The organism is Stenotrophomonas sp. G106K1 (genome assembly GCF_037969685.1).
GTDB lineage: Bacteria > Pseudomonadota > Gammaproteobacteria > Xanthomonadales > Xanthomonadaceae > Stenotrophomonas > Stenotrophomonas lactitubi.
This window is the reverse complement of sequence record NZ_JBBPFR010000011.1, coordinates 1-115,343: the sequence shown is the minus strand read 5'-3', so window position 1 is coordinate 115,343 and position 115,343 is coordinate 1. Positions and strand designations below refer to the sequence as shown.

The 115,343-nt window shown below is 66.1% G+C and carries 97 protein-coding genes, 1 tRNA gene, 1 other RNA gene and 1 riboswitch (1 of these 100 running past the window's edge); of the genes, 47 read left to right on the top strand and 52 right to left on the bottom strand.

The window, feature by feature from the left end; all coding sequences use genetic code 11:
* From WKB25_RS11895 to WKB25_RS11870, 6 genes are all read right to left on the bottom strand, one after another.
* Window positions 1-648 carry the 5' portion of a MoxR family ATPase gene (locus WKB25_RS11895; protein ID WP_340570852.1) on the bottom strand. The gene continues 378 nt to the left of window position 1, outside the view, so 648 of the gene's 1,026 nt are visible here — the first part of the coding sequence; the start codon lies at window positions 646-648; the stop codon falls past the left edge of the window.
* 229 nt (window positions 649-877) lie between these two features.
* Window positions 878-2,860 carry a type IV pilus secretin PilQ family protein gene (locus tag WKB25_RS11890; RefSeq protein WP_340570851.1) on the bottom strand — a complete coding sequence of 661 codons (1,983 nt, stop codon included), beginning with the start codon at window positions 2,858-2,860 and terminating at the stop codon, window positions 878-880.
* 21 nt (window positions 2,861-2,881) lie between these two features.
* Complete coding sequence (locus tag WKB25_RS11885; RefSeq protein WP_170919634.1) at window positions 2,882-3,418, bottom strand: pilus assembly protein PilP; 537 nt, start codon at window positions 3,416-3,418, stop codon at window positions 2,882-2,884.
* Window positions 3,415-4,071, bottom strand: a complete 657-nt coding sequence (gene pilO / locus WKB25_RS11880; protein WP_340570848.1) for a type 4a pilus biogenesis protein PilO — start codon at window positions 4,069-4,071, stop codon at window positions 3,415-3,417. Before pilO ends, WKB25_RS11885 begins: the two co-directional genes overlap by 4 nt.
* A complete protein-coding gene (locus tag WKB25_RS11875; RefSeq protein ID WP_340570847.1) occupies window positions 4,068-4,934 on the bottom strand; it encodes a PilN domain-containing protein in 867 nt (288 codons plus the stop codon). Before WKB25_RS11875 ends, pilO begins: the two co-directional genes overlap by 4 nt.
* On the bottom strand, window positions 4,934-5,992 hold the full coding sequence (locus WKB25_RS11870) for a pilus assembly protein PilM (protein WP_032951624.1): 1,059 nt from the start codon (window positions 5,990-5,992) through the stop codon (window positions 4,934-4,936). Before WKB25_RS11870 ends, WKB25_RS11875 begins: the two co-directional genes overlap by 1 nt.
* 217 nt (window positions 5,993-6,209) lie before the next feature.
* On the opposite strand from WKB25_RS11870, the gene WKB25_RS11865 reads away from it, so the two are divergent.
* Window positions 6,210-8,636 carry a penicillin-binding protein 1A gene (locus WKB25_RS11865; protein WP_340570845.1) on the top strand — a complete coding sequence of 809 codons (2,427 nt, stop codon included), beginning with the start codon at window positions 6,210-6,212 and terminating at the stop codon, window positions 8,634-8,636.
* A gap of 237 nt (window positions 8,637-8,873) precedes the next feature.
* Window positions 8,874-9,518 carry a hypothetical protein gene (locus tag WKB25_RS11860; protein ID WP_340570843.1) on the top strand — a complete coding sequence of 215 codons (645 nt, stop codon included), beginning with the start codon at window positions 8,874-8,876 and terminating at the stop codon, window positions 9,516-9,518.
* A gap of 76 nt (window positions 9,519-9,594) precedes the next feature.
* Here the strand turns inward: WKB25_RS11860 and WKB25_RS11855 are convergent, their stop codons facing one another.
* The 15 genes from WKB25_RS11855 to gmk form a co-directional block, all read right to left on the bottom strand.
* A complete protein-coding gene (locus tag WKB25_RS11855; RefSeq protein WP_340570841.1) occupies window positions 9,595-10,332 on the bottom strand; it encodes a hypothetical protein in 738 nt (245 codons plus the stop codon).
* 69 nt (window positions 10,333-10,401) lie between these two features.
* Window positions 10,402-15,837: an ESPR-type extended signal peptide-containing protein gene (locus WKB25_RS11850; RefSeq protein WP_340570840.1), complete on the bottom strand. Its 5,436-nt coding sequence runs from the start codon at window positions 15,835-15,837 to the stop codon at window positions 10,402-10,404.
* 62 nt (window positions 15,838-15,899) lie between these two features.
* Window positions 15,900-16,607, bottom strand: coding sequence for a pilus assembly protein (locus WKB25_RS11845; protein ID WP_340570839.1), 708 nt, complete (start codon window positions 16,605-16,607; stop codon window positions 15,900-15,902).
* A 17-nt stretch (window positions 16,608-16,624) separates the two neighbouring features.
* Complete coding sequence (locus WKB25_RS11840; protein ID WP_340570888.1) at window positions 16,625-17,611, bottom strand: CfaE/CblD family pilus tip adhesin; 987 nt, start codon at window positions 17,609-17,611, stop codon at window positions 16,625-16,627.
* Between the two features lie 137 nt (window positions 17,612-17,748).
* Window positions 17,749-20,472 (bottom strand): TcfC E-set like domain-containing protein, encoded by a 2,724-nt coding sequence (locus tag WKB25_RS11835; protein ID WP_340570837.1) that lies wholly within the window; start codon window positions 20,470-20,472, stop codon window positions 17,749-17,751.
* Between the two features lie 51 nt (window positions 20,473-20,523).
* On the bottom strand, window positions 20,524-21,030 hold the full coding sequence (locus WKB25_RS11830) for a CS1 type fimbrial major subunit (RefSeq protein WP_340570835.1): 507 nt from the start codon (window positions 21,028-21,030) through the stop codon (window positions 20,524-20,526).
* Between the two features lie 293 nt (window positions 21,031-21,323).
* Window positions 21,324-21,689, bottom strand: a complete 366-nt coding sequence (locus WKB25_RS11825) for a NirD/YgiW/YdeI family stress tolerance protein (RefSeq protein WP_340570834.1) — start codon at window positions 21,687-21,689, stop codon at window positions 21,324-21,326.
* Window positions 21,690-21,998: 309 nt separating this feature from the next.
* Window positions 21,999-23,276: a citrate synthase gene (locus WKB25_RS11820; protein ID WP_033831906.1), complete on the bottom strand. Its 1,278-nt coding sequence runs from the start codon at window positions 23,274-23,276 to the stop codon at window positions 21,999-22,001.
* A 296-nt stretch (window positions 23,277-23,572) separates the two neighbouring features.
* On the bottom strand, window positions 23,573-23,815 hold the full coding sequence (locus tag WKB25_RS11815; protein WP_010484049.1) for a type B 50S ribosomal protein L31: 243 nt from the start codon (window positions 23,813-23,815) through the stop codon (window positions 23,573-23,575).
* Between the two features lie 88 nt (window positions 23,816-23,903).
* Window positions 23,904-24,842 carry a nucleoside hydrolase gene (locus WKB25_RS11810; protein WP_340570829.1) on the bottom strand — a complete coding sequence of 313 codons (939 nt, stop codon included), beginning with the start codon at window positions 24,840-24,842 and terminating at the stop codon, window positions 23,904-23,906.
* Window positions 24,843-25,908: 1,066 nt separating this feature from the next.
* Complete coding sequence (gene recG, locus WKB25_RS11805; protein ID WP_340570827.1) at window positions 25,909-28,020, bottom strand: ATP-dependent DNA helicase RecG; 2,112 nt, start codon at window positions 28,018-28,020, stop codon at window positions 25,909-25,911.
* A 7-nt stretch (window positions 28,021-28,027) separates the two neighbouring features.
* The gene (locus WKB25_RS11800) at window positions 28,028-28,414 is read right to left on the bottom strand and encodes a RidA family protein (protein WP_025874214.1); all 387 of its coding nucleotides are present in this window, start codon (window positions 28,412-28,414) and stop codon (window positions 28,028-28,030) included.
* A 135-nt stretch (window positions 28,415-28,549) separates the two neighbouring features.
* On the bottom strand, window positions 28,550-30,712 hold the full coding sequence (locus WKB25_RS11795) for a bifunctional (p)ppGpp synthetase/guanosine-3',5'-bis(diphosphate) 3'-pyrophosphohydrolase (protein WP_025874213.1): 2,163 nt from the start codon (window positions 30,710-30,712) through the stop codon (window positions 28,550-28,552).
* Window positions 30,713-30,818: 106 nt separating this feature from the next.
* Entirely contained in the window at window positions 30,819-31,118 is a 300-nt protein-coding gene (rpoZ, locus tag WKB25_RS11790) for a DNA-directed RNA polymerase subunit omega (protein WP_005410877.1), read from the bottom strand.
* Between the two features lie 110 nt (window positions 31,119-31,228).
* Entirely contained in the window at window positions 31,229-31,894 is a 666-nt protein-coding gene (gmk, locus tag WKB25_RS11785) for a guanylate kinase (protein ID WP_100460235.1), read from the bottom strand.
* Between the two features lie 341 nt (window positions 31,895-32,235).
* Here gmk and fdnG point away from each other — a divergent pair, with 341 nt between their 5' ends.
* The 8 genes from fdnG to selD all read left to right on the top strand — a co-directional run bounded on the left by fdnG (window position 32,236) and on the right by selD (window position 42,815).
* Entirely contained in the window at window positions 32,236-35,304 is a 3,069-nt protein-coding gene (gene fdnG / locus WKB25_RS11780; RefSeq protein ID WP_157804816.1) for a formate dehydrogenase-N subunit alpha, read from the top strand.
* Window positions 35,305-35,314: 10 nt separating this feature from the next.
* The gene (fdxH, locus tag WKB25_RS11775; RefSeq protein ID WP_100460238.1) at window positions 35,315-36,229 is read left to right on the top strand and encodes a formate dehydrogenase subunit beta; all 915 of its coding nucleotides are present in this window, start codon (window positions 35,315-35,317) and stop codon (window positions 36,227-36,229) included.
* Window positions 36,226-36,873: a formate dehydrogenase subunit gamma gene (locus WKB25_RS11770; protein ID WP_049469610.1), complete on the top strand. Its 648-nt coding sequence runs from the start codon at window positions 36,226-36,228 to the stop codon at window positions 36,871-36,873. The genes fdxH and WKB25_RS11770 overlap by 4 nt, the downstream gene beginning before the upstream one ends.
* A gap of 381 nt (window positions 36,874-37,254) precedes the next feature.
* On the top strand, window positions 37,255-38,238 hold the full coding sequence (fdhE, locus tag WKB25_RS11765; RefSeq protein ID WP_340570821.1) for a formate dehydrogenase accessory protein FdhE: 984 nt from the start codon (window positions 37,255-37,257) through the stop codon (window positions 38,236-38,238).
* Between the two features lie 4 nt (window positions 38,239-38,242).
* The gene (gene selA / locus WKB25_RS11760; protein WP_340570819.1) at window positions 38,243-39,661 is read left to right on the top strand and encodes an L-seryl-tRNA(Sec) selenium transferase; all 1,419 of its coding nucleotides are present in this window, start codon (window positions 38,243-38,245) and stop codon (window positions 39,659-39,661) included.
* On the top strand, window positions 39,658-41,589 hold the full coding sequence (gene selB, locus WKB25_RS11755) for a selenocysteine-specific translation elongation factor (RefSeq protein WP_340570817.1): 1,932 nt from the start codon (window positions 39,658-39,660) through the stop codon (window positions 41,587-41,589). Before selA ends, selB begins: the two co-directional genes overlap by 4 nt.
* A 24-nt stretch (window positions 41,590-41,613) precedes the next feature.
* Window positions 41,614-41,709: transfer RNA gene (locus WKB25_RS11750), tRNA-Sec, on the top strand.
* A gap of 26 nt (window positions 41,710-41,735) precedes the next feature.
* Complete coding sequence (gene selD, locus WKB25_RS11745; RefSeq protein ID WP_340570815.1) at window positions 41,736-42,815, top strand: selenide, water dikinase SelD; 1,080 nt, start codon at window positions 41,736-41,738, stop codon at window positions 42,813-42,815.
* Window positions 42,816-42,872: 57 nt separating this feature from the next.
* On the opposite strand, the gene WKB25_RS11740 is transcribed toward selD, so the two are convergent.
* Window positions 42,873-43,733 carry a YicC/YloC family endoribonuclease gene (locus WKB25_RS11740; RefSeq protein ID WP_236512666.1) on the bottom strand — a complete coding sequence of 287 codons (861 nt, stop codon included), beginning with the start codon at window positions 43,731-43,733 and terminating at the stop codon, window positions 42,873-42,875.
* 122 nt (window positions 43,734-43,855) lie between these two features.
* Between WKB25_RS11740 and rph the strand changes: the two genes are divergently transcribed.
* From rph to pepQ, 7 genes are all read left to right on the top strand, one after another.
* On the top strand, window positions 43,856-44,581 hold the full coding sequence (gene rph / locus WKB25_RS11735) for a ribonuclease PH (protein ID WP_025874210.1): 726 nt from the start codon (window positions 43,856-43,858) through the stop codon (window positions 44,579-44,581).
* Complete coding sequence (locus WKB25_RS11730) at window positions 44,578-44,964, top strand: VOC family protein (RefSeq protein ID WP_236512664.1); 387 nt, start codon at window positions 44,578-44,580, stop codon at window positions 44,962-44,964. The genes rph and WKB25_RS11730 overlap by 4 nt, the downstream gene beginning before the upstream one ends.
* Window positions 44,964-45,560, top strand: coding sequence for an RdgB/HAM1 family non-canonical purine NTP pyrophosphatase (gene rdgB, locus WKB25_RS11725; RefSeq protein WP_340570810.1), 597 nt, complete (start codon window positions 44,964-44,966; stop codon window positions 45,558-45,560). Before WKB25_RS11730 ends, rdgB begins: the two co-directional genes overlap by 1 nt.
* 58 nt (window positions 45,561-45,618) lie before the next feature.
* Window positions 45,619-46,845 (top strand): radical SAM family heme chaperone HemW, encoded by a 1,227-nt coding sequence (hemW, locus tag WKB25_RS11720; RefSeq protein WP_340570886.1) that lies wholly within the window; start codon window positions 45,619-45,621, stop codon window positions 46,843-46,845.
* 120 nt (window positions 46,846-46,965) lie between these two features.
* Window positions 46,966-49,242, top strand: a complete 2,277-nt coding sequence (locus WKB25_RS11715) for a DUF1631 family protein (RefSeq protein WP_340570809.1) — start codon at window positions 46,966-46,968, stop codon at window positions 49,240-49,242.
* Entirely contained in the window at window positions 49,239-49,613 is a 375-nt protein-coding gene (locus tag WKB25_RS11710) for a PilZ domain-containing protein (RefSeq protein WP_340570808.1), read from the top strand. Before WKB25_RS11715 ends, WKB25_RS11710 begins: the two co-directional genes overlap by 4 nt.
* A 75-nt stretch (window positions 49,614-49,688) precedes the next feature.
* Window positions 49,689-51,020, top strand: coding sequence for a Xaa-Pro dipeptidase (gene pepQ, locus WKB25_RS11705; protein ID WP_340570807.1), 1,332 nt, complete (start codon window positions 49,689-49,691; stop codon window positions 51,018-51,020).
* A gap of 536 nt (window positions 51,021-51,556) precedes the next feature.
* Here pepQ and WKB25_RS11700 read toward each other — a convergent pair.
* Window positions 51,557-52,879, bottom strand: coding sequence for an aminopeptidase P N-terminal domain-containing protein (locus WKB25_RS11700; RefSeq protein ID WP_340570884.1), 1,323 nt, complete (start codon window positions 52,877-52,879; stop codon window positions 51,557-51,559).
* 5 nt (window positions 52,880-52,884) lie between these two features.
* Window positions 52,885-53,433, bottom strand: a complete 549-nt coding sequence (locus tag WKB25_RS11695; protein ID WP_340570805.1) for a UPF0149 family protein — start codon at window positions 53,431-53,433, stop codon at window positions 52,885-52,887.
* 153 nt (window positions 53,434-53,586) lie between these two features.
* Here WKB25_RS11695 and WKB25_RS11690 point away from each other — a divergent pair, with 153 nt between their 5' ends.
* The 8 genes from WKB25_RS11690 (at window position 53,587) to WKB25_RS11655 (ending at window position 57,782) form a co-directional block, all read left to right on the top strand.
* Window positions 53,587-53,808: a TIGR02449 family protein gene (locus WKB25_RS11690; protein ID WP_025874200.1), complete on the top strand. Its 222-nt coding sequence runs from the start codon at window positions 53,587-53,589 to the stop codon at window positions 53,806-53,808.
* Complete coding sequence (locus WKB25_RS11685; protein WP_025874199.1) at window positions 53,805-54,101, top strand: cell division protein ZapA; 297 nt, start codon at window positions 53,805-53,807, stop codon at window positions 54,099-54,101. The genes WKB25_RS11690 and WKB25_RS11685 overlap by 4 nt, the downstream gene beginning before the upstream one ends.
* 97 nt (window positions 54,102-54,198) lie before the next feature.
* Window positions 54,199-54,384: non-coding RNA, 6S RNA (gene ssrS / locus WKB25_RS11680), on the top strand.
* Between the two features lie 83 nt (window positions 54,385-54,467).
* On the top strand, window positions 54,468-55,061 hold the full coding sequence (locus tag WKB25_RS11675; protein WP_340570803.1) for a 5-formyltetrahydrofolate cyclo-ligase: 594 nt from the start codon (window positions 54,468-54,470) through the stop codon (window positions 55,059-55,061).
* Window positions 55,058-55,537, top strand: a complete 480-nt coding sequence (locus WKB25_RS11670) for an EVE domain-containing protein (protein WP_025874197.1) — start codon at window positions 55,058-55,060, stop codon at window positions 55,535-55,537. The genes WKB25_RS11675 and WKB25_RS11670 overlap by 4 nt, the downstream gene beginning before the upstream one ends.
* Before the next feature lie 24 nt (window positions 55,538-55,561).
* On the top strand, window positions 55,562-56,209 hold the full coding sequence (gene rpiA, locus WKB25_RS11665) for a ribose-5-phosphate isomerase RpiA (RefSeq protein WP_340570801.1): 648 nt from the start codon (window positions 55,562-55,564) through the stop codon (window positions 56,207-56,209).
* 21 nt (window positions 56,210-56,230) lie between these two features.
* Window positions 56,231-56,677, top strand: coding sequence for a DUF192 domain-containing protein (locus WKB25_RS11660; RefSeq protein ID WP_340570799.1), 447 nt, complete (start codon window positions 56,231-56,233; stop codon window positions 56,675-56,677).
* Window positions 56,678-56,936: 259 nt separating this feature from the next.
* Window positions 56,937-57,782, top strand: coding sequence for a SirB1 family protein (locus WKB25_RS11655; protein WP_340570798.1), 846 nt, complete (start codon window positions 56,937-56,939; stop codon window positions 57,780-57,782).
* A 71-nt stretch (window positions 57,783-57,853) separates the two neighbouring features.
* Here the strand turns inward: WKB25_RS11655 and WKB25_RS11650 are convergent, their stop codons facing one another.
* On the bottom strand, window positions 57,854-58,078 hold the full coding sequence (locus WKB25_RS11650; protein ID WP_025874193.1) for a rubredoxin: 225 nt from the start codon (window positions 58,076-58,078) through the stop codon (window positions 57,854-57,856).
* 35 nt (window positions 58,079-58,113) lie between these two features.
* Between WKB25_RS11650 and thiE the strand changes: the two genes are divergently transcribed.
* The gene (gene thiE / locus WKB25_RS11645) at window positions 58,114-58,749 is read left to right on the top strand and encodes a thiamine phosphate synthase (protein ID WP_340570796.1); all 636 of its coding nucleotides are present in this window, start codon (window positions 58,114-58,116) and stop codon (window positions 58,747-58,749) included.
* Window positions 58,750-58,764: 15 nt separating this feature from the next.
* Window positions 58,765-60,054, top strand: a complete 1,290-nt coding sequence (hemL, locus tag WKB25_RS11640) for a glutamate-1-semialdehyde 2,1-aminomutase (RefSeq protein WP_340570794.1) — start codon at window positions 58,765-58,767, stop codon at window positions 60,052-60,054.
* Window positions 60,055-60,243: 189 nt separating this feature from the next.
* On the opposite strand, the gene azu is transcribed toward hemL, so the two are convergent.
* A complete protein-coding gene (gene azu / locus WKB25_RS11635) occupies window positions 60,244-60,693 on the bottom strand; it encodes an azurin (protein ID WP_340570793.1) in 450 nt (149 codons plus the stop codon).
* Window positions 60,694-60,815: 122 nt separating this feature from the next.
* Between azu and WKB25_RS11630 the strand changes: the two genes are divergently transcribed.
* Window positions 60,816-61,418 (top strand): HAD-IA family hydrolase, encoded by a 603-nt coding sequence (locus tag WKB25_RS11630; protein ID WP_340570791.1) that lies wholly within the window; start codon window positions 60,816-60,818, stop codon window positions 61,416-61,418.
* A 108-nt stretch (window positions 61,419-61,526) separates the two neighbouring features.
* On the opposite strand, the gene WKB25_RS11625 is transcribed toward WKB25_RS11630, so the two are convergent.
* Window positions 61,527-62,753, bottom strand: a complete 1,227-nt coding sequence (locus tag WKB25_RS11625; protein ID WP_340570789.1) for an acetylornithine transaminase — start codon at window positions 62,751-62,753, stop codon at window positions 61,527-61,529.
* A gap of 63 nt (window positions 62,754-62,816) precedes the next feature.
* Here WKB25_RS11625 and WKB25_RS11620 point away from each other — a divergent pair, with 63 nt between their 5' ends.
* Entirely contained in the window at window positions 62,817-63,689 is an 873-nt protein-coding gene (locus tag WKB25_RS11620) for an ion transporter (RefSeq protein ID WP_340570787.1), read from the top strand.
* 238 nt (window positions 63,690-63,927) lie between these two features.
* Here the strand turns inward: WKB25_RS11620 and WKB25_RS11615 are convergent, their stop codons facing one another.
* Window positions 63,928-64,920: a YiiG family protein gene (locus tag WKB25_RS11615; RefSeq protein ID WP_340570785.1), complete on the bottom strand. Its 993-nt coding sequence runs from the start codon at window positions 64,918-64,920 to the stop codon at window positions 63,928-63,930.
* Window positions 64,921-65,012: 92 nt separating this feature from the next.
* On the bottom strand, window positions 65,013-65,831 hold the full coding sequence (locus WKB25_RS11610; RefSeq protein ID WP_340570784.1) for an NAD(P)-dependent oxidoreductase: 819 nt from the start codon (window positions 65,829-65,831) through the stop codon (window positions 65,013-65,015).
* Window positions 65,832-65,938: 107 nt separating this feature from the next.
* Between WKB25_RS11610 and WKB25_RS11605 the strand changes: the two genes are divergently transcribed.
* Window positions 65,939-66,622 (top strand): hypothetical protein, encoded by a 684-nt coding sequence (locus WKB25_RS11605; protein WP_340570782.1) that lies wholly within the window; start codon window positions 65,939-65,941, stop codon window positions 66,620-66,622.
* 94 nt (window positions 66,623-66,716) lie between these two features.
* Here the strand turns inward: WKB25_RS11605 and WKB25_RS11600 are convergent, their stop codons facing one another.
* Entirely contained in the window at window positions 66,717-67,379 is a 663-nt protein-coding gene (locus WKB25_RS11600) for a serine/threonine-protein kinase (protein ID WP_340570780.1), read from the bottom strand.
* Between the two features lie 85 nt (window positions 67,380-67,464).
* Between WKB25_RS11600 and WKB25_RS11595 the strand changes: the two genes are divergently transcribed.
* Window positions 67,465-69,462 carry a VTT domain-containing protein gene (locus tag WKB25_RS11595; protein WP_340570778.1) on the top strand — a complete coding sequence of 666 codons (1,998 nt, stop codon included), beginning with the start codon at window positions 67,465-67,467 and terminating at the stop codon, window positions 69,460-69,462.
* 147 nt (window positions 69,463-69,609) lie between these two features.
* Here WKB25_RS11595 and WKB25_RS11590 read toward each other — a convergent pair whose 3' ends face one another.
* The 3 genes from WKB25_RS11590 to WKB25_RS11580 form a co-directional block, all read right to left on the bottom strand.
* On the bottom strand, window positions 69,610-70,188 hold the full coding sequence (locus WKB25_RS11590; protein WP_099821613.1) for an LON peptidase substrate-binding domain-containing protein: 579 nt from the start codon (window positions 70,186-70,188) through the stop codon (window positions 69,610-69,612).
* Complete coding sequence (gene mpl / locus WKB25_RS11585; protein ID WP_340570775.1) at window positions 70,185-71,549, bottom strand: UDP-N-acetylmuramate:L-alanyl-gamma-D-glutamyl-meso-diaminopimelate ligase; 1,365 nt, start codon at window positions 71,547-71,549, stop codon at window positions 70,185-70,187. Before mpl ends, WKB25_RS11590 begins: the two co-directional genes overlap by 4 nt.
* 327 nt (window positions 71,550-71,876) lie before the next feature.
* Complete coding sequence (locus WKB25_RS11580; RefSeq protein WP_025874177.1) at window positions 71,877-72,440, bottom strand: adenylate kinase; 564 nt, start codon at window positions 72,438-72,440, stop codon at window positions 71,877-71,879.
* A 136-nt stretch (window positions 72,441-72,576) separates the two neighbouring features.
* Here WKB25_RS11580 and WKB25_RS11575 point away from each other — a divergent pair, with 136 nt between their 5' ends.
* On the top strand, window positions 72,577-73,833 hold the full coding sequence (locus WKB25_RS11575; RefSeq protein WP_099821615.1) for a 6-phosphofructokinase: 1,257 nt from the start codon (window positions 72,577-72,579) through the stop codon (window positions 73,831-73,833).
* A gap of 161 nt (window positions 73,834-73,994) precedes the next feature.
* Here WKB25_RS11575 and WKB25_RS11570 read toward each other — a convergent pair whose 3' ends face one another.
* Complete coding sequence (locus WKB25_RS11570) at window positions 73,995-74,498, bottom strand: hypothetical protein (RefSeq protein ID WP_340570772.1); 504 nt, start codon at window positions 74,496-74,498, stop codon at window positions 73,995-73,997.
* Window positions 74,499-74,789: 291 nt separating this feature from the next.
* On the opposite strand from WKB25_RS11570, the gene WKB25_RS11565 reads away from it, so the two are divergent.
* Window positions 74,790-76,817: a sodium-translocating pyrophosphatase gene (locus WKB25_RS11565; RefSeq protein ID WP_340570770.1), complete on the top strand. Its 2,028-nt coding sequence runs from the start codon at window positions 74,790-74,792 to the stop codon at window positions 76,815-76,817.
* A gap of 136 nt (window positions 76,818-76,953) precedes the next feature.
* Here the strand turns inward: WKB25_RS11565 and WKB25_RS11560 are convergent, their stop codons facing one another.
* Genes WKB25_RS11560 through WKB25_RS11540 form a run of 5 tightly spaced genes read right to left on the bottom strand, consistent with a single transcriptional unit; the run spans window position 76,954 to window position 79,905 of the window.
* Entirely contained in the window at window positions 76,954-77,673 is a 720-nt protein-coding gene (locus WKB25_RS11560; RefSeq protein ID WP_340570768.1) for an energy transducer TonB, read from the bottom strand.
* A complete protein-coding gene (exbD, locus tag WKB25_RS11555) occupies window positions 77,670-78,095 on the bottom strand; it encodes a TonB system transport protein ExbD (RefSeq protein ID WP_340570767.1) in 426 nt (141 codons plus the stop codon). The genes WKB25_RS11560 and exbD overlap by 4 nt, the downstream gene beginning before the upstream one ends.
* Before the next feature lie 8 nt (window positions 78,096-78,103).
* The gene (gene exbB / locus WKB25_RS11550) at window positions 78,104-78,832 is read right to left on the bottom strand and encodes a tonB-system energizer ExbB (RefSeq protein ID WP_340570765.1); all 729 of its coding nucleotides are present in this window, start codon (window positions 78,830-78,832) and stop codon (window positions 78,104-78,106) included.
* A complete protein-coding gene (locus tag WKB25_RS11545) occupies window positions 78,819-79,286 on the bottom strand; it encodes a YbaN family protein (RefSeq protein WP_340570763.1) in 468 nt (155 codons plus the stop codon). Before WKB25_RS11545 ends, exbB begins: the two co-directional genes overlap by 14 nt.
* Before the next feature lie 31 nt (window positions 79,287-79,317).
* Window positions 79,318-79,905, bottom strand: a complete 588-nt coding sequence (locus tag WKB25_RS11540) for a biliverdin-producing heme oxygenase (RefSeq protein WP_340570761.1) — start codon at window positions 79,903-79,905, stop codon at window positions 79,318-79,320.
* Between the two features lie 107 nt (window positions 79,906-80,012).
* On the opposite strand from WKB25_RS11540, the gene WKB25_RS11535 reads away from it, so the two are divergent.
* Window positions 80,013-80,270, top strand: a complete 258-nt coding sequence (locus WKB25_RS11535) for a DUF2789 domain-containing protein (RefSeq protein ID WP_340570759.1) — start codon at window positions 80,013-80,015, stop codon at window positions 80,268-80,270.
* 109 nt (window positions 80,271-80,379) lie between these two features.
* Here the strand turns inward: WKB25_RS11535 and WKB25_RS11530 are convergent, their stop codons facing one another.
* From WKB25_RS11530 to WKB25_RS11510, 5 genes are all read right to left on the bottom strand, one after another.
* Window positions 80,380-83,295 carry a TonB-dependent receptor gene (locus WKB25_RS11530; RefSeq protein ID WP_340570757.1) on the bottom strand — a complete coding sequence of 972 codons (2,916 nt, stop codon included), beginning with the start codon at window positions 83,293-83,295 and terminating at the stop codon, window positions 80,380-80,382.
* Window positions 83,296-83,507: 212 nt separating this feature from the next.
* Window positions 83,508-84,446, bottom strand: coding sequence for a FecR domain-containing protein (locus WKB25_RS11525; protein ID WP_340570755.1), 939 nt, complete (start codon window positions 84,444-84,446; stop codon window positions 83,508-83,510).
* A gap of 104 nt (window positions 84,447-84,550) precedes the next feature.
* Window positions 84,551-85,051 (bottom strand): RNA polymerase sigma factor, encoded by a 501-nt coding sequence (locus WKB25_RS11520; RefSeq protein ID WP_340570754.1) that lies wholly within the window; start codon window positions 85,049-85,051, stop codon window positions 84,551-84,553.
* An 84-nt stretch (window positions 85,052-85,135) separates the two neighbouring features.
* Window positions 85,136-85,609: a hypothetical protein gene (locus WKB25_RS11515; protein ID WP_340570752.1), complete on the bottom strand. Its 474-nt coding sequence runs from the start codon at window positions 85,607-85,609 to the stop codon at window positions 85,136-85,138.
* Window positions 85,609-86,094 (bottom strand): hypothetical protein, encoded by a 486-nt coding sequence (locus tag WKB25_RS11510; RefSeq protein WP_340570750.1) that lies wholly within the window; start codon window positions 86,092-86,094, stop codon window positions 85,609-85,611. The genes WKB25_RS11515 and WKB25_RS11510 overlap by 1 nt, the downstream gene beginning before the upstream one ends.
* Window positions 86,095-86,276: 182 nt before the next feature.
* Between WKB25_RS11510 and ppa the strand changes: the two genes are divergently transcribed.
* Window positions 86,277-86,813: an inorganic diphosphatase gene (gene ppa, locus WKB25_RS11505; RefSeq protein WP_005410935.1), complete on the top strand. Its 537-nt coding sequence runs from the start codon at window positions 86,277-86,279 to the stop codon at window positions 86,811-86,813.
* 151 nt (window positions 86,814-86,964) lie between these two features.
* Window positions 86,965-88,086, top strand: coding sequence for an HDOD domain-containing protein (locus tag WKB25_RS11500; protein WP_340570749.1), 1,122 nt, complete (start codon window positions 86,965-86,967; stop codon window positions 88,084-88,086).
* 187 nt (window positions 88,087-88,273) lie between these two features.
* Here WKB25_RS11500 and WKB25_RS11495 read toward each other — a convergent pair whose 3' ends face one another.
* The 5 genes from WKB25_RS11495 to thiC form a co-directional block, all read right to left on the bottom strand.
* Window positions 88,274-91,162, bottom strand: coding sequence for a TonB-dependent receptor (locus tag WKB25_RS11495; protein ID WP_340570747.1), 2,889 nt, complete (start codon window positions 91,160-91,162; stop codon window positions 88,274-88,276).
* A gap of 49 nt (window positions 91,163-91,211) precedes the next feature.
* Entirely contained in the window at window positions 91,212-92,111 is a 900-nt protein-coding gene (locus WKB25_RS11490; RefSeq protein ID WP_340570745.1) for a helix-turn-helix transcriptional regulator, read from the bottom strand.
* Between the two features lie 115 nt (window positions 92,112-92,226).
* The gene (locus WKB25_RS11485) at window positions 92,227-94,551 is read right to left on the bottom strand and encodes a winged helix-turn-helix domain-containing protein (RefSeq protein ID WP_340570742.1); all 2,325 of its coding nucleotides are present in this window, start codon (window positions 94,549-94,551) and stop codon (window positions 92,227-92,229) included.
* Between the two features lie 259 nt (window positions 94,552-94,810).
* Window positions 94,811-95,482, bottom strand: a complete 672-nt coding sequence (locus tag WKB25_RS11480) for an ion channel (RefSeq protein ID WP_340570741.1) — start codon at window positions 95,480-95,482, stop codon at window positions 94,811-94,813.
* A gap of 101 nt (window positions 95,483-95,583) precedes the next feature.
* The gene (gene thiC, locus WKB25_RS11475) at window positions 95,584-97,428 is read right to left on the bottom strand and encodes a phosphomethylpyrimidine synthase ThiC (RefSeq protein WP_340570739.1); all 1,845 of its coding nucleotides are present in this window, start codon (window positions 97,426-97,428) and stop codon (window positions 95,584-95,586) included.
* 93 nt (window positions 97,429-97,521) lie between these two features.
* A riboswitch (TPP riboswitch) is annotated at window positions 97,522-97,623 on the bottom strand.
* Between the two features lie 247 nt (window positions 97,624-97,870).
* Between thiC and WKB25_RS11470 the strand changes: the two genes are divergently transcribed.
* Window positions 97,871-99,448 carry a BCCT family transporter gene (locus tag WKB25_RS11470; protein WP_340570737.1) on the top strand — a complete coding sequence of 526 codons (1,578 nt, stop codon included), beginning with the start codon at window positions 97,871-97,873 and terminating at the stop codon, window positions 99,446-99,448.
* A gap of 557 nt (window positions 99,449-100,005) precedes the next feature.
* On the opposite strand, the gene ggt is transcribed toward WKB25_RS11470, so the two are convergent.
* On the bottom strand, window positions 100,006-101,724 hold the full coding sequence (ggt, locus tag WKB25_RS11465; RefSeq protein WP_340570735.1) for a gamma-glutamyltransferase: 1,719 nt from the start codon (window positions 101,722-101,724) through the stop codon (window positions 100,006-100,008).
* Window positions 101,725-102,439: 715 nt separating this feature from the next.
* Between ggt and ilvC the strand changes: the two genes are divergently transcribed.
* From ilvC to leuB, 9 genes are all read left to right on the top strand, one after another.
* Window positions 102,440-103,414, top strand: coding sequence for a ketol-acid reductoisomerase (ilvC, locus tag WKB25_RS11460; protein WP_340570733.1), 975 nt, complete (start codon window positions 102,440-102,442; stop codon window positions 103,412-103,414).
* 37 nt (window positions 103,415-103,451) lie between these two features.
* The gene (gene ilvG, locus WKB25_RS11455) at window positions 103,452-105,188 is read left to right on the top strand and encodes an acetolactate synthase 2 catalytic subunit (protein WP_340570732.1); all 1,737 of its coding nucleotides are present in this window, start codon (window positions 103,452-103,454) and stop codon (window positions 105,186-105,188) included.
* On the top strand, window positions 105,172-105,423 hold the full coding sequence (locus WKB25_RS11450; protein ID WP_089236730.1) for an ACT domain-containing protein: 252 nt from the start codon (window positions 105,172-105,174) through the stop codon (window positions 105,421-105,423). The genes ilvG and WKB25_RS11450 overlap by 17 nt, the downstream gene beginning before the upstream one ends.
* 96 nt (window positions 105,424-105,519) lie before the next feature.
* Complete coding sequence (locus WKB25_RS11445) at window positions 105,520-106,611, top strand: threonine dehydratase (protein WP_099821013.1); 1,092 nt, start codon at window positions 105,520-105,522, stop codon at window positions 106,609-106,611.
* Entirely contained in the window at window positions 106,608-108,194 is a 1,587-nt protein-coding gene (locus WKB25_RS11440) for a 2-isopropylmalate synthase (protein WP_340570731.1), read from the top strand. Before WKB25_RS11445 ends, WKB25_RS11440 begins: the two co-directional genes overlap by 4 nt.
* 10 nt (window positions 108,195-108,204) lie before the next feature.
* Complete coding sequence (locus tag WKB25_RS11435) at window positions 108,205-108,984, top strand: methyltransferase domain-containing protein (RefSeq protein ID WP_340570730.1); 780 nt, start codon at window positions 108,205-108,207, stop codon at window positions 108,982-108,984.
* Window positions 108,985-109,043: 59 nt separating this feature from the next.
* Window positions 109,044-110,462 (top strand): 3-isopropylmalate dehydratase large subunit, encoded by a 1,419-nt coding sequence (leuC, locus tag WKB25_RS11430; RefSeq protein ID WP_340570728.1) that lies wholly within the window; start codon window positions 109,044-109,046, stop codon window positions 110,460-110,462.
* Window positions 110,462-111,040 (top strand): 3-isopropylmalate dehydratase small subunit, encoded by a 579-nt coding sequence (gene leuD, locus WKB25_RS11425; RefSeq protein ID WP_340570726.1) that lies wholly within the window; start codon window positions 110,462-110,464, stop codon window positions 111,038-111,040. Before leuC ends, leuD begins: the two co-directional genes overlap by 1 nt.
* Window positions 111,030-112,091: a 3-isopropylmalate dehydrogenase gene (gene leuB / locus WKB25_RS11420; RefSeq protein WP_340570724.1), complete on the top strand. Its 1,062-nt coding sequence runs from the start codon at window positions 111,030-111,032 to the stop codon at window positions 112,089-112,091. Before leuD ends, leuB begins: the two co-directional genes overlap by 11 nt.
* A gap of 60 nt (window positions 112,092-112,151) precedes the next feature.
* Here the strand turns inward: leuB and WKB25_RS11415 are convergent, their stop codons facing one another.
* Window positions 112,152-113,324, bottom strand: coding sequence for a hypothetical protein (locus tag WKB25_RS11415; RefSeq protein WP_340570722.1), 1,173 nt, complete (start codon window positions 113,322-113,324; stop codon window positions 112,152-112,154).
* 30 nt (window positions 113,325-113,354) lie between these two features.
* On the bottom strand, window positions 113,355-114,128 hold the full coding sequence (locus WKB25_RS11410; protein WP_089236746.1) for an SDR family oxidoreductase: 774 nt from the start codon (window positions 114,126-114,128) through the stop codon (window positions 113,355-113,357).
* 116 nt (window positions 114,129-114,244) lie between these two features.
* On the opposite strand from WKB25_RS11410, the gene WKB25_RS11405 reads away from it, so the two are divergent.
* A complete protein-coding gene (locus tag WKB25_RS11405; RefSeq protein WP_340570720.1) occupies window positions 114,245-115,150 on the top strand; it encodes a LysR family transcriptional regulator in 906 nt (301 codons plus the stop codon).
* Window positions 115,151-115,343: the final 193 nt, after the last annotated feature.

Below are 115,343 nucleotides of genomic sequence, written 5' to 3'. Positions count from 1 at the left end.
GGCCTCGCCAAGCGCACCACGGGCACGCTCGCGGGCCAACCGCAGGATTTCCGACTCGGCCGCCTGGTCGGGATAACCGATGCGTACGTGCATCAGGAAGCGATCCAGCTGTGCTTCCGGCAGCGGGAACGTGCCTTCCTGCTCGATCGGGTTCTGCGTGGCCATCACCAGGAACAGCGACGGCAGCGCATAGGTGTGGCGGCCGACGGTGACCTGGCGTTCGCCCATGGCTTCCAGCAGCGCGGACTGCACTTTGGCGGGCGCGCGGTTGATCTCATCGGCCAGCAGGATCGGATGGAAGATCGGCCCCGGCACGAACTCGAAACGCCCCTCCTGCGGACGCCAGATCTCGGTGCCGGTCAGGTCCGAAGGCAGCAGGTCCGGCGTGAACTGCACCCGTGCGAAGTCTGCTTCCAGCCGCGCCGCCAACGCTCGGATGGCCGTAGTCTTGGCCAGGCCAGGCGCACCTTCCACCAGCAGGTGGCCATCGGCCAGCAAGGCGATCAGCAGGCGTTCGACCAGCGCTGCCTGGCCGACGATCTCGGCCGACAGTGCATCGCGCAGGTCGCTGAAAGCCGCATGCAGGCGCGAGGTGACGGGGGCAGGCGGCGGAGAAATGGATTCGGGCATCGGCGGAGGCAGGTTCATGGGGGCCTTTGACCGGCGCAGGATGGCTCGGGTTCCCCACATCATCGCAGGCCGTCCGGCTGCTGGCATCAAGAACGGCTGAACAGCCTCCACGCATGGCGTGGATCTACTCGCCCATCCACGAATGGCGTGGATCTACTCGCCCATCCACGCATGGCGTGGATTTACTGGCGCAAACGACGCGGGGCCGCACGTGGCGGCCCCGGTCGGATGCAACAGGTGCAACGTCTCAGTTCTGGCGCGCCACGCGCAGGACCTTCGGGGTCACGAACACCAGCAGTTCGGCCTTGTCCTTGTTGCGACCGCGCTTCTTGAACAGGTTGCCGAGGAAGGGCACATCGCCCAGGAACGGCACCTTGCTGACACTGTTGCGGTCGGTGAACTCATACACGCCACCGATCACCACGGTCTGCCCATCTTCCACCAGCACGGCGGTATTGACCTCGCGGCGGTTGATGTTGGGCACCTGGCCGTAGCCTTCCAGCACGATGTAGCTTTCGACCTCATCCTTCTTCACCGCCATGTTGAGGAACACGCGGTTGTCGTTGGTGATCGTCGGGGTGACCTTCAGCTCCAGCACCACTTCCTTGAACTGCACGTTCGGGGTAGCTGCACCGCCGGCACCGCCACCACTGATGGTGACATAGCCGATTTCCTTGCCCTGCTTGATCAACGCTTCACGCTGATTGGTGGTGACCACGCGCGGATTGGAGATCACTTCGCCGCGCGATTCTTCCTGCATGGCCGACAGTTCGACGTCCAGCAGGTAGCCCGCGTTAAGGATCGACAATGCCAGCGAGCCCGGATTACTGGCCGCTGCCACTGGCAGGTTCCAGTTCAGGCCGCGGGTGATGGCCGAACCCACCGACACCGGCGGCGGGCCCACGCGGCCACCGGCGATCCAGTCGCGCTCGGCTTTGGCGTTGGTGTTGTCGGCGTCCACCTGCGACTGGCGGGTCTTGGCGTTGGCGTCCAGGTTGCCGCTGAAGTACACGTTGTCGCGGCTGCCGCTGACACCGAACTTGGCACCCAGTTCGCGGGCGAACGTATCGGTGGCAATGACGATGCGGCTCTCGATCAGCACCTGGTCGACCGGGCGGTCGATCACGTTGATCAGCTCGCGCATCCGCGCGATCTTCTTCGGGATGTCGCTGATCATCAGCGTGTTGGTGCGTTCATCCGCGACGATGCGGCCACGCGCGGACAGGAAACCACTGTCTTCCTGCGACGCCGACCCGCTGCCACCCTGACCACCGCCACCGCCACCGCCGGAACCGCCGATGCCCTTGGCCTCGGTCAGTGCTTTGAAGATCTGTGTGGCGCTGTGATAGTTGATCTGGACGTAGTCGGTCATCAGATCTTCGCGGTTCTCGATCGCGATGCGCGCGTCTTCCTTCTCCTGCTCGAACTTGGCCAGCTCGGACTGCGGCGCAACCCACACCACGCTGCCGTCACGGCGTTTGTCCAGGCCCTTGGCACGCAGCACGATATCCAGCGCCTGGTCCCACGGCACGTTGACCAGGCGCAGGGTCACATTGCCCTGCACCGAATCAGAGGCCACCACGTTCAGATTCGACTCTTCGGCAATCAACTGCAGCACGGTGCGCACGGGCACGTCCTGGAAGTTGAAGGTCACCGGCTTGCCGGCGTAGCCGCGCTGCGGCACGCCCTTGGCGGCCTGGGTTACGCTGCCGGCAGTGACGGCACCAACGGCGGCCTGGGCCTGCCGCGGGCTGATCTCCACCACATACTCGTTGCCACTCTGGTAGGCCAATGACTCGACCGGACCGCCGGTGCTCAGCACCAGTTGGGTGCCGGCCCCGGACGGCTTGGCGTCGATGCGCTGCACCGGGGTGGCGAAGTCGGTGACGTTCATCGGCTTCTGCAGATTGGCCGGCAGGCGTGCGTTGCCGACATCGACAACCACGCTGTTGCCCTGGCTGCGCAGGTCAGGCATGGCGCCCTGGCCGTCGAACTGCAGGATCAGGCGGCCCGCGCCGTCATCGCCACGCTTGAAGTCGATGCGTGCGACCGAAAGGCCTGCCGGCGCAGCGGCCGGCGTCGCCGCCAGCGCAGTGCCGGTCGGCTTTTCCGACGGTGCGGCGGCCAGCGCCGGAGCGCAGGCCAGCATCAACGCGACTCCCAGCGCGCTGATGCGGTTCAAGGTAGAGCGCCGGATGGGACGCAGCCCCTTGGCTTGGTGAAAGGTCATCGTGCTATCCCCAGTAAACGATCATTGATCTTCCAGCGCGAGCGTTGCTGGACGTTCCAGCCAGCCACCCGCGCCATCCGGCACCAGTTCGATCAGCTCCACGCGGTCTTCGAAGACCGCGGTGACCCGCCCGTCGCTCTGCCCCAGGTAACCGCCGGGACGCACCCGGTAGGTCACCTTGTCCGGCCCCATCACCAGCGCCACGGTGCCGGCGCCTGTTCCGATGGTGCCGACCATGTCCAGCGCGTCCAGCGGGAAGCCTTCCATCGGCTCCTTGCGCCGGTTCGGATCTGGCCGCAGTCCCCCATTCCCCTGCTGCGGGTTGGTCCAGGCATCGGTGAACGGATCGCGCATGCCCTGCGCGGAATACTCGAAGGTCTCGAACTGCTGCATCACCGGCAGCGGCTCCAGCGGCTGCGCCGGTCGCGCACGCTCGCTTTCGACCCACTTTTCCAGGTTGGGTGCATCACCCGGCGTGCTGGTCACGCCGCGGCCGCAGGCGGCCAGCAGCAGCACCGTCAACGCCATCCCACCACGTGCAATGAAGGAACGGATCACTTCTTCGCCTCCTTGCCCGCTTCAGCCTTCTGCTGTTCCTCGACCTCGGCCTCATCCAGGTAACGGTAGGTCTTGACCGTACCGGACAGTTCCAGCGCACCGGCACGGATGTTGCCGCCGGTCTTGTCCTTGGGCTTGAGGTTGATGTCGTGCATGGTCAGGATCACCACCCGCGGCAACGAGGCCACGCCGCTGACGAAGGCGCCGAATTGATGGTAACTACCCACCATCCGCAGCTTGATCGGCTTCTCGGCGTAGAACTCCTTGATCTGCTCCTGTTCGGGTTCAAACAGCTCGTTGGCCAGGCCGCTGGACAGCGCGGTCTGCGAAATGTCGATGATCAGGTCAGGCATCTCGGTCTTGCTCGGCAGCTGCCGCAGCATCTGCTGCAGGACCTGCTCCATCTGTGACAGCTGCTGCTTCAACGGTTCCAGGTTGACCGCGCGTTCCTGTTCCTTGGTGAACTCGGCACGCAGCTCGGTTTCCCGCGACTCCAGACCGGCCAGTTCCTCGCGCTTGCCACTGATCAGCAGCATCCACGCCACGAACATGATCACCACGGCCAGCAACGTGCAGAAGACGATCTTGGCCTGCTGCGGCCAGTTGCCGATGTCGTTGAAATCCAGGTTCTTGATGTCGACTTTCTTGCTCATGCGCGATCCCCCTGCAGCGGGGCGTGGAAGGCCTGCGGCGGCTGCGCCAGGCGGCTACCCTCAGGCTTGGGTGCGGGTGCTGCCGCCGGTGCTGGGGCCTGTGCCGGAGGAGTTGCAGGCGTGGCTGCCGGTGCCGGCGTCGATCCCGGCGCCGGTGCGGCAGCAGCCGGCGCTACCGCGTCGGGCCCTGCGCTGAGCGGTGCGACGGCCGGTACCACCGGCGCGGTGCCGGCCACGCTGCCATCAGGGTTCAGGCCTGGAGTGCTCGCTGCTTCCTCGCTCTGCGCGGGCAGCTTGACCTTGACCTTGAACACGTACGGCAACGCCTTGATGTCAGCCACCGGGCCGGTCGCGCGCCCTTCCTTGTCCTTGTCCGGCTCACGCGCCTCGATGATCGCCAGCTCCGGATTGGTCATCCAGCCAGAGACTTCCAGGTTGCGCATGTAGGCCGAGACACGGGCGTTGGACTGGGTGCGGCCTTCCAGGGTCAACACGTCGCCTTCCTGCTGCAGGGCGGTGAGCACCACGCCATCGGGGATGGTGCGGACCAGCGCATCGAACAGGTGGACCATCTGCGAGCGCTTGGCCTGCAGCTGCTCGATCACGGCCTTGCGGGCCAGCAATCGATTCTTCTGCTCGTCAAGGCGGTCGATTTCCTTGTTCTGCTCCTTGACCTTGTCGATCTCGGTCTGCAGGTAGGCATTGCGATCGCTCTGCCCGCTGACCTGCATGTCGTAGTAGAACCAGATCAACAGCGACAGCAGCAGGCCACCAAGGGCGGCCATACCCAGCATGATGCCGAACTCGCGCTGGCGTTGCTTGCGCCGTTCGGCGCGCCAGGGCAATAGATTGATGCGTGCCATCAGTCAAAGCTCCTCAGCGCCAGACCGGTCGCGATCATCAGCGCGGGGGCGTCCTGGGCCAGCGCGTGCGCCTGCACCTTCGGCCCCAGGGTCATCTGTGCCAGCGGGTTGGCGACCACGGTCGGCACGCCCAGCTGTTCCTCGACCATCTCCGGCAGGCCTGCAAGGGCAGCACAGCCGCCAGCCAGCACGATGTGGTCGACCCGGTTGAATTCACTGCCCGCGTAGAAGAACTGCAGCAGGCGGCTGATCTGCTGGACCGTGGCTTCCTTGAACGGCTCCAGCACTTCCATCTCGTAGCTTTCCGGCAGCCCGCCCTGGCGCTTGGCCAGACCAGCTTCCTCGTAGCTCAGGCCATAGCGGCGCATGATCTCATCGGTCAGCTGCTTGCCACCGAACACCTGTTCGCGGCTGTACAGGCTGCGGCCACCGCGCAGTACGTTGAGGGTGGTCATGGTGGCGCCGATGTCGACCAGCGCAACCACGCCCTCGGCCGAAACCGGCAGCTCGCTGGCCACCAGGGCGAAGGCGTTCTCGACCGCGAAGGCCTCCACGTCCATCACCTTGGCCTGCAGGCCGCCCAGTTCCAGCGCGGACTGGCGCAGTTCAACGTTTTCCGAACGCGAGGCAGCCAGCAGCACCTGGACCATTTCCGGGTTGTTCGGGATCGCCCCGATCACCTCGAAGTCCAGGTTCACTTCCTCGATCGGATACGGAATGTAGTTGACCGCTTCCAGCTCGATCTGGGCTTCCATGTCGTTCTCGTCCAGGTCGGCCGGCATCGGGATCACCTTGGTGATCACCGCCGAGCCGGCCACGGCCGCAGCGGCCAGCTTGGCCTTGCTGCCGGAACGGTTCATCGCCCGGCGGATGGCCTCTCCCACGGCCTCCACTTCGACGATGTTCTTCTCCACCACCGCATTCGGCGGCAGCGGTTCCACGGCGTAATGTTCCACACGGAAACGGTTGCCGCTGCGGGAAAGCTGCAACAGCTTTACCGCAGTCGAACTGATGTCGACGCCAATGAGCGGCGACTGACTTTTTGGGATGAGCCCCACGGTTTCTCCCCTGCCGACGGGCACTTGGACGCAAGAGCTGCGTCCGCGCATTAATAACGTATTCTTAGCAAATGGCAACCGCCCTGCTGTGACATCCCTCACAGGATGAACACGCAGCCCCTGGCGTCCCCTTGCACTCCCCAGTGCCGGCCCCAGCCGCCACCTTGCGTAATCTATACTCTGCGACCACGAAATTCGCAATCGGAATCTGACACCGATGACCCGTCTCCGCCGCTGGCTGCGCTGGATCTTCCTTGTTGTCCTGGTCCTGGCGCTGGTCGGAGCGGCCGCCGTTGGCGGCCTGTACTACGCCGTTTCTTCCAAGCTTCCCGACGTGCAGACCCTGCGCGATGTGGAAATGCAGGAGCCGATGTACGTCTACGCTGCCGACGGCAAGCTGATGGCGGTGTTCGGTGAGACCCGGCGTACCCCCATCACCATGAAGGACGTGCCGGAGAAGCTGAAGCAGGCGTTCCTGGCCACCGAGGATGCCCGCTTCTACGAGCACGGCGGCGTGGACTACAAGGGCATCGGTCGCGCGGTGTGGCTGCTGGCCACCACCAACGACAAGCGCGTGCCCGGTGGCTCCACCATCACCCAGCAGGTGGCCCGCCAGTTCTTCCTCAGCTCCGAGTACAGCTATACCCGCAAGCTGGCCGAGATCCTGCTGGCGCGCAAGATCGAGTCCGAGCTGAGCAAGGACGAGATCTTCGAGCTGTACCTGAACAAGAGTTTCTTCGGCAACCGCGCCTACGGCGTGGCCGCCGCCGCCGAGTTCTACTACGGCAAGAAACTGAACGAGCTGGACCTGGACGAGATGGCCTCGCTGGCCGGCATCCCCAAATTCCCGTCCTCGGGCAACCCGATCTCCAACCCGGAGCGCGCCCGCCAGCGCCGTGACAACTATGTGCTGCAGCGCATGGCCGACCTGAAGTTCGTCAGCCAGGCCGAGGCCGACGCGGCCAAGGCCGTGCCGATGCACGCCACCGCGCACGAGCCACCGGTGCAGGTCGATGCCCCGTACGTGGCCGAGCTGGTGCGCCAGGAAATGATCGCCCGCTTCGGCGGCGACGTGGTCAACAAGGGTTACCACGTCACCACCACGATCGACTCTACCCTGCAGACCGCGGCCAACCTGTCGGTGCGCGACGGCCTGCTGCTGTACGACCATCGCCACGGCTGGCACGGCGTGGAGAAGCAGGTACAGCTGGGTGCCGGCGATGACGCCGCTGCACTGGCCGAACACCTGCGCGGCATGTTCGGCCAGGCCGGCCTGCTGCCGGCCATCGTCGCCAGCACCGGCGCCGACGGCAGCGCCACCGTGGTGCTGGCCAACCGCAGCGAGATCGTGCTGCCGGCCGGTGCCGCCAAGTGGGCCAACAAGAGCCCGGCCAAGCTGGTACAGCGCGGCGACATCGTGCGCGTGCGCGCCGGTGCCAAGGAAGGCGAGTGGCTGCTCGACCAGCTGCCGCGCGGCCAGTCCGCGCTGGTCTCGCTGGACGCCCACAGCGGCGCACTGAAGGCCCTGGTCGGTGGCTTCAGCTTCTCCGGCAACAAGTTCAACCGTGCCACCCAGGCCCGTCGCCAGCCGGGTTCGAGCTTCAAGCCGTTCGTCTATGCGGCCGCCTTCGACAAGGGTTACAACCCGGCCTCGATCGTGCTCGACGCACCGGTCGTGTTCCGCGACCGCCGCGGCAAGACCTGGGCGCCGCAGAACGACGGTGGTGGCTTCCGTGGCCCGATGCGCCTGCGTGAAGCGCTGGTGCAGTCACGCAACCTGGTCTCGGTGCGCCTGCTTGATGGCATGGGCGTGGACTACGCGCGCAAGTACATCAGCCAGTTCGGCTTTGCCGAATCCGAGCTGCCGCCGAACCTGTCGATGTCGCTGGGTACCGCCTCGCTGACGCCGCTGTCGGTCGCTCGCGGCTATGCCGTGTTCGCCAATGGCGGCTCGCGCGTGGACACCTGGCTGATCGACCAGGTCAACGACCGCGATGGCAACCTGGTGTTCAAGGAGAACCCGGCGATGGCCTGCCGCGACTGCGCAGGCAGCAGCGACCAGCCGGTGAACCAGGTGGTGGACGGCTTCAACTTCGGCGCTCCGGCCCCCAAGGTTGACGCCACCGCCGCCGCCAAGCCGGAAGCCAAGACCGAAACGCCGGCCGCACCGGTCAACCCGGACGCGCGTACGGCACCGCGTGCGATCGACGCCCGCACCGCGTACCAGCTGGTGTCGATGATGCGCGACGTGGTCCAGCGCGGCACCGGCGCACAGGCCAAGGTGCTCGGCCGCGAGGACGTGGGCGGCAAGACCGGCTCGACCAACGACCACCGCGATGCCTGGTTCTCCGGCTTCGGCGGCCCGTACGTGACCACCGTGTGGGTGGGCCGCGACGACTTCCGCTCGCTGGGCTACCGCGAATACGGTGGCAAGGCGGCCCTGCCGATCTGGATCGACTACATGCGCACCGCGCTGAAGGACACCCCGATCGCGCAGAACGAACCGCCGAGCGGCATGGTCCAGGCCACCCTCAACGGCGCGGTGGAATGGGTGAAGGTGGAAGATATGGACCGCCTGACCGACTACGACCTCAACCTGCAGAGCACCCCGCAGGCCGACGCCGCCGCGTTCGATATCTTCTAAAGGTGCAGGTGCGGTGGGTGCCAACCGTTGGTTGGCACTGCCCTTTGTAGAGCCGAGCCCATGCTCGGCTCCGGGGGCCCTCGGTAGAGCAGCCGAGCATAGGCTCGGCTCTACAGCATCAACGGCACCCTCTTGCTCGGGTAAACGCCAACCCTCGTTGGCACCTCCGTTAAATACCCACGCAGATGTCACATGCCTGCGCTAGTCTGTAGCCAGGTCGCAACAGGGAGTCATCGCATGCACCGCGCTCACCAGCATGCTGCCAGCCAGACCCGCGAACGGCGTCATCGCCTCGCCCACGAAGCCGCCCGGCTGATGGCCGAAGGCGGAATCCGCGACTTCCACCAGGCCAAGCTCAAGGCCGCCAGCCGTCTTGGCATCCACGACGATGCCTCGCTGCCCCGCAACGTCGAGATCGAACAGGCCCTGCGCGAGTACCAGCGGCTGTTCTCCGGCCCCCAACACGGCAACGAGCTGCAGCGGCGGCGCGAGTCCGCGTTGCGCGCGCTGGAGTTCCTGCACGGGTTCTCGCCGCGCCTGGCCGGCCCCGTGCTGGACGGCACCGCCGACGCCAACAGCCCCGTGCAGCTGCACCTGCACAGCGACGACCCTGAGGCGGTGCATCGCTTCCTGGACGAGCACCGCATCCCCGCTGAATCGCGCACGCGGCGCCTGCGGCTCGACCGCGAGCGCAACATGGACGTGCCGGTGTGGGTGTTCAGCGCCGAAGAACTGACCTTCGACCTGGCCGTGCTGCCCTACGACGCCCTGCGCCAGGCGCCGCTGTCGCCGGTGGATGAGAAGCCCATGCGCCGGGCATCGGCCACGCAGTTGCGGCAGTTGTTGGCCGAAATGGAGATCACCGCCTATATCGGCGGATGACCGGCGTAGAGCCGAGCCCATGCTCGGCTCGGTGCTGCCGCGATCTGCGCGGAGAGCAGCCGAGCATGGCTCGGCTCTACGGGAAGATCAGCTTTTCTTCGGACGGGGTTGCCAATCGTGCCAGCCACGGCACTGCGGCACGGTACGGGTACTCGGCCATCATGCGCGCATGCATCTTCTGCAGGTCATGCAGGTTCCAGGCGTGCGAGTACACGTCCTGGAAATCATCCGCCCAGCCACTGCGCACGCGCATGCGTTCGCCATCAAGATTCGGCACCAGGTACCACGGCACCTGCAGGATCTCGGCCAGCGCCTTGTTGCGTACAGCACTCTCGTGCCCCGACCGCTGCAGCTGTTCGATACGGAAACTCACGCGGCGGCAGGGAAAAGGCATGCAGGCACCGGTAGCGTTGATGTAGTCGGCGATGTCCGCGTACATGTCCGCCTGCAGCTTCATCGCTACCGGGTCCTGCAGCGTCTGCCGCACCCGCAGCGTGCGCTGGGTGCTGCCGCGGATCTCCGCGGCGCTGTAGAAGGGATGACCCGGCGTCGTGCCGCCGTGGCGTACCAGCACGATGCGATGGATCGCCTCGTCGGTCAGAACTTCCACCCGCACGGCAGCGGCTTCCGGATGGATGCGCGGCTGCGGCACGTTCACCACGCGCCAGAACCCCCACACCATCAACCCCATGCAGATCATCAGCATCAGGCACGCCAGCGTCCACGTATCCATGTCGTGGGTGACGTAGCGGATGCGGGCGCGCCAGACGTAGTAGCGCCGGTAGGTCATGAAGCGGCTCATGAAGCTGTACATCGCAATTTCCTCTGCAATGGCCCCGGCGCGGCGGGGCTCGTTACGCGCACCACACCGGGGCGCCATGGCTTACCAGCCGATGCCCACACCCACGCCCATGCTGCGTTCACCGCTGTTGGTGAATGCACCATTGAGGCTGAAGGTGGCTGAGCCCTTGTCGTTGAGCACGCGCTGATAACCCACCGCCATGGCCGACTCGCCCTCGGCGTAGCCCACGCCCGCGCCGAGTCGGTTGTAGGTGGCCAAGCCAGCGGTGTTCATGGCCATGGCCGTCTGCGCACTGCTCATCGCCGCCATGCGGTTGAAGCGCTTGTCCATCTTGTCCAGGCGACGCTCGAAGTTGCTGATGGCACCATCGGTGTACTCGTTGGCGCGAGCCAGCATCTTCTCCAGTTCAGCGGTATCGACCTGTGGCGTGGGCGACGGCGTGTCGTCCTGCTTCGTCTTCGGCTGCGGCGTAGGCGACGTGCCCTCGCCTGCCGAGGCCACCTGCGGCGAATCACTGGCTTCCGGCGTCGGCGTGACCTGTTCGGTGGGCGCGGCCGAAGCCGTAGCCAATGCACGCGACTGCGGCTGGCCATCCACGCGCTGCTCCAGACCATCCATGCGGCCATTGAGCTGCTGCTGCACAGCGTGCAGCTGGCCACCGTTGACCGCCTCGCGGCTGCCGGCCGCGATCAGGCCGTTGGCCACGTTGGAGATGACCATGCCGTTGGCGCCCGCCAGGGTGAGCTGGGCGGTGCCGTCGCTGCGGGTGGAGGGCGTTTCCTGAAATACCGAACGGAGCTGGGTTTCGACGCGGTCCATGCGACTATCAGATTTGACCACCGCGCCATCAAGTGCGGAAAGGGCATCCCCGACGTTGTTCTGCGTACCGCCTTGTACGTTGTAGACGGAGGCGACAACACGACCATTTTCATCGATAAGCGCACCACCCCCGAGTGCAGTGAGCGACTCTCTCAGCTGTGCCACGGTGACTGCATCATGCCCACCAGTGCCACGACCAAGGTTCACCAGACGCCGCTTAACCGACCCGTTGCCGAATGAAGCCGTATTCGATTCGGTCGCGATTGAGTAGGACCCCAACGCTAGCGCTCCATCAGCGCCTGCTACCACACGACTCAGCGCGCCGAAGGCCACGCCCTCATTCGCGTAGACATTCGAACCAACGCCCAGGGCAAACCCTCTCTCAGCAGAATCGGCCACGTACGATCCCCGGCCAAGTGCAACCGAGCTATGCCCACCTGCAATCGAATAGCTCCCGATGGCCACACCACCCTCAGAACCGACGGACGCCTTTGCAGAATCGCCCAATGCGACTCCGAGGAAACCGGCCTCGGCATCATTGCTCAGACTGTCAAAACCGACGCTCAGAAAACGCCCTGTCTGCTCCAGCTTTCGCACGCGCATGTTGGTGGAGAACAGCTGCCCACCGTTCACAACGTCTCTGCTTGCAGATGACAGGTCGCCATCTGATACACCGGTCAAAGTTGCACCGCCGTAGTCGATCACGCTGTATGCGTACTCGGCAGTTGAGGCACCAGATGTGCCTGCATCAAGCAGTGCGTTCAGTTCGCTCCTGTTTCGAGCGATATCCTGCTTGGCTGCATACAGCTGGCTACCAGTCACCGCATCACGGCTACCTGCAGCAATACGCCCATCGGCAAGATTCGACAGAACCATACCTTGCGGACCTGCCAGATTCAGTTGACCAATTCCATCCGCCCGGGTCGAGGGCGACTGTTGGAACATCGCACGCAACTGGCCTTCGATGCTCTCTACACGGCTACCGGACCTGACCACTGCACCATCGAGTGCAGCCAGCGCGTCTCCCACATTGTCCTGCTTGCCACCTTGCACGCTATAGGCAGGCCCAACAACGTTCCCGAAAGCATCCAGGCCTGCACCGCCACCGAGTCCAGCAAGAGCTTCGTTGAGCTGCGCAATGGTGGTCGCATCGTGATCGGAAATGCCACGATCAAGGTTCACCAGGCGCCGCTTTACAGAGCCGTTCCCCACTGAAACAGTATTTGCTTCGGTTGCGATTGAATAGGAACCCAGTGCCACTGCTCCATCAGCGCCCGCTACGACACGGCTCAATGCACCAAAAGCGACGCCTTCTTTTGCATACACGTTGGAACCGACTCCCAACGCAAAGCCTCTTTCTGCGCCCTCTGCGACAACCGCACCTCTTCCTATCGCGACTGAGTTGAACGCACCTGCAACCGCAAAACTTCCTATTGCCACTCCGCCCTCAGAACCCAACGAGGCTTTTGCCGAATCGCCCAACGCAACCCCAAGCAGACCGGCATCTGCATCAATGCTCTCATCGTCATAACCAACGCTCAGGAATCGCCCTTTGCGCTCGAGCTCACTAACTCGGACATTGGTCGCAAACAACTGCCCGCCATTCACCGCATCCGTACTGGCGGCAGAACTGATATCCCCCGCTGCCACCCCCGATACGCGCGCACCTTCCATGTCCACCAGGCGACGATCAGCACTGAACTTGACCACGCCATCCAGATCCGGATCGAAGTTATCGAAGTCCGTACGCAGCGCATCCAGCTCGATCCGGTTGTCGGTGATACGCCCGTCCTGATCCGTCAGCTGCTGCGCATGCCCAGCCAAAGCCTGTCGCTGCGTCTCCAGCGTGGTATTGGTCGCAAACAGCTGCTGGCCAGTCACCGCATCGGTGCTGCCCGCACTCAGCGTGCCGTTGGCAATGTTATAGATGCGTCGCTTGGCTCCTGTCTTGTTCGCGACATCCACGATGGTCCCAGTGTTCTCCGCACCCAGACGCACGTTGCCACTGGCAGACACCTGGCCCACCAGTCCGCCCAAGGCATCAGCCTTCTGCACAGCGCCATCGGCCACGCCGCGGGCGGCATCGGCCGCCGTCTTCGCCGCGGTTGCGGCGGTGCGCACGCTGGCCACTTCGCTATTGGTGGCATTGAGCTGCTGCCCGGTTACTGCATCCGTGCTGGACGTACTGAGCACGCCATTGGCCAGATTCTGGAGCTTGCGCTTGGCACCACTCTTGTTGGCCACGTCGACGACGGTACCGGTGTTGTCTGCGCCCAGCCGCACGTTTCCACTTGCCGATACCTGCCCCACCAGGCCATCCAGTACCGCCACGCGCGCCTGCGCACCGTCCGCGGTCGCCTTCACAGAAGCCACGCTGGTGTTGGTGGCATGCAGCTGCTTGCCGGTCACCGCTTCACTGCTGGACGTACTCAAGGCGGCATCGGCCACGTTGACCACTTTGCGCTTCAACGAGCCATTGCCCACCGACACCTGATTGGTGGCAGTCGTGGCTGAGCCATTGCCGAGCGCAACCGCGCCCGCATGTGTCGCACTGGCGCGATCACCGAGGGCCAACGCGCTCTGCGCCGTAGCACTCGCCTGATTACCCAGTGCGGAGGCATACAGGCTGCTGGCTACGGCGCCGCGCCCGACCGCCGTGGCCTGGTTGGCCGACGCGTTGCTCTGGAAGCCCAGCGCAGTGGCGTGCGTGCCCTTGCCGGACGCCTCATGACCGACCGCAATACCACGGTCACCCGTTGCCACAGCGTCCAGTCCAAGTGCCACCGCACCGTTGCCACTGCGGGTGCCGGCACCAATGGACACACCTGCGTTGCCACTGATCTTGTTACCCGCGTCATCCACCGTCGCGCGAGCGTCCGCGCCCATGGCGACGCTCTTGCCGTTGTAGGCTTTGGCGTTGTTGCCCAGTGCCGTGCTGATGCCGTAGCTGGCCTGCTCCGCGACAGCTCCCGCGCCCAGTGCCACGGCACTGGCATTCAGCCGCGCAGCCGCTGCATCGGCAGCAGCCTGCGCCTTGCTGACATTCGCATTAGTGGCGTTGAGCTGCTTACCCGTCACCGCCTCGGTGCTGGTCGTGCTCAGCGCTCCATCCTTCAGACCGGTGATGGCGCGAACAGCATTGGACTTGTTGCGTACGTCCAGCACAGTGCCGGTGTTCTCGCCACCCAGCCTTACGTTGCCACTTGCTGATACCTGGCTGACCAAGCCGCTGACCGCATTGACCTTTGCCAGAGCTGTGTTGGCATTGGTATTGGCTGTGTTGGCCGCGGACTGTGCTGCCGCGGCTGTCGTCTTCGCTGCATCGGCAGCGGTCTGGGCTCTGGTCACGTTGGTGTTGGTGGAATTGAGCTGCTTGCCGGTAACCACATCGGTACTGGTGGTCGACAGGCGCGCGTCCTCCACATTCACAATGCGCCTTTTGGCGCCACTGGTCCCCACTGAGACCGTATTGGCCTCGGACGCAATCGAGCCGCGCCCCAGCGCAACCGCGTTGTTTGCTCGCGTAGCAGCTTCGTAGCCGATGGCTACACTATCGTGGCTGGCGTTCGCCCTGCCTCCCAACGCGACGCCACCGTTGTAGCCATTGGCCCCGGAACGGGAATCGGAACCGATGGCGATGGCACCCTCCGAGCTTCCGCTGTCAACACGTGAGCCACTGCCCACGGCGATACCATTACGTCCGCTCACATATGACGAGTTGCCGTAGGCGGTTGCGCCAATTCCTGCGGCATTGGCCCGACTGCCCACTGCGGTTGCGTGCGTGCTTTGGGTCTTGGCTTCATAACCGAGCGCAATTCCGTACTCGCCCGTTACGGACGATGTACGTCCGATCGCTATCGCCCCGGTACCGCTGGCATTTGCAGAGCCGCCCATTGCGGTGGCGCCAAGACCCGCTGTTGCGGCGCCTTTCCCGAATGCGAAGGAGTCAGTGGATGTTGCACGAGCGCCTCTACCCAGCGCGAATGATCCTTCAGCTTCGGCCGTAGCTTCGTATCCTATGGCCACGCTGTCATAGCCAGCTCGTGCAGTACCACCGATGGCAATCGCCCCCGTCCATCCTTCCGATCCAGCATGAGCACTTGCACCAAGCGCGATTCCACCAATGCCAGCACCTGTCACTACCTGCGCAGCACGTCCAATAGCAACCCCCTTGTCCCCCTTCACCACCGCGGTGCCCCCCAAGGACGTCGAGTCTATGCCACTGACATACGCGCCCATTCCCAGCGCAGTACCCATGTCTCCCTTGACCGTTGAGGATGTTCCGATGGCAGTTGCATAGTTGCCCTCGAGGGTTATGAGGGTCCCGTAGGAAATCGACGATCTTCCAGCAACAGCTTGATGGACAGTGGGTGGATAGCCTGCGCCTGCAATGACTCCACGCACGGGTTCTTCAGCTGAACTTCTGAAGGGCTGGTCCTTCGGGCCCAGGAATTCGAAGTCCGCCCACAGACTGAAGGGTGAAGTGAGAGACACGATAGGATCACGAAATGTACTTTCGCCCACAGTGCTCAAATGGTCTGCGGCCGATACGCCGGACGACGCCGAAAGCAGAAGCACAACCATGCCGGCGCCTGCCCGTCCGGCCTCGCCTGGTCTTCGGCGCGCCCGCCCAAGTTCACTGGTAACCACCCAGCACTGCCGAACGCGGTTCCATAGCCGACGATAGATACGATTCATTGGATCTCCTTAACAGGGATGTCAGAAAGAACCCCACCAGCGCCGCTGGCGGGGCTGGGGAATCAACCGGCGCTGGGCGCCAGGGTCTGTACGTGCTCGCGATAGCCATCGCGGGTCAGGCGGTAACGCATCTGCAACGTGTGTCCCGGCTGCACGGGGAACGGCAGTTCCAGCGCGCTGCCCGGGTACAGGCTGCGCGACACGTCGTGCGCGGTGCAGCGCGCGCCATCGCAATCGGCGATGCTGGTGATGCCCACGCGCACCGTGCCGGTGTTGCGCAGGCGATTGCCTTCCACCTGTACCGCCATGGCAGGCTGCGCGGGTAGCACATTGACCAGCGCGCCCCAGACCAGGCTGACGCCGATGTTGGCCTGTGCACGCTCACCCTCGCCTGCGCGTTCGATCCCTTCAGGGCCACGCACGCCTTCGAAGTACACGCGGTAGGCGGTTTCCTTCTCGACCGGCTGCAGCGGAATCACCCGGATCAGGCGATTGCCACCACCGGCCAGCGCGAACTTGCCGGGCGTGATGGCGATGGCCGCTTCGCCGGGCTCGACCTCGACCTCGTGTTCTTCTGTACCGGCCGGATTGACGATGCGCTTGATCGAGGCCTGTACGTACTGCGGCAGGGTGGACTGCGAATAGATCCGGATCTGTGCGCCCTTCTTCACGTCCACCGACGTGCGCATGGGATGCACCGTGAGGTTGGCGTGGGCAGGCACCGCCATCAGCAGCGACAAGGGAAGCAGGCAGCGAATGAGAGGCTTCATCGGGGGCTCCATGGGAATCAGGGCGTGACAGTGGGAACGCGCAGTTCCACCTTGAGATCGCCGTCGTAGTAGCCGGGGCGTTTGCTGCTGACCGGCACGCGGGGGGTATCCAGCGTCAGTGGCGTGGGCACGCAGAACACCGGCTGCGTCATGCCGGGCAGCAGCACCAGGCGCAGCTTTGCGGTATCGATGCCGTGCAGCAGTTGCTCAACACCGTTGCGCATGGGCAAGGCGCTGCCGTTGTGATCGAGGGTGATGGTGTAGTCCACACGCTGCGTGGCATCACTGCCGCCATCGGTGTGCCAGACCGAGTAGCCGGAAGGCCCCGGAGGACGTGGCCCGCTGTCGCGCACGGTGACGCCCAGGTACTGGCTCTGCGAGCCCAGTCCGTCGTACAGGCACATGTCGAGTTGAGTTCGGCCCCCGACGGTCTGTGCGAGCGGGTCGTACTGCAGGTTCAAGCCGACGTGTGGCGTGACCTGATCGAACAGCGGGAAGTAGATGGAGACTGCGTTGTAGTCGGTGATGGTGAAGTCGAACTTGAACGAGTAGGTCGCGAGCACTGGGCCGTTGACACTTTCATGAAGGTCAAGGAAAGCAACTGCCTCCCATGTTCCGGCCACAAGTCTTTCAAGCTCGGAACTCGGCAACTCCAAATGGGCGCCTGTGCCTATCGGCCACTCCTGCCCACACTCAGCTGAAGAGGAAGACCATGGCGGAAGCTCTGCCTGGTTCCAGTAGTCAACTGAACAAGCTCGCCCAGGCATTGCTCTCGCGAGAAAACCAAGAAGCTGTATTTCCTCAACCAATCCCGAACGCTTCTCGGTGGCACGAAGCGTCACCGCGCCCCTTCCTGTATCGAGCTCATTGCCGACAGTAGGGCACCGCCCTTGAGCTGCGTCTGTTGACGACCGGCAAGTCAGATGCAGCGTTCCGTAGCGCGTCGAACTTGTCTCATAGCCAAGCACAGTCCTCGGCGCCCACAACTCGATATCCCCAGGCATCGCAGAGCGATCCCAGCTCATCACGATGTCGCGATGCTCACTCGTCGGATGCGTCTCCGGCGGCCGCTGCGCCATCGCCCGCGGCGCCAGCACCACCAGCGCACACAACACTGCCATCACCCACCACACCCGGCGGTTCACAGCGCACCTCCCGCTGCTGCCGTCTGCGGCGTGGCGGCAATCAATGCCTGCTCCTGCAGCAGGCGCGTCACCCGCGCCTGGTGGCGGATGTCGGCCGGCAGCTGCGCTACGGCCAGCGGTTCGCACTGCACAGTGCCCACCAGCATCACCACGCTGCGTCGCTCGCGCACCTGCAGCGGGCAGTGCAGCAGCCGGTCGTCCTGCAGCAGGTACAGGGTCTTTTCGCGTCGTGGGAAGTCGGCCACGAAGCCTCCGTTGCTGCCGGTGCCGGGCACCGGCGCGTTGAGAATGCGGGCGCCGCGCAGCGGTGCACCGGCGATGTCGTGGGCGTTGCCGATGAAGGTGTAGGTCACTTCAATCGGCACCGGCATGCGCACCAGCCGCCCGGGCGAGAGGAACAACGGGCGCGCGCCGCCCACGCCGCTTACGCGCACGGCCGCGATGCTGTCCAGTGCGCTGGCGTCCTGCACTTCGGCGCGGTGCGATTGGTAGGCGGAAACCGGCAGCAAGCGGCGTTCGCCCAGCTTCAGGCGCTGCCGGCGCAGTCCACCCACCTGCAGTTCGGCGGCAACGCCGGTCAGGTCCAGGTCGTCAGTGCCATCCACCTGTACTGCCAGCCCGGCATCGGCACCGATGCCCGCGCCCCAGTACAGGCCGCGTGTGCCGATGGCAAGGCCGGAACTGTGGGTGGCGCTGTACGCCACTTCATTGCCGCCCTGGTGCTGGTAGCGCGATACCGTGGCACCGGTCTGGCCGATGCGGTTCTGCAGCTGCCCGCTGAGCGTGGCGCTGTAGCGTTCGTTGTTGTTGCCGCGTAGTTCGCCGGACACTTCGCGGTACTGGTCTTCGTATTCCTGGCGCAGGGTCTGGCCGGCGCTGTAGTTGATGTCCGGTCGTGCATGTTGCGGCTGGCGCACATCCAGGCCGTAGCGCCGCTGCGAACTGCCGCGGTCACCGCGCTGCAGGCGGTTGAGGCTGACGTTGAAATAGATGCCGCGGTCACGGCCATCGCGCAGGCCGCCGCCACTGGTCTGCTGCCACACACCGATGCGGCTGGAGACACTGAACTCGCCCCAGCGCTGGCTGCGGCTGTAGCTGGCCTGCCAGGTGCGGCTGAGCTGCGGCACGCGCGTGGGCTGTGGAATCCATGGCGGCAACAGCGGGTCGAGCGCGGCCAGCGGATCATCCCCCAGCCCCGGCTGCACGCTGCCTGCGCGCCAGGTCTGGCGGCGGGTGTAGGCCAGATACGCATTGCCGCCGGCCACCGGCAGCGCCATCGAGGCGCTTAGCGAATCAGCACAACCGAGCCGGTCGCGCGCGTCGTCCTCGAACTGGCAGGCGCGGCCGCGCATGCGCTGGTGGTACACGTTCCACGAGGCGCGGCGACGATACGAAAGCTGATGCTGCTGACCACGGCTGCCATCGCTGCCGTGCATGCCGCTGAAGGTGCCGCGGATCTCCTGGGTGGCGAACACATGGCGCAGGTCCAGCCGCAGCTCGCCATAGCTGAAGCCGCCGAGATCGGCGACACCGGCCGTCACTGCCACGTTGCGCGATACCGGCACGCGCACGCCGGCCATCGCTGCCAGCTCGTCGTTGAAACGGTCGCTGCGGCGCTCGTTACGGCGGCCGCCCTGCATGAACCACTGCACGCTGCTGTCGGTCCAGTCGCCGCCCTTGTCGAACGGCGCGTCCTCGCTGCGCACGAGTACGCCGTCCTCGTAGATACGCAGGGTGATGGTGTAGTTGCCCAGCGGGAACCGGCGCGTATCGAGCTGGTTGATGCCGGCCTGCAGGTAGAAGGTCTGCAGCAGGCGCTCTCCGTCGAAGGCATCCACGCGTGCGTCGCGCGCCAGCAGCACGGTAAGCGGTGTGGCCTGCACGGCGGCGGCGGCATCCACGTAGGCCTGCGTGGTACCCAGGCGCAGGCCCTGGAAGCGATCCATCGGCAGCATGCTGAAGCTGAAGGTGCCGCCCTGCGGACTGCTCAGGTTGCGGCGGTCCATGCGCCCGGCCTGCAGGTAGTGCTGCTGCCCCAGGTCATGGCGGTAGTAGGCGTTGTCCAGCTGGAAGTCACGGTTGGCGCGGCCGCCGCGGTAGTGCTGCTGGCTGAAGGTCCAGTCGGCGGACAGGTGCCCGCGCTGTAACACGCCCAACGCGCCCGTGCCCTGCGCAGCCAGCGACTGGTAGCCGCGGCCGCCGCTGACGTTGAGCGTGTGCTGGTGCAGGAAGGCGTTTTCGGCATTGGCGCTGACCTGGTGGTAGCGCTCGGCGGCCGGTTCGCCGGGAATCCATTGGCGGGCGACGAACAGGCGCACGGCGCCCTCGCCTTCGTCATACAGCGCGCGCACGGCGGTGGGCTCCTCGGGGGGATCGATGTAACCGCAACCGGCGCTGGCGCCGCCGTAACGGCAGGCCAGATGGCTGTTGCGCGGCAGCGGCTGCGACAGCGCGGGCAACAACGCGGCCTGTGCCTCGGCGGGCAGCTGCAATGCCTGCAGCGCCTCGGCCGGGGACTCCAGCTGCACGTGTTCCAGGGTTACGCGCACCGGCACCAGCCCGGTCGAACGACCGAACAGGCGTACCTCGAGTTGTTCGGTCTGGCCTTCGACCAGATCCTCGAAACCGGCGGGAACGCCGCGCGCCGCGACCAGGGGCGTGGCCAACGACAGGGCGAGCGCTAGCGCCAACCGGGTGACGGCGGGTGCGGGAGATTTCATGGGGGTGTTACCGGAAGCGGCCGGCCCGGCAAGCGGGCCGGCGCGGGCGCCTTACGGGCTGGTGGTCTTCTGCTGCATGGCGATGGTGACGATGCCTTCGTAGGTACCGCCCTTGGCGATCGGCGCCTGGGTGGTCTGCGCGATACGCAGCGGCATCGGGATCGATGCGCCGGGCAGCGCGCCGTCGAACAGGTCGGAGGCGGCGAAATCCTGCGCGGCCACGGTCAGCGCCTTGCCGTTGAGGCTGACGGTCAGCGGCACCGGTGCGCCACTGCCATCGGTGTTGAGCAGCTGCGGCGTGCCGCCGACGCGCACTTCGATGTCCTTGTCTTCATCGTTGGAGTAGATGCGCACCTGCTGCGACCACGGCACCAGGCCACTGACCGGGTTGTGGACCATGTTGACGACCGAATCCAGCGCGGTGCCATCGGCCTTGAGCAAGGCCAGGGTCGGATCGACGTTGGCCCAGACCTTGATGTCGGCGTCGAATGCATGGGCAGACAGCGAAACGGTAGCCAGCGCTGCAGCGAGCGTGGCCTTCTTCAAAATGGCGTGCATGGTTGTCTCTCTCGGACAGGGGGATGTGAAAGCTCCCCTCCCCAAGGAGAAAGGGAGGGAAGCGCCGTCCGCAGAGGTGGGTGCGGCCGACGAGAGAATGGTAGGTATGCCTACCCTGCGCCGGCCATTCAAGCATTCCTAAATAACTGAACGTTAAGGAGATTCTTTGAAGGCGTTCAATGTTTGAGGGTTATGCAAACTTCCTCATTCGGCCTTTGCAACAAACCTCATTGCGAGACACGCACTCTTATTGAGTCGAGCTACGCTCGACGCACAGGTGCACTACCGCTGCCTCAACGCGTGCTGACGATCCGCACATGATCCACGTCGATGTCGGTGGGCTTGAAGCGGTGCGTATCCACTTCACCGTGCAGCTCCACCACGGTGGTCGCGCTGACGGCCTGATGGCTGGGCAGATCCTTGTCGTCGATTTCCACATCGATCTCGCCGCTGGCGTCCTTGAACCGGTAGCGCTCGTGGCCGATCTTGGCCACCAGCGTGCCCTGCAACACCACCGGCTGGTCGTCACGCTGGTCGCGCGCCTCGGCAACCGTGGTGACGGCACTGGTGGCGCCCGGGCCGGTGTATTGGGCGAAGGCCCCAGCGCTGAGCAGGCTCAAGGTGGTGGCGATGGGCGCAAGGGTGAGTCGTCGGCTCATGGGGTTCTCCATGCAGGGATAAGTGCCTTCAGGTTCAATCGCCTCGAATGTGATGCCCATGCAATCGATCCGAAAAGATGTGAAAACGACATCCAGTGTCAGAAGCCATTCATCCCGGACCCGACGCCTCTTTCAGGAACAATTCCATGGCCGCCACCAGGGCCGGGCTGAAGTAGATCCACGCCATGCGTGGATGATTTTTTGGCGGATGCCGTACACGCGCCAACCAAGGTTGGCATCTACCAGATGCGAAACAAAAAAAACGCCCCGCAATCGCGGGGCGCCTTCAGCACAATCTACGCGGGGCGATCAGCCCTGATAGTCGCGCACGTCGTGGCCGGTGTAGACCTGGCGCGGACGGCCGATCTTCATTTCCGGGTCGACCTGCTGTTCCAGCCAATGCGAAACCCAGCCGGAGGTACGGCCCAGGGCGAACATGACGGTGAACATCTCGGTCGGGATCTGCAGCGCCTTGTAGATGATGCCGCTGTAGAAATCGACGTTCGGATACAGCTTGCGGGCGACGAAGTACTCGTCCTGCAGCGCGGCCTGTTCCAGCTTCACGGCCACGTCCAGCAGCGGATCCTGCACGCCCAGCTGCTTGAGCACCTTGCCGGTCATCTCGCCGATGACCTTCGCGCGCGGGTCGAAGTTCTTGTACACGCGGTGGCCGAAGCCCATCAGGCGGAAGCCGGAGGTCTTGTCCTTGGCCTTGAGCACGGCCGACTCGACGTTGTCGGCCGAACCGATCTCTTCCAGCATCTTCAGCACGGCTTCGTTGGCACCGCCGTGGGCCGGACCCCACAGCGCGGTGACGCCAGCGGCGACCGACGCGTACGGGTTGGCACCGGTCGAACCGACCAGACGCACGGTCGAGGTCGACGCGTTCTGCTCGTGGTCGGCGTGCAGGATGAACAGCAGGTCCAGCGCCTTGACCACGTCCTGGTTCAGTTCGTACTTGCCATCGGCCGACTCGAAGGTCTGCTTCAGGAAGCGGCTGACGTAGTCCAGCGAGGTGTCCGGCTTGTTGGCCGGCAGGCCCTTGCCATGGCGGTAGATCAGCGCCGACAGGGTCGGCACCTTGGCGATCAGGCGCACGGCGGCCTGGCGGCGCTGTTCGGCGTCGGACAGGTCCAGCGAGGCATGGTAGATGCCCGACAGCTGCGCGATGGCGGCGGTCAGGATGGCCATCGGATGGGCATCCTTGGCGAAGCTGCCGATCAGGGTGTTGATCGACGCATCGACGTTGGCTTCGGCAGCCAGCTCGTCGGTGAAGGCCTTCAGCTGCTCGGCGCTCGGGCGCTCGCCGTTGATCAGCAGGTAGGCCACTTCGACGTAGCTCGACTTCTCCGACAGCTGCTCGATCGGGTAGCCGCGATACAGCAGCACGCCCTTGTCGCCGTCGATGTAGGTGATGGCGGACTTGCAGCTGGCCGTCGCGGTGAAACCGGAATCGTAGGTGAAATACCCCGTTTCCTTGGTCAGCTTCGCGATGTCGACGCAGTCGTTGCCGAGGGTGGGTTTGATGACGGGCAGAACGACCGACTTATCGCCGGCGTTGAGCGTGACCTGATCAAGATCGGACACTGTGTGCGCTCCTTCATGGGAAGGCGCCTGCCCAAGCGCATTGGTCAGGCACGTGAATGACGTCCTCGGCCTGTGCCGGGGATCAGACCATTATCGCACAGCAGCATTTGCCGGGCGCTAGACAGAAGTCGTAGACGACAGGCAGCCGACACCCTGCCAGCGAGCGGCCGGGATCGGCAAACGCGTTGTCACAAGGACGCAGTGTTCCGTCCATCCAAACGCGCGTTGGGTAGGCGCCGGACAAAAACAAACGGCCGCGCAGAGCGCGGCCGTCGGTTCGAACCGGGTACGACGTATCAGCGCGCGTAGCGCTTCTGGAACTTGTCGATACGGCCCGAGGTGTCGATGACCTTGTGCTTGCCCGTGTAGAACGGATGCGAAGCCGAGGAAATTTCAACCTTCACCAGCGGGTAGTCGTTGCCGTCTTCCCACTTGATGGTTTCCTTCGTCGCCATGGTCGAGCGGGTCAGGATCTTGAAATCGGAGGTGACGTCATGGAAGACGACGTCGCGGTAGTTCGGATGGATATCGGCCTTCATGGGCTCACACCGTAAATGGGCTGGTGGTCAAGAGCGGCATTATAAGCACTGGTTGCCGCCCGGGGCAACCAGTGCGCGGGGGCGGATCTCAGTCCGCACCCAGGGCCTGGCGTACCAGGGCCTGGAAACGCCCCTGGTCGTAGGCCATCAGCAGATCGCAGTTGTCGGGCTGGCCGGTCTGGCGGTTCCAGTCGACGATGGTGGCGCCACGGCTGAACGTTCCGTTCAGTTCCACATTCAGCGGCCGCGACTCGACCTGCAGCTGCCCTTCCGGGTTCAGCGCCCAGGCCATGGCCAGCGCATCGGCCGTGTACCAGCGGCCGCCCTTGCTGTCTTCAGACAGGCCACGGGTCTTGCGCGAGATCAGCTCGTAGAAGCGCGCGCGATCGGAATCGGCGCCCAGCCACTGCTCGGCTTCGGTCAGCGGCAGGCCGTGGGCAACGGTGGCTTCCCAGTCCGACACCAGCAGATGCGGGAACGCGGTGAACACCACATGCGCGGCTTCCGGATCGAAGGCGATGTTGAATTCGGCAGCGGGGCTGATGTTGCCGTGGCAGGTGACTGCACCGCCCATCACCACGATGCGCTTGATGCGCTGGGGCAGCGTCGGATCGAGCTTCAGCGCCAGCGCCAGGTTGGTCAGCGGGCCAAGCATCACCAGCATCAGTTCGCCGGCATGCTGGTGCGACAAACGCAGGATCGCCAGCGCGGCGTGCTCGGCGTCGGCCTGGCGGCTCGGCGGCGGCAGGTCCACATCGCCATAGCCGTCACGGCCATGCACGTGGGCGGCGTCGACGGATGGATGCAGCAGCGGATCGGGGCTGCCGGCGAACACCGGCACGTCGGTGCGGCCGACGATGTCGCAGAGCTTGAGGGCGTTGCGGACGGTGTACTGCAGGCCTACGTTGCCGGCGGCGATGGTCAGGGCGACCACGTCATGCCGTTCATCGGCGAAAGCCATCAGCAGGGCCAGTGCGTCGTCGACACCGGGGTCGGTATCGATCAACAGCGGGATCTTCTTGGTCATCGTTGCCGTCTTCAGATCGGCAACGAAGTGTGGACCGGGATGATGACCGTTGCAAGTATGGGGGTTCGGCAGGGCTGCGCCCTGCACCCGCAGAGGCCGGAGCAACGGCAACAGCAACGGCAAAAGCTGGCATTCCGTGGGACGGCGGGGTGGGTCCGGTTGCGGGGGACGCCGTGAATACGTCCCTGTAGGCTCGGTCGCGCCATCCATGGCGCTCACGCCCCCGCAACCCGGACCCACCCCGCCTTCGACAGTTCTCCGCGATCTGCCGGAATGGCATGGCCCGCTATTGGTGGGTGTTGACCCTGCTGCTGTTGGTGGGTGTCGACCTTGGTCGACACGGTAGATCCACGCCATGCGTGGATGGACGCATGACCTGCTCCTGGTGGGTGTCGACCTTGGTCGACACGGTAGATCCACGCCATGCGTGGATGGATGTCGGAGGGATCGGGAAAGATGACGTAATCGACCTGCGCATGCAGGGCCACGCTGCAATTGCAGCGTTTTCGACTTTTCCAATGATTCTCATTGAAGCGACGAGGGCTGTCGTGGACATCATGAGGGGCCATCGACAACGGATGGCACGGGCTTGCAATCCCGTTTGACTGCCTTGTTGTTTACGCTTGCCTGCCGGCGTTGCGCGCGTGTTACTGCGTGGCGTCCGGCAGGCAATCCGTCCGTGCGTTTTATGGCGGGCGGTGCGTGGGGGCCTCGTGCCCGCCGGCGTTCTTGAGGCAGTCACCGGTATTGCAACCACTCACCGCCCGCCACCCTCGCCTTCGCGTGGGGGCCTCTTGCCTTGCGCACAAGGACTGCCGTCATGACCGCATCCCACTTCACCCTGCGGGGTTGCCTCAGGCGCAGTTGCCGGCCGTCTAGCAAATGCCCAGTAGATCCACGCCATGCGTGGATAGGCTTTTGTGGAGTCGAGCCATACTCGACTCATGCGCGCGGCGCGAACAGCAGCCGAGCATGGGCTCGGCTCTACCAGTCCGCGGCGCACGTCCTGGCCCTTGCGGGGTCAGAGCCCTTTGCTCAGCAAAGGGATCCGACCCCAGCCGGTTAGTCAGGCCGCGGCGTAACGCACGGCCGTGCCGATCCAGCGCTGCACCACGCGATCTGCAAGCGCCGGTTGCTGCGCCAGCAGGCGTTCGGCCAGCGCATGCACGCCCGGCAGCAGCCCCGCATCGCGGGCCAGATCGGCGATGCGGAAACCGGCCAGACCGGTCTGGCGGGTACCGAGCAGTTCGCCGGGGCCGCGCAGTTCCAGATCCTTCTCGGCGATGACGAACCCGTCGTTGGTTTCGCGCATGGTCTGCAGACGTTCGCGCGCCATCTGCGAAAGCGGTGCCTGATACAGCAGCACGCAGCGCGACACCGCCGAACCACGACCGACGCGGCCGCGCAGCTGGTGCAGCTGGGCCAGACCCAGGCGCTCGGCATTCTCGATCACCATCAGCGAGGCGTTGGGCACGTCCACGCCGACTTCGATCACCGTGGTGGCCACCAGCAGGTCGATGTCACCGGCCTTGAACGCGACCATCGTCGCCAGCTTCTCGGCCGCTTTCAGCCGGCCATGCACCAGCCCCACGCGCACGCCGGGCAGCAGCGCCTGCAGCGATTCGTAGGTGGCTTGCGCGGGCGTGGCATCCAGCTCTTCGCTTTCTTCGATGAGCGTGCACACCCAGTACACCTGCCGCCCTTCCTGGCAGGCCAGGGCGATGCGCTCGATCAGCTCGGGGCGACGATCGTTGTTCAGTGCAACGGTCTGTACCGGCGTGCGGCCCGGTGGCAGTTCATCGATGGCCGATACATCCAGGTCGGCGTATTCGGACATCGCCAGCGTGCGCGGAATCGGCGTGGCGGTCATCACCAGCTGGTGCGGCACGTTGTTGCCGCCCTTGCCCTTGTCGCGCAGCGCAAGCCGCTGGTGCACGCCGAAGCGGTGCTGCTCGTCGACGATGGCCAGGGCCAGATCCTGGAACACCACCGCTTCCTGCATCAACGCGTGGGTACCCACGACCACCTGCGCTTCGCCGTTGGCGACCTGTTCCATCACCTTCGCGCGCGCCTTGCCGGTGACCTTACCGGCCAGCCAGGCAATGCGCACGCCCAGCGGTTCCAGCCAGCCGCGCAGGTTGTTGAGATGTTGTTCGGCCAACAGCTCGGTGGGGGCAGCCAGTGCGACCTGCTTGCCCTGCTCCACCGCCAGCATCGCCGCCAACGCGGCCACCACGGTCTTGCCCGAGCCGACGTCGCCCTGCACCAGCCGCAGCATCGGGCTGGAGCGCGCGAGGTCTTCGCGGATCTGCTTGAACACGCGTGCCTGCGCACCGGTCAACGCGAATGGCAGTTGCTTGAGCAGCGCCTTGGCCAGCTTGCCGGGACCGGCCAGCGGCGGCGCGTGATGCGCCTGCAGCGCAATACGCTGGCGACGCAGGCTGAGGTGGTGCGCCAGCAGTTCTTCCATCGCCAGCCGGCGCTGCGCTGGGTGGGTGCCGGCAGCGAGTGCGGCCAGGTCTGCATCCGGCGGCGGCTGATGCACGGTCAGCAGCGCGCTGCGCAACGATGGCAGGCCGAGGCCATCGAGCCAGCCGGTGGGCAGCAGTTCCAGCGTGCTTTCTTCCGGCAGGCGATCAAGTGCCTGGCCGATCAGCTTGCGCATCGTCATCGGGCCAACGCCTTCGACGGTGGGATACACCGGGTCAAGGCGGTCGCCGAGATCGGGATCGTCATTGCGCCCCAGCACCCGGTAACTGGGATGGACGATCTCCAGCCCCAGGTGCCCCGGCTTGGGCGTGCCGAAGCAGCGCAGGCGATTGCCGACCGCGAACTGGCCGACCTGCTGCTGGCGGAAATGGAAGAAGCGCAGCACCAAGGTACCCTGCCCTTCATCCTCCACCGCTACCTTCAGCATCGGCCGGTAGCGCATGCCGCGCTCGACGGCGACCACCCGCACTTCCACCTGCGCCGGAATGCCGTTACGCAGGTCTTCGATGCGGGTCAGCCGGGTGCGGTCTTCGTAGCGCAGCGGCAGGTGCAGCCACAGATCCTGCAGGGTGGCCAGGCCACGCGCCTGCAGCTTGGCGGCCACGGCCGGACCGACGCCGGCGAGCATCGCAAGCGATGCTTCACCGGACGGTGCCAGTGCCGGGGTGACCGCCGCCTTGCGTGCCACGTGGCGGTCAGTCGATGACCATCACCGCGTCAACCTCGAAGTTGGCGCCCTTCGGCAGGCCGGAAACTTCGATGGTGGAACGGGCCGGGAACGGGGCCTGGAAATAGTCCTGCATCACCGCGTTGACCTTGGCGAATTCGGCCAGGTCGGTCAGGTACAGGCCCAGGCGCACGACCTTGTCCAGCGAACCGCCGGCGGCTTCGGCCACGGCCTTGAGGTTGTCGAAGGCACGACGGGCCTGTGCCTCGACGTCACCCACGCCGACGATGTCGCCAGTGGCCGGGTCGAGCGGAATCTGGCCGGAGAAATACACGGTGTTGCCGGCGCGCACGGCCTGCGAGTACGGGCCGATGGCGGCCGGGGCCTTTTCGGTGTTGATGATCTGGCGGGACATGGGTCGCTCCGGTGCGTTGGGGGAAAACAGAGCGGTGATTGTACCGGGTGGGGGTGCATCCACGCATGGCGTGGATCTACCGCGCCGCTTCGGTAGTGCCGGCCGCTGGCCGGCACTACCGGGCACGCGCAGGATCTACTGGCGGCGAACCGCCTGCACGACCGACAGGCGTCTCAGGCGACGCATCACTTCGGCCAGGTGGTTGCGGTCGCGCACCTGGATGTTGAACGCCAGCACCGCGGCGTTGAAATCACGATCCAGGTAATCCACGCGCTCGATGTTGGAATGGCTCTGCGCGATCGCCGCCGCCAGCTGCGCGAGCACGCCGGTACCGTTCTCCACTTCCACCACCAGCGAGGTGTCGTAGTCGCCAGACACCGTGGTATCCCAACCGATCAGCACCCAACGTTCGGGCGACTTGCGCAGTTCGGCCAGGTTCGGGCAGTCCATGCGGTGCACCACGATGCCCTTGCCGGCGGTGTGGTAGCCCATGATGTCGTCGCCCGGAATCGGCTGGCAGCAGCCGGCGAAGGTGACCACGCCACGCTCGCTGCCATTGATCAGGATCTTTTCCTGCGAGCTGTGGCGCGAATGCGCGCCACCGCGCAGTTCGGCGTAGGCCATCAGCGCCTGTGCGGCCTGGGTCGGCATCCAGTTGCCCAGCGCGACTTCCGCCAGCAGCGCTTCCAGGCGCGGGAACCGGTGTTCGGCCAGGAACGCATCCAGACGGCCCTTCGGCAGGCGCTCCAGCGAGCTGTCCATTGCCTCCAGCGCGCGGTCGAGCATGCGGTGCCCCAGCTGCACGGCATCTTCGTGCTCCAGCTGCTTGAGCTGGTGGCGGATGGCGGTGCGTGCCTTGCTGGTGACCACGAACTCCAGCCACTGCGGCTTGGGCGTGGCCGAGCGCGCGGTGATGATCTCCACCGACTGCCCCGACACCAGCTTGGTACGCAGCGGCACCAGTTTCTTGTCCACGCGCGAGGCCACGGCCATGTTGCCGACATCGGTATGCACGGCATAGGCGAAGTCGAGCGCGGTGGAATTGCGCGGCAGGGCCAGGATCTTGCCCTTCGGCGTGAACAGGTAGACCTCGTCCGGGAACAGGTCGACCTTGACGTTGTCGAGGAACTCCAGCGAGGAACCGGCGGCACGCTGCGAATCGATCAGTTCGACGATCCAGGCGTGGGCACGGCTCTGCGCGCTGTTGGGCGAGTCACCGCCGAACTTGTAGGTCCAGTGCGCCGCCACGCCGCGCTCGGCGATCAGGTCCATCTCTTCGGTGCGGATCTGCACTTCGATCGGCGAACCATACGGGCCGAACAGCACCGTGTGCAGCGACTGGTAACCGTTGGCCTTGGGGATCGCGATGAAATCGCGGAAACGCCCGTCCAGCGGTTTGAACGCGGCATGCACTGCGCCCAGCGAGTGGTAGCACTGCGGCACGCCGCGCACGACCAGGCGGAAGCCGAACACGTCCATCACCTGGTCGAAGGATTTGTTCTCGTCGCGCATCTTGTTGTAGATGCTCCACGGGGTCTTGATGCGGCTGACCAGGCGGTGCTCGATGCCCTCCTTGGCCAGGCGCTGCGACAGCTGCACTTCCACCTGCGCCAGCGCCTCGCGGCGCACCACCGGCTGGCTGCGGATGTGCTTTTCCAGGATCGCATGGCGCCACGGGTACAGCGCCTTGAAGCCGAGGTTCTGCAGTTCGCTCTTGACCAGGCTCATGCCCAGCCGCTGCGCGATCGGGGCGTAGATCTCCAGCGTCTCGCGGGCGATGCGGCCCCGCGCTTCGCGGCTCTGCGCGCCCAGCGTGCGCATGTTGTGCAGGCGGTCGGCCAGCTTGATCATGATCACGCGCAGGTCGCGTGACATCGCCAGCAGCATCTTGCGGAAGCTCTCGGCGGCCGCTTCCTGGCGGTCGCGGAACTTCAGCTTGTCCAGCTTGGTGACGCCGTCCACCAGCTCGGCCACGGCTTCACCAAACTCGGCCGACAGGGCCTCGCGGGTCAGCGGGGTGTCTTCGATGGTGTCGTGCAGGATCGCGGCAATCAGCGCTTCCACGTCCAGGCCGAGCTCGGCCAGCACCTGGGCCACGGCCACCGGATGGGTGATGTAGGGCTCGCCCGACTTGCGCGTCTGCCCAGCGTGCGCGGAGGCACCGACTTCCCATGCACGGCGCAGCAGCGGCAGCTGCTCGGGCGGCAGGTAGTGGGCGGCGCGTTCGAGCTGGAGGACGTAATCGGGTACGGCGGCAGCGGGGACTGCGGCGACCTTGGCAGTGGGGCCTGGGTTCATGGCCAAAGCCTATGCCAGCGCGACGTTTACGGCAAACCCTGAATGCGAAACAGCCCGCACGGGGCGGGCTGTTCGGCGTATCCAGCGATGACGTTGACCGATGCGATCAATCGTCGTTCTTGGACATGTCTTCGTCGGCGACCACTTCAGCGGCGGCCCACTCCAGCGCTTCGCGCTCGGCGCGCTCACGCTCGGCCTTCTCGACTTCGTCGATCAGCGCGTTGTCGATCTTGCGGGCAGCGATCTCGCGCAGCGCCAGCACGGTCGGCTTGTCCTCGGTCTCGCTGTTGTCCAGCGTGGCCTGCACGCCATTGGCAAGCTGACGGGCGCGCTTGGAGGCCATCATCACCAGCTCGAAACGGTTGTTAACGACTTCCAGGCAATCTTCTACGGTAATGCGGGCCATACGGGCTCCCGGCGACCGGTCGGCCGCTCAGTCGAATGAGGGAAAGGGGACGGAGTGTACTGGCAGGGGCTGGACAAAATCAAGCCAACCCCCACCGGACCCGTTAGGAATCAATCAGTTGAACTCGTATCCGGGGTCAACAGGGCCTGGATCAGGCCGGCGTGCCGGACCTTCTGGGCCTCCCGGCGCAGGCGGCTGGCGGTGAAGATCGCGCACAGCTCGTCAACGGCGGTGTCGAACACTTCATTGACGATGACGTAGTCAAACTCATTGAAGTGGAGCATTTCATCGCGGGCAGCACCCAGGCGCTGGGCGATGACCGCCTCGCTGTCCTGGCCGCGCTTGCGCATGCGGTCCTGCAGGGCCTGCTTGGACGGCGGCAGGATGAACACCGTCACCGTGCCCGGCACCAGCTGGCGCACCTGCTGCGCGCCCTGCCAGTCGATCTCCAGCAGCACGTCCTGGCCGGCGTTCAGCTGCGGCTCCACCGACTGCCGGGCGGTGCCCTTCCAGTCGCCATGCACCCAGGCGTGTTCGAAGAAGTCGCCGGCGGCGATCATCTCCTCGAACTTCTCCGCGCTGACGAAGTGGTAGTGCTGGCCGTTCACTTCACCCGGGCGCATGGCCCGCGAGGTGAAGGAGATCGACAGCGCGATCTGCGGGTCGCGCGCCAGGGTGGCGTTGACAATGCTGCTCTTGCCGGCGCCGGAGGGCGCGGCGACGATGTACAGCGTGCCGCGTGCAACGGCACCCGGCGACGTTGACGGAGCGCTCATGCGCAGAGCCCAACTGGTTGATTTCGCAAAATTTTTCCTCGGTGGTCCAGACCCGGCGCGGAGGATCGCGCCAGCACGGCGGGGACTGCGCGGGACATTCTGGAACCCGGCCCGGCAGACACTTCCCCGTGGGGCGGGCACGCAACTTTACCAGAGCAGGCCCTTTCCGCGCCCGGCCGTCCCTTGTGCCACGGGGACATCCGCAGGCCTGTGCTATAACCGGGCCATTGCGGTCGTTCCCGGAAAGACGTTCGCGGCATGCTGGCGAACGTCCCCTCGACGGTCGTACCTACCGACAGCCCGGGGGCCTGCGTGCCTCCCCGCCATCCAAGGAGATCGGCATGCCCTCGATGAGCCGCCGCCAGTTCCTGAAAGTGACCGGGACCACCCTGGTCGGCTCCAGCCTGGCATTGATGGGCTTCGCGCCCGGCATCGCACTGGCGGAGGTGCGGCAGTACAAGCTGAGCCGCGCCACCGAGACCCGCAACACGTGCACGTACTGTTCGGTTGCCTGCGGCATCCTGATGTACGGCCTGGGCGACGGCGCCAAGAACACCGAGCCGAACATCTTCCACATCGAAGGTGACCCGGACCACCCGGTCAATCGCGGCACGTTGTGCCCGAAGGGCGCCGGCCTTGCCGACATCATCCACAGCAAGTCGCGCCTGCTGTACCCCGAATACCGTGCGCCAGGCTCGAACGAGTGGAAGCGGCTGAGCTGGGACGATGCACTGGACCGCATCGCGCGGCTGATGAAGGAAGACCGCGACGCCAACTTCGTGCAGAAGAACGAGGCCGGGCAGACGGTCAACCGCTGGCTGACCACCGGCATGCTTGCGGCCTCGGCCACCAGCAATGAAACCGCGGTGCTGACCCACAAGGTCGTGCGCTCCCTGGGCATGCTGGCATTCGACAACCAGGCACGTGTCTGACACGGCCCGACGGTGGCAGGTCTTGCCCCGACGCTAGGCCGTGGTGCGATGACGAATCACTGGGTCGACATCAAGAATGCCGACCTGATCCTGATCATGGGTGGCAATGCCGCCGAGGCGCACCCGTGCGGGTTCAAATGGGTGACCGAGGCCAAGGCACACAACAAGGCCCGCCTGATCGTGGTCGACCCGCGCTTCAACCGCTCGGCCGCGGTGGCCGACGTGTACGCGCCGATCCGCACCGGCACCGACATCGTGTTCCTGGGCGGCCTGATCAACTACCTGTTGACCGAGGACCGCATCCAGCACGAGTACGTGCTGAACTACACCGACATGCCGTTCCTGGTGAAAGACGAGTTCGCCTTCAAGGACGGCCTGTATTCAGGCTACAACGAGGAGAAGCGCAGCTACGACCGTTCCAGCTGGGACTACGTGTACGGCGATGATGGCTACGTGCGCAGCGACCCGACGCTGAAGGACCCGCGCTGCGTCTACAACCTGCTCAAGCAGCACTACGCGCGCTACACCGTGGAGATGGTCGAGCGCATCTGCGGTACGCCCGCCGACAGCATCCGCCAGATCTGGGACATGATCGCGTCCACCGCCGGCAAGGACAAGGCGATGACCATCCTGTACGCACTGGGCTGGACGCAGCACTCGATCGGTGCACAGAACGTGCGTGCCGGCACCATGGTGCAGCTGCTGCTGGGCAACATCGGCGTGGCCGGTGGCGGCATGAACGCGCTGCGCGGGCATTCCAACATCCAGGGCCTGACCGACATCGGCCTGATGTCCGACCTGCTGCCCGGCTACCTGACGTTGCCGAAGCAGGACGAGCAGGATTACGACGCCTACATCGCCAAGCGCACGCAGAAGCCGCTGCGTGCCAACCAGATGTCGTTCTGGCAGAACTACCCGAAGTTCCACGTCAGCCTGATGAAGTCGTGGTGGGGGGATGCGGCCACCGCCGACAACAACTGGTGCTTCAACCATCTGCCCAAGCTCGACAAGCCGTACGACATGCTGCAGGCGTACGAGCTGATGAACGAAGGCAAGATCCACGGCTACATCTGCCAGGGCTTCAACCCGCTGGCCTCGGCGCCGAACAAGGGCAAGCTGATCAGCGCGTTCTCCAAGCTGAAGTTCATGGTCAGCATGGACCCGCTGGAAACCGAGACCATCGCCTTCTGGCAGAACCATGGCGCGCTGAACGATGTCGATCCCAGCGCGATCCAGACCGAAGTGTTCCGCCTGCCGACCACGTCCTTCGCCGAGGAAAACGGCGCGGTGGTCAACTCCTCGCGCTGGCTGCAGTGGCACTGGAAGGGTGCCAACCCGCCAGGCGAAGCACGCAGCGACATCGAGATCATGTCCGAGCTGTTCCACCGCATCAAGGCGCTGTACGAGAAGGACGGCGGTGCCTGGTGGGAGCCGGTGCGCGACTTGGCTTGGAAGTATTCCAACCCCGAGGTGCCGACGCCGGAAGAGCTGGCGATGGAATACAACGGCAAGGCGCTGGTGGACGTGTTCGATCCGAAGGACCCGACCAGGCTGGTACGCAAGGCCGGAGAGCAGCTGGCCGCGTTCGGCGACCTGCGCGACGACGGCAGCACCTCCTCCGGGTGCTGGATCTACATCGGCGCCTGGGGCCCGACCGGCAACATGATGGCGCGGCGTGACAACAGCGACCCCACCGGCATCGGCAACACGCTGGGCTGGGCCTGGGCCTGGCCGGCCAACCGCCGCGTGATGTACAACCGCGCCTCGTGCGATGTGGCCGGCCAGCCGTTCGACCCGCGGCGCACGCTGCTGGCATGGAACGGCAGGAACTGGGGCAGCGTGGACGTGCCCGATTTCAAGGCCGACGAAGACCCGGCTGGCGGCATGGGCCCGTTCATCATGAACCCGGAAGGCATCGCCCGCTTCTTCGCCAAGGCCGGCATGGCCGAAGGCCCGTTCCCGGAGCATTACGAACCCTTCGACACGCCATTGCGCAGCAACCCGCTCAGCCCGGGCCAGGCGAATACGCTGAACAACCCCGCGGCCCGCGTGTTCGCCAGCGACCGTGCGCAGATCGGTTCGCCGGACGAGTACCCGCACGTGGCCACCACCTACCGCCTGACCGAGCATTTCCACTTTTGGACCAAGCACGGCAAGCTCAACGCCATCATCCAGCCCGAGCAGTTCGTCGAGATCGGCGCGGCCCTGGCCGATGAGCTGGGCATCAACAACGGCAGCCGCGTGCGCGTGAGTTCCAAGCGCGGCCATATCGAAGCCGTTGCGATGGTGACCAAGCGCATCAAGGCCCTGCAGATCGATGGAAAGACCGTCCACCAGGTGGGCATTCCGATCCACTGGGGCTTCCTCGGTGCAGCCAAGCCCGGCTACATCGCCAATACGCTGACCAACGCCATCGGTGACGGCAACTCGCAGACGCCCGAATCGAAGTGCATCCTGGTCAAGGTCGAGAAGGTGTAGGAGACACGCCATGTCACTGCAATCGCTGGACATCATCCGCCGCTCGGCCACCACCACGCCCTCGCCGGAAGCGCGCGGCGCGCACACCGGCCAGGTCGCCAAGCTCATCGACGTCAGCAAGTGCATCGGCTGCAAGGCCTGCCAGGTCGCCTGCATGGAGTGGAACGACCTGCGCGACGAAGTCGGCAGCTGCGTTGGCAGCTACGACAACCCGCCCGACCTGAGTGACCAGTCGTGGACGGTGATGAAATTCCGCGAGTACGAGGATGAGACCGGCAAGCTGGAGTGGCTGATCCGCAAGGAAGGCTGCATGCACTGCAGCGACCCCGGCTGCCTGAAGGCATGCCCGTCACCCGGGGCGATCATCCAGTACGCCAACGGCATCGTCGACTTCCAGGAAGAGCACTGCATCGGTTGCGGCTATTGCGTCACCGGCTGCCCGTTCGACGTGCCGCGCATCTCAAAGAAGGACCACAAGGCCTACAAGTGCACGCTGTGCTCGGACCGGGTAGCGGTGGGGCAGGAACCGGCCTGCGTGAAGACCTGCCCGACCGGCGCCATCACCTTCGGCAGCAAGCAGGACATGACCGAACATGCGGCGGGCCGGATCGAAGACCTGAAATCCCGTGGCTACGAGAATGCGGGCCTGTATGACCCGCCCGGGGTCGGCGGCACCCACGTGATGTACGTGCTGCAGCATGCCGACAAGCCACAGCTCTATGCCGACCTGCCCAAGGACCCGCACATCAGCGTGATGGTCGAGGTTTGGAAGGGCGTGGCCAAACCATTGGGCGTGCTGGCCATCGCCGCCACCGCGTTTGCCGGCTTCCTGCACTACATCGGCATCGGCCGCAACACGGTGAACGATGAAGAGGAAGAACAGGCCGAGCAGGAAGCGGAGAAGATCGAGGAAGAGCAGCCATGAAGTACGCCCCCCATCCCCGGCAGATCGTGCGCTACCGCGCGCCGACCCGCATCAACCACTGGATCGTCGCGCTCTGCTTCGTGCTGACGGCACTGTCCGGTCTGGCCCTGTTCCATCCGGCCCTGTTCCCGCTGACCCAGCTGTTCGGCGGCGGGCCGTGGACGCGCATCCTGCATCCGTTCATCGGCCTGGCCATGGTGCTGGGCTTCGCGCTGCTGGCCCTGCGGATGTGGCGCGACAACCTGCCTGCCGCCGATGACCGCGCGTGGTTGCGTGGCATGCGCGACGTGCTGCAGAACGAGGACGAGAAGCTGCCGCCGGTCGGCCGCTTCAATGCGGGCCAGAAGTTGTTGTTCTGGGCCATCATCGGCTGCCTGTCGGCGCTGCTGCTGACCGGCTTTGTGATCTGGCGCCAGTACTTCAGCCACCTCTTCCCGATCAGCGTGATCCGCTTCTCGGTACTGGCCCATGCGCTGTTCGGTTGGGTACTGGTCTGCGCGATCGTGGTGCACATCTATGCGGCGATCTGGATCAAGGGCTCGGTGCGGGCAATGACCCAGGGCAAGGTGACCTATGGGTGGGCGTACAAGCATCACCGGCAATGGTTCCGGGACATCCTGCGCGGGCGGCGGGAAGAGGGGTAGCGGCAGGGCTGCGCCCTGCACCCGCTTCAAGCCAAGGCAACGTCAAAAGCTGGGTTGCTGCGGGATGGCGGGGAGGGCGGTTGCGGGGGACGCTGCAAGTACGTCCATGCAAGCTCGGTCGCCGCATCCATGCGGCTCACGCCCCCGCAACCGGACCCACCCCGCCTTCGACAGTTTCCCGCTGCTGTTGGTGGGTGTCGACCTTGGTCGACACGATGACACGGCAACGACCGAAACCGACTTTTGTAGAGTCGAGCCATGCTCGACTGCTTTGCTCGACTGCTTTGCTCGACTGCTTTGCTCGACTGCGTTGCTTGAACACGCTGGACGTCAGCGCTGACAACAGCGAGGATGGAGGCTGGTTCTTCCGGCTGGCCCTGCATGGCGCAACGCATCCTTGAACCCGGCGAGATCGAGACGCTCGCCTCGCGCGATGTACCGCGCATCATCCTGCCCGATACGGCATCCCTGTTCACCGAACGCGCCGCACGCCTGCGCAGCCTGGCCGCGCGCAGTGCCATCGGCGGTTACCTGCAGCTGCTGGCAGCGTTGGCCGATGCACAGCAGGCCGTGCTGGAAGCGCTGGCGCCACAGCAACGTGAGGAGCTGCAGGCGCAGGCGCGCGCGCAGCAATCGAGCGCAGCGGTCGGTGCCGGCATGCCGTTGCGGCCAGCCAACACGCTCCGGCTTGATGGCCGCTGGCGCGACTGGTTGCGCACGCTGTGCCTGCACTGCGCCGATGAAGCCGGTCTGCCGGCGGAAACCCGGCAGGAGCTGCAGCGTGTCGCCGCCGCCGATGATGCGTGGCTCGATGCCCAGGCACATGCGGTGCTGGAGCGTGATGATGCGCCCTCGGTGGACGCGGTCGCTGCGCTGTTGGTGATGAACGCGTTGCAGGTGTATTGGGCCGTGCTCACGGCCAGCTTCCGCCCCACCGACCTGAAGCCGCTGGCCGATGCGCCGGGCCTGTGCCCGCTGTGCGGCACCCTGCCGGTGGCCAGCATGGTGCAGGCGCGCCCGCCCTATGCGTCCTACCGCTACCTGTCGTGTTCGCTGTGCGCCTGCCAGTGGCACTACGTGCGCGTGCAGTGCAGCCAGTGTGGTGCCGCCGGCAAGGACATCGCCTACCGCGCCCTGGCTGATGCCGACGGAGACACCGGTCAAGCCGTGCGCGAGAGCGCGGTGCGGGCCGAGACCTGCGACCACTGCCACAGCTACCGCAAGATCCTGTATCTGGAAAAGGACCCAGCACTGGAACCGGTGGCCGATGACCTCGGCACGCTGGCGCTGGACCTGCTGCTGGGCGAGGAAGGCTATGCGCGTGCCAGCCAGAATCCACTGCTGTGGCAATCCGACGGCGAGTAGGGCGATGACACGCACGCCCCCGGTATCGGCCGCTGCCCTGCCCTCGCTGGACCGGCTGCTGCGCCTGCCGGCGTTGTCGGTGCTGATCGAGGGCCACGGCCGCAGCCGCATCACCCAACTGCTGCGTTCACACCTGCAGGCCCTGCGCGAGCGCATCGGCGCCGGGCAGCTCTCGGCCGAGGCACTGCAACAGGCCATTGAAGGCGCGGCGCTGGTCGCGGCGCTTGATGCCGCACTCGACGCCGATGCACGGCTGGACCTGCAGCCGATGTTCAATCTGACCGGCACCGTGCTGCATACCAACCTGGGCCGCGCCCTGCTGCCCGAAACCGCAGTGCAGGCGGTGACCCGCGCGATGACCACGCCGGTCGACCTTGAATTCGACATCACCCGTGGCCGCCGCGGCGACCGCGATGCACGGGTGCAGGCCCTGGTCTGCGAGCTGACCGGCGCCGAAGCGGCCACCGTGGTCAACAACAATGCGGCGGCGGTGTTGCTGCTGCTCAACAGCCTGGCCAACCGCCGCGACGTGGTGGTATCACGCGGCGAACTGGTGGAGATCGGTGGTGCGTTCCGTATTCCCGATGTGATGCGCAGCGCCGGTGCGCGGCTGCTGGAAGTGGGCACCACCAACCGTACCCATCCGGCCGACTTCACCAACGCCATCGGCACGCGTACCGCGCTGTTGATGGAGGTGCATGCCAGCAACTATGCCATCACCGGCTTCACCGCCAAGGTCGAGACTGCGAAACTGGCAGCCATCGCCCACCGGCATGGCCTGCCCATGGTGGTGGACCTGGGCAGCGGCAGCCTGTGCGACCTGGCCACGTTCAGCCTGCCGCACGAGCCCACCGTGCAGGAAGCGCTGGCGGCCGGTGCCGACCTGGTCTCGTTCAGTGGCGACAAGCTGCTGGGCGGGCCGCAGGCCGGCATCATCGCCGGACGCGCCGACCTGATCGCACGGATCAACCGCAATCCGCTCAAGCGGGCGCTGCGCATGGACAAGATGGGCCTGGCCGCGCTGGAGGCGGTGCTGGCCCTGTACCGCGAGCCGGAACTGCTGGCGCAACGGCTGCCGACCCTGCGCACCCTGTCACGCACGCAGGACGATATCGATGTGCAGGCACAACGCCTTCTGCAACCGGTGCGTTCCGCGCTGGCGAACGACTACACCGTCGAACTTGCCCCCATGCACAGCCAGATCGGCAGCGGCGCGCAGCCGCAGGCGCAGTTGGCCAGCGCCGGGCTGCGCATCAGCAGCGCGCGTCGTGGCGGACTGGATCGCCTGGCCAAGCGTCTGCGTCAGCTGCCTCGCCCGGTGCTGGGGCGTATCACTGATGACGCGTTGTGGCTGGACCTGCGCTGCCTGGAACCCGCCGACGAAGCGGACTTCCTCGCCCAGTGGAGCACCCTGCAGGCATGATCGTCGGTACCGCCGGACATATCGACCATGGCAAGACAAGCCTGGTGCGGGCACTGACCGGCATCGAGACCGATCGCCTGCAGGAAGAGCGCACGCGCGGCATCTCCATTGAACTGGGCTATGCCTATGTCCCGGTTGCAAACACGCTGGGCGCAGGCCCTGCGGTCACGCTGGGCTTCGTCGATGTGCCCGGCCACGAACGCTTCGTGCACACCATGGTGGCCGGTGCCACCGGCATCGATGCCGCACTGCTGGTGGTCGCCGCCGACGATGGGGTGATGCCACAGACCCGTGAGCATCTGGCGATCCTGCAGTTGCTGGGCGTCGATCGCGGCGCAGTGGCCCTGACCAAGATCGACCGTGTGGATGCGACGCGCATCGCCAGGGTCGAGATCGAGATCGCCGCACTGCTGGCCGGCACGCCGTTGCAGGACTGCCCGGTGTTCGCTTGCAACAGCATCGCAGCCGATGATGCGGGCACCACCGCACTGCGTGCCTGCCTGCATGCATGGGCCGCGGACGATGCCGGCGCGCACCAGGCCGAACGTCGCAGCGAGCTGTTCCGCATGCCGGTGGACCGTGTGTTCTCGCTGACCGGCCACGGTACGCTGGTGACCGGCGCGGTGCACGGCGGCGTCGCTGCGGTCGGTGCGCACCTGCAGCTGATGCCGGATGGAACCGAGGTGCGCGTGCGCAGCATCCACGCACAGAACCAGGCCAGCGAACAGGCACAGGCCGGGCAACGCTGCGCCCTGAACCTGGCCGCCATCGCCCGCGAAGACATCAACCGCGGCGACTGGATCGCCGACCCGCGTGCGCTGCAGGCCACTACCCGCGTCGATGTGCGCCTGCGGCTTTCCGCGCTGGCCGCACCACTGCGCGATTGGGCACCGCTGCATATCCATTGGGGCACGATGCACCGGCAGGCGCATGTGCTGTTGCTGGAAGATCATGACAGCAGCGACGGCCAGCGGGTGCAGCTGGTGTTCGATGCACCAGTCTGCGCGACGTGCGGCGACCGCTTCATCGCCCGCGACTCGGCTGCGACCCATACGCTGGGTGGCGGTATCGTGCTCGATCCCGATCCGCCGCAACGGCGCCGGCGCAGCCCCGCGCGACTGGCATGGCTGGCGGCGCTGGAGCAGATGGCGGGCGGCGCCGGCGTCGGCCCGCTGCTGCTGCAGGCGCCAACCGGCGTTGCGCTGGCAGCCCTGCAACGCTACTGCCGCCGCGCTTCCGAGCAGATCGAGCTGCCTGCGGACGCACGGCGCATCAATACGCGCGAGGGCGTGGTGATCATCCTTGCCTCGCACTGGCAGGTGCTGCGTGAACAGGTGGTCACCTCGCTGCGCAGCTGGCATGATCGACGCCCCGACGAACCTGGCGTCGACAGCGGGCGGCTGCAGCGCAGCACCCTGCCCACGCTGGTGGGCGGCCTGTGGAACGCCCTGCTGCAGGACCTGCTCGACGACGGCACGCTGCAGCGCGCGGGTGCGTGGTGGCGCCTGCCTGGCCACGATCATGCGCCCCCCGAACGCGAACGCATCCTGCTCGAACGCGTGTTGCCGCAGCTGCATGCCGGTGGTTTCGATCCGCCCTGGGTGCGCACCCTGGCCGCCGATATCGGAGTTGCCGAGCACGACGTCCGCACCACCCTGCGCCGGGCCGCCGCACGCGGCGAGCTGTTCCAGGTGGTACCCGACCTGTTCTATGCACCGGCCCGCATCACCGAGCTGGCCGCCATCGTCGCGCAACTGTCGCAGGCTTCCGGCACAGTCGATGCGGCAGTGTTCCGCGATGCGATCGGCCTTGGCCGCAAGCGCAGCATCCAGATCTTGGAGTTCTTCAATCGCGTTGGCTACACTCGACGCGTCGGTGACCATCATCGGCCGCGCAGCGACCTGCAGTGGAACGCGCCCCCCGGTTGAGCGCACCGGTACCGCAGTACCTTCGGAAGGCATGCGCATCCGGGCATGCGGCTGGGCTTCAAACCCAGTAGGGGACGTCAATCGTTCCCTGGTAGGTTCGACTCCTGCTGCCTTCCGCCAATCGTGTTTCCGCAGGAGATATCGGCATGGCCAGCCACGCGCAGTCCCCCGCCCCCTCACCGGCCGATGCCCCGCAACGATTGACGTCGCTGGCCCACGGCGGCGGCTGCGGCTGCAAGATCGCGCCGGGCGTACTGACCGAGCTGCTGCGGGGGACCCCGGCGTTGCCGGCACCGGTTGAACTGCTGGTTGGACGCGAGACCAGTGACGACGCCGCGGTGTACCGCCTGGATCAGCGCCAGGCAATCGTCGCCACCACCGATTTCTTCATGCCCATCGTCGACGACCCGTTCGACTTCGGCCGCATTGCCGCCACCAATGCCTTGTCGGACCTGTACGCAATGGGTGCGCGCCCGCTGTTCGCGCTGGCCATCGTCGGCATGCCGACCAACACCCTGCCGCAGGACACCATCCGCGGCATCCTTCAGGGCGGTGAACGTGCCTGTGCTGACGCCGGCATTGTCGTCGCCGGTGGCCACAGCATCGACTCGGTGGAACCGATCTACGGCCTGGCCGCGATCGGCATCCTCGACCCACAGCGGCTCAAGCGCAACGCCGATGCCCGTGCCGGCGACCTGCTGGTGCTGGGCAAGCCGTTGGGCGTGGGCGTGTACTCGTCGGCGCTGAAGAAGGAAATGCTGGATGCCGACGGTTACCGGCAGATGCTCGATTCAACCACCCGCCTGAACACCGTCGGTGTACCGCTGGCCGCACTGGATGGCGTGCACGCGATGACCGATGTCACCGGCTTCGGCCTGCTCGGTCATCTGCTGGAAGTGTGCCGCGCCAGCGGCATCACCGCCGAAGTGGACAGCGCGCAGATACCGCTGTTGCCGCAGGCGCTGGATCTGCTGCAGCGTGGCTGCGTGACCGGCGCCTCCCACCGCAACTGGGCCTCGTATGGCGCCGACGTCCGCTTCGCCGCCGGATTTCCAGCACACTGGCAGCCGCTGCTGACCGACCCGCAGACCAGTGGCGGCCTGCTGGTGTCATGTGTACCGGAGGCGGTGGATGCTGTGTTGGCCTGCTTCCACGAGGCGGGGTTCAAGCAGGCGGCGGTGGTGGGCCGATTGGGCGAGGGAACGCCGGCCGTCAGCGTGCGTTGATGCGCTGAAACGAAGAGGGCGCCCGAAGGCGCCCCTGCTGCACCGATGGATGCAACGTCACTCGATGTTCTGCACCTGCTCGCGGATCTGGTCGATCAGCACCTTCAGCTCGACGGCGGCGTTGGACGTGCGGCTGTCCACCGACTTGGAGCCCAGCGTGTTGGCCTCACGGTTGAACTCCTGCAGCAGGAAGTCCAGGCGGCGGCCAACCGGCTCGCGCTGCTTGAGCACCCGGCGGATCTCGACGATGTGGCTGGACAGGCGGTCCAGCTCCTCGTCCACGTCCAGCTTCTGCAGCCACATCACCAGTTCCTGCTCGGCGCGGCCGGGATCGACCGGATGCGGCAGGTCGGCCAGGCGGGCGGCAAGTTTGGCGCGCTGGCCGTCGCGAATGGCTGGAATCAGCGTACGGACCTCGGCGGCGATGCGCTCGATGGCATCCACGCGCTCGGCAATCGCGGTGGCCAGCGTAGTGCCTTCACGCTCGCGGGCGGCGATGAAACCGTCCAGCACCTGGTCCAGCAGCGCCAATGCTTCAACCTGCAGGGCTGCGGCATCGGTGGCCTCGCCCTGGGTGACGCCCGGCAGCTGCAGCAGGTCGGTGAAGCTGACCTGCAGGTTGGGGAAATCGGAGGTCAGCCGGTGTGCCAGCTGGCCCAGCTGGCCCAGCAGCACCTCGTTGATCTGCAGGCTGGCGGCCGAATCCGGCGCGCGCAGGCGCATCACCAGATCCAGCTTGCCACGGCTCAGGCGCGCGGAAATGCGCTCGCGCAGCTGCGGTTCCAATGCGCGAAGTTCCTCGGGCAGGCGGGTGCCCACTTCCAGGAACCGGTGGTTGACCGAGCGCAGCTCGCAGCCCAGCGTTCCCCACGTAGTGGAGCGCTCGCCGCCGGCATAGGCCGTCATGCTTCGAATCATGGATGTATCCGGTGCTTGCAAAGGGGGAATGGTACCCTAGCGGTCTCTTTTGAGCCCCTTTCCCCGCCCCGTGAAGGCCGCGGGGATGGTGGCGTACTCCCTTTCCCTACGGAACCTGCCCCATGTCCGATTTCCGCCCCAGTGGCCGTCAGCCCGATCAACTGCGCCCGGTCGTCATCCAGCGCGGTTTCACCCGCCACGCCGAAGGTTCGGTGCTGGTCTGCTTTGGTGAAACCCGCGTGTTGTGCACGGCCAGCATCGAGAACCGGGTGCCGGGCTTCCTGCGTGGCAAGGGCGAAGGCTGGGTGACCGCCGAGTACGGCATGCTGCCGCGCGCCACCCACACCCGCAGCGACCGCGAAGCCGCACGCGGCAAGCAGGGCGGCCGCACGCTGGAGATCCAGCGCCTGATCGGCCGCAGCCTGCGTGCCTGCGTGGACCGCAATGCACTGGGCGAACGCACCATCACCCTGGACTGCGACGTGCTGCAGGCCGACGGCGGCACCCGCACTGCTGCCATCACCGGCGCTTATGTGGCCTTGGTCGATGCAGTGAACGTGCTGATGAAGCGCGGTGACATCAAGCGCAACCCGATCCTCGGCGCGGTGGCGGCGGTGTCGGTCGGCGTCTATCGCGGCACCCCGGTGCTGGACCTGGATTACGCCGAAGACAGCGACTGCGACACCGACATGAACGTGGTGATGAACGACGGCGGCGGTTTCATCGAACTGCAGGGCACCGCCGAAGGCCATGCCTTCCGCCGTGACGAACTGGATGCGCTGCTGGGCCTGGCCGAAAAGGGCGTGACCGAGCTGCTGGCCGCGCAGCAGGCGGCGCTGTCGGCATGAACCGGCGCATTGCCCTGACCACCCTCGTGGTGGCCGATTACGACGAAGCCATCGCCTGGTACACCGGCAAGCTCGGCTTCCGGCTGCTGGAGGACATCGACCAGGGCAGCAAGCGCTGGGTCGTGGTCGGGCCGACCGATGGCAGCGCCGCCGCGCTGCTGCTGGCCCGCGCCAGCAACGACGAACAGCGCAGCCGCATCGGCAACCAGACCGGCGGCCGCGTCGGCTTCTTCCTCAACACCGACGACTTCCGCCGCGACCACGCGACGATGCTGGCCGCCGGTGTCGAATTCCTGGAAGAACCGCGCGAAGAACCCTACGCCACGGTGGCGGTATTCCGCGACCTGTACGGCAACACCTGGGACCTGTTGGAGCCCCGCTGATGAAGAAGCTTGTCCTGGCCAGCCACAACGCTGGCAAACTGGTGGAAATGCAGGAAATCCTCGCCGACCTGCCGCTGCAGATCACTTCGGCCGCCGAACTGGGCCTGGGCGATGTGGAAGAGACCGGCCTGACCTTCGTCGAGAACGCGCTGTTGAAGGCGCGCGCCGCCTGCGAAGCGACCGGCCTACCGGCGCTGGCCGATGATTCGGGGCTGATCGTCGATGCCCTCGGTGGTGCGCCGGGTCTGTACAGCGCGCGCTATGCGGGTCACCCGACCAACGCGGCGGCCAACAATGCCAAGCTGCTGGACGCGATGGCCGACATCGCCGATGGCCAGCGCAGCGCCCGCTTCTATGCGGTGATCGTGCTGCTGCGCCACGCCACCGACCCGCAGCCGCTGATATGCGAAGGCCGCTGGGAAGGACAGATCATCCGCGAACTGCGCGGTACGAATGGATTCGGTTACAACCCGGTATTCCTGGATACCGCCCACGGCCTGACCGCTGCGGAAATGGAACCGGCGTTGAAGAATGCCATCAGCCATCGCGCCACCGCCCTGCAGCAGCTCAAGCAGCAGCTCGCGGCCTGGCTCTGATGCCCCACCCGATCAACACAGGGAAGCCGGCCCGCGGCCGGCACTACCGATGACTGCCATGCCGCACGACCACGACCACGACCACTGCAACCACCTGCCCGGTGAGTCCTGCGACCACGACACCCCGCCACGGCTGGTGCCGCCGCCGCTGGCGCTGTACGTGCATCTGCCGTGGTGCGTGCGCAAATGCCCGTACTGCGATTTCAACTCGCACCAGGCCAAGGGCGAACTGCCCTTCGATGCCTACATCGATGCGCTGGTGCGCGACCTCGACCAGGACCTGCCGCTGGTCTGGGGCCGGGTGGTCAGCAGCGTGTTCTTCGGTGGCGGCACGCCCAGCCTGTTCCCACCGGAAGCCATCGACCGCTTCCTGCAGCAGGCCAGCGCGCGTCTGCGCTTCGCGCCCAATGCCGAGATCACCCTGGAAACCAACCCGGGCACCGCCGAGCATGGGCGCTTCGACCGCTACCGTGCGGCCGGCGTCAACCGGCTCAGCTTCGGCATCCAGAGTTTCGATGATGCCGCGCTGAAGCGACTGGGCCGCATCCACGACAGTGGCGAGGCCGAGCGCGCTGTGAAGATGGCGCAGGACGCGGGCTACGATAATTTCAACATCGACCTGATGTACGCCCTGCCGGAACAGACCCTGGCCGGTGCCGAGACCGACCTGGAACGCGCGTTCGCGTTGCGGCCGACCCACATCTCGCACTACCAGCTGACCCTGGAACCGAACACCGTGTTCTTCGCGCGGCCGCCGCAGGGCATCCCCGATGAAGACAATGCCTGGGACATGCAGGAACACTGCCAGGCGCTGCTGGCGCAGGCCGGTTTCGGCCAGTACGAGGTAAGTGCCTACGCCCGCCCCGGCCGGCAGAGCGCGCACAACCTGAATTACTGGCGTTTCGGTGACTACCTCGGTATCGGCGCCGGCGCACACGGCAAGATCAGTTCCGGCGCCCAGGAGCATGTGCTGCGGCGCTGGAAGCACAAGCACCCGCAGACGTTCATGGATACCGCAGGCACCGCCGCATCGTTCGGTGGCGACGAGGTGATCGCCGCCGATCGCCTGCCCTTCGAATACATGCTCAACCTGCTGCGCCTGCACGAAGGTTTCAGCCTGCGCGACTTCGAATCGCGGACCGGCCTGGCGCGCAGCGTGCTGGACGTTCCATTGGCCGAAGCGGTGCAGCGCGGCTGGCTGATGGTGGCCGACGGGTACGTGCAACCGACCGAGCTCGGCCGGCGCTTCACCAACGATGTGGTCAGCCTGTTCCTGGAAGATTGATCTGCCTGCGGCGTGGCCATGGAAGGCCGCGCTGAATGAATCTGCGGCTAAAGTAGCGCCGTCACCGGCCGACACGGTAGATTCCAAGTTCGATACGCGGGAATCCGGACCCCCTCGCCGATGTCTGCTGTCTTCTCTCTTTCCAGTGCCGACACTGCCCGCCTGGCCGCGGCCGACCTGCCGCCGCGTGTACGCGAGTTGCTGGGCGCGTTGATCGGCCTGTGCCACCAGGCCCTGACGGCACCGCTGATCCTCACCGTGGAAGCGCTGGAGCAGACCCTGCTGCATGACGCCGACCACGCCCGCAACCCGCAACAGCAGGCTGACCTGCTGGCACAGCGCGGGCAGCTGCATGCGTTCGCCGGTCACTTCAGCGACCGCATGCTCGATGCACTGGCTGATGCGCTCGCGCGGCTGCGGGAACCGGTCGCCCCGGTCGTGGCCTCCGCCACCCCACCGCCGTTGCCCGGCATGCAGGGGTTGACCCTGGTGGCCGAGCACGAAGTCGACCGCGACCTGCTGCTGACCGAAATGGTGCGCCGGGAAACGCTGCGTTCGGCCAACGCCTTGAACCTGCTCGGCCAGCGTCTGGGTGTTGTTGCCGGCGCGCCGGCCTTTGAAGCCGATACCCTGCCCCTGGCACCGCAGGCCCTGTGCGCGATGGTGCGCAAGCTGGCCGAACAGGATGCCCTCAGCGCCGACGTGCAGATGGCGCTGTACCGCAGCTTCGAGCGGCAGGTGCTGGAGCGGCTGGGCGATGTGCTCGACCGCGCCAATGCGCTGCTGGCACAGCACGGCATCCTGCCGGGCCTGGTCTACACGCCGTACCTGGCACGCTCTTCGAGTACCCGCCGGATCATCACCCAGTCGGTCGGCAGCGGACGCAGCGGACGCCCGTCACCGCGCGTGCCCACGCCGATGACCGGCTGGGGTGGCTCGGCACCGGCCGGCTCATGGTCGACGTTGATGCAGGACGCCTTCGCCGATGCGGCTGCGCCCGGCGCCTCGGCCGGGCTGACGGTACCGGCCAGCAGCGTGCTGCATGAAATGCTGCAACGGGCGCGGCCGACCCCGCAACCAGCGGCCGATCCCGGTGCCCTGCCCAGTGCAGCGGTTGATGCCGTGCTGACGCGCCTGCAGGGCCAGGCCAGCGCCGCCAGCGCCATGACCGATCTGCAGGCCGCCGTGGTCGCCCAGCTGCGCAGCGAACATGGCGCGCAAGCCAGCCTTGGCAGCCACGATCGAGACAATCTTGATCTGCTGCGCCTGCTGCTGCAGCAGGTACAGCAGCAGCAACGTCCGGACCCGGTGCCGGCCGCGCTGCTCGCGCGCCTGCAGGTACCACTGGCGCGCGCAGCGATGGCCGATCCCGGGTTCTTCATTCGCGACGAACACCCGGCACGCGAACTGCTGAACCATGTCGCTGAAGCCGGCGCCAGCTGGCTCGGCGATGACGATGTCGATCCGCAGCTGCTGCAACGGCTGGCGCAGAGCGTGCAGGGCCTGCTCGGCCAGGATGCACGCACGCCCGAGGCCTTTGCCGCCGCCAACGAAGAGATACAGCAGCACCAGCGTGCCGCCGCGCACCGCGCCGAACTGGCCGAGCGCCGTCACGTGGAAGCCGCACGCGGCAAGGAACGGCTGGAACTTGCGCGACGCCAGGCCAATGCGCAGATCGACCAGTGCTGCGACATGCAGGAACCGCCACGCTTCGTGCAGACACTGCTGCGCCAGGCCTGGGCGGACGCATTGACGCTGACCCGCCTGCGCCACGGTGATGATTCGCCGCAATGGCAGGAGCGCCTGCAGCAGACCGAACGCATCGCGGCGATCACTGCCGAGGCCGCCAGCGAAAGCAGCGCGACCGATGCTCCGCTGGCCGCTGAGGTTGAATCGGCCCTGCTGCAGGTCGGCTACCACGCAGAGGAAGCCGCAGCCGTCGCGCGCCGCCTGTCCACGCCGGGTGGCGAAGATGAAAGCACCTCACGCACCGAACTCAGCGCGCGCCTGAAGGCGCATGCGCGTCTGGGCGAACGCGCAGGCACGCAGCCCTTGGCAAGCGATTCCGCACCGCGCAGCGAGGCCGAGGAGGCCTGCTACCAGCAGTTGTGCGCGCTGCCCTTCGGCAGCTGGTTCGATATCGATGACGGCGAAGGCACTCTGCGTCGCCAGCGCCTGTCCTGGTACAGCCTGCTGACCGGCCATGTGCTGTTGGTCAACGCGCGTGGGCAGAAGATCGGCGAAACCACCCTGGATACGCTGGCCCGGCAGATGAGCGCCGGACGCGCGCAGCTGGTCACCGAAGACAAGGGCCGTCTGGTCGACCGCGCCTGGCAGGCCAGCCTGAGCGCACTGCGCACGCTCGCCGGACGTCGCCCACAGGAGCCCAACGCATGAGTACGCAACCGCCCGTTGATACCCGCCGCGCGCCTCGCCGGCAGGTCTCCGACCTGGTACCGGTGACCGACCAGATGCGCGACAGCGTGGTCGGCCGGCTGGGCAACGTGTCCGAGACCGGCATGCTGATGCTGGCCAGCGCCGCGCTGCGCGATGATGCGCTATATCAGTTGCGCTTCCCGTTGCCGTTGGCCGATGGTCGCAGCGAGCTGATCGACGTCGGCGTACACCTGCTGTGGAGCGAACCGGCGCATGCGCCCGGCCAGAGCTGGGCAGGCTTCCGCTTCCTGACCCTGTCACGCGAGCATCGGCAGCAACTACGCCTGTGGATCGGCGAAGACAGCGACGAGGCACCGGTTTCGACGGGCTGAGTGCCGGTTCCGGCACAGCGGATTGCGTCGGTATCCGGCAGAATCTAGGGCCGTTTTCCGTGTCGAGCCACCGCAATGATCCAGCAAGACCCCGGCGCCCTGTATCCCGATCACCTGGCCGTGCTGTGCCGACGCGCCGAGCAGGCGCTGGCACGCGGCGGCTTCGACCACCTGGTGGTGCCCAGCGGCACCCTGCACTACCAGGTCTTCGACGACCGTGATTACCCGTATGCGGTCAACCCGCAGTTCAAGGCCTGGCTGCCGCTGACCCGCGTGCCCAACAGCTGGATCGTGTTCACCCCGGGCAAGCGTCCGGCGGTGATCTTCCACCAGCCGTTCGACTACTGGCATGTAGTGCCGGATGCACCGAGCGGCTGGTGGGTCGAACACTTCGACATCCACATCATCCGCACGCCGGACGAAGCGCTGGCGCTGCTGCCGTCCGACCCGGCGCGCTGCGCGATCCTGGGTGAACCGCAGAGCGCGCTGGGCGCCTATGTGCCCAACAACCCGGCGCCGGTGGTGAACTACCTGGAATGGCATCGCGGCAGCAAGACGCCGTATGAAATTGCACTGATGCGCCAGGCGCAGGTGCTGGGCGTGCGCGGCCATCGCGCAGCCGAGGCAGCATTCCGCAATGGCGCCGACGAGTTCAGCATCCACATGGCGTACTGCCAGGCCGTGGGCCAGGACGCCACTGAACTGCCATACGGCAACATCGTGGCCCTGAACGAGCACGCCGCCGTGCTGCATTACACCGAACTGGGCCGCAAGGCACCGCAGCCGCTGCGCAGCTTCCTGATCGACGCCGGCGCCAGCGCGTACGGTTATGCCAGCGACATCACCCGCACCTACGCCGCCGCCGGCCATGACGAGTTCGCGGCGATGATCGAAGCCGTCGATGCCGCCCAGCAGGCGATGTGCGCAGCGGTGCGCCCGGGCTTCGACTACAAGCAGCTGCATGTTGACGCGCACCTGTCGCTGATGGGCGTGCTGAAGGACTTCGGCGTGATCAAGGTGTCGCCGCAGACCGCGCTGGAAACCGGCGTCAGCGCCGCATTCTTCCCGCATGGCATCGGCCACCTGATCGGCCTGCAGGTGCACGACGTCGCCGGTTTCGCGGCCAGTGACGAAGGCGGCCGCATCGAGCGTCCTGCCGGCCATCCGTACCTGCGCCTGACCCGAGTACTGGAGCCGGGCATGGTGGTGACGATCGAGCCGGGCCTGTACTTCATCGACATGCTGTTGAACGAAGTGAAGGCTGCCGGTCATGGCGATGCGATCAACTGGGAACGCGTGGACTTCTTCCGCCCGTACGGCGGCATCCGCATCGAAGACGAAGTGCTGTGCACTGATGGCGAGGCGGACAATCTGACGCGGCCGGTGTTTGCGGCGGCCAACGGCTGAACCCCTCGTGGTTGGCTGCGTAGATCAAAAGCCGCGCTTGGCGGGACGGGTTGGATTCGCGGGGGACGCCGTGAATCCATCCCTGGAGGCTTGGCCGCGGCATCCATGCCGCGGACACCCCCGCGAACCCAACCCGCCCCGCCTCTGACAGTTTCCGTGCGCGGCCAGCCACGGAAGAAAGAAAGAAAAGCAAAAGCGGGTCGCTCGCTGCGCTCGCTCGCGTCTTCGGCGCCTTTGTAGAGCCGAGCCATGCTCGGCTGCTTCTCGCCTGAAAACCCCAGCGCTTCGCGCGACAGCCGAGCATGGCTCGGCTTTACAGAAGAGCGTCATCCACACCGCAGATCGCGGGAAACTGTCGAAGGCGGGGTACTGTGGGTTTGCGGGGTGTGAGCCGCATGGATGCGGCGACCAAGCCACAAGGACGTACTTGCGGCGTCCCCGCAAACCCACAGTACCCCGCCATCCCACGGAATGCCGCTGTTGCTGTTGCTGTTGCCTCTGCAGGTGCAGGGCTGCAAGCCCTGCAGAAAGACCCCTTACCCAGCCATCAACGCTTCGATCTCGTCGGCGCTACGTTCCAGGCCTTCGGTCAACACCCGATGCCCGTCGTCGGTGATCAGCACGTCATCCTCGGTACGGATGCCGATGCCGCGCCAACGCGGTTCCACCGTCGTGTCGTCCACGCCGATGTACAGCCCCGGCTCGATGGTGAAGGCCATGCCCGGCTCCAGCAGGCGCGAATCACCGGCCAGGCGGTAGTCGCCTACGTCGTGCACATCCAGCCCGATCCAGTGCCCGGTCTTGTGCCGGTAGAAGCGCTGGTACAACCCTTCGGTGAGATTCTTTTCCAGCGTGCCCTTCAACAGGCCCAACTGCAGCAACCCCTCGGTAAGAGTCTGCACCGCCGCCAGATGGCCCATTTCGTACGCTACGCCCGGTTTGGCCTGGGCAAGCGCCGCCGCCTGCGCCGCGCCCACCAGATCATGCAGCGCGCGCTGCTCGGCGCTGAAACGACCGTTGACCGGGAACGTACGGGTGATGTCGCTGGCATAGCCGCGATACTCGGCACCGGCATCGATCAACACCAGTTCACCGTCGCGCGAGCGTGCGTTGTTGTCGCGGTAATGCAGGACGCAGGCGTTGCGGCCGGCGCCGACGATGCTGCAGTACGCAGGCACCGCGTCGTTGGCGCGGAACACCCTCTCCAGCTCGGCCTGCAGTTCGTACTCGTGGATGCCGGCCTTCGCGGCCTGCATGGCGGCACGATGTGCCAGCACGCTGATATCGGCCGCGCGCTGCATCAACGCCACCTCGGCACCGGACTTGAACAACCGCTGCTCGTGCAGCAGATGGCCCAGTTCCAGGAACTCATGCGGCGGCTGCGCACCGTGGCGCACCTGCGAACGTACGCGGTTCACCCAGCCGATCAGCTTCAGGTCGAAATCCGCATCGCGGCCGAAGTGGTAGTACACCCGCGACCGCCCTTCCAGCAGGCCCGGCAGGATGTCGTCCAGATCGGTGATCGGGTACGCATCGTCCATCGCGTACTGCGCCACGGCGCCTTCCTGGCCGGCGCGACCGCCATCCCAGGCTTCGCGCTCGGGATCGCGCTCGCGGCAGAACAGGATGGCTTCGCCGTGGCGGCGACCGGGAATCAGCACCAGTACCGCTTCCGGCTCCGGGAAGCCGCTCAGGTACTGGAAATCCGAATCCTGCCGGTACGGATAATGGGTATCGAGGCTGCGCACCTTCTCCGATGCCGCCGGCAGCACCAGGATCGCGTCTTCACCCGCCATGTCCATCAGCTGCCGGCGGCGACGCTTGTATTCGCCGGCAGCGATGCCGGTGCGCTGCTTGATATCCATCAGTTCAGGCGCTGCCGATGGCGTGCGGCCAGCACCACGTCACCGTGCAGCAGCAGCACCGCCACGCGGATGAACTCTTCGATCTCCGACAGGGCTTCGTCGTCATCGTCACCGCCGGCTTCGAAATCCTCGCTCGAGGCACGGGCCAGGCTGGCCAGGTCGTTCAGTGCCTCCTCGCCTTCTTCGGACAGGGTCGGCCGGTGGCCGCCGCTGCCCAGGCCGAAGCCGCCCAGGAAAGAACGGGTCCAGCTGAACATGGCGTCCGCCTGCGCGGCCACGTCGCTGCTGTCGGTCAACAGCAGCTCGAAGGCGAAGTCACGGTCTTCCAGCTGCTTGATGGTGGCCTCCAGCAACTGCGCCAGCGCACTGTCGGCAGCCACCTGCGGCAGATTGTCGTCGGCCAGCACGCGCGCCGGCCAGTCATCGCCAGGAGCACCACCAGCGGCCAGCCAGCCACACAGCCCGCCATGCAGCTCGGCAGCAGTGGCGCCCAGGCCCAGTTCCTGGCTGGCGCGGGTAACGTCGTCGACGGAGGGAAGTTCGGTCATCGTGCGGCTCGTTCGGAAGGGAAACTGCGGAGCGCGCACGCGCGCGCCCGTGAGCCGGGTAGTGTAGCAATCTGTCCGCCTGCGCTTCGTGGCCGCCGGGGCCTGCTGCGACAGTGCTTGACCGCCCTGACCCGGCTTGCCTATCGTGCGGGCATGGAACCCGCCGATCCCCTTGCCCAGCTGCAGGCCTTCGCCGCCCGAGTGGAGGCGTTGCTCGACCGCAACCAGCGGCTGGCCGAGGAGAACCGCAGCCTGCGCCACCAGCAGGAACAGCTGGTGGCCGAGCGCTCGACGCTGCTGGCCAAGAACGAGCAGGCGCGTTCGCGGGTGGAAGCGATGATCACCCGGCTCAAATCCCTGGAGCAGCACACATGAGTGCCGAACCGGTCAGCGTCCGCATCCTCGACCGTGAATACACGGTCGGCGTCGGTGGTGATGAACGCGACAGCCTGATGGCCGCCGCCCGCCTGCTGGATGCGCGCATGCGCGAGATCCGTGGCAGCAACCGGATGGCCGCGGTCGACCGCATCGCGGTGCTGGCAGCGCTCAATCTCGCGCACGAACTGCAGTTGCTGCGCGACGAGAACGCCCGCCAGGCGGTTGCCCTGCAACAGACCCTGGCCGACCTGAACCGGCGTCTGGACCGGGCAATCGACAGCAGCACGTGAGAAGGGTGCGGAATGCGCCTTCTCTTTTCTGAATTGGCACGCACTGTTGCCGACGAACGGCCTATCCAGATCACCCGCGGTAGCTATAATGGCCACGCGTTCTCTGCGGTACTCGACGGCATGTGCAAACATTCGCCTTGTCCCTTAAGAACGACACCGGGAGCGCGACAGCGCCGGGAGTGCAGGTCCGCCTTGCAGCGGGAAGCCCGATGGTTCTCCAGCGTTCCCACTTGAGCCCCCGGGTTCAAGGTCGTTTCGCATGCATCGACATTGCGGAGAATGCAATATTCCAGCAAGGGCGGCGTCTTCGGGCGTCGCCCTTGTTCTTTCCGGCACAATGACGGCTGATCCTTGCCGCACGCTGCCATGACCGACCCGCGACAGGCCTTGCGCCACGACCTGCGGCAACGCCGCCGCGACCTTTCCGCCCCCGCCCGTATCGCCGCTGCCGAATCGCTGGCCGATGCGCTGCTCGCGCTGCCGTTCGCCCCGCGCGAAGGCGCTGTGGCCGGCTACTGGGCGCTGGATGGCGAGATCGCCCTGCACCGCTGGCAGCTGCAGCTGCCCGACACGCTGCGTTACTGCCTGCCGGTACTGCACGGCGACGTGTTGCGCTTCGCGCCCTGGCGCCCCGGCCAGCCGTTGACCAGCAACCGTTACGGCATCCCCGAACCGGACATCGCCATCGAAGATACGCTGGAACCAGCACAGATGGCCCTGGTGGTGACGCCGCTGGTGGGCTTCGACGCACAGTGCCGGCGGCTGGGAATGGGGGGCGGCTGGTATGATCGCAGCTTCGCCTTCCGCCATGATCGGCCGGCGCCCCCCTGGCTGGTCGGCGCGGCATTCTCGGTGCAGCAGGTCGAGTCCTTGCCGGTAGCGTCCTGGGACGTGCCGGTGGATGCGATCTGCACTGAAGCCGGCACCCTGCTCCCTTCCACTGCCCCCGTGAACGCATGACCGCCCGCAAGCGCTACTGGCTGATGAAGTCCGAACCGGACGCCTTTTCCATCGATGACCTGGCCAAGGTCAAGGTTGAACCCTGGAACGGCGTGCGCAACTACCAGGCGCGCAATTTCATGCGCGACGGCATGCAGGTCGGCGACGGCATCCTGTTCTATCACTCCAATACCAAGGTGCCCGGCATCGTCGGCCTGGCCACGGTGGCCAGCGCGGCCTACCCGGATGACACCCAGTTCGACCCGAAATCCGACTACCACGACCCCAAGAGCACGCGCGAGAACCCGCGCTGGATGCTGGTGGACGTGGCCTTCGACCGCAAGCTGAAGCAGGTGATCGCGCTGGACGAGATCAAGCTGCACGCCGAGGAACTCGGCGAAGGCTTCCCGCTGGTTGCCAAGGGCAACCGCCTGTCGGTGTTCCCGGTGACCGCCGCGCAGTGGAAGCTGCTGCTGTCGCTGGAAAAGAAATCCTGATTCCCTGCCTGAGAGCTCCCCGCAATGTCTGAAGCCAAGCGCCTGGCCGCCGAAAAGGCCATCGAGTACGTCGAAGACGGCATGATCGTCGGTGTCGGTACCGGCTCTACCGTCGCCTATTTCATCGATGCGCTGGCGCGCATCCAGCATCGCATCAAGGGGGCGGTGTCCAGTTCCGAGCAGAGCACCGCGCGCCTGAAGCAGCACGGCATCGAGGTGATCGAACTGAACCACACCGGCACGCTGTCGCTGTACGTGGATGGCGCCGACGAGTGTGATGCCAACAAGTGCCTGATCAAGGGCGGCGGCGCTGCACTCACCCGCGAGAAGATCATCGCCGAGGCCAGCGAGCGCTTCGTCTGCATCGTCGACCCGAGCAAGCAGGTGCCCGTGCTGGGCAGGTTCCCGCTGCCGGTGGAAGTGATCCCGATGGCACGCAGCCTGGTTGCCCGCCAGATCCGCGACATGACCGGCGGCCAGCCGACCTGGCGCGAAGGCGTGGTGACCGACAACGGCAACCAGATCCTGGACATCCACAACCTGCAGATCACCGATCCGGAAAAGCTGGAGCGCGAGCTCAACCAGTTGCCGGGCGTGGTCTGCGTCGGCCTGTTCGCACGTCGCCGTGCCGATGTGGTGATCGTCGGCGGCGAGCCGCCGGTCGTGCTCTGACCCTTTCGAAGGACCCTGACGATGTCGCTGCTGCGCTCACTGCTGATGCTCCCGCTGCTGGCCCTGGCCGGCTGCGCCACCGATGCCGCCCGCCACTGGGTGGAACTGGGCGGCGCACGCTATGACGTTGAACTGGCCACCAACGATGAAACCCGTGCGCGAGGGCTGATGTTCCGCGACCAGATGGCCGAGGACCACGGCATGCTGTTCGTGCATGACCGCGAGGAAATGCAGGCGTACTGGATGAAGAACACCAAGATCGCGCTGGACATCCTGTACTTCGACAGCGAGCGGCGGCTGGTGAGCCAGCAGCGCGACGTGCCGCCGTGCTCGGCCGGCGACATGTGCCCGCCCTACCCCAGCGGCGGTCCGGCGCGCTTCGTGCTGGAGCTCAATGCCGGCCAGGCGGAGAAGCTCAAGCTGAAGGATGGTACCGAGCTGACCTTCGGCCCGGGTATCGAGAAGTAAGGGTTCTGCCGGGCTGCGCCCGGCACCCGCCGAGGCACCCGTGGTAGTGCCGGCCGCTGGCCGGCAACCTCAACCGCAAGGCGTGCATTCCGTCGGATGGCTGGCTGGGTCCGCCTTCGACAGCTACCTGCTGTTGTTGGTGGGTGTCGACCTTGGTCGACAAGGTAGATCCACGCCATGCATGGATGGGAAATCGGTGGGATGAGAAATTCACGCCGCACTGCTTGAAACCGCCCACGATTGCCGCCAGTCTGTGGACATGCAGGACCGGATCACACTCCCCGACTGGGATGCACTGGCCGCCTTCGACGACGAGGCGCTGCCACTGCTGCCGACCGCGCTGCTGATCGCGCGCGATGAATATCCCGATCTGCAGCCATCGACCTACGATGCGCTGGTGCAGAGCCACGTCGAGCACCTGCGCGCCGAGGTGGACAGCATCGAGCACAGCCCGCTGAAGATGGCGGCCATCAACCGGCATCTGTTCGATGAGCTGGGTTACAGCGGCGACCACCAGGAGTATTACGACCCGCGCAACAGCTACCTCAACCAGGTCTTCGAGCGCCGTCTGGGCAATCCGATCTCGCTGGCGCTGGTGCAGATGGAAGTGGCGCGACGGCTGGGCATTCCGTTGGACGGCGTGTCATTCCCCGGTCATTTCCTGGTACGCCTGCCGGTTGACGATGGCGTGCTGGTGATGGACCCGTTCAATGGGGGCCGCCCGCTGGACGTGGACGAACTGCGCGAGCGCGCCAAGTCGCACCTGGGCGGGCAGATGCCCGACGACCAGGTGCTGGCGCAGATCCTCGACCCTGCACCGAGCCGCGCGATCCTGATCCGCATGCTGCGCAACCTGCATGGGGTCTATGCCGAGGCCAGCGAGTGGGATCGTGCCGCGCGCAGTGCCGACCGCCTGCTCAAGCTCGCCCCCGAACAGGACGATGCCCTGCGTGACCGCGGCCTGGCCTATCTGCAGCTGGACTACCTGGCCGGCGCCCGCAACGACCTGGGCCTGTACCTGAAGCGCAACCCCGAGGCCAGCGACGCGCAATGGCTGCGCGAGAAACTGATTGATCTCAGCGGGCCGGCACCACGGCTGCATTGAGGTTGTCCGGTGTGCGGAGCAACGGTCCGCACCCACCGGTAGCGGCGGGCCATGCCCGGCGGCGGTTGCGCTCAATCGATCTCGACCATCTCGAAATCGTCCTTGGTCACGCCGCAATCCGGGCATGTCCAGGTCTCGGGAATGTCTTCCCAGCGCGTGCCCGGTGCGATGCCCTCTTCCGGCAGCCCATCCGCTTCGCGGTACAGGAATCCGCAGACCACGCACATCCAGGTACGCAGGGTGGTGGGGGTGGCTTCGCTCATCGGATAATCAGGGCTGGATTCACGGGCCGCCATTGTCCCATCGCGGTCCACTCACCGGTAGCCATTCGATGACTTCTGCTTCCCCGACGCCCCGCGGCGTCTACCTGATCACCCCGGATGAACCCGATACCGCCCGCCTGCTGGCGCGCACCGCGCCGCTGCTGGCTGCCGGCGCCACCTGGCTGCAGTACCGCAACAAGACCGCCAGCGATGCCCTGCGGCGGGAACAGGCCACGGCCCTGCAGGCCTTGTGCGCAGCCCATGGCGTGCCGCTGATCGTCAACGACGACCCGGAACTGGCCCAGGCCATCGGCGCGGCCGGCGTGCACCTGGGCGGCACCGACGGTGACATCGGCACCGCGCGCACCCTGCTCGGCCCCGACGCCATCATCGGGGCCTCCTGCTACGACCAGCTCGCCAACGCCGAGCGCGCCGTGGCCGCAGGCGCCAGCTACGTGGCCTTCGGCGCGTTCTTCCCCACCACCACCAAGGTCACCAGCAGCCGCGCCCACGTTGACCTGCTGCGGCAAAGCGCCGCACTGGGCGTGCCGCGGGTGGCGATTGGCGGCCTGAGCCCGGACAATGTCGGTCCCATCATCGATGCCGGCGCCGATCTGCTGGCCGTGGTCAGCGGCATCTACGCCGCGCAGGACCCGGTCGCGACCCAGCGCGCCTACCTCGCCCGTTTCGATACGTCGCAGTAATACCCAGGAAACCCCATGAACCACGACCAGTCCCACGCCCTGTTCTCCCGCGCCCAGGCATTGCTGCCTGGCGGCGTCAACTCACCGGTGCGCGCGTTCAAGTCGGTCGGCGGCGAACCCTTCTTCGTCGAGCGCGCCGACGGCGCCTACCTGTACGACGTCGACGGTAACCGCTACATCGACTACGTGGGTTCGTGGGGCCCGATGATCGTCGGCCACAACCACACCGCCGTACGCCAGGCAGTGAAGAAGGCCATCGACAACGGCCTGTCCTTCGGTGCGCCGTGCGCTGCGGAAGTGACCATGGCCGAGACCATCACCCGCCTGGTGCCGTCGTGCGAGATGGTGCGCATGGTGAATTCCGGCACCGAGGCTACCCTGTCGGCGATCCGCCTGGCGCGCGGTGCCACCGGCCGCAACTGCATCGTCAAGTTCGAAGGCTGCTACCACGGCCACGGCGACTCGTTCCTGGTGAAGGCTGGCAGCGGCATGCTGACCCTGGGCGTGCCGACCTCGCCCGGCGTGCCGGCCGGCCTGAGCGAACTGACCCTGACCCTGCCTTACAACGACTTCGAGGCCGCCACCGCCCTGTTCGAGGCACGCGGCAGCGAGATCGCCGGCCTGATCATCGAACCGGTCGTCGGCAACGCCAACTGCATTCCGCCGCGCGAAGGCTACCTGCAGCACTTGCGTGCGCTGTGCACGAAGTACGGCGCCCTGCTGATCTTCGACGAAGTGATGACCGGTTTCCGCGTTGCCCTTGGCGGTGCGCAGGCCCACTACGGCATCACCCCGGACCTGACCACCTTCGGCAAGATCATCGGCGGCGGCATGCCGGTCGGCGCCTACGGCGGCCGCCGCGAACTGATGCAGCAGATCGCCCCGGCTGGCCCGATCTACCAGGCCGGTACGCTCAGCGGCAATCCGGTGGCGATGGCCGCCGGCCTGGCCATGCTGGAGCTGATCCAGCAGCCGGGTTTCCACGACGATCTGAGCGCGCGCGCCGCACGCTTGTGCGCGGGCCTGGAAGCTGCCGCCGCCGATGCCGGCGTAGCGGTGACCACCACCCAGGTGGGCGCGATGTTCGGGCTGTTCTTCACCAACGAAAAGGTGGAGACCTATGCCCAGGCCACGGCCTGCGACATCCCGGCGTTCAACCGCTTCTTCCACGCGATGCTGGACCAGGGCGTGTTCCTGGCACCGTCGGCGTACGAGGCCGGCTTCCTGTCCAGCGCACACGATGATGCAGTGATCGAGGCGACGCTGGCAGCGGCGCGCGTGGCGTTCAAGGCGGCCAAGGGCTGAGATCGGGCCTGGTAGGTGCCGACCTTGGTCGGCACTTCCATCCACGCATGGCGTGGATCTACTGATCACTGGGCTTCATCCACGCATGGCGTGGATCTACTGATCACTGGGCGCCATCCACGCATGGGGCGTGGTTCCACTGCGCTGCTTCGCTGGAGCAGAGCCACGCCATGCGTGGCTGCTGCGCACTCAACCGAAGACGAACTTGCCCTTCATCATCGCGAAGTGTCCGGGGAACGAGCAGAAGAAGGTGTAATCGCCACCTTTCTGCAGGCCCTTCGTGGAAAAACGCACACGGGTGGTCTCGCCACCGCCGATCACCTTGGTGTGAGCCAGAACACGCTTCTCGGCCTTCGGCAGGTAGCTGTCGGCCAGGGTCATGCGCATGCCCGCCATCGCCACCGGCTGGTAGTCGGCGGTGCGGGTCAACACCCAGTTGTGGCCCATCGCAGTGACGGCCAGCCTGCCGGTGTGGCGCAGGGTCAGGTCAACTTCGCTGCAATCGGCGGCCACCTTGATCTCGCGGCTGCTGAAACTCATCTGGTCGGTGCTGTCGATGCTCACCGCACATACGCGCGCCATCGCCGACGGCGCCAGCATCAACGCGCCCAGTCCCGCCGCTACCATCCAAGCTTTCATCATCGCGTCTCCTGCAGGTTCGATGGCCATTCTAGGCAGCGGCCGGCAGGCCCGGCTGCGACCGTGTGTCGCAGTCGTGGTCCAGGGTTTGCGCTGGGATGCGGCCATGGCATGCTCGACCGATGCGGATTGATCTTCTCCTGCTCGATGTCGATGGCGTGCTGGTGCACTACCAGCGCGCACAGCGCGTGCTGCATCTGGCACAGGCGCTGGACGTGCCGACCGCGCGCGTGCACGCCGCACTGTATGACAGCGGGCTCGAAACGGCACACGACAGCGGCACGCTGGATGGCCCGCGCTATCTGTCCCGGCTTGGCGAACTGCTTGGCGTGCCCGTGGATGTGGAGGCCTGGATCGCTGCCCGACATGCCGCCAGCCAGCCACAGCAAGTCGTGCTGGAGCGACTGCAGGCACTGCAGGTGCCGATCGCGGTGCTGACCAACAACGGCGCGTTGATGGCACAGGCGCTGCCGACGCTGCTGCCGCAGCTGTTTCCTGCATTGCGGGGACGCGTGTTCTGCAGCGCTGATTTCGGCCTGCGCAAACCTGCGCCGGAGGTGTTCCTGCGCACGCTCGCAGCCCTCGGCGTGGCGCCGGAGCACACGCTGTTCGTCGATGACCTGTTCGCCAACGTGCGCGGTGCGCGCGCGGCGGGCCTGCACGCGGAAACCGTGCAGGACGGGCGCGGACTGGGCAAGGTACTGAAGCGCTACGCGGTACGGTGATCCGCAATTCTGTAGAGCCGAGCCCATGCTCGGCTGCTGTTGCCTGACATCGCGATGAGCCGAGCATGGGCTCGGCTCTACGGAGGGTCCGACCCCGGCGTCAGGGCTTCAGCGCGCTGCGATGAACGCGGCAATCGCCGCGCGCAGGCGCTTGAGGCCTTCGGCCACTTCTTCGTCGGTGATGTTCAGCGACGGCACGAAACGCAGCACGTCCGGACCGGCCTGCAGGGTCAGCAGACCCTGTTCGGCGGCGTGGTCGAGGATCGCCCCAGCCTGGCCGGCGAAGTCCTTGCTCAGCACCGCGCCCAGCATCAGGCCGCGGCCGCGCACCTCGCTGAACACCTTGAACTCATCGTTGATGCGGGCGAAGCCATCGCGCAGCGCCTTCGACTGGCGGCTGACATTGGCCGCGATCTCGGCAGAGGCCAGCTTGCGCAATGCCACGCGGGCCACCGCCGCGGCCAGCGGATTGCCGCCGAAGGTAGTGCCGTGCGCACCGAACTGCATGGTCTCGGCCACCTTCGGGCCCGCCAGCATCGCACCGATCGGGAAACCACCACCCAGCGCCTTGGCCAACGTAACCATGTCCGGCACCACATCATCCTGCCAATGCGCGAACAGGGTACCGGTACGGCCCATGCCGGCCTGGATCTCGTCCAGCACCAGCAGTGCGTTGTGCTGGTCGCACAGCTCGCGCACACGCTTGAGGAAGCCGGACTTGGCCGGCATCACCCCGCCCTCGCCCTGGATCGGCTCCAGCATCACCGCCGCCACGTCGCCGGCGGCCATTGCCGTTTCCAGCTGCACCTCATCGTTGAAGTCGATGTAGCGGAAGCCGCCCGGCAGCGGCTCGTAGCCCTCCTGGTACTTCGGCTGCGCGGTGGCGGTCACTGCGCCCATGGTGCGGCCGTGGAAGCTGCCGCGGAAGGTGATGATCACGCGCTTGTCGGCGGGGCGGCCCTGGCTGGAGGCCCACTTGCGGACCATCTTGATCGCCACTTCGTTGGCTTCGGCACCGGAGTTGCACAGGAACACGCGCTCGGCGAAGCGGCTGGACTTCACCAGTTCCTCGGCCAGGTGCAGCGGCGGCGCGCTGTAGAACACGTTGCTGGTGTGCCACAGCTTGCCAGCCTGTTCGACCAGGGCGGCCACCAGGTCCGGGTCGTTGTGGCCCAGGCCGCACACGGCAATGCCCGCGGCCAGGTCGATGAACTCACGGCCCTGGCTGTCCCACACGCGGGCGCCCTGGCCTCGCTCCAGCACCACCTGGCGGGGCTTGTACACCGGCAGGTAGTAGTGCGACAGGGAGATCAGCGGATCGGTAGCGGCGGTCATGGCAGTCGGCAGGGTTCAGGAATGCCCATTCTCGCGCCGGAACCCGTGCGGCACAATGCACGCATGCGACCGTTTTCCGCCCCCCAGCTGAACCCCGCCACCGAGACCGGCTGGCGCCGCCGATGGTTCGACATCATCTACCGCCACGACAGCCGGCCTTCGCGCAATTTCGACCTGCTGCTGGTGTACGCGATCATCGCCAGCGTGCTGGTGGTGATGTTCGACAGCGTGCAGCGTTTCCACATCGCCCATGCCGACTGGCTGTACGTGCTGGAATGGGGTTTCACCGTGCTGTTCACCGCCGAGTACGTGCTGCGCCTGGCGGTGGTGAAGCGCCCGCTGCGCTATGCAGTAAGCATCTGGGGCATCATCGACCTGGCCTCGATCCTGCCCACTTACCTGTCGCTGTTCATTCCCGGCGCGCAGAGCCTGCTGGTGGTGCGTGCGCTGCGCATCCTGCGGGTATTCCGCATCCTCAAGCTCACCCGCTACGTCGAAGAAAGCGGTGTGCTGATGGAGTCGTTGTGGCGCAGCCGGCGCAAGGTGCTGGTGTTCCTGTTCACGGTCATCACCATCACCATCATCGCCGGCGCGCTGATGTACCTGATCGAAGGCCCCAACCATGGCTTCACCAGCATCCCCAGCAGCATGTACTGGGCGGTGGTGACGATGGCCACGGTCGGCTTCGGCGACATCGTCCCTCAGACCGTGCTCGGCCGCTTCGTCACCTCGGTGCTGATCCTGATCGGTTACAGCATCATCGCCGTGCCCACCGGCATCTACACCGCCGAGCTGGCCAGCACCATGCGTGATGCCGAACTGGCCGCGCGCCGCGATGCACGTGGCTGTCCGCACTGCGGGCTGGAAGGCCACGAACCGGATGCGCGGCACTGCCGCAAGTGCGGCGGACCGCTGCCGGATACGTTCAGCCACTGACGATGATGCCGGCCAGCGGCCGGCACTTCCAATGCCTGCGACAGCAGATCCATGCCATACGTGGATGCAACCTGCTGCATCCACGCATCGGGTCAATCCACCGGCGCAATCCATGCCGTTGCTGGTGGCCAGCAGATCGTTGCAGACCGCGACCACCCTCGACCGTGCCCCTCAAGGTGCCCGGCCCCGGGGCGCCTCATCCAGCTCGTGCAGGCCTGGAATGGCGCCGCCGTGCCGGTTACTGGCGGTTGCTCTGGAAAACGAGCGAGTTGTATTCCTGCATCAGCTTGCCGGCAGAACCACGCGGCGCCATCGAGGGCGAATCAAGCATGCGTCGTTCGAAGTCGGTGTAGGGCGTGTTGGCGCTGACGCGCTGCAGCCGTTCCTTGCCTTCACGGCGGAAGCTCTCGGCCTCGCGTTCGAAGCTGTTCCAGTCGAGCTTGCCCGGCTCCTGGTCGGCGACCTTCGCATGTGCTTCATCGGAAATGCGGTTGAAGGCATCCAGGCGTTCGCGCGCCTTGGCCTGATCGAAGTCATCCTCGTTCATCAGCTCCACGATGGCCTTGGCTTCCAGCATCATCGCCAGACGATAGTACTCGCGCGTGCGCCCTTCGGCCTGTTCCAGCGCTTTGAGCTGTTCGCGCTGGGCAGCGTCGTTCTGGCGCTCCAGTTCGGCGTTGAACGCTTCACTGGCAACCACGAAATCCTTGAAGGCGGTCATCAATGGCGCGTGCAGCTGCTTGCCCTTGGCAAACCTGTCGTCTTCGTAGTCCTGACGCTCGTAGTAGTCGTGGGCCTCCTTGCTGATCGGCACCAGTGCCTTCAGCGCCTGCTGGTACTGACCTGCAGCGGCATCGAGATCGGCAAGCGCCGGCCTGGCAGCGATCGCTTCGGTCACGGGGGCGTCGCATTGCTTCATGTCGTAATCGCTGATCTCGAACGGTCCGTACACGTTCGTCTCGCGCCCGCTCGGGCCGGCGTCCACGTCCTTGATCCAGCGCGTATAGGACTGGATGCTGCCGTGCGTTTTCGAATCAAGCGCGTTGAAGCAGCCGATGTAGGCGTTGAGCTTTGCGGTCAACTGCTGCTGGGCGTCGGCCGGCCCCGCGCTGGCCTCCGGCTTTGCGGAAGAACCCGCGCCGCCAGCGGCTGTGGGCGTCTTGTCACCGCAGGCGGCCAGGATCAACGACAACGAAGCGGCCAGCGCCGCGATGGAAAGAGTGCGTGACATGGGCTCACATCCCTGTTGAAAACGATTACAGCTGCGCATTCTAGCGCAGCGGGCCGAGGGCCGCAGCCATCGGCCTGTTCCCAGCGGCGGGATCAATCCAGGAACAGATCCGGCAGCAACGGACGCGAGGCATCCACCGCGTACCCGGAAAGATCGGTCACGCCGGCTCCGGCCAGCACCTCGTCATCGATCAGGAAACGGCCATGGAAGCCGGCCGCTTCGCGCACCAGCACCGCATGCGCAGCATCGGCCATGATCTGCGGCGTACGGCAGCCGCTGGCGTCCACGCCGGGAATCATGTTGATCGCATCGGTAGCAATGACCGTGCGCGGCCACAACGCATTGACCGCCACGCCCTGCGGGCCGAACTCGGCAGCCAGGCCGAGGGTGACGAAGCTCATGCCCATCTTCGCCAGCGTGTAGCCGGTATGCGCGCCCCACCACTTCGGATCGAGGCTCGGCGGCGGTGCGAGGGTCAGGATGTGCGGGTTCGGCGCCTGCAGCAGGTACGGCAGGCAGGCCTGCGCGCACAGGAAGCTGCCGCGCGAATTGACCTGCTGCATCAGATCGAAGCGCTTCATCGGCGTGTCCAGGGTGCCACGCAACCAGATGGCGCTGGCGTTGTTGACCAGGATGTCGATGCCACCAAAGGTGTCCACGGTGGCGGCAACCGCCGCCTGCACCTGGTCTTCCTCACGGATGTCGCACTTCAGCGCCAGGCCCTGGCCACCGGCTGCGGTAACGGCCTCGGCGGCGCTGTGGATGGTGCCCGGCAGCTTCGGATTGGGCACCGACGACTTGGCGGCAACGGCGACGTTGGCGCCGTCGCGCGCGGCGCGCAATGCGATCGCCAGGCCGATGCCGCGCGAGGCACCGGTGATGAAAAGGGTTTTGCCCTGCAGACTGCCCACGTTCCACACTCCAGCGTATGCAATGAGCCGCTAGTATGCCGCGCCGACGCGGAGTTCACCGCACGTTGACGATACTGGCGCCCCGGTCACTGCACGAGGTCCATGCCATGCGCTGTTCCCGCCTGTTGTTGCCTGCCCTGGGCCTGGCCCTGCTCACTGCCTGCCAGGGCCGCTCGCCTGAACCCGGCAACGCGCCGGCCAAGGATGACGCCGCCAGCGTCGACAAGGCGGCCGGTGATGGCAAGTTGCGCTGGAGCGAGGCCGTTGTCTGGGATGGTGACCTCAACAGCTGCCGCCAGGGCGACAGCGCGGTCACCCGCGATTGCCTGCGTGATGCGATGCGCGCCGGCGGGGCCAGTGCCGATGCGGTCACCGCCGCCGAACAGCTTTCCACCGGTGGCGAACTGGCCTACGTGACCGCCTGGCATGAACACGATGGACTGGGCGTGGCCACCGTCGAATACCCGTTCCGCGCCAACACCAATGAAGGCACGCGCCTCGTCGATGCCGGAGGCAAGCGTATCGACGTGGATGCGGTGCAGCTGGATGACACGCTGCGCGCCGATCCCGGCGTGCAGGAGGTGCTGAAGGCGAACCCGCAGGCCACGCCGTTCGCGCCGGCGCAGGCCGCGGGTACCGCAGCGCTGGACGGCGGTGGCATCCGCCTGCTGTACCGCACGCCGCTGCGCGATTGCCATGCGTGCCCGGATGTGGGGCAGCTGCAGATCGGTTATGACTTCGACGGCAAGCGCAACTTCATCGGGCAGCAGGTGGTACCGGTAACGCCGTAGTGGTTCGCCGCGCCATGCGGCGAAGTGCATCCACGCATGGCGTGGATCTACTGATACCCGCGAACCTGCTTCTTCAGCTGCGAAGACAATGCGCTCACGGCTTGGGCCCCTGCCCTTCGTTGTCTTCCCAGTGCAGGATGCGGCGGGTAACGAAGCGGTAGACCGGCTTGCCGGTGGCGAACCATAGGTCGCGCACCCATGAGGTGCGCTTGAGCACGCGCTTCTCCACCGGTGTCAGCGACGCGCGGCAGTACATGCGCTTGTGCTTGAGCAGGTGGCGCAGGTCTTCGCGCGCCAGCAAGCGCATCCAGCGCGAGCGCGGGTCGCCGATCACCGCCAGCTGGAAGTCGATCAGCGCCGGGCGACCGTCCTCGGTCACCAGCCAGTTGGCTTCCTTGGCCAGGTCGTTGTGGGCCACACCGCGTCGATGCAGCTGTTGCAGCAGGCGACGCGCAGCGCGGAACCAGGCCACATCACCGCGCGGCGGGCGCTGGTACATCGCGTCGCCGGCCATGAAGCTGCGGTCCAGGTTGCGGCCATTCCAGTCCAGCAGCTGCGGCACGTCGGCCATGCCGTGGATGTGCTTCAGCGCACGCGCTTCGCGACGCGCCAGCCACCACGCAGGCAGCCGCAGCCACAGCGGCGTGGCTCCCAGATCACGGCGCACGAAGGGGCCTTCAGGCCCCTGCACGAGGAGGATCCGGCCAAAGCTGTCGGCCTTCAGTGCATGCGTTGGCGCGTTGTTGGATACAGGCATGACGACATTCTAGGCGATGGCGATGGTTGCAAACGGTCACCAAGCGACTGGGAACCAGTCACCTTCACGCCCCTATAATCGGCAAATGGACTCTTCATGGATCGACGCCACCCTCGCGTGGATTGCCGCTCATCCCGTGTTGGCGGGTGCGGTCATCTTTCTGATCGCCTTCTGCGATGCGGTCATCATTCTTGGCGCCATCGTGCCGGCGCTGCCGTTGCTGTTCGCCGTCGGTGTGTTCATCGGCCTGGGCCAGATCTCAGGGCCGTATGCGGTTGCGGCTGCGGCGCTGGGTGCGTTCGCCGGTGATGGCATCAGCTACTGGATAGGCCGGCGCTGGGGCGACCGCCTGCGCGGCGTCTGGCCGTTCAGCCGCTACCCGCAGCTGCTCGACCGGGGCGAGAACCTGTTCCGCCGCAATGCGTTCAAGAGCATCCTGATCGCCCGCTATGTCGGTGCCATCCGCCCATTCGTGCCCGCCATCGCCGGCATGATGAAGATGCCTGCCAGCCGTTACGTGCAGGCCAGTGGCATCGCCAGCATCTCCTGGGCCGTGCTGTTCCTGGCCCCGGGCTGGATCCTCGGCGAAGCCTATGACGCCGTTGCTGCTGTTGCCGGCCGACTGGTCGTGGTGGCCGGCCTGCTGGCGGTGATCCTCAGCCTGGTCTGGGCCATCGTGCTGTACGGCTATCGCTGGTCGGCCGCACGCATGGACAACTGGCTGGCACGCCTGCTCGACTGGTCCAACCGGCATCCGACACTGGGCCGCTACACCGTCGGCGTGCTCGACCCCAAGCGCCGCGAGTCGGTACCGCTGGCGATGCTGGCGCTGATGTTGCTGCTGTTGGGCTGGGGCTGGTTCGCCCTGCTGACCGTGGTGGTCGCCCACGGCGAGCCGTTGGCGATGGATCTGCTGGTGCACCAAGCGATGCTGGCCCTGCGCAATCCGCTGGCCGATTACCCGATGGCCGCTTTGGCGTCGTTGGGTGCATGGCAGGTGCTGCTGCCGGCAACTGCTGCAGCGATGAGCTACCTGGTCTGGCGCCGGCGCTGGATGGCGGCCGCCCATTGGCTGGCCGCATTGGCCTTCGGCCTGGCCCTGACCAAGCTGCTCGGCGCCACCGTCGATGTGGTGCGCCCGATCGATGCCAGCAGCGGCTTCGGCTTCCCGTCGGTGTCGGTGACCATGGCCACCATCACCTTCGGCTTCTTCGCGGTGCTGATCGCCCGCGAAATGCCCGGCCGCACCCGCGTCTGGCCCTACCTGGTGTCAGGCATCGTGGTCAGCCTGATCGGTTTCTCGCGCTTGTACCTGGGCGCGCACTGGCTGAGCGACGTGATCGGCGGCATGTTGTTCGGCACCTTCTGGCTGCTGGTGCTGGGCATCGCCTATCGCCGCCGCTTCAACCGCTCGTTCTGGGTGAAGCCGGTGGCGTGGCTGTTCTACGGCGTCTTCGCGGTGGCGGCGATGTGGTACGCGCCGCGCAACATCGCCATCAAGCTGGAACGCTTCGAGCCGACGTTGCCGGCACCGCTGGCGATGGACGCGCAGGCCTGGTGGCAGCACGGCTGGGCGAAGCTGCCGGCACGCCGCAACGAATTCGACGATGACCAGCGCTGGCCGCTGGATGTGCAGGTGGCCGGTCCGTTGGCGCAACTGCAGGCGCAGCTGGAAGCGCGTGGCTGGCAGGTGCAGGCGCAGGCCGGCTGGCAGGAAGCGCTGCTGATGCTGGACAAGAACACCGGCGCCGATGAACTGCCGGTGCTGCCGGCGACACTGGACACGCGCGTCGAAGCGCTGCTGATGGTCCGCCAGGGCGCACAGGCCGATGAGCGCTACGTACTGCGCCTGTGGCAGGCACCAGCGCAGCTGCAGCCGGGCGACACCCCGCTGTGGCTGGGCAGCGCGCAGACCCTGCGCTACGAGCGTCACTTCAAGTGGATCGGCATGTGGCACCCGGTACGCGGGATCGATCCGGCGTTGAACGCTGTGAAGGAAGCGGTGCAGGCGCTGCCTCAGCAGGAAGCCGTGCACCCGGAGACCGGGCTGCCGGTGCTGCGGTTGAAGACCACCGCGCCCTGATGGATCCGCCGGGCATGGCCCGGCGCTACCGCCTCCGCTCTGGTAGTCGCCAACCTTGGTTGGCGCTTTCGGGCAACGGCTGCCAACCAAGGTTGGCATCTACCGGTTCCAGGCTGGTTGGCGGTTACCGGTCTCGGCGTTCCGTCGTTACGGCATCCAGCCCAACAGCTGCTGCAGGCGCTGGTGCGGGTCGTCCAGCTGCAGCAGCTGCAGGCGCTGCTGTTCGCTCAGCGGCAGCAGCTCGGCCAACCGCCAGCTGACCCAGCTGGCCTGGTCCATCAGTGCTGGTGTGGCCGGTGCGAACGCCGTACCCGCCTGCTCGATGATGTGGTCCAGTACCGTCGCCAGCAGCGCGTGCTGCGGACGCAGTTCGTCATCGGGATCCTCATCGCACCAGCGCACATCAGCCACCACCAGCCCGTTGTCGCGCACGCGCGTGCGCTCGACATGGAAACGGCGAGTGCCGCGCAATCGCAGCTGCAGCACGCCATCTGCGCCGACGTCGAAATCCTCGATCTTCACCTGCACGCCGAAGGCGGCCGGCGTTGCCGGCGCTCCCACTTCGTGCCCTTCCAGGATCAGGCAGACACCAAACCCTTCGCCGCTGCGCCCGGTTTCGCGGACCAGATCCAGGTAGCGTGGCTCGAACACGCGCAGGCCGATGGCCGCACCCGGAAGCAGCGTGGTGTGCAGCGGGAACAGCGGAAGCGAACCCTCGCCGCTCATCGTGCCTGCAGTCCTGCCAGGAAGCGGCGCGGTGCGCCGTCGAAGCCGCCGTTGGACATGAACACCACATGGTCGCCGCTGCGCACGGTGGACTGCAGTTGCGCCAACAGCGCATCGGTGTCGGCCACCGCGTGTGCCTGTCCACGCACTGCTGCGATCACCGCTGCCGCATCCCAGGCCAGCTCCGGGCGGTGCAGGAACACCACTTCATCGGCCAGCGCCAACGACGGTGCCAGCGCCTGCGCGTGAGCCCCCAGCCGCATTGAATTGCTGCGCGGCTCCATCGCCACCACGATGCGCGCATCACCGACCCTGGCACGCAGGCCTTCGAGGGTGGTCGCAATCGCGGTCGGGTGATGGGCAAAGTCGTCGTAGACGATGATGCCATCGTGCTTGCCGATCACTTCCATGCGCCGCTTGACGCTGCGGAAGCGCGCCAACGCCGGGATCACCTCGGCCGGCGCGACACCCACTGCGTGCGCAGCAGCCAGTGCGGCCAGGCCATTGAGCACGTTGTGCCGGCCCAGCAGCGACCAGTGCACATCGCCCAATGCCTGCCCGCGATGATGGACGCGGAACGCGCTGCCATCGGCGGCCAGCAGCTCGGCGTGCCATTCCAGCGACGGATCGAAGCCGAAGCGTTCAACCGGAGTCCAGCAGCCCATCGCCAGCACTTCAGCCAGGTGCGCGTCTTCGCCGTTGACGATCAGGCGGCCGCGCGCCGGCACGGTACGCACCAGGTGGTGGAACTGACGCTGGATCGCTGCCACATCGGGGAAGATGTCGGCGTGGTCGTATTCGAGGTTGTTGAGGATCGCCACCAGCGGCCGGTAGTGCACGAACTTGCTGCGCTTGTCGAAGAACGCAGTGTCGTACTCGTCGGCTTCGACGACGAACTCGCTGCCCTGGCCCAACCGGGCAGACACGCCGAAGTCCTCGGCTACACCGCCGATCAGGAAGCCGGGGGAGCGACCGGCATTCTCCAGCAGCCAGGTCAGGATGGTGGTGGTGGTGGTCTTGCCATGGGTGCCGGCCACGGCCAGGGTGTCGCGCCCCGGCAGGACCTGCTCGGACAGCCACTGGGCGCCGGAAATGTAGCGCTGGCCGGCATCCAGGACGGCTTCCACGGCCGGATTTCCGCGCGACAGCGCGTTGCCGATCACCACCTGCCCGGTGCCCTCCGGCACGCTGTCGGCGCGGTAGCCCTGGTCCAGGGTGATGCCCAGCTGCTCGAGCTGGGTCGACATCGGCGGATAGATGGCCTGGTCGCTGCCGCTGACCGTATGGCCCAGTTCCCGCGCCAAGGCGGCCACGCCACCCATGAAGGTGCCGGCAATTGCAAGGATATGTACGCTGCTCATGACCGGGGATTGTGACCGATCACGGCTGTATAGGGCCATTGTCGGCAACAGGGTAAGAGAACCCCTACAGTCACTGTGAGAAAACTCCAACCGCATGTCAGGGAATTCCCGATAGCGATGTTCTGTGAACCCGGACACAATTCAGGATGCCAGCCGCAGTACCCGAACCGGTCCTACTCCCCAAGAGGCCATCCCCAAGGGAGCTCATGCTGTGGGGGCCCTGAGCAAGCCCTTTGCTGGCACCTATACAACGAAACAGGCCTGATCCTCGCGGATCAGGCCTGTTTTTTTGCGCCTGCGGCGGCCGGCATCGACCGCCCGAACGGGTCAGCGTTTGATCGCCGCCAGGATGCGGGCTTCGATCTCGTCCAGTTCGCCGACGCCATCGACGCGGGCCAGGGTGCCCCGGCCGGCGTAGAAGTCGACCACCGGAGCGGTCTGCTCGGTGTAGACCTGCAGGCGCTTGCGCACCGATTCCGGATTGTCGTCGGCGCGCCCCTGTTCCTGCGCACGGCCGGCGATACGCTCGACCAGCAGCTCGGTGGCCACGTCCAGCTGCACCACGGCATCCAGCGGCTGGCCGATCTCGGCCAGCATGCCGTCCAGCGCGTTGGCCTGGGCCACATTGCGCGGATAGCCGTCAAGGATGAAGCCCTTGGCGACATCGGCCTGGGCCAAGCGCGACTTCAGCATGCCCAGCAGGATCTCATCGGACACCAGGTTGCCGGCATCCATCACCGACTTGGCCTGCTTGCCCAGCTCGGAGCCGGCGGCGATTTCCGCGCGCAGCATGTCGCCAGTGGAAATGTGGGCGATCTCGAGCTTTTCCTTCAGGCGCGTCGCCTGTGTCCCCTTGCCCGAACCGGGCGGTCCCAACAGAACCAATCGCATTGACCTGACTCCAACGTGTTGAAAATAAAGAAGGTTCGCGTCCCGGACGGTCCGGTATCGCTGCACCGCAATAGCGCCACTTTAGCGCATCCGGGTAATGTCCCTGCAATGTCCCCTCCCCCGAGCAGGTAGAAGCATGCGCAATGGCACCCTCCTTTACGCCCAGTCCGGCGGCGTCACCGCCGTCATCAACGCCACTGCCGCAGCGGTGATCGAACAGGCCCGCGCCAAAGGAATCAAGGTCCTGGCCGCGCGCAACGGCATTCTCGGCGCCCTGCGCGAGGAGCTGATCGACACCAGCAAGGAGAGTGCTGCGGCCATCCGCGCCCTGGCCCACACCCCCGGCGGCGCGTTCGGCTCGTGCCGGGTCAAGCTGAAATCGCTGGAGGCCGACCGTGCCCGTTACGACCGCCTGCTGGAGGTCCTGCGCGCCCACGACGTGCGCTGGTTCCTCTACAACGGCGGCAACGACTCGGCAGACACCGCCCTGAAGGTATCGCAGCTGGCAAAAAGCTCCGGCTACGACCTGACCTGCATCGGCGTGCCCAAGACCATCGACAACGACCTGGCGGTGACCGACACCTGCCCCGGCTTCGGCTCGGCGGCCAAGTACACGGCCGTGTCCGTGCGCGAAGCGGCATTGGACGTGGCGGCGATGGCTGAGACCTCCACCCGCGTCTTCATCTACGAGGCGATGGGCCGTCACGCCGGCTGGCTGGCTGCAGCCGCCGGCCTGGCCGGTACCGGCGAGGACGACGCCCCGCACATCATCCTGCTGCCCGAGCGCGCCTATGACGAGGCCGCGTTCCTGGCCAAGGTCAAGGCCGTGGTGGCGCGCGTGGGCTACTGCGTGGTGGTGGCGTCGGAAGGCATCGCCACCGCCGATGGCCGCTTCGTCGCCGACGCCGGCGGTGGCAAGGACTCCTTCGGCCATTCGCAGCTGGGCGGCGTGGCCGCGCATCTGGCCGGTCGGGTCAAGGACCAGCTGGGGCTGAAGGTGCACTGGGCCCTGCCCGACTACCTGCAGCGATCGGCCCGCCACCTGGCCAGCAGAACCGACTGGGAACAGGCCCAGGCGGTGGGCAAGGCGGCAGTGCAGCTGGCGCTGAAGGGCCAGAACGGGGTGATGCCGGTGATCGTGCGCAGCAGCGATGCGCCGTACCGCTGGAAGATCGAAGCCGCGCCGCTGTCGAAGATCGCCAACCATGAGAAGAAGATGCCGGCCAGCTTCATCCGTCGCGATGGATTCGGCATCACGGCCAAGGCGCGTGCCTACCTGCAGCCGTTGATCAAGGGCGAAGCACCGTTGCCCTACGGTAGCGATGGCCTGCCGAAGTACGTGACGCTGAAGAACGTCGCGGTGAAGCAGAAGCTGCCAGCGTTCGAAGGCTGACCCATGAAGGTGACAAGGCGCACTGCCACCGATCGGCACCGCGCGAGCTGCTGGTGGTGCGTGGGGCGAGGCTTGCGGATTGATCCCGGGATTGCCGGCCAGCGGCCGGCACTACCCGGGTCTCCCTCCAGTAGATCCACGCCATGCGTGGATGCTCAGCCTCAATTGCAGGCCTTGCCTTCCATCTGCAATTGCGCGGCGAACATCGTCACCTGCGGGATCTTGCCGGCGGCGGCCTGCTTCTTGGCTTCTTCCAGATAGATGCGCGATTGTCCCTGCCCATCCAGCGCCTGCGCGTTGTTCACCGGCAGCCGCCACACGCGCACCACCGCCTGCTGCGCTGGGCAGGCCGCATTCGGAACACGGATCACATCATTGAGCTTCCAGCCCTTGTCGGCGCTCGGTTGTGCCTTGGCGTAGTCAACAAAGCGGGCGCGCGGCTGGCACTGCTCGCTGGTGCGCACCGCCGAGAAACGATAGGGCTCCGCGGCCTGGCCGGTGAACGCGCCTTCCAGTCGGGCACAGGCCTCGGGAATCTGCCGCAGCGTATGCACCGCGCCCACCGCCTGCGGTACACCGACAGCGCGCTGCAGTTCGGGCGCTTCCGCCGCGAAGGCTGGAAGGGCCGGGGCCAGGACGGCAAGCATCAACAGGGACAGGCGCATGGGGATTCTCCGACAGGACTGCGCGCAGGCTTGCAGAGGTTGGCTTAACGGGGTGCAAAGGTGCATCCATCGAGCAGCCGCTGCGCTCGCCGGGCGTGGCTGGTCGAGCATGGCTCGACTCTACAACTAGCCGGACGCATACTGCGGACACCAGGGAATGCTGAACACCGCCATACGTCGGACGACCACCAAGGTCGGTACGGGTTGGTTCCAGGCTGCAGCCCGTCGTCCCCCTCGTGGTGCAGTTCATCGCCACTGGATGCTTGTCCATCCATTCTGCGGAGGGGTCTAATGCTGGAACGTCACGGGCTGTCATTGGCGCTGGGCTGCGCCATTCTCGCGATCCTGTACGGAATCGTCTCGGCGCGCTGGATCCTGCGCCAACCCACCGGCAATGAACGCATGGTCGCCATCGCCACGGCCATCCAGGAAGGCGCGCGCGCCTACCTCAACCGCCAGTACCTGACCATCGGCATCGCCGGCGTGGTGCTGTTCGTGCTGGTCGGCATCTTCCTGAGCTGGTACACCGCGATCGGCTTTGCGGTCGGTGCGGTGCTGTCCGGCGCAGCGGGCTACATCGGCATGAACGTGTCGGTGCGCGCCAACGTACGCACCGCAGAGGCGGCGCGCCATGGCATCAGTGCTGCGATGGATGTGGCCTTCCGCGGCGGTGCGATCACCGGCATGCTGGTGGTCGGCCTGGGCCTGCTCGGCGTGGCTGGTTACTACGCGCTGCTGCTGCGCATGGGCCTGCCGATGGAACAGGCGCTGCATGCACTGGTCGGCCTGGCCTTCGGCTCATCGCTGATCTCGATCTTCGCGCGCCTGGGCGGCGGCATCTTCACCAAGGGGGCCGATGTCGGCGCCGATCTGGTCGGCAAGGTCGAAGCGGGCATTCCCGAAGACGACCCGCGCAACCCGGCGGTGATTGCCGACAATGTCGGTGACAACGTGGGCGACTGCGCCGGCATGGCCGCCGATCTGTTCGAGACCTACGCGGTCACCGTGATCGCCACCATGCTGCTGGGCAGCCTGATGCTGGCCGAAGCCGGTGCCAATGCGGTGCTGTATCCGCTGGTGCTGGGCGGTGTGTCGATCATCGCTTCGATCATCGGCGCGCTGTTTGTGAAGGTGAAGCCCGGTGGCTCGATCATGGGCGCGCTGTACAAGGGCGTGATCGTCTCCGGCGTGCTGGCCGCGATCGCGTTCTACCCGATCACCACCGGGCTGATGGCCGACAACGTGCATGGCCCTCTCGCCCTCTACGGTTGTGCATTGATCGGACTGGTGCTGACGGGTCTTATCGTGTGGATCACCGAGTACTACACCGGTACCCAGTACAAGCCAGTGCAGCACGTAGCGCAGGCCTCGACCACCGGCCACGGCACCAACATCATCGCCGGCCTCGGCATCTCGATGAAGTCCACGGCGCTGCCGGTTATCGCCGTCTGTGTGGCGATCTGGGGCGCGCATGCCCTGGCCGGGTTGTACGGCATTGCCATCGCGGCCACTGCCATGCTGTCGATGGCGGGCATGATCGTCGCGCTCGATGCCTACGGGCCGATCACCGACAACGCCGGTGGCATCGCCGAGATGGCCGAACTGCCCTCGGAGATCCGCGACATCACCGATCCGCTCGATGCGGTGGGCAACACCACCAAGGCGGTCACCAAGGGTTATGCCATCGGTTCGGCAGCACTGGCCGCGCTGGTGTTGTTCGCCGACTACACACACAATCTGCAGGCCGCCAATCCCGGCCAGGAGTTCCGCTTCGACCTCAGCGACCACACGGTGATCATCGGCCTGCTGATCGGCGGCCTGATTCCCTACCTGTTCGGTGCGATGGCGATGGAAGCGGTCGGTCGCGCAGCTGGCGCGGTGGTAGAGGAAGTGCGGCGGCAGTTCCGCGAGATCCCCGGCATCATGCAGGGCACCGCCAAGCCGCAGTACGACAAGGCGGTTGACATGCTGACCCGCTCGGCGATCCGCGAAATGATCGTGCCGTCGCTGCTGCCGGTCGCCGTACCGGTGGTGGTCGGCCTGCTGCTGGGGCCGCGCGCGCTGGGCGGGCTGCTGATCGGCACGATCGTCACCGGGCTCTTCGTGGCCATTTCGATGACCACCGGTGGCGGTGCCTGGGACAACGCCAAGAAGTACATCGAGGATGGCCACTTCGGCGGCAAGGGCAGCGAGGCGCACAAGGCGGCAGTGACCGGCGACACCGTGGGTGATCCGTACAAGGACACCGCCGGCCCGGCGATCAACCCGCTGATCAAGATCATCAACATCGTGGCGTTGTTGCTGGTGCCATTGCTGTAGATCCACGCCATGCGTGGATGACGGCTCCGAAGGGGTCGGAGCCCTTTCCTGCGGAAACGGATCCGACCCCGATGCCGATCTACGGTGTTCCGGTAGATCCATGCCATGCGTGGAAGGCCGCCCCCCCCGCTGCCGATCACCGACCGCGCAGGAAGAACGCCACCGGCACCATCACCTCCACCGGGTCGCCGGCCACCTCGGCCGGCGGCACCGGCACCGGGCTGGCGCGCTGCACGGTGTCCAGTGTCTCCTGGTCGAGCAGTGCGAAGCCGCTGCTGCGCTCGATGCGCGGCGCCGACACACGGCCGTCGCGGCCAACCGAAAAGCGCACATAGGCCACGCCCTGCTGGCGCAACCGTTCGGACTGGCGTGGATAACGCCGATGCTGTTGCAGGTGTCCCAGCAGCAGCCCTTGCCAGGTGGCGCTGGCACTGCTGCGTTCGCCAGCCGTGGTACGCGGTGCAGCGTAACTCGCTGCTGCCGGTGCAGGAACGTCCGGCGGCGCCAGCGTGCGATCGACGTTGGCGTCGGCAGCTTCCTCTGTCGGCTTCGCAGGTGGCTCGAGCGGGACCGCAAGTTCCCCCTGCGGCAGCGCCGGCGCCTTGATCTGTTCGCGTTGCTTCGACACGGTCACCCGCCGCTGCCGCTCCTGCTGCAACGGTCCGGCAGGCAGTGCGCGCGGCGGTACCGGCGGCGCCTGTGCGGCGGGAGCCAGTTCCAGCATCAAGGCGGCAGGAGGTGCCACTGCTACGACCGGCGGCATGCGCGACGCCCACCACCACAGCGCGGCGATCAGCACTGCATGTGCCAGCAGCACGATCGCCAGGCTGGTCGCCCAGCGCTGCAGCCCGCTCATCGAGCGCCCTGCTCCAACCCGACCAGGGCGACCTTCAGGTAACCAGCACTGCGCAGAGCATCCAGCGTCGCCATCAGGTCTCCATAGGAGACGCGCTGATCGGCACGCAGATAGAGACGCTGCGACGTATCGCCATGCGTTGCCGAGCGCAGCGCAGTGGCGAGGCCATCGCGTGCCACCGGCGCCTCACCCACCCGCAGCGACAGGTCGGCCTGCACGGTCACATACACCGGCGCATTTTCCGTCGGCGTCGCCTGCGCACTGCTGGCGGGAAGCTGCACGGGCACCGACACCGTAGCCAACGGCGCGGCCACCATGAAGATGATCAACAGCACCAGCATCACGTCGATGAAGGACGTGACATTGATCTCGTGGGCTTCTTCCGGGGTGTCATCGCGTCCGGATGCGGTCCTGATCGCCATGGTGCGCCTCAGTTCACTGCACGCAGCGTGCCTGCCGGCGCACGGCGTGCAGCCCGATCCAGATCACGCGACACCAGCTGCTGCACAGCTGCAGAGAGATCGCCCAGCAGGCCGCGCAGGCCCGCCAGCACCCGGGTGAAGTGGTTGTAGACCAGTACCGCCGGGATCGCTGCGACCAGACCGAGCGCTGTAGCCAGCAGCGCCTCGGCAATGCCTGGCGCAACCACGGCCAGATTGGTGGTGTTGCTGTGGGCGATGCCGATGAAGCTGTTCATGATGCCCCACACGGTGCCGAACAGGCCCACGAAGGGCGCCACTGCGCCAATGCTGGCAAGCACGCCGATGCCACGACGCTGGTTGCGTACGGTCTCCAGTTCCAGACGCTCCAGTCGTGACGCTACCCGCTCCTTGATCCCCTCGCGGTGATCAAGTTCCTGCGACAGATGCAGCTCGGTGCGCGCAGCATCCAGCATGGCGGCGGCGATGCTCTGCTGCAGTGCGGGCTCGGCGCCTGCGAACGGCAGGCTGGGTGCCGACAGCAGCAGGCTTCGCGCGAGGCGCAAGGCGCGCGCCTGCCGTGCCAGTTCCCAGCCCTTGGCCAGCAGCACGGTCCAGGTGGCCAGCGAGGCTACAGCCAGGGCAATCATCACGCCCTTCACCACAACATCGGCAGCCAGGTACATGCCCCAGGGGGTCAGTGCGGGGGCGGCCATGGGAGCCAGATCAGCAGGCAGCATCGTCATAGGATCCATTGGAATCGGAAGAGGTGGCGCGACGGCGGGCAGCGCGCGGATCGGCGGTATCGTCCACGCCCACCAGCGGCGCAGGATCGAAACGTGGCGCCGGTCGACTCAGGACATAACCGGCACTGACCGCAAAGAACAGGCCAACGCCCAGCAGCAGGCGCCAGGACGGGTGTGCGCCCCAGCAGAACATCGCAAATCCCACCGCCATGCCCGCGCTGGCAAACGCCTTGCCCTTGCGCGATACCGCGCCCTGCTCACGCCAAAGGCGCAGCGACGGGCCGTAGCGCGGATGGGAAAGCAGCCGCTGTTCGAACCTGGGCGAACTGCGCGCGAAGCAGCCCACCGCCAGGATCAGGAAGATGGTGGTCGGCATGACCGGCAGCAGCGCGCCGATCACCCCCAGCGCGACCATCAGCCAGCCGAGCGCGAACCAGAGCCAGCGCATCAATCGCGCACCAGCAGGCGGTGCGCGGGCATCAGGAAAACTCCACTTCTACATGGCCGTGCACGCTGCGGAACGCAGCATCGGCGGCATCGATCACTTCCTGCTCCTGCGCCGGCGACAGCACCACTGCATCGAGCGCCGCAGTGAATTCGCGCCAGTGCCGCGCGGCGCCGTCGGGGTGTGCCGCCAGGTGACGCGCGCCGAAATCACGATCCAGTCCGAGTGCAGCCGCCATCTTGTAGAGCACGGTGCCACCCAGGTTGGAACCTTCCGCAACATACAACCAGCCCAACGCAGTCGGCAACGGCAGGTCATTCCCGAGTGCGGTGATGTCCTCGCCCGGCAGCACCTGTTCCAGGTCCTGCAGGTCGCTGCGCACCTGCTGCAGGCGGCGACGTTCAGCCAGGTCCGGCAGCAATGCGTCCAGCGCAGGGCTGGCGTACAACGCGTCGATGCTGCGGTGGAAGCGGTACTGCACGCGCAGGAACCGAGCGAAATTGCTGCGGTCGGCAAAGATGTCGCCGGCCATGATGCGCTTGTCGAGGGCGCCATGGCTGTCGCGGGTGGCGGCCTTCAGCCTCACGCTGCGGCTGTCTTCGAGGGATGTCTGAACGGTCATCGGGAGTGCCAGGGAAAGCGTCCCTCTGTAGACGATCCCGGCGAGGGTTCCCCCAACCCTGCTTGCGTCGATAATGCAGGTTCCTTTCCATTGCCAGGACCCCACCGATGATCACCACCGAACCGCGCATGACCAACCTGTTCCTGCAGTTGGGCCTGGATGCCAGTGCCGAGGGCATTGCCCGGTTCATCGCCGACCACCAGCTGGCCGCCGGTGTGGAAGTGGCCCATGCCCCGTACTGGAACGAGGCCCAGCGCCAGTTCCTGGCTGAGTCGCTGCAGGCCGATGCAGCGTGGACCACCGTGGTCGACGAACTGAACGAAGCGCTGCACGAAGCGGCGGTGAAGGCGACGACCGGGCTGTAATTGCCCGGTGGCAGCGCCGGCATGAACCGGCGCTACCGTTATGTTGCGGGTGATCCGCCGCGCGTGGCCCGGCGCTACCAGTAGATCCACGCCATGCGTGGATGGTTGATCAATACCGCCAGGTAAAGGCCAACCGCGCGGTCCGGCCGGGTGCCGGCATCACACCAAGGGCCAGCGGATCCAGGTAGTAGCGGTCGGTCACGTTGTCCACGTTCGCTTCCACCGACAACTGGTCGTTGAAACTCCAGCTCGCGAACAGATCCACCAGCGTGGTCGGTCGGTACAGCTGCTGGATCGCTGACAGGCCCACGTTCCATTCCTTGTCCAGCTTGCTGATCGGGCCAGCGTTGTGGACCACGCGGGTGCCGAAGGTCAGGCGCTCGTCGAACAGGCGCGAGCCCAGGGTCAGGTTGACCATGTAGCGCGGCGGGTTCTGGGTGTTGCTGTAGGAACCTTCGAAGCCACCATCCACGCAGTCCGGCGTACCGATCAGTTCCTCGATCCTGCGCTGGACGCCATACGCGCGGCGTTCAGCCGCGATGTCCGGTGCGCAGGTCTTGGCCTGGAAGTAGTAGTGCGCCGACAGATCGGCAAACACCTTGCCGCTGTCATAGCTGGACTGGAACTCCATGCCCGACACCTTGAAGCGGTCGACGTTGCGGATCAGTCCGGCCGACAAGGTGCGGTAGTCGCGGGTGATCAGGTCATCGATGCGGGTATCGAAGTAGGCCAGCTTCAGTGCGAGGCGGTCACCGGCAGTGAACAGGTCGTGCTGGATCGTACTGGCGCCCAGTTCCCAGCTGTGCGCACGCTCGGGCTTGAGTTCATCCACCGGCTTGGCCGCCGTGAACAGGCCGAGCGTGGTCTCGAACAGGCTCGGCAGCTTGGTGCCTTCGGCGTACTTCAGGTAGACCATGCTGTCTTCGCTGAAACGGAAGGCCACGCTGGCCGTCGGCGAGAACGCACTGTCACGGCGGCGGATCGGCTGCGACCAGGTCCAGCTCACCGGCACGTTCAGATCCTCAGCAGCATCGGCGTCATAGAAGTTCCAGCCACCGATGTCGCCGACGGTACCCTTCTTGTACGGCGAGGCAAGCAGCGACTCCTGGGTGAAGTTGCCGTTCGCGTCGGGATACCAGTTCAGCAGGGCGATACGCTTGGCCCGCCACGACGGCAGATTGGGATTGCCGTTGAGCAGCTCGGTGTAGCGGTACTGGCCTTGGACTTCGTATCCGTCCGGCGTGGCCAGGCGGTTGCGGTCACGCACGTCCACGCGGTTCCAGCGCCCGCCCAGCAGCATCTCCCAGTGTTCGTCCGGCGCCCATTTCAGCGACGCCACCGCGCTGTATTCCTTGCGCTCGGCATTGCGCAGGAAGCGGTTGTTGACCAGGTCGTCGTGCATGATCGGGCCGGAGCTGCCCGGGGCGATGTCCTCATCGCTGTAGGACAGGCCGTAATCGAGAGTGAGGCGGCCGGCACTGCTGTCAAACACCGAGGTGTTGCTGGCGTCCAGACCGAAGCGCTTCTGCCGCAACGGGTTGCGGTAGGCATCCTTGTAGCCTGGATTGCCGCTGAAGCTGGGCGCGTCGTACCACTCGGTACGGCGGTCGAAGTACCACGGGGTGATGCCGGTCAGGCTGTTGTACATCACGCTGTCGGTGTCGGTGTACCACGCGTTGACGCGCAGGTCGATCAGTTCGCTGTCCGGGTTGAAGCGGTAGCGCAGGCTGTAGCTGTCCATGTCGACATGGCCCGGGTCCCACTGTGGCACGCGGTCGCGGTCGACGCGGATGATCTGCGAGGCCATGATCTCGCCAGCGGTGCCTTCATAGCGCCGATAGCCCGCTTCCAGCGTCTGCGCGTCGTCGATGCGCCAGGTGCCCTTGAGCAGGGTCGATTTCGAACGCGAGGACGTGTTGAACACTTCGGTACGCGGCGGGTTCAGCGGCGCCAGGGTGCGACGGGTCTGCGGGAAATCGTCGTAGCCCTTGCTGCCGGAGAAGTAATTGCCGTTGTCTCGGTACGCATAGGCGGCCACCAGGTCAAAGCGATCCCAGTGCCAGGCGGCGGCCACGTTGAAGAACTGGCTGCCGGTGGCGCTGCGATCGCTGCGCGGCGCGGCCTCGTAGCCGGGCAGGTTGTTGGCGCTGCCGTTGGCCAGTCCCCCGCGCACGCGCACGCCGACATCGCGTCCCTCGCGCAGCACGTCATCGACATCCAGGGTTTCCATTTCGACCACGCCACCGATACCGCCGGAGGCATTTGCCTGCAGGCTCGGGCCCTTGGTGATGGTCAGCCGCGAGATCAGGTCGGGGTCGAGGTAGGTGCGCTGCGACTGGCCGGCATAGCCACGGTAGGTGTCCATGCTGGACTGGCCACCGTCGATGATGACCGGCACCCGGCTCTGGCCCTGGATGCCGCGGATGTTGACGTCAAAGCCATTGCCCACGCGTGGATCACCAGCGGTAACACCGGCCACGCCCTTGACGATGTCACCGTTGGAGGTGCCGCGGAACCGCTCCAGTGCGACGCGGCCGATGCTGGTGGTCGAACCCACGCTCCGGTAGCTGTCGAGCAGGCGTGCTTCATCGCTGGCCGCGCCGCCCTGCACGCGGTCTCCGGCCACGCTGAGGGTATCGGTGACGATCACACCGCCCGTCTGGCCCGCCGCAGCGACCTCCAGCGTCACCGCATCGGCGCTTACCCGGCGCACGCTCAGGCCGCTGCCGCGCAGCAGACGTGCGAGGGCCTCGTCGGCTGACAGCGTGCCGCTGACCGGCTGCGAGATCACGCCCTTGGCCAGCGTGCTCGGATAGACCACCTGCACACCGGACTGGCGCATGTAGGCGCGCAGTGCATCGTCCAGCGGTTGGTCGGGAATATCGAAGTGCTGTACCGCAGCCGGGCCAGCGGTGCTGGACTGCGCCATCACGGTGGGGGTGGCGGTTGCCAGGCCGGCGGCCAGCAGCGCGATGCATAGACGGGACGGGCGCGGTGCGCGGCCCGGACGGCGGAATTCGTACATGGGGGGAACCTGTCAGAGGAGCGTGGCCGCGGGCGCGGCATCATCCGCGCATGCGCGGACCCAACGACGTACGTGGCGGCGGCGGGTACGTTCGTGGGGTAAGACGGATGGCCGCGCGGCAACCCCAAGAAGGATCTGCGGTCGCAGTGGGTGCCGACCGTTGGTCGGCACCCTGGGATGATTCGCGATGATCATCCATGCATGGCGTAGATCTACTGCACGATGGCGACGCCGAACGGAAGACGGGTGACCTGCAACCCTGCAGTTGCGGCCAGCGCGTCCAGTGCCTGCTCCGGATGATCGATGCGCAGCGCCGCGCTGACAGCTGGAAGCGCCTGAAGATCGCCACGCACAAACGTCGGCCCTGCGCGATAGCGACCAACCTCGTGCACGGCATCGGTCACGCTGGCCTGCTCCAGCAGCAGCTCGCCCTGTCGCCAGGCGCCGACACTGTCTGCGGCAACGTCGGTCAGGCGCTGCACGCTTCGGTGCTCGCCATAGCCCGCACGTTGCCCCACCTGCAGATAGGTCCAGCCGCCATCGACCGGGCTGGCCACGCGTACGCGGCCCTGCCCGACTTCGGTCTCGACCCCGGCGGCGACGTGAGCGACCGTGAATGCAGTGGAGATGTCTTCCACCACACCGTTGCCCGCAGCAACGCTGAAGCGCCTCTGCGCATCGGGCGCCACGTAGAACCAGGCACGGCCACGCAGCAGTTCAATGCGACGACGCTGGTCATCGAAGTGCACGGCGATCGCACTGTCGGCATCGAGCACGGCACGGCTGCCATCGGGCAGATGCACGTCCTGCACCCGGTGATCGCTGCGATGATCCGCCTGCAGGCGCAGCCAGGCATCGGGCCAGGCCACCAGCACCGCCAGCGCAGCGGCAGTGGCCATGGCCCAACGCAGCCGCCGCGGGCGACGCGCTGCCTGCCTGCGTTCGATGGCGACCGGACGCGGACTCACACTGCGCCACAGCATGCGCTCATGCTCGAATGAACGCCGATTCGCAGGCTCGGCCAGCCAGCGCTCGAACGCATCCATGCGCGCGTCGCTGATATCGCCGGACGCCAGGCACACGATCCAGTCCCTGGCCTGTTCGGCCACGGCATCATCGGCGGTGCTGCGGGGTGTCGGGGGCGGGCTCATCGGCTGGCGGGACACGATCAGAGGTGGGCGGAAGGACTAGACCGCATCGGCGGCCTGCGAATCAACAAGACGCATGGCGGGTGGGCGCCCCCAAGCCGGATCGTTCATCGGCCGCTGCGCGCCCAGGCAAGCCGCTGCAGCGCGGTGCGCATGTGATTCTCCACCGTGGTCACCGACACGCCGAGGCGCCGGGCGATGCCAGCCTGGGTCAGGCCCTGCAGGCGATTGAGACGGAAGATGGTCCGCGTCGGTTCGGGCAGATGGCCAGCGGCATCGAGCACGCGCTGCAACTCATCCTGCGCCATCACCTGCTCCTCCGTGGAGATCTGTTCATCCTCCTGCCACAGGTAGTGCTCGGCCAGCAGGCGGTTGCGCCGCGTCGATTCGCGGCCATGGTCGGTGGCGAGGTTGATGGCCAATCGATAGAGATAGGCGCGCGGATTGTCGATGCTCTGGCTGTTGTCGACCCCGCGCGCCTTGAACCAGACCGCCTGGATCACGTCTTCCGCCCCGCTGTCGCCACCGAGAATGCGCTGCACGCGCCGCAGCAGCGCCGATCGTTCGCGGATCAGCAGTTCGGTCAGGGTGACGGCGTTGGAGGACATGCGCGGCGACGGGACAGACGGGGGCGGCGCGCATGCTACTCCGTTAATGCGAATAAATCACGTTTGCATTCGCAAGTTCATGCATCAGAGACAGTCTGTCAGGCCCTCATAGACGCTCGTGGTCGTGCCAGGCAACGGGGCGTCAATCGCCTCATGCCCGGCAACCTGCCAGACCTGGAGCAGCTGCTCCAGCCGGGTTGCAGGCGCCAGCGGCAGCGTGCAGGCGTAGGTGCCATGGTCGACGTCGATCCGGCCGTCCTTCTGCACCCAGGTATCGCTGCCGGCGAAGGTCCAGACGCAGCTGGCCACCACGCCTGTCGCGCGTTCCACCGAGCAGCGCAGGCGCATGGCCCGCAGGTTGTAGTACTGCCCCTCGCAGAACGTGTCGCCACAGACATCATCGAACCCGCGCACCAGCATCCGTTCGGCAGCGAGGAAGCGCTCCCGGCCGGTTGCGGGATCGGGATAGTCACGGGCGTCCACGAACGCCGGCGCCGCCTGCGCGGTTCCGGCCAGCAGCAGACCACAGAGCAGCCATCGTCCCGGGAAAGCACGCATCAGGCGCCCCTCCCCTGCAGGCAATCAGGCAGCACCTCGAACAGACCATGATCGAGCCCGGACAGCGATGCCATCAGGCCGTCCGGCGCCTCCAGCGAGGCAAAGAAGGCTTCAACCGGCACCCCGGGCTGCATTTCCACCGGGCAGGTCCAGTGGCCGTTGTCGACCTGCACCTGCCCTGTGTCGGGATGCACCGCCAGTTCGCTGGCCGCCACCACCCAGACGCAGCGCTGCACCGTTCCCCGGTGGGCCAGCACGGCGCAGCGGAATTCCAGCACCCGGTAGTTGCTGTAATCGCCTTCGCAGAAGGTGTCGGCGCACAGGCGGTCGAATGCCTGGGCAAGCGCGCCCTCCAGCGCGTAGCCCCTGTCCCAGAAGGCCTCCTGGGTCGGATGGTTGATCAGGTCAACATGTGTCCCGCGCGCCAGCGCGGTCAGCGGGACAAGCAGCAGCAGGACGCCGCAGCGCCAACGGTTCCAGTTCATTGCAGGTCTCCTCGGTTCGGGATTCCAGCCTGCTCCGGTCGCCGGCCCGTCCCCATCGGGATACCCCGTCCTGACCGGTCATCGGCCACCGCGACGGCCCGTCGGCGCCCTACCCTGCACAGCGACCGGCAAAGGCATAAAATGGAGAGCTATCCGTCTACATCCCCCACCTGGAGCACACCATGGGTCTGGAACTCGTCTCGCCCGGCAAGAATCCGCCGGAAGAAATCAACGTCATCATCGAGATCCCGAAGGATTCCGAGCCGGTGAAGTACGAAGTGGACAAGGAAACCGGCGCGATCTTCGTCGACCGCATCCTGTCGACCCCGATGCGCTACCCCTGCAACTACGGCTACGTGCCGAGCACCCTGTGCGGCGACGGCGATCCGGCCGACGTGCTGGTGGTGCTGCCGCTGCCGCTGGTCCCGGGTTCGGTGGTGCGCTGCCGTCCGGTCGGCGTGCTGAAGATGAGCGATGAAGCAGGCAGCGACGAGAAGATCCTGGCCGTGCCGGTCTCGAAGATCTTCAGCGGCTATGCACACGTCGAAGACATCGCCCAGGTGTCCAGCCACTGGCTGGAGCGCATCGGTCACTTCTTCGAGCACTACAAGGACCTGGAGAAGGGCAAGTGGGTCAAGCTGGACGGTTGGGGCGGCGCGGCTGAGGCCAAGCAGATCCTGATCGAGGCGCACCAGCGCCACCTCGACAGCAAGGCCTGAGACTGAACAGCATTGCTCCGGCGCACCGCGTCGGAGCGATGCGGGTCACGTTTCATGACGGCGGCACATCACCTTTGCCGCCGTATTAGGTAAATTGCGTCACTTCACACGTCGTCGACATCGACCGTCGAGACAGCCAGGGGAATGTGTCGTGCGTATTCTGCTTGTTGGGGATACAGCCAGCCTGCCGGTTGAGCTGACCGAATTCATTGCCGATCTTGGGGAAGACTGGCAACCGTTGATCGCCACCGATGGCCATACCGCGATGACCGCGGTCGCCACCCAGGGCGTGGACGCGGTGATCGTCTGCCCGCAGTTGCCCGATCTCAACGCAACCACGCTGCTGGGACAGATCCGCACCTTGCGCCCGGAGACCATCCGCATCGCACTGGTCGACGCGCAGCATGGCAACCGGCCGCCGCCGGCACGCCTGATCGGCGTCGCCCATCGCTTCCTGCCCTTGCCGTTGGCACCGGAAGTGCTGCTGGAAGCATTGACCAGCCTGGAAGAGCTGCGCGAAGTACTGGACAGCCCACGCCTGCGCGATGCCATCGGCCGCATCGAGAAGCTGCCCTCGCCGCCGCACCTGTACCTGAGCCTGACCCAGGCACTGGAACATGACGACGACACCGACAGCGCCGATGTCGCCAAGCTGGTCGCCGCCGACCCAGCAATCGCAGCAAAGGTGCTGCAGCTTTCCAATTCGGCGTTCTTCAGCCAGGGGCGCACCATCGCCGACCTGCGCACGGCCGTGACCCGGCTGGGTCTGGCCACGTTGCGTGACCTGGTGCTGGCCAGTGAAGTGTTCTCCGCGCCGACCTTGTCCGGCGCCGAACGCAACTCGTTGCAGCAGCGTGCCTTGATGGCCTCGCGATTGGCCGCACGCCTGCTGCCCGACTCCAGTGCCGAACTCGGTGCCACCGCCGCACTGCTGGCCGACATCGGCCTGCTGCTGCCGGGCGTGCGCAACGAACGCAGCGAACCCGTACTGGCGGACGATGACCGTCCCGGCCATGCCGAAGCCGGCGCCTATCTGCTGGGCCTGTGGGGCCTGCCGATGCCGATCATCGAGGCGGTGGCGTTCCATCTGCAGCCGCAGCGCGCCAACACCCGCAGCTTCTGGGTGACCGGCGCGGTGCACGTGGCACTGGCACTGGTCAACGGCGATCCGGTGGATGAAGAGTATCTGCAGCGCGCCGGTGTGCTGAACAAGCTGCCGCAGTGGCGCGAGCACGCCAACAGCCTGATGGGGCTGGTGCCCAGCGACGCCTGAGGCGTAGCGGCAGGCGAGTGCGCAGGGGATGAAAGGCAGGCCGGGTGGCCTGCCTTTTTTCGTTGTGCCGTTGTGCCGGAACGTTCATCCACGCATGGCGTGGATCTACCCAGTCGGTGCAGCGCGCAAACAAGAAGGGCGGACCTTGCGGCCCGCCCTCCTCTTTCTGCTGTCACGCTTCGATGGATCAGAAGCGCTGGGTGTACTTCATGTAGTAGTAACGACCGATGTCGAAGCCACCGTAGTACGAGAAGCTCGAGTTCGGCTGGCTGTACATGACCGGGCCTTCGTGGTTGAACACGTTGTTGGCACCGACCGAGACCGTGGCCTGCCACGGCAGGGTGTAACGCACCTGCACATCGTGGAAGGTGTTCGAACCGACCTTGCGGGTCGGCTGGCCCAGGGTGTAGGCCGAGCTGAAGTCAGGCAGGTTGCACTCGGTGTCGTAGGAGCACGGCTCCTTCATGCTCGAGTAGTAACGCACCGCCCAGTTCACGCCCAGGTTGCCCAGGCTCCAATCGACATTCAGGTTCGAACGGACGCGGAAGTTCGCACCCCAGTCGCCGGTTGCCCAGCTGGTGTGCTGCTCGACCGGGGTCTCGGCTTCGTTGTCGCGCTTGTACTCGAGGTAATCGACGTAGGTGGTCTTCCAGTCAACCACGATCTTGCCGAAGGAGAACTCCGGCAGGCGGTACTTGATGCCCAGGTCGTAACCTGCGGTTTCCTGGTAACCACCGTTGATCAGGGTGCGGGTAACGTCGACCACCTGGTTGACGGTGCGGCCTTCGGTACCGCGGCTGAAGCGGTCACACGCCGACGCCACGCCCAGCACGTAGCACTGGTTGAGGATCGAGGTCACCGACTCGGCGGCGATCACGTTGTCGATGCGGATCTTCCACCAGTCCAGGCTGACGTCCAGGCCCTGAACGAAGTTCGGGCTGTAGACCAGGCCGGCGGTCCAGGTCTTGGAGGTTTCCGGCTGCAGTTCCGGGTTGGAACCCGACTCGAAGGCGCTGTAGGACTGGGTGCCCGGGCCGGTCGACTGTGCGCCGCCCGAGGTGATCTGGCGGAAGTTCGCCGGAACGCCACGTGCACCGCAGGCCGCGGCAACCGACGGGTTGCGCGAGGCCGAACCGAAGCTGCTGTCGCACGGATCGGTGTAGGCGTCGAAGGTCTGCGAGGTGCCGCCGTACATGTTGGCGATGTTCGGCGCGCGGAAGCCCGTCGAATAGGTCGCACGCACCAGCAGGTCGTCGATCGGCTTCCACTTCAGGCCGAACTTGCTGTTGATGGTGTCGCCGAAGGTGTTGTAGTCCGAATAGCGACCGGCCATGTCGAGCGACAGTTCCTTGGCGAACGGCATGTCAGCCAGCACCGGCACGTTCAGTTCGACGTAGAACTCGTCGAGCTTGTAGCTGCCCTTGGTCGGCGCGCCGGCCAGGTCGGTGCTCAGGCCCGACTGCAGCAGTGCATCCGGGTTGTACTCACCGCTTTCCTGGCGGTGCTCGTAACCGGCGGCGATGGCCAGGTCACCGGCCGGCAGCGTGAACAGCGAACCGGAGATGTTGGCGCTGTAAGCCTTGGTGGTGTTGGTGTAGGTGTCGTGGCTCGGCAGGAACAGGTAGGCCTGCAGTGCCGGGTCAGCCAGCGAACCATTGCCGGTGGAGCCGTACGGTGCCAGCGGGTTCCACGGGGTGCAACCGGCGATCACCTTGCCCGGGGTGCCGCAACGGGCAACGTCGCCGTCCATGAAGGACGGGCCGACGGCGTTCTGCACGTTCGGGATGAACAGGTTGCCGGTGCCGGTCTTGACGCCCTTGTTCTGGTTGTAGACGTAACCCACGTCCCAATCCCAGAACTTGTCAGCGAACTCGAACGAACCTTCCAGGCCGGCCGAGAAGCGGAAGGTTTCCTGCTCGGATTCGGTCTGGCGCGGGAACTCGGAGGTGCGACGGATGAAGTTCGCGTCCTTGCCCAGCGGGTTGTAGATGCTGTCGGCCGACAGCGGGGTGCCGTAGACCTCGGACTGGTACGGATAGCCGGCAATCTGCGAAGTCGCGGTGCGCTTGGTGTACAGCACGTTCGCGGTAGCGCGGATGTTGTCGGTCAGATCGTAGTTGCCGTTGGCGAACACCGAGCGACGGGTCAACTTGTTCTGCAGCCACATTTCCTGGCTGGCATTGGTGTAGTCGGCGGTGCCGAACTCACGGAAGTCGCCCATGCCGTTGCCGGCACCGGTATTGGCACGGGTGTACCAGATATCGTCGTTGGCGTTCTGCGGGGTGCCCATGTCGTCGATCAGCACGCCATGGTTGGATGCCGGCGACCAGCCATTGGCATCGTCGTCGGTGGGGAACGGATGGAAGCGACCGTTCGGGTAGCGGCTGAAGGAGCGATCCTTGGCCTTGACCTCGTCTTCCTTGCTGTACTCGGCGCCGAAGGTGATCGAACCACGCTCACCGGTCTGGCCGTAAACGAAGTTGTAGACCTGCTTCTGGCCGTCGCCCTGGCCGTACTGGCCACCGTAGACGCTGGCTTCCAGGCCGTCGAAGTTCTTGCGGGTGATGATGTTGACCACGCCGGCGATGGCGTCGGAACCATAGATGGCCGAGGCGCCATCGGTCAGCACTTCGATGCGCTCCACGACCGAGGTCGGGATCGATGCCAGATCGGTGTAGCCACCGGTGCTGGTGCCCATGCGCTTGCCGTCCAGCAGCACCAGGGTGCGCTCCGGGCCGAGGTTGCGCAGGTCGACGTACTGGCCGCCAACTTCTTCGCCCGAGCTCAGGGCATCGGCGCGGCTGATCGCCGGCGAACCGGTTGCCGACAGGTTCTGCACGATGTCAGCAACACTGGTGAAGCCCTGCTTTTCAATGTCGGCGCGCTGCAGCGCGATCACCGGCTGTGCGGTTTCCATGCTCGCCTGGCGGATGCGCGAACCGGTGACCGAAATGCGGTCCAGGTCGGTCGTGCCGCCGGCAGCTGCGTCCTGCGCCGAAGCGAAGGACGGTGCCAAGGCAAGCGCAATGCCGGCCGGCAACAAGCCGAGCCGCACTGCAGGAATACGAACGTTCATCAATCTCTCCAAGGTACGTGTTAGTAGCGTGTTAAAACGCCGTAGCACGTTACGATTGCGTTGCAGCGCTGTATTTGCGCGACACAACCGGAGACTTTGCGGAGTGTGGCGGAATCTGTCCGTCGTTCTCGCGGAAGCGCGAAGCGGACTGCCCATAGCGGGCGCGGAAGGCGCGCGCGAAGCTGCAGCAGTTGTCGAAACCGCTGGCAGCAGCAACTTCGCCGACCATCATGTCGGTGTCGCGCAGCAGATCGGCCGCGCGCTCAAGGCGCAACCGTGCCGAAAGCGACTGCGGGCTTTCCTCGTACAGGCTCTGGAACGTCTTGGAGAGATACCAGCTGGAGAAGTTGGTCAGCTCGGCCAGTTCGCCGATGCGCACCACGCGGTGGCTGTTGCCTTCCAGATACAGGCGCGCGCGCTGCATGCGACCGAACACCTGGCGCTTGCGACTGCGCGAGCGGCCGGGGCAACGCTGCACGTTGTCTGCCAGGCTGCGCTGCAGACCGGCCAGGTGCAGCAGCAGCGGACGCAGCGCCTGCGCCGGCTGCCCGCTGGCGAGGGCGTCACGCCACAGGCGCAGTGCCACGCGTGCATCGGCCCGGTTCATCAGGCCGCGGCCGGCGTACAGCCCGCAATCGGCCATCTCGGTCAGCACGCGCAGCGCTTCGACGTTCAGGTTCATGCCCACGCACAGGCCGTTGCGTCCGGCCTGGACCAGCGGCCTGGACTCCTTCTCGAACGCGATCCACTCGCCCTGGCGAAGGCGGAACCGCCCTTCCTTGGCTTCCACCCACGAGGTACCACGCACCTGCATCCAGACACTGAAGCTGGTGCCGGCGGTCTGCAGGCTGCCGAGGCGGGCAACGCCCATGCAGGTCGGCGCGACATCGTCGATCGCCTTGTCCAGGGAGAGGGTTTGGCCACGATCGGCCAGCGAGAGTTGACGCATAGGGGCACCACGGATTTGCCAAGTACAGGCCTCCGTTTTGCCAAATCAGGCGGCAGCGCGTCAGGAAAGACTGCCGAGATCGCCACGAATTCGCGGCGAGATCCTCACGAAGAAGTTACGAAGGCCCTTTTTCATTCAATATCAGCAGCTTGGAGAATGCAGGGAACAGCGCGGGCGGTTGTTCGGGCAGTCGCATCACGCCGATGTCGGCACCATCGCTGATGGCCAGGGCCAGGTACAGGCTGTTTCCGTCGGCGCTGGCGCTGAGTCCGTTGCCCGCGCTCAGGCGCTGGGCGTCCAGGCAGCGCTCCGCTTCTTCGCGCCCGGACTGGATACGGACCAGGGTCGTGCCGCAGCTGGCACTGCTGCCGAGGTAGTCGATACTGCCGTTGCCGGCCACGGTCCAGGTCCGGTAGCGCCAACGGCTCGGCCGGTCCTCGCTGAGCTGCTGCACGCTGGCCGGGGTCAATGCAGCGTCCACCGACCACAGCCCGCCGGCTGCCAGCCGGGTGAACAGCACCCGTCCGGTACTGCGGTCGAAACGCGCCTGTGACACCCCCTCCAGGCTGGCCAACCGCCGCCAAGGCTGCGCGCTGCGGTCGAACAGGCTCAACCGGGTGTGCTGGTCGGCATCACGCTCAACCACCAGCAACTGCTCCGCGTCTGCACCGTACAACGCCTGCAACGGCTGCTCGGCGGGCACCGGAAGGCGATGCAGCTGTTCGTCGCGCGGTGCGATCTCGTAGACAACGGCTTCGCCGTGCTCATCGCGGCCCACCACCAGCAGATGCCGGCTGTCGGCCGACCAGTCCGGTGCCTGCCGTGCTTCCGGCTTCAACCCTTCGATCGGTCGCAGCGATTCCGGCCGCTGCATGTCGGCCCACCACAGCGCGAAGCTGCCGGAACGATCGGAACTGAACACCAGTTGCCGTCCATCCGGTGCCACCATCGGCTGCCCATCACGGCCGCTGGAGGCGAACAGACGCTCACCTTCACCGCCCTGCGCGGGCATCCTGAACACACCGAACTGCGCGCGCCGATGCACGAATGCCAGCATGTCGCCGCGGCGTGAGACCGTCGGCCACTGCGCATCGTCGAGCCCGGCGTCACGCAGCGTACGGCGCTCGACATCGAGGTAGTACAAGCGAGCCTCGCTGTCCACGCGGCGACCGAACACGATATGTCGACCGTCGCCCAGCCATGCCCAACCGCGCAGCTCGGCCGATTCGGTCGTCAACTGCTCGGGCGTGCCGCCGCTGGCAGGCATCCGCCACAGGTCGCCCAACTGAGGGTTGCGGACAAAAACCAGCCATTTGCCATCCGGGGAATAGCGCGGGGCGTAATCGAAATCATCTTCGTCGACAGCATAATCCAGCGGACGCCATTGGCCGGTGGCCAGATCGAGCACGCGGATGCCGCGATGGGCATAGCGACCGACCATGCTGCCGAAGACCAGGCCGTGGCCATCGGGTGTCCAGTCGAAACTGAGCAGCTCGGTGCCGTCGCAGCGCGTGGCCTGACGCACGGCACCGCCAGTGGCGCTGGCGATCAACACCTGGCAGCTGTCATCGGCACCAAAGCGGGCGAAGGCGATTTCGCGGCCATCCGGCGACCAGTTCGGGAAGCGGTCGCTGGCACCTGCCGGCGGCGAAAGCAGCTGGCGTGCGGGCGCGTTGCCCGAGGTCTGCACCTTGATGGCGTTGCCGCCCTTGCCATCGTCGTTGGCGCCTTCGTAGGCGACCTGCGATCCGTCAGGCGAAAGTGTGGGATAGGTCTCAAAACCGGCTGTGGCGGTAATCAATCGATACGGCCGCTCAGGGCTTCCGATCACTCGCGTGCCGTTCTCCACTGCCGCGTCCACCGGAGAATTCACCGGCGCCGGGCGGCGCAGCAGCAGCAGGCTCAACACCACCAGTGCCAGCAGCATCACCACGCCCAGCGCCAGCAGCAGGCGACGGCGGAGACGCCGCCAGCGACGGCTGCCGCGTTCAATCACAGGTGCGCCGACGGGGGCCACGGCATTCGGCGCGGGCGGTTGCGGTGCAGACGATTCCTCTGCAGCAGTGATCACATCGGTCTCGTGGTCGGCCAGCGGCTGCACCGGTGCCAGCAGGCGGTAGCCGGTCTTGGCGATGGTCTCGATGTACGCCTGGCCGTTGTCGTCGTCGACGCTGAACGCCTTGCGCAGCTGGGTAACCGCCTGGGTCAGCACATCGTTGGTCGGCAGCGTGTCCGGCCACACTTCGGCGAACAGCTCGTCACGGGTCACCACTCGTCCCGGCTGCCGCATCAACATGCGCAGCACACCCAGCGACTTGGGCGTCAAACGTCGCGTACGGCGCGCACCCGCGACTTCAACCTCACGCGAGGACAAAGTAACGATGCACTCGCCGACGCGGACGCGGTCGGATTCAGGCGACTGGATTTCGCTGTTGATCATTCGTTGCTATGGGGTTGAAACAGGCCGCGAACACTGTTCACCATCGATCCCTTCCCATCCTTGGCACAGCAAGAAGCCAGATTCCGCACAAAGCATCGGCGCATACCGCAAAAAAAACGAAGCCTCCGGATATTAGCCTATGCGGGTTACCTCGCCTATCGCGTGGTCGACATCAGGCTCTCTCTCGCCGACGCATTCACATAATAAGCATCATCATTCGCGCCCTTTCGGGCGCGATATTTTTATCTGGCGTTCATTTTCAGAAGCGTTTCAGCATGGTCAGGCCGACCAGCCGCGAAACCACCAGCGCGACATACATGACGCCGGAAAACTGCTCCAGCATGACCAGCGCGCGGGCCTGCGGATGCAGTGGCACGACATCACTCAGCCCAACGCCTGACAATAAGCTGAAGCTCAGATAAAGCAGCTCCATCCAAGTGCGCTGCGGCCCACCACTGGCGCCCTGAAAACTGCCCGGATACCACTGCTGACATACGGCAAAGGTAAAAGCGAATGCCCATGCCAACAACGTGAACGTGGCACCGGCGGCGAACAACTCGTCACGGGTGACCTTATGGTCCTGCAGCATGTAGGCGATCAGCGCACCAGCGGTATAGAAATACAGCAGGCTTTCCAGCAGTTGTGCGGTGATGCCCAGTGCAGGCCGGTCGAGCAGGGCCGCAGAGAGGGAAAACACCACCGCCGGAATGGCCAGCACCAACGCCAGCCAGGTTCCCAGCGGACTGCGCTGCACCACCCACAGGGCCAGGCCGAGTACGGCCATGCCGAACACCTCTACGGCCGCGCGCCCGGCCGCGGTTTCGTCCAACGCCGGGTACAGCAGCACCGACAACAGCTGTGCCCCGAGCAACCAAGCAGAGGGATGACGGCGGGCGATGGCCAGCCAGCGGGTGGTGACGGCAATGGGCATGGTTCCTTGTCCCCGGGGAACGATGGGCCGAGGATAGCGGCATGTCCGTGAGATGGGTGATGGGACGACGCCGGGCATGACCCGGCGCTGCCCCTCTGCAATCAGCCCTGCTGATACACCTCGGCGCCGGCCGCACGGAACTGCTCGGACTTCTCCTGCATGCCCTTCTCGGCGTACTCGCGCACGTCCTGGGTGATCTTCATCGAGCAGAAGTGCGGGCCGCACATCGAGCAGAAGTGGGCCAGCTTGTGCGCATCCTTGGGCAGGGTCTCGTCGTGGAATTCCTTGGCCTTCTCCGGATCCAGGCCGAGGTGGAACTGGTCGTCCCAGCGGAACTCGAATCGCGCCTTGCTCAATGCGTTGTCGCGCACCTGCGCACCGGGATGGCCCTTGGCTAGATCGGCCGCGTGCGCGGCGATGCGATAGGCCATGATGCCGTCGCGCACGTCCTGGCGGTTGGGCAGGCCCAGATGCTCCTTCGGCGTGACATAGCAGAGCATGGCGGTACCGAACCAACCAATCATCGCCGCGCCGATGGCACTGGTGATGTGGTCATAGCCCGGCGCGATGTCGGTGGTCAGCGGGCCCAGTGTGTAGAACGGTGCCTCGCCGCACTCGCGCAGCTGCTTGTCCATGTTCTCCTTGATCAGCTGCATCGGCACATGGCCGGGGCCTTCGATCATGGTCTGCACGTCGTGCTTCCAGGCGATCTTCGTCAACTCGCCCAGCGTTTCCAGCTCGCCGAACTGCGCCGCATCGTTGGCATCGGCAATGCAGCCCGGGCGCAGGCCATCGCCCAGTGAGAAGGTCACGTCGTAGGCCTTCATGATTTCGCAGATGTCTTCGAAATGCGTGTAGAGGAAGTTCTCCTTGTGGTGGGCCAGGCACCACTTGGCCATGATCGACCCGCCGCGGCTGACGATACCGGTAACGCGCTTGGCGGTGAGTGGCACGTAGCGCAGCAGCACGCCGGCATGGATGGTGAAGTAGTCCACGCCCTGCTCGGCCTGTTCGATCAGGGTGTCGCGGAAGATCTCCCAGGTCAGCGCTTCGGCGCGGCCGTCGACCTTCTCCAGCGCCTGGTAGATCGGCACCGTACCGATCGCCACCGGCGAGTTGCGGATGATCCATTCGCGCGTTTCGTGGATGTGCTTGCCGGTGGACAGGTCCATCACCGTGTCGCCGCCCCAGCGGATCGCCCACACCAGCTTTTCCACTTCCTCGGCAATACCCGATGACACCGCGCTGTTGCCGATGTTGGCATTGATCTTGGTGAGGAAGTTGCGGCCGATGATCATCGGCTCGCTTTCCGGGTGATTGATGTTGTTGGGCAGCACCGCACGACCGCGGGCGATTTCATCGCGCACGAATTCCGGGGTGATGAACTGCTGGATCGACGCGCCGAATGCTTCACCCGGATGCTGCTGCAGCAGTGCCGCATCACGGATCGCCTCCAGCCGCTGGTTCTCGCGGATGGCGACGAATTCCATTTCCGGGGTGATGATGCCGCGGCGCGCATAGTGCATCTGGGTTACGTTGGCACCAGCACGCGCGCGACGTGGCAGGCTGCGCGCGGGGAAACGCACCGGGTCCAGCTTCGGATCGTGCTCGCGCGCGCGGCCGAACGAGGAGCTGAGGCCATCAAGCTGTTCGGTGTCGTTGCGCTCCTCCACCCAGCCACGGCGCAGTGCCGGCAGGCCGACAGACAGGTCGATGCGCGCGTCCGGATCGGTGTACGGGCCTGAGGTGTCGTAGACGGTGACCGGTGCGTTCTCTTCGCCACCGAACACGGTGGGCGTGCGGGTCAGCGCGATCTCGCGCATCGGCACCTGCAGGTCCGGCCGCGAGCCGGGCACGTGGATCTTGCGCGAGCCGGGTATGGGCCGGGTCACGGACTCGGAGAGTTGCTGGGCCTGTTGCTGCAGGGCAGAGAGCTGTGCGTTCATCGGGCATCGTCCAGGAAGGTCAGGGACGAAGCGGCGGCGCACTGCACCTGCGCCCGGACAGCACCAAGGCGGTCCTTGGGCGTGGTCGGGGCACGGCTGCATTGCAAAGCTTCCCTACGCCGGTATGAGCCGGATCAGGTTCCAAGGGACTATCTCAACCGTGGCCACAAGGCCGCGGTACCCCCGCTTCTTGGTGCGCATTAGAGCATAGAAACCATTCGACCTCCTGGCCGTTCATCCATGCATGGTGTGGATCTGGCGTACCCGCTTTAACAGAACCGTGACGTCGCATTCAGTAACGTGCACGCGCACCGCACTGTTGCAAGCGGTGCTTTCCCTGCCGCCATCGCGGCTCCTGTCCGGCACGCGCACGCTGTTGCCGGCCCACTCCCTGCAAGCTTTCGCTCGCTCCCCTCAATCCCTTGATCGGAGAAGCTCCTTCATGGTGTTTCGCATTTCCATCGCACTGGTGCTTGCCCTGGTGCTGCTGGCCGGCCTCGCGCCCGGCCCCTTCAATACCGTCGTGCAGGCGGCGCTGGGCGATGTCATCCGCAGCGTCGGTTGGCTGTACCTGCTGGTCGTATTCCTGGCACTGGTATTCCTGATGTACCTGGCGTTCGGCCGCTTCGGCAACCTGCGCATCGGTGGCGAAGACGCCGAGCCCGAGTTCTCGCGCGCCAGTTGGATGTCGATGCTGTTCGCTGCCGGCATGGGCATCGGCCTGGTGTTCTGGGGAGCTGCCGAACCAATTTCGCACTTCACCAAGCCACCGGAAGGCATTGAACCGCAGAGCATGGACGCCGCGCGTGCCTCGATGCGCTACGCGTTCTTCCACTGGGGACTGCATCCGTGGGCGATCTACGCGCTGATCGGTCTGGCGATGGCCTGGTTCCAGTTCAACCGCAATGGACGCGGACTGGTCAGCGATATGCTGCAGCCGATCATCGGCCGCCACCACCGCGGCTGGATCGGCCGCGTCGTCAACATCGCGGCGGTGGTTGCCACGGCGATCGGTGTGGCGACGACGCTCGGCTTCGGCACCATCCAGATCGCTGCGGGTGTGGAGCGCGTGTTCGGCCTGGAGGCTACGGTGCCGGTGCAGATGACCATCATCGCCATTGCCTTCATGCTGTACATGGCCTCCACCGCCAGCGGCGTGGAGCGCGGCGTGAAGTGGCTGTCCAACTTCAACCTGGCGCTGGCCGCACTGTTGGCCGCGACCGTACTGGTGCTGGGGCCGACCGGCTTCATCTTCGATACCTTCACCACCACGCTGGGCTCCTACCTCAACCAGCTGGTGACCATGAGCCTGCGCATGTCGCCGTTCTCCGGCAGCACATGGGTGGCCGACTGGACGATTTTCTATTGGGCCTGGTGGATTTCCTGGGCACCGTTCGTGGGCTCGTTCATCGCGCGCATCTCGCGGGGCCGCAGCGTGCGCGAATTCGTGATCGGCGTGGTGTTGGCACCGACCCTGCTGGGCTTCTTCTGGTTCGTCGTTTTCGGCGGGACGGCCTTGTGGGCGCAGATCTTCGGCCATGCCGACCTGGTGCAGGCACTGGGCAATGGCTATGAGACGGTGCTGTTCACTCTGTTCGACAGCCTGCCGGCGTCGCTGATGCTGTCGGCGGTGGCGTTGGTGCTGCTGATGATCTTCTTCGTGACCTCGGCCGATTCGGCGGTGCTGGTGCTGGCCAGCATGTCCACCGACGAAGCCGGCGATCCGCCGCTGAAGCGCAAGCTGGCGTGGGGCATCGCAGTAGCGTTGATTGCGGCGGCATTGCTGCTGGCGGGTGGGCTGGATGCGCTGCAGGGAATGATCACGATCGCGGCGTTGCCGTTCGCGCTGTTGATGGTGCTGGTGATGGTGTCGCTGTACCGGGTGCTGGACCAGGAGTACACGCGGGAGCGCCGGCAAACGCAGCGCCAGCGACGCATGATCGATGCGTGGATCGCACGCGAGATGGCGGCGCAGGAAGAGACCCAGGCGGAGGCGGCGCGCGCGCAGGATTCGGATTGAGGGGGTTTTGCAGCCTGCGGCTGCACCGCTTTTTTTCAAGCAACGGCAAGTGCAACTTCAAAAGCCAAAGCGGCTCTGGGTTACTGCTGGCTGGGCGAGGCGGTGTGGGGGGGCAGGACACGCCGTAAACCCATCCCTGGGGGCTCGATGGCGCCATGGATGGCGCCAACGGTCCTTCCCCCCCACCCCCCCCCCCCCCCCCCGCCCCCCCCCGACAGTTTCCCGCGGCCGGTAGGTGTCGACCTTGGTCGACACAATCTATCCACGCCATGCGTGGATGAGGTGTATCGGAAAACGGATCCGACCCCAACCCAAAGCGCGCGGCTGTTGCCTTTGCTTTTGATCTTCTTCTTTCTCTCTCTTCCGTGGCTGACGCGCACGGAAACTATCGGGGGGCGTGCGGGTGGGGGTGGCGGAGGTATCCGCGCCATGGATGGCGCGGCTAAGCCTACAAGAACGTATTCACGGCGTCCCCCGACACTCCCACCCGCACGCCCCAGCGCATGAACCTGCTCTGGCGTTCAACCGCGAGGGGGCTCAGCCCGTTGGCCGGAAACTCAGTAGCCCGCCGCCTGCCCATCCTTGCGACTCTCCGACGCGCCGTAATACACGCCCGTTTCCGGATCACGCAGGATCGCCTGATAGCCGCCGTACGGACCATCGGCAAACACCACGCGGTGGCCCTTGCGCATCAGCGCACGCACCGTCTCGTACGGGAACCCGGTCTCCAGATTGACCTCGCCACCATCGGTCATCGCCGTCGCCTGCCCGGTCGGCTCGGTCGAACCTTCATGCTGGATGCGCGGCGCATCGCCGGCTTCCTGCAGGTTCATGCCGAAGTCCACCAGGTTCATCACGATCTGCGCGTGGCCCTGCGGCTGCATCGCGCCGCCCATCACGCCGAAGCTGGCATACGGCTTGCCGCCCTTGGTGATGAAGGCCGGAATGATGGTCTGGAAGGGACGCTTGCCCGGTGCGTAGCCATTGGGATGGTTCTTCTGCAGCACGAACATCTCGCCGCGATCCTGCAGGATGAAGCCCAGCCCCGGCGGTGCCATGCCGCTGCCCATGCCGCGGTAGTTGGACTGGATCAGCGACACCATCATGCCGTCGGCGTCGGCCACGGTCATGTAGATCGTGTCGCCCTCTTCCAGCTGCTTCGGTGTACCCGGCTGCACTTCCTTCAGCGCCTTGTCCATCGAGATCAGCGCCCGGCGCTGCGCGGCGTAGTCCTTGGAAATCAGCTTCTGTACCGGTGCCGGCTGGAACGCCATGTCGGCGTAGAAGCGCGCGCGGTCGGCGAACGCCAGCTTCTTCGCTTCCACGAACAGGTGCACGTGTTCGGGCGAGCCGAACGGAATCTTCGAGAAGTCGTAGCCTTCCAGCACGTTGAGGATCTGCAGTGCGGCGATGCCCTGGCTGTTCGGCGGAAGCTCCCACACGTCATAGCCGCGGTAGTTGCTGCTGACCGGCTCAACCCACTCGCCATGGTGGTCGGCCATGTCCTGGTAGCTCAGGTAGCCGCCATTCTTCTTGAAGTAATCGCCGATGGTGTGGGCGATGTCGCCCTTGTAGAAGGCATCACGCCCGCCGTCGGCAATCTTCTGCAGGGTGTCGGCCAGATTCGGGTTCTTCCACATCTCGCCCTTGCGCGGGGCGTGGCCGTCGATGGTGAACTGTTCCTTGAACCCCGGATACTGCGACAGCTTCGGCACCGAGCGATCCCAGTAATAGGCGATCACTTCGGCCACCGGATGCCCTTCGCGCGCATAGCGGATGGCGGGGGCCAGGTTGTCGGCCATCGGCTTGCGGCCGAACCGCTCGTGCAACGCGAACCAGCCATCCACCGCGCCCGGTACCGATACCGGCAGCGGACCGGTGGCCGGAATCTCCTTCAGGCCACGACGCTGGAACTCGGCCAGGGTCAGCGACTTCGGCGAGCGGCCGGAGCCGTTGTAGCCGTAGAGCTTCTGCGTCTTCGGGTCCCACACGATGGCGAACAGGTCACCGCCGACGCCATTGCCGGTGGGTTCCATCAGGCCCAGCGCTGCGTTGGCAGCGATGGCGGCATCGACGGCCGAGCCACCCGCCTTCATCACGTCCAGCGCGATCTGGGTGGCCAGCGGCTGCGAGGTGGCGGCCATCGCATGCGGGGCGATCACCTCCGAACGGGTGGCGAAAGTGCGGCCGGTAATGCGATCGGCAGCCAAGGACAGCATGGGCACGGCAGCCAGCACGGCAGTCGCCAGCAGGGAACGGGCAAGACGTCGGGACACGGTCGGGTTCCGATGGAAGGGTGGTGACCCGATCTTCGCTGCTGCGGCGACCAGGGGCCATCGGGCATAGGTCATGGACGACAGTCCTTCGGTGGGTGCGGACCTTGGTCCGCACTGCTTTCGGCTTCGATGACTCCGGCGCGGACCAAGGCGAAATCACCCCGAATCCGCGCAAAAAACCCGTTGAAAAGAGTGAATTCGGGTTCACCGAAACACTTTCAGCGGCAACCATCCTTGCGCCACAAGCGATTGCACTGCATGCAGCGGAAACTGACAGGAATATCGCTGCGAGGGTTGACAGCGCGGAAACGGCTGTGGTTTTCTCGATCACATGTTGCATCACAACACGCCACCGCGAACCCACATCGAAGCCGCCGATACCGGCGCCGCCTCGCTGCGTTCGATTCTTGTGCTCGTACTTATTACCCAACCAACAGGTGCGGGACGAGCCAGCGTGTAAGCAGCAAATACACCGGAACTCATCAAAACCCGCACCCGCCCAGGTGCGGGTTTTTTCATTTCAGGACCTGGTTTCAGACGCAACCACCATGACCAACGCCCATCGCACAACCCGGACCCGCTGCACCACGAACCCTCGTGGTGGCAGTACCTGTGCGACGCGCGGCGCTGCCCTCCCCGCTTTTCCCTGACCGGCCGGTACGTCGATTCGACTGCCGGCCGTCTTTTTTCTTCCCACCCGCAAGGAACCTCCCCCATGAGCACCAACGAACTGCCCCAGACCAAGATCGCCGTCATCGGCTACGGCAGCCAGGGCCGCGCGCACGCGCTGAACCTGCGTGAATCCGGCTTCGATGTGGTGGTAGGCCTGCGCCCGGGCGGCCCCACCGAGGTCAAGGCGCAGGCCGATGGCTTCACCGTGAAGGCACCGGCCGAGGCGGTGAAGGATGCCGACCTGGTTGCGGTGCTGACCCCGGACATGGTGCAGAAGAAGCTGTACGAGGACGTGCTGGCACCGAACATGAAGCAGGGCGCGGTGCTGCTGTTCGCGCATGGCTTGAACGTGCACTTCGACATGATCAAGCCGCGCGACGACCTGGACGTGGTGCTGGTCGCACCGAAGGGCCCGGGTGCACTGGTCCGTCGCGAATATGAGATCGGCCGCGGTGTGCCGTGCATCTGGGCGGTCTACCAGGACAAGAGCGGCAAGGCCGCCGAGTACGCACTTGCCTATGCGGCCGGCTTGGGTGGTGCGCGCGCCAACCTGATCCAGACCACCTTCAAGGAAGAAACCGAAACCGATCTGTTCGGTGAGCAGGCGGTGCTGTGCGGCGGCGCTTCCGCACTGGTGCAGGCGGGCTTCGAGACGCTGGTGGAAGCCGGTTACCAGCCGGAAATCGCCTACTACGAAGTGCTGCACGAACTGAAGCTGATCGTCGACCTGTTCTACGAAGGCGGCATCTCGCGCATGTTGGAGTTCATCTCCGAGACCGCGCAGTACGGCGACTACGTCAGCGGCCCGCGGGTGATCGACGCCGGCACCAAGGAGCGCATGAAGGAAGTGCTGAAGGACATCCAGGACGGCACCTTCACCAAGAACTGGGTGGCCGAGTACGAAGCGGGCCTGCCGAACTACAACAGGTTCAAGCAGGCCGACCTGGAGCATCCGATCGAGAAGGTAGGCAAGGAACTGCGCGCCAAGATGGTCTGGTTGCAAGGTCAAGCCGCGTAACAACGCGGCACCCCCACCCGCTCTGCAAGGTTCCCCCATGAACTCTCCCACACACCGCAGCGCGCCGCCCAACGGCGCGCGCTGGCTGACCCAGGCGCTGGAGGCCGAGGGTGTCCGTACGCTGTTCGGCTACCCGGGCGGCACCATCATGCCGTTCTACGACGCGCTGGTGGATTCGTCGCTGAAGCACATCCTGGTGCGCCATGAGCAGGGCGCGGCACTGGCCGCCAACGGCTTTGCGCGTGCCAGTGGCCAGGTCGGCGTCTGCGTGGCGACCTCCGGGCCGGGCGCGTCCAACCTGGTCACCGGCATCGCCGATGCGATGCTCGATTCGGTGCCGATGGTCTGCATCACCGGCCAGGTCGCCACGCCACTGCTGGGCACCGATGCGTTCCAGGAACTGGATGTGTTCGGTTTGACGATGCCGATCGTCAAGCACAGCTGGCTGGTGCGCAGCGTCGATGATCTGCCGCGCGTGGTGGCCGATGCCTTCCGCATCGCCCGCGAGGGCCGTCCCGGCCCGGTGCTGATCGACCTGCCCAAGGATGTGCAGCTGGCCGATGCCAGCCGCCTGCCAGCGCATGTGCCGGCCAATGTGGAACCGCCGCCGGCCGCCGCCGACGCCGCCATCGCCGAGGCCATCGCCGCACTGGCCGCGGCCGAGAAGCCGGTGGTCTACGCCGGTGGTGGCATCGCCCTGGGCGATGCCGTGCAGGATCTGCGCGCATTCGTCGAAGCCAGCGCCATCCCCACCGTGATGACCCTGCGCGGGCTGGGCGCGCTGCCTCCCCAGCACCCGCAGTCGCTGGGCATGCTGGGCATGCACGGCACCCGCGCGGCGAACATGGCCGTGCAGGAGAGCGATCTGCTGCTGGTGCTGGGTGCGCGTTTCGATGATCGGGCAACCGGCAAGCTGGCCGAGTTCGCGCCGTTCGCCCGCGTGGTGCACATCGACGCCGATGCGTACGAGATCTCCAAGCTGCGCAGCGCCGATGTCGCCGTGCCCGGCAACGTCGGCCATGCCATCCGCGCCCTGCGTGCGGCCTTCCCCTCCCCCAAGGCCCACCAGGACGCATGGCGCAGGCGCTGCGCACAGCATCGCGATCGCTTCGCCGCACGCTACGACGCACCGGGCCAGCACATCTACGCCCCGGCGCTGCTGAAGCGCCTGAGCGAACTGGCGCCGGCCGATACGGTGATCGCCTGCGACGTCGGCCAGCACCAGATGTGGGTCGCGCAGCACTGCCGCTTCAATCATCCGCGCAACCACTTGACCAGCGGTGCGCTGGGCACGATGGGCTTCGGCCTGCCGGCGGCGATGGGCGCGCAGTTCGCCTGCCCTGAGCGCACGGTGGTGCTGGTGTCCGGCGATGGCAGCTTCATGATGAACGTGCAGGAGCTGGCGACCATCGCCCGCTGCCGCCTGCCGGTGAAGATCATCCTGCTGGACAACAGTTCGCTGGGCATGGTGCGGCAGTGGCAGGAGCTGTTCTTCGCCGAGCGTTACAGCGAGATCGACCTGTCCGACAACCCGGACTTCGTGGCCCTGGCCAAGGTGTTCGGCATCGCGGCCACGCGCATCGATGCGCGCGATGACGTCGAAGGTGGCCTGGCCGCATTGCTGGCCGAGCCGGGCCCGGCCCTGCTGCACGTGGCCATCGATGCACGCGCGAACGTGTGGCCACTGGTGCCGCCCAATACCGCCAACAGCACCATGCTGGAAAGCAACCCTGCACATGCACGCCAGGAGATCCCCAATGCAATACCGGCTTGACCTGGTGCTGCAACCGGCCGAGGGCGCGCTGCTGCGCGTGATCGGCATGGCCGAACGCCGCGGTTTCGCCCCGCGCGCGATCACCGGTGCACCGGTGGCCGCCGATGATGGCCGTTGGCACCTGCAACTGGTGGTGGACAGCCAGCGGCCGCCGGAAACACTGTGTCGGCAGATGGAAAAGATCTACGACTGCGTTTCGGTGCAGATGACCGCACTGGAAGGAGTATCCGCATGAACGCCCGTACCGTATTCACCACGGTGCCGGTACGGAGGCGCCTTCTTCGCCGCCCGTGCCCGCATGCGGTGGTCGGCAACACCCTGCTGGTGGCCCATGCCCGCCGCTGATGCCAGCACGGAAAGCGATGTCGGCGACGTAACCGTTGCCGACGTACTGGCCGCGCAGGCCCGCCTGCGCCGCTTCCTGCCGCCCACGCCACTGCATCATGCCGAGCGCTTCGGCACCTGGCTGAAGCTGGAAAACCTGCAGCGCACCGGCTCGTACAAGGTGCGCGGCGCGCTCAATGCCCTGCTGGCCGCCCGCGAACGTGGCGACACCCGGCCAGTGATCTGCGCCTCGGCCGGCAATCACGCGCAGGGCGTGGCCTGGGCCGCCTATCGCCTGGATGTGCCGGCCATCGCCGTGATGCCGCATGGCGCACCGGCCACCAAGATCGCTGGCGTCGCCCATTGGGGTGCAACGGTGCGCCAGCATGGCAACAGTTATGACGAGGCCTATGCGTTCGCCGTGGAACTGGCGCAGCGCCATGGCTACCGCTTCCTGTCCGCCTTCGACGATGCCGATGTCATCGCTGGCCAAGGCACCGTCGGCATCGAGCTGGCCGCACACGCGCCGGACGTGGTGATCGTACCGATCGGCGGTGGCGGCCTGGCATCCGGCGTCGCCCTGGCGCTGAAGTCGCAGGGCGTGCGCATCGTCGGTGCGCAGGTCGAGGGGGTCGATTCGATGGCCCGCGCGATCCGCGGCGACGTGCGCGAGATCAATCCCGTGCCGTCGCTGGCCGATGGCGTGCGGGTGAAGATCCCCGGCTTCCTGACCCGCCGCCTGTGCACCTCGCTGCTGGACGACGTGGTGATCGTGCGCGAAGCCGAACTGCGCGAGACCCTGGTGCGACTGGCGCTGGAAGAGCACATCATCGCCGAGGGCGCCGGTGCGCTGGCACTGGCCGCGGGACGTCGCGTCGCCGGCCGCCGCAAGTGCGCGGTCGTCTCCGGCGGCAACATCGATGCCGGTGTGCTGGCCGGCCTGCTCACCGATATCCGTCCGCGTCCGCCACGCAAACCGCGCCGGCGCCGGGCAGAAACCCCGCGTTCGCCCGGCAAGGCGACCGCCACCGCTTTCCCCACGCCTTCCCCTTCCCCCCTGCAAGCCGTCGCACCCGCTGTCGAGGAGATTTCCCTGTGACCACCATCGAACGAATTACCACCCCGCGCATCCGCATCTTCGACACCACCCTGCGTGACGGCGAGCAGTCCCCCGGCTGCAGCATGAGCCCGCCGCAGAAGCTGGTGATGGCGCGTGCGCTGGACGAACTGGGCGTGGACATCATCGAGACCGGCTTCCCGGCCAGCTCGCAGTCCGACCGCGAAGCAATGGCCCTGATCGGCCGCGAACTGCGCCGCCCGAGCCTGAGCCTGGCGGTGCTGTCGCGCTGCCTGCAGGCGGACATCGAGACCTCGGCGCGTGCGCTGGAAGCGGCGGCCAACCCGCGCCTGCATGTGTTCCTGTCAACCAGCCCGCTGCACCGTGAGCACAAGCTGCGGATGACGCGTGAGCAGGTACTGGAATCGGTACACAGGCACGTAGCGCTGGCCCGCTCCTACATCGATGACGTGGAGTTCTCCGCCGAGGACGCCACCCGTACCGAGCTGGATTACCTGATCGAGGTCTCGCGCGTGGCGATCGCTGCCGGCGCCACCACCATCAACCTGCCCGACACCGTCGGCTTCACCACGCCGGAAGAAATCCGCACGATGTTCCAGCAGGTCATCGCCGGCGTCGCCGATGTGCCGAACGCGGGCAACGTGATCTTCAGCGCGCACTGCCACAACGACCTGGGCCTGGCCGTGGCCAACTCACTGGCCGCCATCGAAGGCGGCGCGCGCCAGGTCGAATGCACCGTCAACGGCATCGGTGAACGCGCCGGCAACTGTTCGCTGGAAGAGATCGCGATGGTGTTGAAGGTGCGCCAGGCCTTCTACGAGCAGGACACCGCCATCGACACCCCGCGCATCGTCGGTACTTCGCAGCTGCTGCAGCGCCTGGTCGGCATGCCGGTACAGCGCAACAAGGCCATCGTCGGCGCCAATGCCTTCGCCCATGAATCGGGCATCCACCAGCACGGCATGCTGCGCCATCGCGGCACCTACGAAATCATGCGTCCGGAAGACGTGGGCTGGGAGGACTCGCAGATGGTGCTGGGCCGCCACAGTGGCCGCGCCGCCGTCGAAGCGCGCCTGCGCGCACTGGGCTTCTGGCTGGAAGAAGACGAGCTGAAGCTGGTGTTCGAGCAGTTCAAGGGCCTGTGCGAGCAGCAGCGCGTGGTCACCGACGCCGACCTGCAGACACTGATGCAGGGCGGCTCCAACGCACAGGGCTACCGCCTGGCCTCGATGACCATCAGCGATGTCGGCAGCCACGCCAATGCGCTGGTCGAACTGTCCGACCCGGACGGCAACCGCGTGGCCGAGACCGCACAGGGCGATGGCCCGGTCGATGCCCTGTTCGGCGCCCTGTCTGCCGCCACCGGCGTGCAGCTGATGCTGGACAGCTACCACGTGCACAGCGTCGGCATCGGCGCCGATGCGCGCGGCGAAGCCAATCTGAGCGTGCGTCACGAGGGCGTCGAGTACGACGGCACCGGCACTAGCAAGGACATCATCGAAGCCTCCGCGCTGGCCTGGCTGGACGTAGCCAACCGCCTGCTGCGCCAGCGCCAGGCCAACGCCGGCGTCAGCACTGAAGCACCTGCCACCGCCACCGCCTGAGGAATGTGAGATGAGCGCCTTCGACACCGCAACCGCCACCAGCAGCGCTGGCCAGCAGTGGAATGCCCAGGACTATGCGATCGATGCCGGCTTCGTGCCGACCCTCGGTGGCGCCGTAGCGCGCCTGCTCGACGCGCGGGCCGGCGAGCGCATCCTCGACCTGGGCTGTGGCGATGGCGTGCTCACCACCGAACTGGCCCTCAGCGGCGCACACCTGCAGGGCGTCGATGCTTCACCGGAAATGGTGATCGCCGCCCGTGCACGGGGTGTCGATGCGCAGGTGATGGACGGCCACGCCCTGACCTTCGACGGCGCGTTCGATGCGGTGTTCAGCAACGCAGCGCTGCATTGGATGCCCAACCCGGATCGCGTGCTGGAAGGCGTGCGCCGCGCCCTGCGCCCCGGCGGCCGCTTCGTCGCCGAGTTCGGCGGTCATGGCAACGTGGCCACGATCGTTGCGGCGGTACAGGCCGCGCGCGTCGCCCATGGCCTCGGTGCCAGCGCATTCCAGTGGTACTTCCCCAGCGCCGATGCCTACGCCGAACGCCTGCGCCAGCATGGCTTCCAGGTGCAGCTGATCGAATGCCTGCCACGCCCGACCGCGCTGCCGACCGGCGTTGCCGGCTGGCTGCGGGTGTTCGCCGCACCGCTGCTGGACGACCTGCCGGCCGACGCGCGCGCCACCGTGCGCGATGCCGCCGCCGCCCTGCTGGCCGATCTGCCGCGCAACGCCGCTGGCCAGCCGCTGGCCGACTACGTGCGCCTGCGCGTGCTCGCGCGTCGGCGCTGACCTGACCCTGTTACTTTCTCTTAGATGTCCGCTACTTCGTACTCCTGCCAGGCAAACGCATGACTTCCGCACCCCGCACCCTGTACGACAAACTGTGGGACGCCCACGTGGTGGTTCCAGAAACCGACAGCGCGCCCGCCGTGCTGTATATCGACCTGCACCTGATTCATGAGGTGACCTCGCCGCAGGCCTTCACCGAGCTGCGCGAACGCGGCCTGAAGCCGCGCCGTCCGGATCGGACCAAGGCGACGATGGACCATTCCACGCCGACCCTGCCAGCCGCCGCCGACGGCACCCTGCCCTACGCCAGCGCTGCCTCCGAAGCGCAGGTCGCCATGCTGGCGCGCAACTGCGCCGAGCACGACATCGAGCTGTTCGACATGGCCTCGGACAACCGCGGCATCGTCCACGTGATCGCACCGGAACAGGGCTTCACCCAGCCCGGCATGACCATCGTCTGCGGCGACAGCCACACCTCCACCCACGGCGCGTTCGGGTCGCTGGCCTTCGGCATCGGCACCAGCGAGGTCGGCCATGTGCTGGCCACGCAGTGCCTGCTGCAGCGCAAGGCGAAGACCTTCGCGATCACCGTCGATGGCCATCTGGCACCCGGCGTCGGCGCCAAGGACGTGGTGCTGCACATCATCGGCGTGATCGGCGTCAATGGCGGCACCGGTCACGTGATCGAGTTCCGCGGCAGCACCATCGAAGCGATGGACATGGAACAGCGCATGACCCTGTGCAACATGTCGATCGAAGCCGGTGCACGCGCCGGCATGGTCGCTCCCGACCAGGTGACGTTCGACTTCGTTGCCAATACCCCACGTGGCCCCAAAGGCGCCGACTTCGACGCCGCCGTGGCCCGCTGGACGCAGCTGCGCAGCGATGAAGGCGCGCGCTTCGACAGCGAGGTGCACATCGATGCTGCCGACATCCGCCCGACCCTGACCTGGGGCACCCACCCCGGCACCGCCATCGCGGTGGACGCGCCGATCCCGGCGGCCAACGATGCCGCCGCGCAGAAGGGCCTGGATTACATGCACTTCCAGGCGGGACAGACGCTGGCCGGCACACCGGTGGACGTGGTCTTCGTCGGCTCCTGCACCAACGGCCGCCTGAGCGACATGCGCGAAGTGGCGCAGGTGCTGCGCGGTCGTCGCGTCGCCGAGCGCGTGCGCATGCTGGTAGTCCCCGGCTCTGAAATCGTCAAGCGCCAGGCCGAGGCCGAGGGCATCCACGAGATCGTGCGAGCGGCCGGTGCCGAGTGGCGCGAGCCGGGGTGTTCCATGTGCATCGCCATGAATGGCGATCTGGTCGCCCCCGGCCAACTGGCGGTCAGCACCAGCAACCGCAATTTCGAAGGCCGCCAGGGCCCGGGCTCGCGCACCCTGCTGGCCTCGCCAATAAGTGCCGCCTGGGCCGCCGTGCAGGGCCACGTGGCCGATGCCCGTGAACTGTTCGCACAGGAGGTGGCCTGATGAGCGGCTTCCGCACCCTGCGTTCGGCCAGCGTGGTGCTGCGCCAGACCAATATCGATACCGACCAGATCATTCCGGCGCGGTTCCTGTCCACCACCGAGCGCGCCGGGCTGGGTCGCAATGCGTTCAACGACTGGCGCTGGCAGGCCGATGGCTCCCCGGTGGCCGACTTCGCCTTCAACCAGCCGCACAACGCCGGCCGCAGCATCCTGCTGGCCGGGCGCAACTTCGGCTGCGGCTCATCGCGCGAGCATGCACCCTGGGCGCTGACCGACCTCGGCCTGCGCGCCATCGTCAGCAGCGAGATCGCCGACATCTTCCGCGGCAACTCGCTGAAGAACGGCCTGCTGCCGATCGTGCTGGACGAAGCCGACGTGCAGGTGCTGATGCAGCGCCCGGACGATGAGCTGACCATTGACGTGGCCGCGCGCGAACTGCGCTCGCCCGATGGCCGCGTCTACTCCTTCCCGTTGGACGGCTTCTCGCAGACCTGTCTGCTGGAAGGCGTCGATCAGCTGGGTTATCTGTTGGGCCGTGTCCCTGAAATCGAACGTTACGAGAGTGAACATGCACGCTGAGATTGTTGTCCTGCCCGGTGATGGCATCGGCCCGGAAGTGGCCGCCGCTGCGGTCGCCGTCCTGAAAGCCGTGGCCGAACGCTTCAACCACACCTTCACCTTCAGCGAGCACGACATCGGTGGCATCGCCATCGACCATCACGGCGAACCGCTGCCTGCCTCGACCCTGGCCGCCTGCCAGGCCGCCAACGCGGTGCTGCTGGGCGCGGTGGGTGGCCCGAAGTGGTCCGACCCGAACGCCAAGGTGCGCCCGGAACAGGGCCTGCTGGCGATCCGCAAGGCGCTGGGGCTGTATGCCAACCTGCGTCCGGTGCGCACCCATGAAGCCGCACTGCACGCCTCGCCGATCAAGGCTGAGCTGCTGCAGGGCGTGGACTTCGTGGTGGTGCGCGAGCTGACCGGTGGCATCTACTTCGGCGACAAGACCCGCGATGCCGACAGCGCCAGCGATCTGTGCCGCTACACCGTGGCCGAGATCGAGCGTGTGCTGCGCAGTGCCTTCCGGCTGGCGCAGCAGCGTCGCGGCAAGGTCACCTCGGTGGACAAGGCCAACGTGCTGGAAACCTCACGCCTGTGGCGTGACGTGGCCGCGCGCATCGGCCGCGAGGAGTTCCCGGACGTCGCGCTGGAACATCAACTGGTCGATTCGATGGCCATGCACCTGCTGGCCAAGCCGCGCGAGTACGACGTGATCGTCACCGAGAACATGTTCGGCGACATCCTCACCGATGAAGCCTCGATGTTGGCCGGTTCGCTTGGCCTGCTGCCATCGGCATCGCTGGGCGAGCCGGGAGCGGTCGGCATCTACGAACCGATCCACGGTTCGGCACCGGACATCGCAGGCAAGGGCATCGCCAACCCGTACGCGACGATCTTCAGCGCGGCGATGCTGCTGCGCCATTCGCTGGGGCTGGACGCCGAAGCCGCAGCGGTGGAAGCGGCGGTGCACGCGGTGCTGGACGATGGCGTGTTCACTGCGGATCTGGCGGCGAAGGGTTCGGCAGTGAGTACTGCGGCGGCGACCGACGCGGTGCTGACCAAGCTGGGATGAGTCGCCAGGGTACCGGGCTGCGCCCGGCACCCTTTCTCTGCACATCCCGCCCTGCTTCACTCAGTGCGGGATGTTCACGTTCTTTGGATCGCTCCCCGCCTTGCGCATCTGCGAGCTGCTGCATCCGGTCAGGACAGTGCCGTCGTCAGTTCTGGCCACCACGCGTTCATTGATGCGGATGCTGGCCGACGGCAGTCCGCTACGTGAAGCTTCGCGTTGCCAGACCTGCACGCCGGCCTGCTGGTCAGCAGCGTTCAGGCCAGCGTCGAGCAACACACTTGCCACGTTGACCCTGCCGAGGTCCGCAGCAAACAGGCCAGCAGGTGCGACGAGCAACCTGTCGGTGTCCACACCCGGGATCTGCAACGGCCTCTGCAGTTCGATCTGGAAGACGGGAAGCACCGTGCCATTGATCGCATGCATGGGTGCCGACACTGCGCGCACCTCTGCCGGCCACCCGCTCTGCGGCTGTTCCATCACCTGCTGCAGCACGCGCTCGACGCGGTCCAGGGTCGCATCGTCGGCGCGGCACTCGATGGCCGCTGTGAGGTCATTGGCATCAGCGCGCTGCTGTCGATCCGGTGACCGCGCGACTTGCGTCCCGACATGTGGCGCGGTGCATCCCAATCGATATTCATCGCCAACACTGCGCACCATGATGGACGAGGTCGACACGCTGCCATCGACGGATTGTGCGGACCACACCTTGAACGGCTCACGCAGTGTGCTCGACCGCAGCTGCAGGCCATGGCAGGCAACGATCCGATCGCGCGCCGCAGCATCGATGGCAATGGAGAATCCCTGGTCATCTGCGAAAACGCGGCGGGTCTGCACGCCCTGCAGAGTCAATGGCACCGGCATATCGATCACGGTCACCGCAGCATCGCCGGTGTCTCCGGTGTGCTCGAAATGCCAGTCACGCAGATGCAACGGACGCCTGTCCGGGTCACCGTAGCGTGCGGCACGCAGGGTGTTGGCGACGATCTGCTGGGTGTCTGCACCGGCACGGCATTCGAGAACTGCAAGCAGGTCCCGCTGGAAGCGGGCGGCCTCAGGATCACCGCTCGCTGCATTCACATCGACAGTGCCGACCAGCGCCAGCAGCAGGAACGATGTGCTAAGGGACGCGGGGAACATGGCAGGCACTCCAGCCCGGGAACAGTCGCACATTGTGCCTGCGCAACCTGTGCAACGCAGAATTCCCGCGTCGCCAGAGCAGGACGAGCCGGGCATGGACCCGGCTCAATGACACCTCACCCTGCGTCACTTTGTGGTGTAACCACCATTGACCAGGATGGTCTGCCCGGTCATCCACCAGCCGTCGGTCACCAGGAAGCGGATCCACGGCACGATGTCGGCGATGTCGGTCAGGCCGGTGCGGGTGAACGCCGACAGCGCCGCGGCGGTCTTGTGATACGCCTGCGCATCGGCACTCTCGGCCGGATAGAAGAACGGCGTATCCATCGGCCCGGGACCGATCGCAGTCACCGAAATCCCACGCTCGCCAAATTCCTTCGATGCTGCGCGGGTGAAGTGTTCCACCGGCGCCTTTGTGCCGGCGTAGCTGGAGTAGAACGGAGTGAACGCGCCGAGCAGCGAAGTGACCAGCGTGCAGATGCGGCCACCGTCGTTGACATGGCGTCCGGCTTCCTTGAGGAAGAAGAACGCCGTCTTCGCGTTGACCGCGCTCATCTGGTCGTACTCCGCTTCGCTGATCTCCAGCATCGGCTTCTTCAGCACTTTGCCGACGGTGTTGATGGCGATGTCAGGGCGACCGACGGCGGCAACCGCGTCGGCGAACAGGCGCTCCATCGCCGCGGCCGAGGTCAGATCGGCCTGCAACGCCACGGCCTTTGCACCTGCGGCCTGCACGGCTGCAACGGTCGCCTCGGCATCGGCCTGGGTGGCGGCGCTGTTGTAGTGGATGACGATGGCCTTGGCGCCCTGCTCGGCGAAGTCGCGGGCGATCAGCCCGCCGAGGTTCTTGGCGCCCCCGGCGATCAGCACGGTCTTGCCCTGGATACGGTGGTCGGTCATGGCATGGGCCTCGGGGAGGGGCTGCCGGACTGGCTACCCTGTGCTGACGACGATATCGTGCAGAAATCGCGGATAAAGCCCGCAACATTGACTTAACTTTCCAGAGTGGGCGAACAATGGACCGGATCGAGCGTTTCCGCATCTTTGCCCGGGTGGTGGAGTGCACCAGCTTCACCCGCGCCGCCGATCAGCTCGGCCTACCCCGCTCCACCGTCTCGGCGGCGGTGGCGGAACTGGAGCAGCGTCTGGGCACGCGCCTGCTGCAGCGCTCCACGCGCAGTGTCTCCACCACTCACGATGGCGACACCTTCTACGTGCGCTGCCTGCGCCTGATCGCCGAGGTGGAAGACGCCGAGTCGCTGTTCCGCCAGGACGACGCACAGCCGAGTGGCCTGTTGAAGATCGATGTGCCCAGCCGGATCGGTCGCCGCATCATCGCCCCGGCCCTGCCCGACTTCTTCGAACGGCATCCGCAGGTCGAGCTGGACCTGGGCATGACCGATCGCGCGGTGAATCTGATCGAGGACGGCTGCGATGCGGTACTGCGGGTGGGCCAGCTGGGTGACTCCAGCCTGGTGGCCCGCACGCTGGGCCAGCTGGACTTCGTCAACGTTGCCGCGCCTGCGTACCTGCACGAGCACGGCGTACCGCGACATCCTGCCGACCTGCAGCAGCACCGTGCGGTGAACTACGCATCGCCGACCACAGCGCGGGTGGAGCCGTGGGAATGGCAGGACGGTGCGCAGCTGCGCACGCTGCCGATGACCGGCTGGGTGCGGGTGAACAACGCCGAGGCATCGATTGCCTGCTGCGTCGCGGGGCTGGGACTGCTGCAGATTCCGCGCTACGACGTGCAGGCCGAACTACACTCCGGTGCGCTGGTGGAGGTGATGCCGCAGCACGTCGCGCAGCCGCTGCCGGTGAGCCTGTTGCTGCCGCACCGGCAGCATCGTGCGCAACGTGTGCAGGTGTTCCTCGAGTGGCTGGTGCCCTTGTTGCGGGGCGGTTTGCAGCTGCAGTAGATCCACGCCATGCGTGGATGGACGGGGCAGGACATCCGCAGCCACCCATGGGGTGGCTCTACTGGTAGATCCACGCCATGCGTGGATGCATGCATCCGTGCCAACCAAGGTTGGCACCTACCAGGGCAGCGGCCAGTTGCAGTAGATCCACGCCATGCGTGGATGCACGCATCCGTGCCAACCAAGGTTGGCA

Excerpts from the sequence above, each read along its gene's own strand:
- pilO (WP_340570848.1), bottom strand. The coding sequence starts at position 4,071 with ATGAGCAAGAAAGTCGACATCAAGAACCTGGATTTCAACGACATCGGC.
- rpoZ (WP_005410877.1), bottom strand. The coding sequence starts at position 31,118 with ATGGCCCGCATTACCGTAGAAGATTGCCTGGAAGTCGTTAACAACCGT.
- WKB25_RS11825 (WP_340570834.1), bottom strand. The coding sequence starts at position 21,689 with ATGAGCCGACGACTCACCCTTGCGCCCATCGCCACCACCTTGAGCCTG.
- rdgB (WP_340570810.1), top strand. The coding sequence starts at position 44,964 with ATGAAGAAGCTTGTCCTGGCCAGCCACAACGCTGGCAAACTGGTGGAA.
- WKB25_RS11615 (WP_340570785.1), bottom strand. The coding sequence starts at position 64,920 with ATGTCACGCACTCTTTCCATCGCGGCGCTGGCCGCTTCGTTGTCGTTG.
- WKB25_RS11480 (WP_340570741.1), bottom strand. The coding sequence starts at position 95,482 with ATGCCCATTGCCGTCACCACCCGCTGGCTGGCCATCGCCCGCCGTCAT.
- rph (WP_025874210.1), top strand. The coding sequence starts at position 43,856 with ATGTCCGATTTCCGCCCCAGTGGCCGTCAGCCCGATCAACTGCGCCCG.
- WKB25_RS11730 (WP_236512664.1), top strand. The coding sequence starts at position 44,578 with ATGAACCGGCGCATTGCCCTGACCACCCTCGTGGTGGCCGATTACGAC.
- mpl (WP_340570775.1), bottom strand. The coding sequence starts at position 71,549 with ATGAGCAGCGTACATATCCTTGCAATTGCCGGCACCTTCATGGGTGGC.
- WKB25_RS11630 (WP_340570791.1), top strand. The coding sequence starts at position 60,816 with ATGCGGATTGATCTTCTCCTGCTCGATGTCGATGGCGTGCTGGTGCAC.
- WKB25_RS11435 (WP_340570730.1), top strand. The coding sequence starts at position 108,205 with ATGAGCGCCTTCGACACCGCAACCGCCACCAGCAGCGCTGGCCAGCAG.
- WKB25_RS11770 (WP_049469610.1), top strand. The coding sequence starts at position 36,226 with ATGAAGTACGCCCCCCATCCCCGGCAGATCGTGCGCTACCGCGCGCCG.
- leuD (WP_340570726.1), top strand. The coding sequence starts at position 110,462 with ATGAGCGGCTTCCGCACCCTGCGTTCGGCCAGCGTGGTGCTGCGCCAG.
- exbB (WP_340570765.1), bottom strand. The coding sequence starts at position 78,832 with ATGCTGCCTGCTGATCTGGCTCCCATGGCCGCCCCCGCACTGACCCCC.
- leuB (WP_340570724.1), top strand. The coding sequence starts at position 111,030 with ATGCACGCTGAGATTGTTGTCCTGCCCGGTGATGGCATCGGCCCGGAA.
- WKB25_RS11445 (WP_099821013.1), top strand. The coding sequence starts at position 105,520 with ATGCCCGCCGCTGATGCCAGCACGGAAAGCGATGTCGGCGACGTAACC.
- WKB25_RS11840 (WP_340570888.1), bottom strand. The coding sequence starts at position 17,611 with ATGCCTGGGGATATCGAGTTGTGGGCGCCGAGGACTGTGCTTGGCTAT.
- ilvC (WP_340570733.1), top strand. The coding sequence starts at position 102,440 with ATGAGCACCAACGAACTGCCCCAGACCAAGATCGCCGTCATCGGCTAC.
- selB (WP_340570817.1), top strand. The coding sequence starts at position 39,658 with ATGATCGTCGGTACCGCCGGACATATCGACCATGGCAAGACAAGCCTG.
- WKB25_RS11875 (WP_340570847.1), bottom strand. The coding sequence starts at position 4,934 with ATGGCACGCATCAATCTATTGCCCTGGCGCGCCGAACGGCGCAAGCAA.
- WKB25_RS11650 (WP_025874193.1), bottom strand. The coding sequence starts at position 58,078 with ATGGCGGCCCGTGAATCCAGCCCTGATTATCCGATGAGCGAAGCCACC.
- WKB25_RS11600 (WP_340570780.1), bottom strand. The coding sequence starts at position 67,379 with ATGCCTGTATCCAACAACGCGCCAACGCATGCACTGAAGGCCGACAGC.
- fdhE (WP_340570821.1), top strand. The coding sequence starts at position 37,255 with ATGGCGCAACGCATCCTTGAACCCGGCGAGATCGAGACGCTCGCCTCG.
- WKB25_RS11620 (WP_340570787.1), top strand. The coding sequence starts at position 62,817 with ATGCGACCGTTTTCCGCCCCCCAGCTGAACCCCGCCACCGAGACCGGC.
- WKB25_RS11685 (WP_025874199.1), top strand. The coding sequence starts at position 53,805 with ATGAGTGCCGAACCGGTCAGCGTCCGCATCCTCGACCGTGAATACACG.
- leuC (WP_340570728.1), top strand. The coding sequence starts at position 109,044 with ATGACTTCCGCACCCCGCACCCTGTACGACAAACTGTGGGACGCCCAC.
- fdxH (WP_100460238.1), top strand. The coding sequence starts at position 35,315 with ATGTCACTGCAATCGCTGGACATCATCCGCCGCTCGGCCACCACCACG.
- WKB25_RS11530 (WP_340570757.1), bottom strand. The coding sequence starts at position 83,295 with ATGTACGAATTCCGCCGTCCGGGCCGCGCACCGCGCCCGTCCCGTCTA.
- WKB25_RS11515 (WP_340570752.1), bottom strand. The coding sequence starts at position 85,609 with ATGCGTGCTTTCCCGGGACGATGGCTGCTCTGTGGTCTGCTGCTGGCC.
- azu (WP_340570793.1), bottom strand. The coding sequence starts at position 60,693 with ATGAAAGCTTGGATGGTAGCGGCGGGACTGGGCGCGTTGATGCTGGCG.
- WKB25_RS11835 (WP_340570837.1), bottom strand. The coding sequence starts at position 20,472 with ATGAAATCTCCCGCACCCGCCGTCACCCGGTTGGCGCTAGCGCTCGCC.
- WKB25_RS11800 (WP_025874214.1), bottom strand. The coding sequence starts at position 28,414 with ATGTCCCGCCAGATCATCAACACCGAAAAGGCCCCGGCCGCCATCGGC.
- WKB25_RS11415 (WP_340570722.1), bottom strand. The coding sequence starts at position 113,324 with ATGCCCGGCTCGTCCTGCTCTGGCGACGCGGGAATTCTGCGTTGCACA.
- WKB25_RS11565 (WP_340570770.1), top strand. The coding sequence starts at position 74,790 with ATGCTGGAACGTCACGGGCTGTCATTGGCGCTGGGCTGCGCCATTCTC.
- WKB25_RS11485 (WP_340570742.1), bottom strand. The coding sequence starts at position 94,551 with ATGATCAACAGCGAAATCCAGTCGCCTGAATCCGACCGCGTCCGCGTC.
- WKB25_RS11675 (WP_340570803.1), top strand. The coding sequence starts at position 54,468 with ATGACCGACCCGCGACAGGCCTTGCGCCACGACCTGCGGCAACGCCGC.
- WKB25_RS11570 (WP_340570772.1), bottom strand. The coding sequence starts at position 74,498 with ATGCGCCTGTCCCTGTTGATGCTTGCCGTCCTGGCCCCGGCCCTTCCA.
- pepQ (WP_340570807.1), top strand. The coding sequence starts at position 49,689 with ATGATCCAGCAAGACCCCGGCGCCCTGTATCCCGATCACCTGGCCGTG.
- rpiA (WP_340570801.1), top strand. The coding sequence starts at position 55,562 with ATGTCTGAAGCCAAGCGCCTGGCCGCCGAAAAGGCCATCGAGTACGTC.
- WKB25_RS11535 (WP_340570759.1), top strand. The coding sequence starts at position 80,013 with ATGATCACCACCGAACCGCGCATGACCAACCTGTTCCTGCAGTTGGGC.
- WKB25_RS11490 (WP_340570745.1), bottom strand. The coding sequence starts at position 92,111 with ATGCGTCAACTCTCGCTGGCCGATCGTGGCCAAACCCTCTCCCTGGAC.
- WKB25_RS11660 (WP_340570799.1), top strand. The coding sequence starts at position 56,231 with ATGTCGCTGCTGCGCTCACTGCTGATGCTCCCGCTGCTGGCCCTGGCC.
- thiE (WP_340570796.1), top strand. The coding sequence starts at position 58,114 with ATGACTTCTGCTTCCCCGACGCCCCGCGGCGTCTACCTGATCACCCCG.
- WKB25_RS11795 (WP_025874213.1), bottom strand. The coding sequence starts at position 30,712 with ATGAACCCAGGCCCCACTGCCAAGGTCGCCGCAGTCCCCGCTGCCGCC.
- hemL (WP_340570794.1), top strand. The coding sequence starts at position 58,765 with ATGAACCACGACCAGTCCCACGCCCTGTTCTCCCGCGCCCAGGCATTG.
- WKB25_RS11850 (WP_340570840.1), bottom strand. The coding sequence starts at position 15,837 with ATGAATCGTATCTATCGTCGGCTATGGAACCGCGTTCGGCAGTGCTGG.
- WKB25_RS11710 (WP_340570808.1), top strand. The coding sequence starts at position 49,239 with ATGAGTACGCAACCGCCCGTTGATACCCGCCGCGCGCCTCGCCGGCAG.
- WKB25_RS11625 (WP_340570789.1), bottom strand. The coding sequence starts at position 62,753 with ATGACCGCCGCTACCGATCCGCTGATCTCCCTGTCGCACTACTACCTG.
- WKB25_RS11580 (WP_025874177.1), bottom strand. The coding sequence starts at position 72,440 with ATGCGATTGGTTCTGTTGGGACCGCCCGGTTCGGGCAAGGGGACACAG.
- exbD (WP_340570767.1), bottom strand. The coding sequence starts at position 78,095 with ATGGCGATCAGGACCGCATCCGGACGCGATGACACCCCGGAAGAAGCC.
- WKB25_RS11520 (WP_340570754.1), bottom strand. The coding sequence starts at position 85,051 with ATGTCCTCCAACGCCGTCACCCTGACCGAACTGCTGATCCGCGAACGA.
- WKB25_RS11540 (WP_340570761.1), bottom strand. The coding sequence starts at position 79,905 with ATGACCGTTCAGACATCCCTCGAAGACAGCCGCAGCGTGAGGCTGAAG.
- ppa (WP_005410935.1), top strand. The coding sequence starts at position 86,277 with ATGGGTCTGGAACTCGTCTCGCCCGGCAAGAATCCGCCGGAAGAAATC.
- WKB25_RS11495 (WP_340570747.1), bottom strand. The coding sequence starts at position 91,162 with ATGAACGTTCGTATTCCTGCAGTGCGGCTCGGCTTGTTGCCGGCCGGC.
- WKB25_RS11410 (WP_089236746.1), bottom strand. The coding sequence starts at position 114,128 with ATGACCGACCACCGTATCCAGGGCAAGACCGTGCTGATCGCCGGGGGC.
- WKB25_RS11655 (WP_340570798.1), top strand. The coding sequence starts at position 56,937 with ATGCAGGACCGGATCACACTCCCCGACTGGGATGCACTGGCCGCCTTC.
- WKB25_RS11670 (WP_025874197.1), top strand. The coding sequence starts at position 55,058 with ATGACCGCCCGCAAGCGCTACTGGCTGATGAAGTCCGAACCGGACGCC.
- gmk (WP_100460235.1), bottom strand. The coding sequence starts at position 31,894 with ATGAGCGCTCCGTCAACGTCGCCGGGTGCCGTTGCACGCGGCACGCTG.
- WKB25_RS11510 (WP_340570750.1), bottom strand. The coding sequence starts at position 86,094 with ATGAACTGGAACCGTTGGCGCTGCGGCGTCCTGCTGCTGCTTGTCCCG.
- selA (WP_340570819.1), top strand. The coding sequence starts at position 38,243 with ATGACACGCACGCCCCCGGTATCGGCCGCTGCCCTGCCCTCGCTGGAC.
- WKB25_RS11545 (WP_340570763.1), bottom strand. The coding sequence starts at position 79,286 with ATGCGCTGGCTCTGGTTCGCGCTCGGCTGGCTGATGGTCGCGCTGGGG.
- WKB25_RS11855 (WP_340570841.1), bottom strand. The coding sequence starts at position 10,332 with ATGTACAGCTTCATGAGCCGCTTCATGACCTACCGGCGCTACTACGTC.
- WKB25_RS11695 (WP_340570805.1), bottom strand. The coding sequence starts at position 53,433 with ATGACCGAACTTCCCTCCGTCGACGACGTTACCCGCGCCAGCCAGGAA.
- selD (WP_340570815.1), top strand. The coding sequence starts at position 41,736 with ATGGCCAGCCACGCGCAGTCCCCCGCCCCCTCACCGGCCGATGCCCCG.
- WKB25_RS11715 (WP_340570809.1), top strand. The coding sequence starts at position 46,966 with ATGTCTGCTGTCTTCTCTCTTTCCAGTGCCGACACTGCCCGCCTGGCC.
- WKB25_RS11810 (WP_340570829.1), bottom strand. The coding sequence starts at position 24,842 with ATGACCAAGAAGATCCCGCTGTTGATCGATACCGACCCCGGTGTCGAC.
- WKB25_RS11605 (WP_340570782.1), top strand. The coding sequence starts at position 65,939 with ATGCGCTGTTCCCGCCTGTTGTTGCCTGCCCTGGGCCTGGCCCTGCTC.
- thiC (WP_340570739.1), bottom strand. The coding sequence starts at position 97,428 with ATGAACGCACAGCTCTCTGCCCTGCAGCAACAGGCCCAGCAACTCTCC.
- WKB25_RS11405 (WP_340570720.1), top strand. The coding sequence starts at position 114,245 with ATGGACCGGATCGAGCGTTTCCGCATCTTTGCCCGGGTGGTGGAGTGC.
- WKB25_RS11525 (WP_340570755.1), bottom strand. The coding sequence starts at position 84,446 with ATGAGCCCGCCCCCGACACCCCGCAGCACCGCCGATGATGCCGTGGCC.
- WKB25_RS11560 (WP_340570768.1), bottom strand. The coding sequence starts at position 77,673 with ATGAGCGGGCTGCAGCGCTGGGCGACCAGCCTGGCGATCGTGCTGCTG.
- WKB25_RS11590 (WP_099821613.1), bottom strand. The coding sequence starts at position 70,188 with ATGAGCGGCGAGGGTTCGCTTCCGCTGTTCCCGCTGCACACCACGCTG.
- WKB25_RS11470 (WP_340570737.1), top strand. The coding sequence starts at position 97,871 with ATGGTGTTTCGCATTTCCATCGCACTGGTGCTTGCCCTGGTGCTGCTG.
- WKB25_RS11815 (WP_010484049.1), bottom strand. The coding sequence starts at position 23,815 with ATGAAGGCCGATATCCATCCGAACTACCGCGACGTCGTCTTCCATGAC.
- WKB25_RS11595 (WP_340570778.1), top strand. The coding sequence starts at position 67,465 with ATGGACTCTTCATGGATCGACGCCACCCTCGCGTGGATTGCCGCTCAT.
- WKB25_RS11860 (WP_340570843.1), top strand. The coding sequence starts at position 8,874 with ATGCACCGCGCTCACCAGCATGCTGCCAGCCAGACCCGCGAACGGCGT.
- WKB25_RS11845 (WP_340570839.1), bottom strand. The coding sequence starts at position 16,607 with ATGAAGCCTCTCATTCGCTGCCTGCTTCCCTTGTCGCTGCTGATGGCG.
- ilvG (WP_340570732.1), top strand. The coding sequence starts at position 103,452 with ATGAACTCTCCCACACACCGCAGCGCGCCGCCCAACGGCGCGCGCTGG.
- WKB25_RS11865 (WP_340570845.1), top strand. The coding sequence starts at position 6,210 with ATGACCCGTCTCCGCCGCTGGCTGCGCTGGATCTTCCTTGTTGTCCTG.
- WKB25_RS11740 (WP_236512666.1), bottom strand. The coding sequence starts at position 43,733 with ATGATTCGAAGCATGACGGCCTATGCCGGCGGCGAGCGCTCCACTACG.
- WKB25_RS11890 (WP_340570851.1), bottom strand. The coding sequence starts at position 2,860 with ATGACCTTTCACCAAGCCAAGGGGCTGCGTCCCATCCGGCGCTCTACC.
- WKB25_RS11450 (WP_089236730.1), top strand. The coding sequence starts at position 105,172 with ATGCAATACCGGCTTGACCTGGTGCTGCAACCGGCCGAGGGCGCGCTG.
- hemW (WP_340570886.1), top strand. The coding sequence starts at position 45,619 with ATGCCGCACGACCACGACCACGACCACTGCAACCACCTGCCCGGTGAG.
- WKB25_RS11690 (WP_025874200.1), top strand. The coding sequence starts at position 53,587 with ATGGAACCCGCCGATCCCCTTGCCCAGCTGCAGGCCTTCGCCGCCCGA.
- WKB25_RS11575 (WP_099821615.1), top strand. The coding sequence starts at position 72,577 with ATGCGCAATGGCACCCTCCTTTACGCCCAGTCCGGCGGCGTCACCGCC.
- WKB25_RS11830 (WP_340570835.1), bottom strand. The coding sequence starts at position 21,030 with ATGCACGCCATTTTGAAGAAGGCCACGCTCGCTGCAGCGCTGGCTACC.